A 92,204-nucleotide genomic window follows, 5' to 3' on the forward strand; every position below is an offset into this window, starting at 1 on the left:
TCGAAGCTCAAGATCTCCGCGAACGCGCACCTGATCACGCAGTACCACCGCACCCTCGACAAGGTGACCGAGCGGTTCCTCGGCAAGCGCCAGATCGGCACGACCGGGCGCGGCATCGGCCCGTCCTACGCCGACAAGATCAACCGCGTCGGCATCCGCATGCAAGACCTCTTCGACGAGAACATCCTGCGGCAGAAGGTCGAGGGCGCCCTCGACCAGAAGAACCACCTGCTCGTGAAGGTCTACAACCGTCGGGCGATCGCCGTCGACGAGATCGTCGAGGAGCTGCTCGGCTACGTCGAGCGGCTGCGCCCCATGGTGACCGACACGGCGCTCCTGCTGCACGAGGCGATCGAGCGTGGCGAGACGGTGCTCTTCGAGGGCGGCCAGGCGACGATGCTCGACGTCGACCACGGCACCTACCCCTTCGTCACCTCGTCGAACGCGACGAGCGGCGGGGCCGTGACCGGTTCGGGCATCGCGCCGAACAAGATCGACCGGGTCATCGCGGTCGTCAAGGCCTACACGACCCGCGTCGGTGCCGGCCCGTTCCCGACCGAGCTCTTCGACGAGTGGGGCGACTTCCTCACCCAGCAGGGTCACGAGTTCGGCACCACCACGGGTCGCAAGCGCCGTACCGGCTGGTACGACGCCCCGATCGCCCGCTACGCGGCTCGCATCAACGGCGTCACCGACTTCGTGCTGACGAAGCTCGACGTCCTCACCGGCATCGAGAAGATCCCGGTGTGCGTGGCATACGACGTCGACGGGGTTCGCTTCGACGAGATCCCGGTCTCGCAGAGCGACTTCCACCACGCGACGCCGATCTACGAGGAGTTCCCCGGCTGGACCGAGGACATCTCGGGCGCCCGCTCGTTCGACGACCTGCCCGCGAACGCGCAGGCGTACGTGCGTGCGCTCGAGGCGATGAGCGGCGCGCGCATCTCGGCGATCGGCGTCGGCCCCGGCCGCGACGAGATCGTCGTGCTGCACGACCTCCTCGACTGACGCGGGGCGCCTCGCGGCGCCTCGCCGACTCGCAGGCCTCTTCCGACTCGACGGCCGCCGCCGATAGGGTCGAAGTCACGTGCGCGCCCTTCTGCGCACGTGAGACGACCGGGGGGTCGTCGGGGTAAGGGGAGTTGCATGTCGATCGTTCGTCGTATCTTCGCCGGAGTCGTCGCCGCCGTGCTCGCAGTCGGGATCGTCGCGCCGGTCGCGGGGCCCGCGGTCGCCGCGCCCGACGATGCCGAGTTCATCCTGACGAAGACGGTGGACCCGAACAACTCGCCCTACGCGCCCGGCGACCAGTTCAGCTACACGATCGAGCTGACCTGCAACAGCAACCTCGTCGACACGTGCGTGAACGCCGAGCTGACCGACACCCTGCCGGCGCCGCTCGTCTTCGACCCGACGGTGAACCCGCCGGTCGTCGTGATCGGCGGCGGCACCAGCTCGGTCGCCGTCGACGGCACGAACCTCACCGTCGACTTCACGAGCACGGGTTCAGCGGGTACAGGCCAGCCGGCCGGGTCGAAGGCCACCGTCACCGTGTTCGTCACGGTTCCGCAGGACATCAGCGCCGACGTCAACGATCAGGACATCGTCAACACGGTCAACGCCACCGGCGACAACGCGCTGCCGAAGGATGCCTCGTCGACGATCACGATCGAGGTGCCCGAGATCCTCGACTCGACCGTGTCGAAGTCGGTCGACGACCACCAGGACGACACGGCACCAGGCGTTCCCGCGCTGCCGGGCCAGCCCGTCGACTACACGATCGGCGGCGGCAACGCCTCGAACCGCTCGGTCGACGAGATCGTGGTGCAGGACCCGGCCGACGGCGTCGCGAGCCCCTTCGACGGCTACTTCGACTACACGGGCATCACCTCGATCACGCCGCCCGCCGGCGCCGACCAGGTGCAGATCGAGTGGCTCGACGAGAACGGCGTCTGGCATGTCGCCTACGGGCCCGGGCCGATTCCCGGCGACCCCTCGACGATCCCCGACGGCGTGCCGTTCGAGGACGTGAAGGGCATGAAGTTCACCTTCTCGTCGTCGACGGGAGCGCAGTTGCCGCCGTCGGGCGACCAGCCCGCCGAGATCGGCATCGGCGCGGTGACGAACGACACCGTGAACACGATCGCGCCCGAGCAGTCGGTCGAGGTGCCGAACACCGCGTCGTCGAACGTCGTCGTGAACGACACCCCGAGCACGCCGAAGACGGCTCCCGGCGACGTCGTGATCTCGAACACCGGCCCCTTCGTCGACGTGACGAAGACCTTCGCCAAGCCGAACCTGCTCGCCGGCGAGCAGACGACCGCGACCATCACCGCCGCGAACGGCTTCCGGCCGGTGACCGAGATGGTGATCCAGGAACCGACGCCCGGTGCACCGAACCTCGCTGATCAGGGCCTCGAGTTCGCCGGATTCACCGACGGGGTCGTGTGGCCCCCGAACGCCACCGGTGCGAGTGTCACCTACACCTACGCCGACGGCACCACCGAGACGATCTCGACCACGACGCCGAACACGCTGCCCGACCCGACCCAGCAGGACTCGAGCGAGGTCGTCGGGTTCATCGTGACCTTCACCGGGCCGATCATCTCGAACGCCCGCGCCGAGGTGCCCTTCACGGTCACCGCGCTGCCGGTCGACGACGCCGACGTGACCAGCACGAACGAGACGACCTCGACCGTCACCGACCAGACCGGCAAGTCGGGCGACGACGAGGACTCCGCCGACATCACCCGCCAGCCCGGCCGGGTCTCCACCGTGGTCTCGAAGAACATCGCTCGCGACGAGGTGTGGGCCGTGCCGGGCACGACGACCGACGTGAGCTTCGACGCGAAGGTGAACGACGAGGGCGCGAACGCCTCGACCATCGGCGCCGACGAGCTCATCGTGAGCGACCCGGCCGACCCGCGGCCGGGCGACCCGGTCGAACCCTTCTGGAACACCTTCGACCTCAGCCAGATCGTCGTCGGCGTGCCAGCCAACGCCGACCTGCAGATCGAGTACTGGGACGGCCAGACGTGGCAGACCCTGCCCGGCGGCCAGCTCGACGGCGAGGGCACCCTCGTGCTCGCCGTCGACTCCGGAACGGCGCCGGTCACCCGGGAGATGATCGAAGGCATCCGCTTCGTGTACACGCCGAAGGCGGGGGAGCAGCTGCCTCCCGGATTCCATGTGGTGCCCACGATCACGGTCGAGACGCGCGACGAGTTCCGCGACGGCTCCGGCTCGGTGGCCGACGCCGCCGCGGCCGAGGATCCGCTCAACGTCGCGAACACGGCGAGCTCGACGGTCGTGAACCCCGACGACCAGAGCCCCGAGGACAACACGGCGACCGATGGCGACGACATCGACCTGCGCCCGATCGACGGCGGCGGCGACGGGCCCGACCTCTTCGAGAAGAACTGGATCGTCGACCCGGCCGACCCGCTGTTCGCGTTCAGCGAGGACCAGCGCACCGTACGACTCTCGTGGTCGACCGAAGGGCTGCCGTTCGACACGGTCGCGCTCAGCGACGACCCGACGGCCGGCGCCGACTTCGACGACGCCGCCATCGCGCAGTCGGCGTTCGACGCCTGGGACCTCGTCGCGATCGCGCCGATCGACGCGAGCCTCGACCCGTCGATGCAATACGACCGGGTCTCGAAGGTCGAGCTCTTCGAGTTCGACGAGGCAGCCGGCACCGGCCAATGGGTGGATGTCACCGCTGAGGCGTGCGCCGATGCCGCCGCCTGCGACGGGGCGTTCCCCGGCTACACGCTCTCGGCGGACGAGCGCGAGACCACCCGTGCGGTGCGGCTCACCTACGCCGAGGGGTCGAACCGCGGCGACGGCACCGGGCCCGCGGCCGGCACCGGCGTCGCGGCCTCCTACGACCACTCGCGCAATCTCGACCTCGTCTTCGAGCTGCGCGACTTCAAGCGGAGCGACGGCGGGGCGGTCACCGGCACGCTGCACGACGAGACGTTCAACTCCGGCCAGGCCGGCGTCGTGAACAACACCGCCGAGATCTTCGGCGACGGCCCGGAGCCGGTCGACCAGACCGACAGCGACCTCATCACGATCATCGACACGACGGTCAACACCTCCGTGACGAAGACCTTCGACCAGGACTCGCTGCCGATCCCGCCGGTGGGTACCCCCGCGGGCAGCTACCCGCTCGTGAACGCGACGATCACCGCGAAGAACGAGACGGAGGCCTCGGTCCAGACGCTCCGGATCACCGACCCGGCGCCGGGCTCGGCGACCGACGCCTACGAGTACCTGAACCTGGTCGCCATCGACTCGATCTCGGTGCCCGCCGACGCGACGGAGTCGACGGTGACGCTGACCCGTGAGGGCGGCGCGATCGACCCGCCGATCTCCATCGACGCGGCGCTCGCGCTCACCCCCGCCGACCTCGCCGACGTGATCGGCGTCTCGGTGCTGCACACCGATCCCGACGACGTCGCGATCCGCACCACCGAGACGAGCTCGGTCGTGCTCACCTACCAGCTGCGGGCGACCGAACGTACCTCGGGCGCCGCCGTGACGACCACCGACTTCGCCACGAACGTCGCCGGTTCCGAGGTGACCCGCCCCGGCGATGATCCCGAGCTCGACCACGCCGGCGCCACGGCGAGCGACGTCGTCACGTTCGTCGACGCCACGTACGACGTCGAGGCGCAGAAGAGCATCGAGAGCCCCGCCGGCTCCGCGAACTCCGACTCGCGCGTCGAGGACGAGAGCCCCGACGGCTACACGATCACCCTGCAGGGCCAGCCGACGGGCAACGTGCGCACGACCGTGCTCACGATGACCGACGCCTCGGCGACGTTCTGGAACGCCTTCGAGTTCGCCGGGTTCCCGCTCGAGACGCTGCCGCCGAACCTGCACCAGCTGCGGGTCTCGGCACTCACCGGCGTCGAGTTCGTCGAAGACGCCGGCACGGGCGAACTCTCCTACACCTGCAACGGCTCGGCGACCCTCGACGGCTGCTGGACGACCGGTGACTGGCAGCAGGCCACCGGCACCGACGTGCAGCCCGAGCTGCCCGCGGGCGTCTCCGCGGCCGATGTGCGCGGCCTCCGGTTCGAGGTGCGGGTCGACGACGCGGCATCCAACTGGGAGAACCCGATCAACCCGGTCGTGATCGTGAAGTTCACGGCGAACCAGCTCGAGAACCTGCACTACGGCCCGAACGGGGAGGTCGACACGGTGCCCGTGCCCTCGACGCGGCCCGGGCAGCCGCTCGCCCCGGGTGAGACGGTCGCCGGCACGACCACCGACACCGTCGACGTGCACGGCGACGGCTCGTGGGAGGGCCAGGGCGGCACGCCGTGGGAGGGTGACGACGACGCCACCGACACGACGCAGCTGCTGCACCTGCAGAACGGCATCAAGGTCGTGAAGACCCCCGGCAACGGTCAGGGCGGCGCCGCGTCACAGCAGTTCCCGCCCTCGGCGGGCATCCCGTACAAGATGACGATCACGAACACCGGACAGTGGCCGATGACCGGCCTCGAGCTCACCGACCAGGTCGCGACCGATGCGAACGGCTCGCTGCTCATCGCCCGGCCGAACGTCGACCCGACGTTCTCGTTCGCCCTGACGGCGGCCGACGGCACCGTGCTCGACGCGAGCGGATTCTCGGGCGAACTCGACGAGCAGACGGGCGTCGTCACCATCACGGTTCCCGACGGCTTCGTCTTCAACCCGGGTGATGTGCTCGTCATCTCGGCCGCACTGCAGTTCAGGCCGGGCCTCGCACCGGGTACCCCGGTCGGCAACACGATCAGCGCGACGAGCGACCGCACCTTCGACACCTGCGAGTCGACCTCCTTCGGCACGGTGACGAACCCGACCACGACCGTCGTCGACGACTGCGCCTCGAACACGACCGTGAACCCGACCGCGGCCGCCCCCGTCGCGATCGTCAAGGCGGTCAAGGGTGCCGGCGCCGGGGTCCCGGGTGCGCAGCCCGGTGACGCGAACTACGACGACCTCGGCGTGCTGAACCACACCGGCACGGCCGACGGCTGCGCCGAGGCCAACGGCCCGGTGGCCGGCTTCTACCGCAACAACTGCGTGCCGATCACGCGCCCGGGCGGACTCGAGACCTGGCTCGTCGGGTTCGAGAACCTCGGCAACATCCCGATCGAGTCGATCGCCGGGATCGACGTGCTGCCGGCCGTCGGCGACACCGGCGTGACCGTCGGTACGTCCCGCGGCTCGGAGTGGTCGCCGATCTTCGTCGGCAACGTGGTCTTCCCCGGCGACCCCGGGGGTGCGGTCATGACCACGTCCTACATGACGACGGTGCCCGACCGCGCCTGCAACGCGAAGGACATCGAGTGGAGCGCGAAGACCACGCCGATGCCGACCACCGACCCGTGCTTCGCCGACGTGAGCACGCGCGCCTGGATCGAGTTCGACGCCGGCACGGCGCTCGCCGAGATCGCTCAGGCGAAGGCGATCAAGGTCGTCGTGACCTGGCCGGGCGAGGCATCGTTCGCCCCCGGCCAGAGCGGTGCGCTCACCTTCCAGACCCGGACGCCGCTCTCGAACCCGGCCGCGGTCGACGGCGGCTTGCCGATCGCCTGGAACGCGGTCGCCGGCGGTTCCCGCGCCGACTACAACGGCGCCGAGGTCTATCAGGGCCCGGTCGAACCGGTGCGCTCGGGCGTGGCGGTGCCGACCGGCGAGATCGCGCTGCAGAAGGAGGTCGACGTCCCGGCCGACTGGCCCGACACCTTCCCGCTGCCCGACTCGTACGACTTCGACGTGCAGTGCACCTCCGGCGGCGAGTCGGTGAACCTCGTGGACGGCAGCGGCCAGCCCGCCCCGCCGGCGACCGTGCCGGCCGACGGCACCGTCGTCGACTACGGCACCGGGACGGACCTGCCGATCTACTCCGACTGCACCGTGCAGGAGGTGCCGTCGCAGGGCTCGACGGTCACGTACGACCCCGCTGACGCGGGAGACCCGACGAAGTCGGGCTCGATCCGGGCGAAGCGCGACCTCTCGGGGCTCGAGAACGTGCACCACGGCGCCCCCGCCGACGGCGAACTCGCGCAGGTCACCGCCACGAACACCTACGAGCTCGGCGGCTTCTACCTCCTGAAGGAGGTCACCGGCGGTGGAGCGGTGGACCAGGACGGCGAGCCGATCGAATTCGACCCCGTGTTCGAGTTCACGGCGAGCTGCATCTTCCTCGGCGAGGAGGTGATCCGAGACGCCGATCGGACGTTCACGCTCAAGGACGGCGACCTGAAGACCTTCAACAGGCTGCCGGTCGGCGCCGAGTGCACGGTCGTCGAGACCGACGCGGGCGGCGCCACCGACACGACGATGATCGTCGACGAGACCCCCGGCGAGCCTCAGCCTGTCGAGGGCGACACCGCCGAGTTCGAGATCAAGCCCGATGTCGACAACGAGCACGTGACGACCGTCGCCGCGGTCAACAACTACACCGTGGGCTCGATCTCGGTCACGAAGGACGTGACCGGCTCGGGCGCCGCGGGCGCTGCCGACACGTTCGAGGTGCAGCTCGTCTGCACCTGGGCGGAGGCGACCACCAACCCGGTCTACGACGCCACGCACACCATTGCCGACGGCGAGACCTGGGCGGTCGACAACCTGCCCACCGGCGCCGAGTGCACCGTGAGCGAGCCCGACGACGGCGGCGCGACCCAGGCGATCATCTCGCCGGACCAGCCAGTGACGATCGGCGTCGCCGGCGAGGAGGGCGACCCGATCGAGGTCACCGTCACGAACGACTACCGCCTCGGCGGCTTCGACATCGCGAAGACGGTGTCGGGCGCCGGTGCCGGCTTCAGCGAGGGCGTCGATTTCGAGTTCACCTACGTGTGCAGCTACGCCGACGAGATCGTCGGGCAGGGCACGCTCACGATCACGGGCGACGGCACCGCCGGCCCGCTCACGAGCGCGACGGTCACCGGGCTGCCGGTCGGCACCCAGTGCATCGTCACCGAGACCGACGGCGGCGGCGTCGACGCACTGCCCGACCCGGTCACCGTGACGATCCCAGACGAGGCCGACGGCATCGCCCAGGTGGTGACGGCCGAGGTCGACAACCACTTCTCAGCGGGGACCGTCTCGGTCACGAAGGAGCTCGCGGGCGAGGCATCCGAGGACCCCGACTTCGTCGACGCGAGCTACACGGTGCACGTCACCTGCTCGCTCACCGACGGTGGGGCCCCGCTCTTCGACGGCGACGTCGTGGTGACCGGCGGCCAGACGGTCACGGTCACCGACCCGGCGACGGGCGACCCGCTGCTGCTGCCGCTCGGCACGCACTGCTGGGGCGACGAGACCGACGACGCGGGGGCGACCTCGTCGAGCGTCGACTTCGACTCGTTCGACAACGCGGTCGTCGTGGAAGCAAGCGACGGCGACGAGCCGCAGCAGTTGGCGATCACGGCGACGAACACCTTCGACCTCGCCGACCTCGTGATCGAGAAGGTGCTCGACGGCGACGCCGCGTCGTACGCCGAGGACAAGACCTTCGAGATCCTCGTCACCTGCACGCTCGACCGCGGCCCGGGGAACGACCCCGTCGTGAGCTACGACCAGGAACCCGTCGAACTGCAGGGCGGCGAGCAGGCGACGCTCACCGACATTCCGATCGGGTCCGACTGCTACGCGGAGGAGCCCGACGGGCAGGGCGCTTGGGAGATTCGGATCAGCGCGACGGCCGACGACCCGGTGACGGTCGACGGCGGTGAGACGCCCATCACGATCACCGTGACGAACGTCTACCCCGACGCGGGGTTCTCGGTCACGAAGGACGTCGACGACGGCGGCGCTGTGAACCAGGACGGCGAGCCGATCGAGACGCTCGTGCCCTACCGGTTCGCAGCGAGCTGCGTCTTCGAGGGCGAGACCGTGCTCGACGAGGAGTTCCAGCTCCGAGACGGCGAGGTGAAGACGTTCACGGGCCTGCCGGCCGGCGCGGTCTGCACGGTCGAGGAGACCGAGACCCGCGGGTCGGCGTCGACCTCGATCGTCGTCACGCAGAACGGCGTCGACGACGACCTCGGCGAGGCGACGAGCGCGGAGTTCACGCTGGAGCCCGACGTCGACGATCAGCAGGTCACCGTCGTCGCCGTCACGAACCACTACACCGTCGGTTCGGTCGAGATCGTGAAGTCGGTCACCGGAACCGGCGCAGATGCATGGGGCGGCACCTTCGGCGACTTCGACGTGCGGCTGCTCTGCGTTCTGCCCGGGACCACTCAGTTCGTCGTCTACGACGACACCCACACCCTCACGAAGGACGCCCCCGGCGATGTGTGGCTCGTGCCGAACCTCCCGACGAACGCCACCTGCATGGTGACCGAGGTCGACGACGGAGGGGCGACGGAATCGACGGTGACACCGCGATTCCTGGTCGTCGGCGATGACGAGACGGACGAACCCGTCGAGGTCGACATCGTGAACGACTTCCGCACCGGTGCGCTCAACGTGCTGAAGCGCGTCGCCGGCCCCGGCGCTCCTGCGTTCTCGGAGGGCGAGTTCACCTTCCAGGTCGTCTGCACCTACGAGGGCGAGACGGTCGTCGACCAGGAACTCGTCATCGAGAGCGACGGCGGCGAGGGGCCGTTCACGAGCGAGACCATCACCGGCATCCCGGTCGACGCCGAGTGCGTCGTCACCGAGACCGACCAGGGCAACGCCGACGAGCCGGCCGCGCCCGTGACGGTCACGATCCCCGACCAGGCCGAGGAGGGCGTCGAGACCGTCGTGACGGCGGGCTTCGTGAACGAGTTCTCGCTCGGCACGGTCGAGCTCACGAAGGAGGTCGACGGCGATGCCGCCGACGCCGAGTGGGTCGTCGACGAGGTGTTCACGGTGCAGGTCACCTGCCAGCTCGAGGTCGACGGCGCGATCGTGACGCTCTACGACGCACCGGTCGAGATCACGGGCGGGGAGACGGTCGAGATCGTCGATGCGGAGGGCAACCCGGTGCAGCTGCCGCTCGGCACCCACTGCTTCGGCGTCGAGACCGACGACGGCGGCGCGACCGCCTCGAGCGTCGACTTCGGCTCGTACGACGACGCCGCGATCGTCGTCGAGTCGGACACCGCCCAGCGGCTCACGCTGACCGCGACCAACACCTTCGACTCGGGCTCGCTCGAGCTCGAGAAGACGGTGTCGGGTGCGGTCGACCAGGCCGACGGGAAGACCTTCGAGATCGAGCTCACGTGCGTCTTCGACCGCGGCGGGAACGAGCAGTTCATCGCGCTCGACGAGACCGTCGCGATCACCGCGGGCGAGACGAAGGCCTTCGACGACCTGCCGGTCGGCGCGGAGTGCTGGGCCGAGGAGACCGAGGCCGGAGGTGCCGTCGCGGTGACGGTGAGCGCCACCGAGGCGAACCCGGCCGTGGTCGGGGCCGACGAGGCCGTCACGATCACCGTCGACAACCGCTTCGACCCGCCGATCGCCTCGACGGGCGTCGACGGCGAGCGCGTGGCGCTGTGGATCGGCGGCGCGCTGCTGCTGGTGGGCGCCGGTGCGGCCGTGCTCCTGATCGCCCGTCGCCGACGTCGCAGCGCATGATCGAACCCGCGCGCTGACGCGGGCGCGACGAGGGGGATGCCGTGAGGCATCCCCCTCGTCGCGTGTCGGCGCCGTCGCCACGCAGCACGGAGCGAGCGTCCTGCGGGCCCGCCTCCGTCGAGTGCCGAACGTCCCGTGAAAGGATCGGTGGATGACGCAGAACGATGCCACCGCAACGATCATCGCCCAGCAACGCGCACTGCTCGACGCCCTGCCGTTCGGGGACACGCGCGACCTCGAGGCGGTCGAACGCGGCTTCATCGGCACCCTCGCCGAGCCGGCGATCCGCAACGAGGCGGGCGAGGTCGTGTGGGACGCGAGCACCTACGACTTCCTGACGGGGGACGCGCCCGACACCGTGAACCCGAGCCTCTGGCGCCAGTCGAAGCTCGTCGCCAAGCACGGCCTGTTCGAGGTCGTGCCGGGCCTCTACCAGGTGCGCGGCCTGGATCTCTCGGTCATGTCGCTCGTCGAGGGCGACACGGGTGTCGTCGTCATCGACCCGCTCATCTCGAAGGAGACGGCGGCGGCCGCGGTCGCCCTCTACCGCGAGCACCGCGGCGACCGGCCGATCACGGCCGTGATCTACACGCACTCGCACATCGACCACTTCGGCGGCGTGCAGGGCATCGTCGACCAGGCCCAGGTCGACGCCGGCGAGGTGCAGATCATCGCACCCGAGGGGCTCGTCGACCACGCCGTCGCCGAGAACGTCTACGCGGGCACCGCGATGGGCCGTCGGGCGGGCTACATGTACGGCGCGGCACTCCCGCGCGGTCCGAGGGGCGCCGTCGGCGCGGGCCTCGGCCAGACCACCTCGGTCGGCGAGGCGACGCTCATCGCGCCGACGCTCGAGATCACCACGACCGGCGAGGCGCACACCGTCGACGGCCTCGAGATCGTCTTCCAGATGGCTCCGGGCACCGAGGCGCCGAGCGAGATGCACTTCTACTTCCCGAAGTACCGGGCGCTGTGCATGGCCGAGAACGCCACCCACACGCTGCACAACCTCCTGACCCTGCGCGGCGCCGTGGTGCGGGATCCCCACGTCTGGTCGCAGTACCTGACCGAGGCGATCGAGCGCTTCGGCGGCGAGGTCGAGGTCGTGTTCACCTCGCACCACTGGCCGACCTGGGGCAACACCGAGATCCACGACTTCCTCGGGCTGCAGCGCGACCTCTACGGGTACCTGCACGACCAGACGCTGCGGATGCTCAACCAGGGCATGCAGGGTGCCGAGATCGCCGAGGCGATCCAGCTGCCGCCCGCCCTCGAGAACGCGTGGCACGCCCGCGGCTACTACGGCTCGGTCAGCCACAACGTGAAGGCCATCTACCAGCGCTACATGGGCTGGTTCGACGGCAACCCCGCGCGGCTCTGGCCCCACCCGCCGGCCGCGCAGGCGACGCGTTACGTCGAGGCCATCGGCGGCATCGACCGCGTGCTCGAGCTCGCGCAGCAGGCGTACGACAGCGGCGACTTCCGCTGGGCGGCGACGTTGCTCGACCACGCCGTGTTCGCCGAGCCCGGCAACGCAGCGGCGAAGACGCTGTACGCCGACACGCTCGAGCAACTCGGATACGGTTCGGAGAACGGCACCTGGCGAAACTTCTTCCTGTCGGGCGCGACCGAACTGCGCGAGGGCAACTTCGGCACCCCGACGGTGACGAATGCGCCGGCCATCCGGGCGCAGCTCTCGCCCGAGCAGCTCTTCGACGCGGTCGCGATCACGGTCGACGGGCCGCGCGCGTGGGACCTCTCGCTCGCGTTCGAGATCACGCTCACGGACCTCGATCGAAGCTTCCGCCTCACGCTCCGCAACGGTGTGCTCGTCTACGTCGAGAAGGCCCCGAGCGGCACCGCGCCGCTGCACCTCTCACTGACCAAGCCCCGGCTGATCGCGCTCGCGGCCGGCGACCTCGACTCCGACGGGCTCGACGTCGAGGGCGACCTCGGCGTGCTGAAGCAGTTGCTCGCAGTGCTCAGCCCCGGGGACTCCGCCTTCGAGATCGTGGTGCCGTGACCTTCGAGTCCCGGGCCCGCGCATGACGAAGGGGGCGGATGCCGAAGCATCCGCCCCCTTCGTGTGTACTACTTCTCGGTGCCGATCGCGCCGTCGATGTTGCCGCGAACCCCGTCGATCTTGTCGTGGTGCTCTTCGCCGACGACCTTCTTCGCCGCGTCGCTGACGCCGTCGAGGATCTTGTCGCTGATGTCCTCGGCCTGCTCGCTGTTGAGCGCCTCGTCGATCTTGTCCTTGTTCTCCTCGATGAAGTCCTGTGCCTTCTTCGTGATGTCGTCCAGAGCGCCCATCGCCCCCCGCCTTCCGTGTCTGATCGGTCTTGCTCCCGCCATCGTAGGGGGCTGATGTCCCCCGGGGAAGGGGGCAGATCGCGCCTGCCCCGTTCCGCCACCTCGTCGTCGTTCCCGCGTCACTCGCGCATGGCAGACTCGGACGGGTGACCGCCACGCGACCCGCCGATGCCGAACTCGTCGGCCGTTTCATCCGTCTGACGCCGTTCGAAGAGGCCGACATTCCGGCGCTCCACGCGGCCATCGGAGTGCCCGAGGTGTTCGCGGGCGGCTATGGCGGGGGCCCCGCCGGATTCCCGCCCGATCTCGCGGCCTTCGAGGTCTTCGCGCGCGGCTACTACACGGGCGGGCCTGCGGCGATGCCGTGGACGGTGCGTCTCGTCGGCGGTGCCGACGACGGTCGAGTCGTGGGCGCGACGAAGCTCGCCGATTTCGACCTCGCGAACGAGTCGGCGCACATCGGGTGGACGGGCTACGCCCCGTCGGTGTGGGGCACCGCGGTGAACCCCGAGGCGAAGCTGCTGCTGCTCGACCTCGCGTTCTCGCACGGTTTCGGCAGGGTCAAGCTGCAGGCCGACTCGCTCAACTCGCGTTCGCGCGCCGCGATCGAGAAGCTCGGGGCGACGTTCGAAGGGGTGCTGCGGCGCGACAAGCGCCGGGCCGACGGCAGCTGGCGCGACAGTGCCGTCTACTCGGTGATCGTCGACGAGTGGCCCGCCGTGCGGGCGGGCCTCGAGGCTCGGCTCTCCGCCTTCGACGGACGGCCGGTCGAGCCCGAGGGCCTCACCCCGCGTCGCACCGCCTGATCAGGCGCCCCGCACGGTGAACGGGGCGCGGAGCAGGTCCTCGTCGCGCGACGACGAGCCGACGAGCAGCTCGAACGATCCGGCCTCGACGAGGCGCGTGCCCCGCGCGTCGACGATCGAGCACTCGGCGACCGGCAGTTCGAGATCGACCGTCACCGATTCCCCGGGCGCGACCTCGACCTGGCGGAAGGCCTTGAGCTCCTTGTCGGCCCAGCTCACCGAGGTGACGGTGTCGCTGACGTAGAGCTGCACCGTCTCGACGGCCGGTCGCTCGCCCGTGTTGCGGAGCACCACGCTCGCACGCACCGTCTCATCGGGGCCGAGCTCGTCGGCCTCCAGTCGCAGCCCCTCGTACTCGACGCTCGTGTACGAGCGCCCCTCGCCGAAGGCCCAGGCGGGTGCCTGGGTGAGGTCGGCGTACCGATCGCCGTGCTGCCCGCGGATCTGGTTGTAGTACGTGGGCTGCTGGCCGACGTGCCGTGCGAAGGAGATCGGCAGTCGCCCGCTCGGTTCGATGAGGCCGAGCGCGAGCTCGGCGATCGCCCGCCCGCCCTCCATGCCGGGCGACGCCGCCCAGACGACGGCAGAGGCGCGGTGTGCCGAGGGGGGCAGCACGAGCGGCTTCGAGGCGAGCAGCACGACGACGAACGGGGTCCCGGTCTCGGCGAGCGCGTCGAGCAGCGCGACCTGCCCGCCGATGAGCTCGAGCGTCGCGGTCGAGCGCCCCTCGCCGACGAGCTCGATCACGTCGCCGACGACGACGACGGCCGCGTCGGCCGCGCGCGCCTGCGCCACCGCCTCGGCGATCATCGCCTCGTCGGGCGACGACGGCACCACGATCTGCGGGCGGGGCTGCCCGTCGGGGAAGGTCGCGCCCGCCGGGTCCTGCTCGAGGGTGAGCACGTCGGCACCGCGGGCGTGGGTGATCGTCCAGTCCGCCGGTGCGAACCGCCGGAACCCGTCGAGCACCGTCGTGATCATGTCGCGCGGCTGGCCGTCGAGCCAGCCGGCCTGCCCCGAGCCGCCCGCCCAGTCGCCGAGCTGCGTCTGCGCGTCGTCGGCGAGCGGCCCGACGACGGCGACGGTGCGCGGTGCGGAGCCGCCGCCGAGCGCCCGCCCCGTGGCATCCGCCTCGAAGCCGCCGCCGAGCGGAAGCAGTCCGTCGTTCTCGAGCAGCACGAGCGAGCGCCGGGTGAGCTCGAGGTTGAGCGCGCGGTGGCCGGGCGTCGCGATCTCGCTCGCGATGCGCTCGCGATCGGGGTGGCGCGGGTCCTCGAAGAGGCCGAGCTCGAACTTGAGGGTCAGGATGCGGGCGACCGCTGCGTCGAGCTCGGACTCGGCGAGCAGGCCCTGCTCGATCGCGTCGAGCGCGCCGTGGTAGAACCCGGGCGTCGTCATGATCATGTCGTTGCCGGCTCTGACGGTGGCGGCCGAGGCGTGCGCGTAGTCGGGCTGGATCTGCTGCTCCCACACCATGCGGCCCACATTGTCCCAGTCGGTGATGAGGGTGCCCGTGTACCCCCACTCGCCGCGCAGCACGTCGGTGAGCAGCCACTCGTTCAGGGTGATCGGCACGCCGTCGGTCGTCTGGTAGCCGAGCATGAAGGTGCGGCAGCCCTCGCGGGCCACCCGCTCGAACGGCGGCAGGAACCACGAGCGCAGCTTGCGGCGCGACAGGTCGGCCTCGCTCGCGTCGCGGCCGCCCTGCGTCTCGGAGTAGCCGGCGAAGTGCTTGGCCGTCGCGAGGATCGCGCGGCGGTCGTCGAGCCCGTCGCCCTGGTAGCCGCGCACCATCGCCGAGGCGAGCTCGCCGATGAGGTGCGGGTCCTCGCCGAAGGTCTCGTCGACCCGGCCCCAGCGCAGGTCGCGGCTGATGCAGAGCACGGGGGAGAAGGTCCAGTGGATGCCGGTGGCGGCGACCTCGACGGCCGTCGCCCTGGCGGCGCGCTCGACCAGCTCGGGGTTCCAGCTGCCGGCCATGCCGAGCTGCGTCGGGAAGATCGTGGCGCCCTCCCAGAACGAGTGCCCGTGGATGCAGTCCTCGCCGACGAGGAGCGGGATGCCCAGGCGAGTCTGCGCGACGAGCTCGTGCGCACGTTCGAGCCGCTCGGGCGAGGTGTGCAGGATCGAGCCGACGTGCTTGCCGAGTACGAGGTCGTCGAGGTCGTCGCGGGCGTCGAGCTGCAGCATCTGCCCGACCTTCTCCTCGACGGTCATGCGGGCGACGAGGTCGGCGACCCGTTCGGCGATGGGCAGGGCGGGGTCGCGGAAGGCCGGGGCGGGGTCCTCGAGCGGCAGGGCGGTCACAGTGGTGCTCCTCGGTCGTGCGTCGATGTCGGTCATGAGGTGGTCGCCTTCGTGGCATCCGTCGTCGTGGCGGCCGGTGCGCGCACCGCGGTCACCGCGCTCGTGGCGCTCAGCCCCTGCTTGCGCAGCGCGCGGGCGCGCTCGCCCGCCGATCGCAGACGGGGGTTGACGTACTCGTCGATGCCGAAGTTGACGAGTGCGAGGGCCGTGCCGAGCAGGGCGATGCAGAGGCCGGCGGGCACGTACCACCACCAGTAGTCGGGGAAGGCGCCGTTCTGCTGCGCCCAGAACAGGATCGTGCCCCAGTTCAGGTTCGTGATCGGGATGACGCCGATGAACGCGAGCGTCGTGAGGCCGAGCACCGCGGCGGTCACCGTGCCGACGAAGCTCGAGGCGATGATCGCCATGAGGTTCGGCAGCATCTCGACCGCGATCACGCGCCAGAGCGGCTCGCCGTTGGCGCGGGCGGCCTGCACGAAGTCGCGGCTGCGCAGCGACATCGTCTGCGCGCGGAGCACGCGCCCGCCCCACGCCCAGCCGGTGATCGCGAGCACCGCCGAGATGAGCAGCAGGCTCGGGTTCTCGTACTGCGAGGCGATGATGATCATGAGCGGCAGGCCCGGGATCACGAGGAACACGTTCGTCAGCATCGAGAGCGACTCGCTGCGCCAGCCGCCGAGCATGCCCGAGGTCACGCCGACGATGATCGCGATGAGTGTCGCGATGACCCCGGCCAGGAACCCGACGACGAGCACGCCGCGCGTGCCGTAGATGATCTGGCTCAGAACGTCCTCGCCCATGTGCGTCGTGCCGAGCCAGTGCGCGGGCGAGGGCGGCTGCTTGAGGGCCGAGTAGTCCTTCTCGAGCGGGCCGTACGGGGCGATCAGGTCGCCGAAGACGGCGAGCACGGTGAAGAAGCCGAGGATCGCGAGGCCGGTGAGCGACTTGCCGTTGCGGAACATGGAGAACGACGCGCCCATGCGCTTCCACATGTTGGGGCCGGGCCGCGAGCCCTCGGGGGCGGACTCGCGCAGGGCGGTCGTCGTCGGGATCGTCATGTCAGGCCTCCAGCTGGCGGGCGCGCGGGTCGAGGATCGCGTAGGCGATGTCGGCGAGGATGTTCGCCGCGAGCACCGCGAGCGTGATCACCAGGAACAGGCCCTGCATGAGCGGGTAGTCCTTGGCGTTCGTGGCGTCGAGCAGCAGCTTGCCCACGCCGGGGTACGAGAACACGAGCTCCATCACGAGGGTGCCGCCGACGATGAAGCCCAGCGAGAGGGCGAAGCTCGAGAGCTGCGGCAGCATCGCGTTGCGGGCGGCGTAGCCGGTGACGACCTCGCGCTCGGGCAGGCCCTTCGCCTGGGCGACCGTGATGTAGTCCTCGTCGAGCACCGTGATCATCATGTTGCGCATGCCGAGGATCCAGCCGCCGAGCGAGGCCACCACGATCGTGAGCGCGGGCAGGGTGCCGTGGTAGATGACGCTGCCGATGAACTCCGCGTTGAAGCCGGGGGTCACGCCCTTGTCGTAGGCGTGCGAGGCGGGGAACCAGCCGAGCGTCGTCGAGAAGATCGCGATCGCGATGAGGCCCATCCAGAAGTACGGCACCGTCGAGAAGAACGTGGCGATCGGGAGGGCCGCGTCGGCCCGGCTGCCTCGCCGCCAGCCGATGAATGCGCCGGCCGCGGTGCCGAGCAGGAAGGAGATGATCGTGGCGATGCCGACGAGGCCGATGGTCCACGGCAGCGCCGTCGCGATCACGTCGGTGACAGGTGAGAGCCCGTGCGAGAAGGATCGGCCGAGGTCGCCCGAGAGCAGCAGCCGCCAGTAGTCGAGGTACTGCTGCCAGAGCGGGGTCTCGTGGTCGAGGCCGAACAGCGTGCGGAGCGCGTCGGCCGCCTCGGGGCTGATCTTGCCCTGGTTCTTCGCGAGGAAGGCCGACACCGGGTCGCCCTTCATCATTCGCGGCAGGAAGAAGTTGATCGTGATCGCCGCCCACAGGGTGACGAGGTAGAACACGACGCGTCGGGCGATGAACCTCACGAGCGGGCTCCTTCTTCGGCGGCGCCGGGGGCGGCCGCGAAATGGCGGTCGGGGTCGGGGGATGCGTCGCGCAGGGCGCGGGTGTACTCCTCCGTCGGGCGCAGGATGACATCGTCGGCTGGGCCGTGCTCCACCACCCGGCCGTGGTGGAGCACCATGATCTCGTCGCTGAAGTGACGGGCGGTCGCGAGGTCGTGCGTGATGTAGAGCACGCCGAGCTGCGACTCGCGCTGCAGCTCCGCGAGCAGGTTCAGCACGCCGAGGCGGATCGACACGTCGAGCATCGACACCGGCTCGTCGGCGACGAGGAGGCTCGGCCGCGAGGCGAGGGCGCGCGCGATCGCGACGCGCTGGCGCTGGCCGCCCGACAGCTCGTGGGGGCGGCGGTCGATGACGCGGGCGTCGAGCCGAACGCGGTCGAGGAGGCGGTGCACCTCGGCGTCGACCTGGTCGCGCGGCACCACCTTGTCGAGCCGGAGCGGCCGCTCGAGGTGATGACGGATGGTGTGGTACGGGTTCAGCGACGCGAACGGGTCCTGGAAGACCATGCGCACCTGCGCCCGGTACCGGCGCAGTGCGCTGCCCGAGCGCGGGATGGGCCGCTCGTCGAGCAGCACCTGCCCCTCGCTCTGCCGCTCGAGCTGGGTGATGATCTTCGCGATGGTCGACTTGCCGCTGCCCGACTGCCCGACGAGAGCGAGGGTCTGGCCGCTGCGCAACGTGAAATCGACGTCGTCGAGGGCGAGCATCTGGCCGGCCCCGCGCACCCGGTAGCGCTTGGTGACGTTGCGGAATTCGAGGACGGTCATGCCGAGAGCTCCTGGGCGACGGTGGAGGTGGTGAGCGGCGCGTTCGACGCGGCGCGCACAAAGTCGCCGCGGTCGCCGGTCAGGCTCGGGAAGGAACTCAGCAGCGTGCGCGTGTACTCGTGCTGCGGGTTGCGGTAGAGGTTCTCGGCCGTGTCGAGCTCGACGATGCGGCCCTCGCGCATGACCGCGATGCGGTCGGAGATCTCGAGGAGCAGCGGCAGGTCGTGCGTGATGAAGACGACCGAGAATCCGAACTCGTGTCGCAGCTCCGAGATCTTGCGCAGGATGTCCCGCTGCACGAGCACGTCGAGCGCGGTCGTCGGCTCGTCCATGATCATGAGCTGCGGACGGAGGGCGAGCGCCATCGCGATCATCACGCGCTGGCGCATGCCGCCCGAGAGCTCGTGGGCGAACGACTTCAGGCGCTCGCGGCCGACGCCCACGATCTCGAGCAGCTCGCCGCATTCGCGGGTGCGCTCGGCGCGGCTCATGCCTGGGCGGTGGGTCGTGAACACGTCGGCGAGCTGCCGGCCGATCGGCAGCACCGGGTTGAGTGCGTTCATCGCGCCCTGGAAGACCATCGACGCCTTGTTCCAGCGGAAGCGCCGCATCTCGTCGACGGTCAGCGCGCCGATCGAGACGTTCTCGCCGGAGGCGTCGTGGAAGACGACCTCGCCGCCCGTGATGACGGCGGGCGGCTTGAGCAGCCGCTGCACGCCGTAGGCGAGGGTGGTCTTGCCGCAGCCCGACTCGCCGGCGAGGCCGAGGATCTCGCCCCGCCGGAGCTCGAGGCTGACTTCGCGCACCGCCTCGACGGGCGGATCGCTCTCGTACGTGACGCTGAAGTCGGTGATGCTGAGGAGGGCGTCGTCGCTCATGTGTCGTGTCTCTCACGTGGTGCGGGAGCCGGGCCCTCGCCGGCCCGGCTCCCGCTGGGGGTGGATCAATCGGCCGGCTGCAGCTTGGTCAGGATGTAGACCGAGGTCGGCTGCGTCGGGTCGGCGGGGACGTAGGGGTCGTCCTCGCCGGGCCAGCCCACGTAGTTGCGGGTGTTGTACTGGCCGATGAAGGGGCGCGTGCCCACTGGGATCGTCGGAACCTGCTCGACGAAGATCTTCTGCACGGTCTCGAGGGCGGCGGCGCGGGTGGCGTCGTCGGTCGCGGTCGCGTACTCGGTGAGTGCGGCCGTGGCCTCGGGGCTGTCGAAGCGACCGAAGTTGAAGTCGGCGGCCTCGCCGATCGGCTTCAGGAAGCGGCCGTCCATCTGGTCGCTGTAGAGGTCGTACGGTGTGGCGCCCGAGTCCGTCCAGTGCAGGATCGCCTGGAAGTCGCCCTCGCTCTTGGCCGCCCACCAGGTGTCGGCGTCGGGGGTGTCGACGGCGGCCTCGACGCCGAGCGCCTTCACGGAGTCGGAGATGAGGCTGATGCCGGTCACGTAGTCGTTCCAGCCCTGCGGCACGGTGAGCGTGAAGGTCACAGGCTCGCCGTCGGGATCGACGAGCGCCTCGCCGTCCCACGTGTAGCCGGCGTCGGAGAGCACCTTCTTGGCTGCGTCGACGTCGACCGAGTATTCCTCGCCCGTGAACTCGTCGGCGATGTAGGCGTCACCGGCGGGGGTGGGGAGGCCCGTGACGCTCGTGAGCTCGGGCACGCCGCCTTCGCGGGCGATCTCCTGGTGCATCTGGCGGTCGACCACGAGGTTGACGGCCTTGCGGAAGGCGACGTCGTCGAACGGCTTCGTGGTGGTGTTCACGAACATCGAGTCGGTGCCGAGGCCCGCGGCCGCCCAGTAGACGTTGTGCTCCGGGTCCTTGTCGAGGTAGGCCGACTGCACGTTCGGGATGAACGCCTGCGCCCAGTCCGCGTCGCCGTTCGCGAGCGCGGTCGTGAGGGCCGTGTTGTCGGCGTACGAGACGTAGTACAGCGTCGGCACGGCGAGCTCGCCGCCCCAGTAGTCGTCGCGCGCGGTGAGCTCGACGGCCTGGCTGTCGAACTTGCTGAGCACGTAGGGGCCGGTGCCGACCGGCTCCTCGTTGACGAAGGTGGTGGGGTCCTCGACGTCCGCCCAGACGTGCTCGGGGAGGATCAGCGTGTGCAGCACCTTGTCCTGCTTGACGAACATCGGCGTCGCGAAGGTGATCGTCGCGACGTTGCCGTCGACCGCGACGTCGGAGATGCCGAGCGCCTTGGTGTCGAGCGCCGGGTTGCCCTTGATCAGCTCGAAGGTGAAGGCGATGTCGTCGGCGGTGAAGTCCTCGCCGTCGTTCCACTTCACGCCGTCGCGCGCGGTCAGCTGCACCGAGGTGTAGTCGTCGGACCATGCGATCTCTGCGGCGAGCCACGGCACGACGTCGGCGCTCGGGTCGACGAGGTTCACGATGCCGAGCGGCTCGAAGATCGCGTTCGCGTAGCCGAGTCGCATCGCCGACGAGTCGTTGATCCAGGGGTTGTTGCCCTCGGTCGTGATCGGTCCGTCGGGCTTGGCGATGGTCAGGGCGGCACCCGCCTCGGGGCCGCCTTCGTTCGAGTTTCCGCTCGTGCATCCGGTGAGCACGAGCGCGGCCGCGATACTCGCGGCCACCAATGCGGGCTTCAGCCTCACTGCTGTCTCCTCAGGGTTCGGTCCGGCTCGGCCGGATCGGGATGTGATCGTCTGCTCGGCGCGGACCGGCGTTCTGAGGCGCTCGGGGGACATCGCTGTCGCAGTTCGTGGTGCTCGCGGTTTACCTTACTGACAAGTCAGCAAATTGCAAAGCCGGATGACCGCCCGGTCGAGCCGCGCGCGTTCGCACCGATCGCACGCCTAGACTTACCGGTCGGAAGGCGAACGAGAGGGGGACCGTGACCACCAGTGCGAAACGCCCGCGATCGCGCCCCGAGACGCTCGCCAAGCGGCGCGAGATCCTGCGCGCGGCGACCGAGGTCTTCGGCAGCAAGGGCTTCACCAACGGCACGCTCGTCGACATCGCCGAACAGGTCGGCATGACCCACGCGGGCATCCTGCATCACTTCGGGTCGAAGGACCAGTTGCTGATGGAGGTGCTGACCTACCGCGATCAGAGCGACGTCGAGGATCTCGAGGAGCAGCACATCCCGGGCGGGATCGAGCTGTTCCGCCACCTCGTCCGCACCGCGTTCGCGAACGCCCAGCGGGCCGGGATCGTCCAGGCGTTCGTCGTGCTCTCGGGCGAGTCGGTGACCGACGCGCACCCGGCCCAGCAGTACTTCGCCGACCGCTACAGCACCCTGCGCGGTGAGGTGATCGAGGCGTTCGGCGTCGTCTGCGCCGAGCGAGGCGTCACCGAGCCCGACACCGTGGCGCACGCGGCCAATGCCATCATCGCCGTCATGGACGGGCTTCAGGTGCAGTGGCTGCACGCGCCCGAGGATGTCGCCCTCGCCGAGGCCACCGAGTTCGCGATCGAGGCGATCGTCGCGGCCGTGCTCGACCCGCGTCCGCCGATCGTCGCCCTGCACGACTGACGACCCCGGTGCGCCCGGCGACGAACGGCGCGGATCGAGACGGCGACGGCCGGCCGTCGTCACGAGCGGACGCCGGGGTGTGGTCGCACACTCACCGCGCGAGGTCGAGCGCGCCGTCGACGAGGGCCGCGGTCCCGCCCGCGTAGGCGATGACGATGACGGCGATACGGGCGGCCCGGTGCGAGACGTGCCGGTGCGCGAGCTCGCCGATGAGGAGCCCGACGAGCAGGGCGCCGATGACGAGCGGCCACGCGCCGGGCTCGAGCGCGGGCACCGCCCAGCCGGTCGCGGCGAGCTTGCCGGCGAGGGCGGTGAAGCCGATCGCGACGAAGTACGCCTGCGCGGTCGCGGCGAACGCGGCCTGCGGCCACCTCGTCGCGACGGCGTAGACGCTGAGGGCGGGCCCGCCGACGCCGGCCGAGGCGTTCATGAACCCCGAGGCGGTGCCCGCGATGATCGCGGGAGTCGGACCGCTCGCGGTGTGCTCGGTGCGGGTGACGAGCAGCGTCACGGTGAGGGCGACGACGACGAGCGCGCCGACGCCGAGCTGCAGCACCGGGCCGGGCACGAGGGTCGCGACGAGTGCCCCCGCAGCGGTGCCGACGAAGGCGGGGAGCACGAGCCACGAGAAGCGGCGCCATTCGATGGCGCGCCACACCCTCGGGAGGATGAGCAGTGACGACAGCACCGCGCAGAGGTTGACGACGATGACCCCGTCGAACGGCCCGAGCAGGATGACGAGGGCGGGGGAGGCGATGAGCGCGAAGCCCATGCCGGTGATGCGTTGCGCCGCCGCCCCGACGAGCACGGAGAGGGCGATGGCGAGGAGCACCGGGAAAGCCTAATCGAGGCCGCGCCGCCAACTTGCGCGGCGAGCCCGCTCAGCGGGGCTCGGGCACGTGCAGCCGGCTGAGGTAGGCGTCGGTCCCGGGCGGGGCGCCGCGGCGGTCGAGGCGGGAGACGACGACCGTGACGAGCACGGCGAGCGGCACCGTCCACGCGGCGGGCTGCTCGAGGAAGGGGCGCAGCGCGGGCACCGCCGCAGCGAGCGCCCCGCCCCCGAGGATCGCCGCGCCCGAGAGCACCGCGCCCGTGAGCATGCCCGAGATCGCGCCGCGCGCGGTGAGCCCGCGCCACCAGATGCCGAGCACGAGCATCGGGCACAGGGTCGACGCGGTGAACGCGAACACGAGTCCGACGCTGCCGGCGAGGCCCGTCGACTCGGTCGCGAGGGCGACCGCGAGCGGCACGGCCGTCGAGACGACCGCCGCGATGCGGAACCCGCGCACGCTCCCGCCGAGGAGGTCCTGGCTGATGACGCCCGCGAGCGAGACGACGAGACCCGAGGAAGTCGACAGGAACGCGGCGAACGCCCCCGCGATGACGAGCGCCGTCAGCAGCTCGCCCCAGATGCCCGGCACGAGCCGGTCGGGCAGCAGCAGGATGAGCGCATCGGCCGAGCCCGGCGCAGCGAGGTCGGGCGCGAACGCCCGCCCGAGCAGTCCGAACACCGTCGGGAACAGGTAGAACACGCTGAGCAGCACGAGCACGATGACCGTCGTGCGGCGGGCGGCCGCTCCGTCGGGGTTCGTGTAGAACCGCACCAGCACGTGCGGCAGCCCGAGCGTGCCGAAGAGCAGCGCCACCATGAGCGACACGGTGCGGTACACCTCGAGATCGCCGGGGCCCGCGGCGGCCGGGAAGGCCTCGACGGGCGGCAGCTCGGCCGTGGCATCCCCGCCGGAGACGACGATGAGGAGGGCGAACACCGGCACCGCGAGCGCCGTCAGCTTCAACCAGAACTGGAACGCCTGCACGAAGGTGATCGCCCGCATGCCGCCCGCGGCGACCACGACCGCCACGAGCACGGCGACCGCGAGCGAACCCGCCCACGACGGCAGCCCCGTCGTGATGCGCACGGTCAGCGCCGCGCCCTGCAGCTGCGGCACGATGTAGAACCAGCCGACCACGATCACGAGGAGGCTCGTCACCCGCCGCGCCCACCGCGACTCGAGGCGCGCCTCGGTGAAGTCGGGGATCGTGTACGCGCCGCTCCGCCGCAGGGGAGCGGCGACGAACAGCAGCAGCATGAGGTAGCCGGCCGTGTACCCGATCGGGAACCACAGCGCCGATGCACCCGTCAAGAGGATCAGCCCCGCGATACCGAGGAACGACGCAGCCGACAGGTACTCGCCGCCGATCGCCGAGGCGTTCCACCACGGGCGCACCGTGCGGCTCGCGACGTAGAAGTCGCTCGTCGTGCGCGAGACGCGCAGACCGTAGAAGCCGATCAGCGCCGAGACGAGTGCGACGGCGACGATCGCGGTGTAGCCGATGGCGGGATTCACGAGTCGGGATCCTCGGCGAGCGCGCGATACCGGGCCTCGTTGCAGGTCGCGGCGCGCACGTAGACCGCGCCGACGGTGATCGCGAGCGGGTAGAGGCCGAAGCCGAGCAGGAGCCACGACACGGGCACCCCCGCGACGAAGGTCCGGTCGAGTTCGGGGAGGAGTGCGATCCCGACGACGAACAGCACCGTCGCGACCACGAACCCGGCCGCCACCGTGAGCGCGAGCCGCAGCTGCGAACGGATCAGCGAACGCACGTAGAGCCCCTGCACATCGCTCGGTTCGCGCTCGCCGGGTCGCGTGCCGGGCCGGCTGCCCGGCCGGGTGCCCGGCGGCCGGGATGCCGCGCCCGCACCGGGACCCGCACCCGGTCTGGGCGCGGTGACCCTGACGCGCGCGGGGCGCTCGCGCTCGCCGTCGGGCACGCCCTCGCTCACGGCCGCGCCCGCAGCCTGGCCTGTTCGAGCCGGTCGCGGAGCCCCGGCAGCAGTCGCCGGCTCACCGGGAGCTCGGCCTGCCCGACGGCGACGCTCGGATGCTCGCCGCCGAGCCGCACCCGCTCGACGTGGGCGAGCGACACGAGGTACGAGCGGTGCACCCTGACGAAGCCCGCATCGGCCCACTGCCGCTCGAGGTCGGCCATCGGCACCCGCACGAGATAGCTCGCCTCCTCGGTGTGGAGGCGTGCGTAGTCGCCCTGCGCCTGCACGTAGCGGACGTCGTCGCGGCGGATCATGCGGGTCGTGCCGCCGAGCGTCACCGCGATCATCTCGGGCGGTGCGGATGCCTCGGCGGCGCCCCGACCCGCGGCGCTCGCGTTCGCCGCGGCGATGGCCTCGACGACCCGCCCGACCGAGCGGTGCAGTCGCTCGGTGCGCACGGGTTTCAGCAGGTAGTCGACCGCGGCGAGGTCGAAGGCCTCGAGGGCGCCCTCCTCGTCGGCGGTGACGAACACGAGCACGGGCCGGTGCTCGAAGCGGGCGAGCGCCCGGGCGAGGTCGAAGCCCGTGAGGCCGGGCATGTGGATGTCGAGGAAGGCGGCGTCGACCGGCTCGCGGGTGAGGAGGCGGATCGCCTCCGATCCGGAGGAGGCCTGATGGATCACGCCGATGCGCGGATCCTGTCGGAGCAGGTACGCGAGCTCGTCGATCGCGGGCTGCTCGTCGTCGGCGATGAGCACGGAGATCATGGCGTGATCCTCCCATCACGGCGGGGGCCGGCCTTCGGCACCCGCATGCGCACGAGCGTGCCCGCGCCGAGGTTCGTCTCGACGACGAGCCCGTGCTCGTCGCCGTAGACCTGACGCAGTCGCGCGTCGACGTTGCGGAGGCCGACGTGCTCGCCGCCCGCCGTGCCGCCCGCGAGCACCCGGGCGAGGGTCTCGGGGTCGATGCCGACGCCGTCGTCCTCGACCGTGATCTCGGCGAACGCGCCCTCGTCGGCGGCCTCGATCGTGATGCGTCCGCCGCCCTCCTTCGACTCGAGGCCGTGCCGTACCGCGTTCTCGACGAGCGGCTGGATCGAGAGGAACGGCACGACCGTCGAGAGCACCTCGGGGGCGATCTGCAGGGTCACCCGCAGCCGCTCGCCGAACCGGGCGCGCTCGAGCTTCAGGTACCCGTCGATCGATCGCAGTTCTTCGGCGACGGTCGTGAAGTCGCCGTGACGGCGGAACGAGTACCGGGTGAAGTCGGCGAACTCGAGCACGAGGTCACGGGCCTTCTGCGGGTCGGTGTTGATGAAGGAGGCGATCGCGTTGAGGGAGTTGTAGATGAAGTGCGGGCTGATCTGGGCGCGGAGCGCACGCACCTCCGCTTCGGCGAGGGCTGCGCGCGAGGCATCCAGCTCGCCCAGATCGACCTGCGCGGCCACCCACTCGGCGACCTCGCCCGTCGCCCGCACGAGCCCGGCCCGAACGGGCGAGGCGAAGGCGACGATCACGCCGACGGTGCCCGCCCCGCCGATGACGGGCGCGGCGACCGCGTCGGTCTCCCACGCGCCGACCGGCACCCGGCGCTGCACCTGCGCGCGGCCGCCGGCGAGCACCTCGGCGACGAGCCGGTCGGCGAGCGGGCGCACCGCCTCGTCGCCGTCGAGCCAGCGCGTGCCCGTGCGGTCGGCGATCGCGAGACTGTCGCAGCCGAGCAGCGCGCGCAGGTGCTTTCCCGCGCGTTGCGCGTCGGGGCCGTCGAGGCCTCCGCGCAGGTGCTTCGCCGCCCGCGAGGCGAGGTGCAGCGTCTGGTAGGTGGCCTGCTCGGCGTCGGTGCCGAGCTCCTTCGAGGCGAGCACGATGCGGCGCAGGAACAGCACGAGTCCGACGGCGAGCGCGCCTCCGGCGACGCCGAGGGCGGCGGCGAGCAGCATCGACTCGGGCATGCACGTCAGCGTAACCGTCGCTCGTCGTCGGCGCCCAGCCGTTCGTCGCACCGTCGCCGCCGTTCGTCGACGACGAGCGGCGCAGCGCCCACGCGGGCGGCGACGCGCGCCAGAGTCGGCATACGAACCACCCCGATTCCCCGATGAAGGAGACGCCATGGGCAACGACGCCCTGAGCGCGGAGCAGGAGACGGCCCCGCCCGTCGACTACCGCGCGGTGCAACAATCCCCCGAGTTCCAGCAGTTGCGATCGAAGCACCGGAGGTTCGTCTTCCCGGTGCTCGGCGCGTGCCTCGTCTGGTACCTCGCCTACGTGCTGCTCGCGAGCTATGCGCACGACTTCATGTCGACGCCCGTGTGGGGCAACGTGAACATCGCGATGCTGCTCGGCCTCGCGCAGGTCGTCACGACCTTCGCGGTCACCACCTGGTACGTCAGCTACGCGAACCGCCGGCTCGACCCGCTCGCCGAGGAGATCCGCGACGAGATCGAGCAGCAGCAGTTCGCACCCGAGGAGGCGGCACGATGAGCTTCACCAGCATTGCCCGCGCGGCGGATGCCGCGCCCGCCGCCCCCGGCGAGCCCTGGCTCAACATCGCGATCTTCGGCGCCTTCGTCGCGATCACGATGATCATCGTGTTCCGCGCGAGCCGCAACAACAAGACGGCCGCCGACTACTACGCCGCGGGCCGCTCGTTCACGGGCGGGCAGAACGGCTCGGCGATCGCGGGCGACTACCTCTCGGCGGCGTCGTTCCTCGGCATCGTCGGGGCGATCGCGATCACGGGGTACGACGGGTTCCTCTACTCGATCGGGTTCCTCGTGGCGTGGCTCGTCGCGCTGCTCCTCGTCGCCGAGCTCCTGCGCAACACGGGCAAGTTCACCATGGCCGACGTCCTGAGCTTCCGCCTCAAGCAGAAGCCGGTGCGCATCGCCGCCGCGACGACGACGCTCGTCGTCTGCTTCTTCTACCTGCTCGCCCAGATGGCCGGCGCCGGCGGGCTCGTCTCGCTGCTGCTCGGCATCGGCGACCAGGTCGGCCAGGCGGTCGTGATCACCGTCGTCGGCGCACTCATGATCCTCTACGTGCTCATCGGCGGCATGAAGGGCACCACCTGGGTGCAGATCATCAAGGCGATCCTGCTCATCGCGGGCGCCGGCGTGATGACGGTGTGGGTGCTCGCGCTCAACGGATTCAACTTCTCGACCCTGCTCGAGAACGCGGTCGCGACCGCCGGCAACCCCGAGATCCTGAACCCCGGCCTGAAGTACGGCGTCTCCGACATCGCGAAGGTCGACTTCCTCTCGCTGGGCCTCGCCCTCGTGCTCGGCACGGCGGCCCTGCCGCACGTGCTCATGCGCTTCTACACGGTGCCCACCGCGAAGGAGGCCCGCAAGTCGGTCGTCTGGGCGATCTGGCTCATCGGCATCTTCTACGTGTTCACGCTCGTGCTCGGCTACGGCGCCGCCGCCCTCGTGGGCGCCGACGTCATCGCCGCCGCTCCCGGCGGCCCGAACTCGGCGGCCCCGCTCCTCGCGTTCGAGCTCGGCGGGCCGCTGCTGCTCGGCCTGATCTCGGCGATCGCGTTCGCGACGATCCTCGCGGTGGTCGCGGGCCTCACGATCACGGCGGCGGCGTCGTTCGCGCACGACATCTACGCGTCGGTCGTGAAGAAGGGCAAGCCCGAGCCGGGCGCCGAGGTCAAGGTCGCACGCCGCACCGTGGTCATCATCGGCATCGTGGCGATCATCGGCGGCATCGGGGCGAACGGGCAGAACGTCGCGTTCCTCGTGGCCCTGGCCTTCGCGGTCGCCGCCTCGGCGAACCTGCCGACGATCGTGTACTCGCTCTTCTGGAAGCGCTTCACCACCCAGGGCGCGCTCTGGAGCATGTACGGCGGCCTCGCCTCGGCGATCCTCCTCATCGTGTTCTCGCCGGTCGTCTCGGGCTCCGAGACGTCGATGCTGAAGACCGAGGCGATCGACTTCGCGTTCTTCCCGCTGTCGAACCCGGGCATCGTGTCCATCCCGCTGGCGTTCTTCCTCGGCTGGCTCGGCACCGTGCTCGACAAGCACACGGAGGACCCGCTCAAGCAGTCGGAGATGGAGGTGCGTTCGCTCACGGGCGTCGGCGCCGAGAAGGCGACGCAGCACTGAGCGAGCGCTGAGAGTTCCGGTCGGCGGGGTGGCCCCGCCGGCCGGGCGTCACTCGACACAGTGGCAATGCCTGTCCCAACCGTGTCGAAACCGATCGGGCGGATGTCCCGGGGTCAGCCCCGTGGCATCCGCCCGCTTCGGTCTACGTGCGCGTGCTGCGGCGGCGCATGCGCGCGACGGCCCAGCCGATGAGGCCGAGCCCCACGGCCGCGACGAGGGCGCCGATGATGATCCACATCGTCGCCCCGGTCATGGCTGAGCCGGGCAGCAGCCCGATCCCCTGAAGCAGCCAGACGCCGCCGATGACGGTCAGCAGCGCGCCGACGATGATGATGAGCCAGTTCATTGGATCAGCCTTCCTCCGGGGCGCCTGAACGCAGGACGCCCGTGCTCGTTCACGAACGCGCGCCGCGGCGACGGCGCGCGACGCCCCAGCTCAGCAGGGCGACGCCGACGACCGCGGTGATCGGGCCGAGGATCGCCCAGAGCGTCACACCGCTCATGGCGGAGCCCGGGAGGAGGCCGAGCCCCTGGAACGTCCAGACGATGCCCGCGAGCGTCAACAGGATGCCGCCGATGATGAGTACCCAGTTCATGCGATCCGCCCCTCGTCGGCGCCAGCCTATGCCCGGGCCGGGTCGCCGTCGAGGGCCGGTATCGCCGAGCCGCCGGGCGCGGTCACATGTTGATCATGTGCCCCGCGAGCCCGTGGAACGCCTCCTGCAGCGCCTCCGACAGGGTCGGGTGGGTGTGCACGTTGCGGGCCAGCTCGAGCGCCCCGAGGTCCCACTTCTGGGCGAGGGTGAGCTCGGGCAGCAGCTCGGAGACGTCGGGGCCGATGAGGTGGCCGCCGAGGAGCTCGAGGTGCTTCGCGTCGGCGACGAGCTTCACGAAGCCGACCGGCTCGCCGAGCCCGTTCGCCTTGCCGTTCGCGGTGAACGGGAACTTCGCGACGACCACGTCGTAGCCCTCGTCGCGGGCCTGCTGCTCGGTGAGCCCGAAGCTCGCGACCTGCGGCGAGCAGAACGTCGCGCGCGGCATCATCCGGTAGTCGCCGAGCTCCATGGTCTCGGCGTCGCCGATCGTCTCCGCCGCGACGACGCCCTGCGCCTCGGCGACGTGGGCGAGCATGAGCTTCGCGGTGACGTCGCCGATGGCGTAGATGTGCGGCACGTTCGTGCGCATGCGCTCGTCGATGGCGATCGCGCCGCGCTCGGTGAGCTGCACGCCTGCCGTCTCGAGCCCGATGCCGTCGACGTTCGGTGCGAAGCCGACCGAGATGAGGGCCTTGTCGGCGACGATCGAGCCGGGCTGCCCGTCGGCGCCGGTGTAGGTCACGGTCACCGACGAGCCGTCGTCGACGACCGTCTCGACCTTCGTCGAGGTGAGGATGGGGACGCCGAGGTTGCGGTACTGCCGCGTGATCTCCTTCGAGACCTCCGCGTCCTCGTTCGGCAGCGCCCGGTCGAGGAACTCGATCACGGTGACCTCGACGCCGTAGTTGCGCAGCACGTACGCGAACTCCATGCCGATGGCGCCCGCGCCGACGATCGCGATCGAGCGGGGGAGTTCGCGGGTGAGGATCTGCGTCTCGTAGGTCACGACGTTCTGCGAGAGCTGCACACCGGGCAGCAGGCGCACCTGCGAGCCGGTCGCGATGATCGCGTTGCGGAACGAGACCTGCACGGCCGTGCCGTCGGCCTTCGTCACGTCGATCGTGTTCGGCCCCGTGAACGTGCCCCGTCCGTCGAACTCGGTGATGCCGTTCTTCTTCATCAGGAAGTGCACGCCCTTGACGTGCTTCTCCGAGACCTGACGGCTGCGGTCGAACGCGACGCCGAAGTCGAAGTGCACGTCGCCCGAGATGCCGAAGGTGGCCGCCTGGTCGTGGAAGATGTGCGCGAGCTCGGCGTTGCGCAGCAGCGCCTTCGAGGGGATGCAGCCGACGTTGAGGCACACCCCGCCCCAGTACCGCTCCTCGATGACCGCGACCTTCAGGCCGAGTTGTGCGGCGCGGATCGCGGCGACGTACCCGCCGGGGCCCGCGCCGAGGACGACGACGTCGAATTCGCTCATGGGCGTCAGCCTATGCCCGAGTCCCGTCGGCTCTCGAGCGGCCGGATGCCACGGGGCTGCCGTTCTTCGGCGGATTCCGGACAGGGAGTTCCGACGGCGTTCCGGCGGGCGCGCCGCCGCCGTAGCCTCGTGGGGTGACGCGTACCGCCTCGATCGAAGCCCCCGCCGGAGCATCCCTCTCGACCTCGCCCAAGCGACTGTCGACGTGGCTGCAGTTCCTCGCGATGGGGCTCGTGTGGGGCGCGAGCTTCCTGTTCATGAAGGTCGCGCTCGACGGGGTCTCGTTCGGGCAGATCGCCTGGTCGCGCACCCTGCTCGGCGCGCTCGCGCTGGGCGCGATCGTGCTCGTGACGCGGCCTCGCGTGACGGCGCCCGACGGCACGCCGGGGCCGGTGCTGCCGCGCGAGCCCGCGGTGTGGGGGCACTTCCTCGTGGTGTCGCTCACGACCTGCGTCGTGCCGTACCTGTGCTTCGCGTGGGCCGAGCAGTACGTGTCGTCGAGCCTCGCCTCGATCTACAACGCGACGACGCCGATCATGACGGCGCTCATGGCGACGCTCGTGTTCCGCGTCGAGAAGCTCGGGCTCAGCCGGTGGGCGGGGGTCGGGGTCGGAATCCTCGGGGTGCTCGTCGTGATCGGGCCGTGGCAGATCACCGCGCTCACGGGCAGTGTGGCCGGGCAGCTCGCCTGCCTCGTGGCGACGGCCTGCTACGGCTTCACCTTCGGGTACCAGCGGCGGTTCCTGAGCGGGCGGCCGATCGCGCCGGCGACGTTCGCGTTCCTGTCGATCGGGGTGTCGGCGGTCGTGATGCTCGCCCTGACGCCGGTCGTCGCGATCGGCCCGGTGTCGCTCGACTGGCCGATCGCACTGTCGCTCCTCGCGCTCGGTGTGCTCGGCACGGGGCTCGCTTACATCTGGAACATCAACGTGCTGCGCGCCTGGGGCCCGACCGGCACCTCGACGGTCACCTACGTCACGCCCGTCGTAGGCGTCGCGCTCGGGGTGCTGCTGCTCGGCGAGCGCTTCTCGTGGCACGAGCCGCTCGGCGCCGCGCTCGTGCTCGTCGGGATCCTGCTGACGCAGGGGCGTCTGCGGTTCGGTCGCCGCCGGTCGGTCGAGTAGCGCGGAGCGCGTATCGAGACCACCGGGGAGTCGTGGTCTCGATACGGCGCTGCGCGTCTACTCGACCGGCGGCCTTCTCGACACTCGACCGACGGGGGGTTGACAAGCGACGCCGAGGGTGGTTGGTTAGTTGGTGAAGTAACTAACCAGCAAACCAAGCATGGCGAGGCGGCATGGACGATTCGCGTCCGATCTTCATCCAGATCGCAGAACAGCTCGAGAACGACATCATCGACGGCTCAGTGCCCGAGGGCTCGCAGATCCCGTCGATCAACGAGTTCGCGACGTTCCTCAGGGTGAACCCGGCCACCGCGTTGAAGGGGGTGAGTCGTCTTGTCGACGACGGATTCGTGGAGAAACGACGGGGGATCGGCATGTTCGTGACCGTCGGAGCCCGGGATCGCCTCATCGCGCGACGGCGGGCCGAGTTCAGCACCCAGTACCTCGCACCACTCCTCGTCGAGGCCGAGAAGCTCGGCATCGACATCGACGACCTGGCGGGCATGCTCGCCGCACTCCGATCCGAGAGGACCGCATCATGAGCACCACCGTGGCCCGCGTGTCCGGGCTCACCAAGCGCTACGGCTCGTTCACCGCCATCGACGCCATCGACTTCACGCTCGAGAAGGACCGCATCTACGGCCTCCTCGGCCGCAACGGCGCCGGCAAGACGACGATCATGCAGCTGCTCACCGGGCAGATCTTCGCCGACGACGGCACCCTCGAGGTGTTCGGCCGCACGCCCGCCGAGCACGCCGACGTGCTGCGCCGGCTCTGCTTCATCGCCGAGTCGCAGCGCTACCCCGAAGACTTCACGCCGGCGCACGTCTTCACGGCCGCCCCGTGGTTCTTCGAGAACTGGGACGCCGAGTTCGCCGAGCGCCTCATCGCCGACTTCCGGCTGCCGGTCAAGCGCCGCATCAAGAAGCTCTCGCGCGGGCAGTTGAGCGCCGTCGGCGTCATCGTCGGCCTCGCGAGCCGGGCCCCGCTCACCTTCTTCGACGAGCCCTACCTCGGGCTCGACGCGGTGGCACGCCACATCTTCTACGACCGGCTCCTCGAGGACTACGCCGAGCACCCCCGCACGATCGTGCTCTCGACCCACCTGATCGACGAGGTCGCGAACCTGCTCGAGCACATCATCCTCATCGACCAGGGCCGCATCCTCCTCGACCGCGACGCCGAGGAGGTGCGCGGCCAGGCGACGACGATCGCCGGCGCCCGCTCGGTCGTCGAGCAGTTCGTCGCCGACCGGCCCGTCATCGGCCGCGACGCGCTCGGCGGTCTCGCCTCGGTCACGATCGACGGCCGGCTCGACCAGGCCGAACGCGTGCGGGCCGCCGAACTCGGCCTCGAGCTCGCGCCCGTCTCGCTCCAGCAGCTCATCGTCCACCTCACCGGCACCGACCTCTCGAACGAGGGCGAGCCCGTGGCATCCCAGAAGGAGGCCGCAGCATGACGACCGCAACCGCCACCACCGGCACGGCGATCACCGAACGCAGCGCCCGGTCGCGCCCGGGCGACATCTGGCGCATCATCCGCCTCCAGGCGGTGAACCCCTCGATGCTCTTCGGCATCCCGTGGATGATCCTCGGCGGCGCACTCGTCGTCACCATCCTGATCGCGCTCATCCTCCGCGGCGCCGGCATCTCCGACGCGGAGGACGGCTTCCGCTACAGCTGGGCGGTGCTCTCGCCGCAGTGGTACCTCATCGCCGTCGGCGTGCAGGCCGTCGCGTTCACCTTCTCGTTCGCGCTCGGCTTCGGTGCGACCCGGCGCGACTACTGGATCGGCACGAGCGCGATGTTCCTTTTCGTCTCGTTCGAGATGGCCGTCGCGATCGCGACCCTCGTGCAGGTCGAGAAGGCGACGAACGGCTGGTGGATCGGCGCCGGCATGTTCGACACGCTCTGGTACGGCCAGCAGGGCTGGTGGTTCGACTTCTACTCGACCTTCGCGCTGCAGCTGCTCGTGCTCTTCATCGGGGCGAGCATCACGACGATCTACATGCGCTGGCGGATGCGCGGCATGATCACGCTGCTCGCCGTGGGCATCGCTGCCCTGCTCGCCCTCGTCGCCGGGCTGACCTTCTCCGATTCGTGGGGCGCCGTGTTCGAGTGGGTCGCGTCGATCGGGCTCGTGGGCGTGTTCACGATCCTGCTCGTGAAGGCCGTGTTCTGGGCCGTGCTCGGCTACTTCGTCATCCGCAGGGCCACGCCCCGTTGATGCCGAGGGTGCAAGCGGGTCATTCGGGGATGCGGCTCTGTCGTGATCAGGCGGGCGACACCTCGCTGATGATCCAGGGTCATTCGGGGGGATGACCCCGTCGGGCGGGAGATACCTCTCCCGCCCGACGTGCTGTGCGGGCTCGCCCGGCAGGCTCGAGGGTATGAGTTCCTTCGTGCTCGAGGCATCCGGCCTCGTCAAGACCTTCGGCCAGACGCGCGCCCTCGGCGGCGTCGATCTGCGCGTTCGCACCGGCGAGTCCGTCGCCATCATGGGAGCCTCGGGCTCGGGCAAGACGACGCTGCTGCACTGCCTCGCCGGCATCGTCGCGCCCGATGCGGGCACCGTGTCGTTCCTGTCGGGCGCGGGGCGCGTCGAGGTGACCGCGCTCGGCGAGCGGGAACGCTCGCGGCTGCGTCGCGAGGCGTTCGGGTTCGTGTTCCAGCAGGGGCTCCTGGTCCCCGAGCTCACCGCGGTCGAGAACGTCGCGCTCGCGCTCATGCTGAACGGGATGCCACGCGCCCGCGCCGAGGAGTACGGCCGCGGCTGGCTCGCCGCCCTGGGGCTCGCCGGCATGGAGGACCGCCGCATCGGACAGCTCTCGGGCGGGCAGGCGCAACGCGTCGCCATCGCCCGGGCGCAGGTGACCGGCGCACCCGTGGTGTTCGCCGACGAGCCGACCGGCGCGCTCGACTCCGCGACGAGCGCCGAGGTGATGCGCGCGCTGCTCGACTCGACGACCGGGCAGGGGCGCACGCTCGTCGTCGTCACGCACGACGCCGATGTCGCCGGGCGCTGCTCCCGCATCGTCGACATGCGCGACGGCCGCATCGTGGGGGAGCGGGTGCCCGCATGATCGCGCGCGTCGCGTGGCTGCTCGCCCGGCCGGGTGCCGGCGGGCTCGCGCCCCTCCTGCTCCCCGTCACCGCGTTCGCGATCGTGACCGCGCTGCTGCTCACCGTGCTCGGCGGCGCCCAGTCGTTCTGGTCGTGGACCGACGACTACGCCGTCACCTATCAGGCGCTCGCCGTGATCGCCCTCGTGCTGCTCGTCGTGCCGCTCGCCTCGCTCGGCGGCTCAGCAGCCCGGCTCTCCGCGCGTCGCCGCGACGACCGGCTCGCGACGCTGCGCCTGTTGGGCGCGACGCCCGCCACCGTGTCGGCGCTCGCCGTGCTCGAGTCGGTGGTGCTCGCCGTGGCGGGCGCGCTCGCCGGGGTCGCGCTGTACTTCGTGCTGGTGCCGCTCATCGCGCTAATTCCCTTCCGCGGCGAGGCGCTCGGCATCGACGGCGTACTGCTCGGACTGCCCGCGCTCGCCGGCGTCGTCGCGGGGGTCGCGGTGCTCGCCGCCGCGAGCGCCGTGCTCGGTCTGCGGCAGGTGGTGATCTCGCCGCTCGGCGTGCGCACCCGGCAGGACGCCCCGAAGCTGCACTGGCTGCGCCTCGTCATCGGCGTCGCGGTCATCGCGCTCTCGTTCCTCATGATGAGCGCACTCCAGGTGGCCGGGTCGATGATCGCGATCTTCGCCATGCTCGCCGCCGCATTCGGCGGCACCCTCGCCGTGCTCAACCTCATCGGGCCGTGGGTCATCCGCCTCGTGGCGCAGTCGCAGGCACGACGAGCGAAGACCCCGGCGCGGCTCCTCGCCGCACGTACCGTGCTCGAGTCGCCGAAGGCGGCGTGGCGGCAGGTGTCGGGCGTCGCGATGACGAGCTTCATGGCCGTGTTCGCCGGCACCGGCATCGCCCTGCTCGACTCGTTCGGCGAGGCGGCCGACACCGAGTCGCTCGAGCTGTTCGCCGACATCCGCACCGGCATCCTCATCACCGTCGTCGGCTCGTTCCTCATGGTCGCCTGCTCGGTCGGCGTGAACCAGGCCGCGGGCATCCTCGACCGCGGCGAGCTGCACCGGTCGCTCGGCATGCTGGGCATGCCGATCACGACGATGGATGCCTCGCGCCGACGCTCGGTGATGTCGCCCCTGCGCATCACTACCATCGGTTCCGCGGTGGCGGCCGCCGTCGTGATGCTGCCGCTCACGGGCGCCGCGATCATCGTCGCGCCGCTCTCGCTCCTCGTGATCGCGGGGGTGCTCGCCGTGGGCATCGGCGTGGTCTGGCTGGGGCTCGCCGCGACGAGGCCCATGCTCGAGCGGGCCGCGTCCGTGACATCCTGACCGCTGCTGCTTCTGCAGGAGAATTGACGCGAGATGCGCTGCCAGCTGACCATGGCGACTGATTTCCTGCAGAAGCAGCGGGCCGGGCACCCGGGTACGCTCGGAGCATGACTGAAGGGCCCATCGACGAACGCGACGCAGCGATGAGCGAGCTGCTCGGCATCCGCTCGAGCATCGACAACATCGACGCCGCGCTCATCCACCTCCTCGCCGAGCGGTTCAAGTTCACCCAGCAGGTGGGCCGGCTGAAGGCGAAGCACGGGCTGCCGCCGGCGGATCCCGGTCGCGAGCAGCGCCAGATCGCCCGCCTGCGGGCGCTCGCGATCGACGCGCACCTCGACCCCGCGTTCGCCGAGAAGTGGTTCAACTTCGTCGTCGCCGAGGTGATCCAGCACCACGAGGAGCTCGCGAACGGCGGCGGCACCGCCGGCGAGCTGTGAGCGCCCGCCGGGGCTGGTACCCGCTCGAACTCCCGTCGCTCGCGGGCAGGCGGTACCTCGTGACCGGCGCGAACGCGGGCCTCGGCTTCTTCACCGCGGCCCGCCTCGCCGGGGCCGGCGCCCATGTCGTGCTCGCCGGGCGCAGCCCCGAGCGGCTCGAGGCGGCGCTCGCCGCGATCCGCGGGGCCCGCCCCGAGGCATCCATCGAACCGATCGTGATCGACCAGGCCTCGCTCGCCTCGGTGCGGGCCGGCGCGAAACGGCTGCTGCACCGCGACCGCTTCGACGGCATCGTCGCGAACGCCGGAATGGTGCACACCCCCGGCGCCCGCGCGACCTCGCCCGACGGCAACGAGCTCGTGCTCGCGACGAACGTGCTCGGCCACTTCGCCCTCTTCGCCGAACTGCTCCCGCACCTCACCGACGGGGCGCGCATCGTCTCGCTCGGTTCGCTGTCGAGCCGGCTGTCGACGTTCCGCGTCGACGACCTGCAGCTCGAACGCGGCTACGACTTCTGGCGGGCGTACGCGCAGTCGAAGATCGCGTCGCAGGTGATCGCCTTCGAGCTCGACCGCCGACTGCGGGCCGCAGGCCTCGGCGTCGCGAGCCTCGTCGCGCACCCCGGCTACTCGATCAGCGGACGCACCCCGAGGGTGCCGGGCGTCAACGAACCAGGCCCGGGCGATCGCTTCGCCGATGCGCTGCAGGCGGCGTGGGCGCAGGGCAAGCACCGCGGCGCCGAGATCACGTTGCACGCCCTCACCGCACCCGAGGCGACGGGCGGGCAGTTCTGGGGTCCGCGGTTCTCGACGAAGGGCGACCCGACCCTGCAGACCCCGACCCGCACCTCGACCGACCCCGCCATCGCGGCCCGGGTGTGGGCGTTCGCCGAGCAGGCGACCGGCACGACGTTCTCCGTCGGATCGTGAGCGGCGGCGCCGGGGCGGAGCGGCCGTCGTCGGAGGAGCCTGCGCAGCGCAGAGGCTTCTTCGCGCGGCCCCGGGTCCGGCTCGTCATCGCGCGCGTCGTCGTCGGCCTCGGCGTGCTGCTCGCCCTCATCGGCGTCGTCTCGGCGCGCTACGGCTGGTTGTTCGCGGGCATCATCCTGATCGGGTTGGGCGCCGGCTACGGCCCGTGGCGGCTGCGGCGCTGAGCCGCCGTGAGCACGGCGTGCACGTGCGGCCACTCGCCGTCGAGGTCGGCGACGACGAGGTCGGCGCGCAGCCCGGGCGCGATCGCGCCCCGGTCGTCGAGCCCGATCGCCGCGGCGGGCCCCGAGGTCACGAGCCCGATCGCGGCCGGCAGCGTGCAGGCGCCGCCGCGCGCGAGTCGCACGGCGGCGGCGAGCTGCGAACCGGGCAGGTAGTCGGAGGCGAGCGCGTCGACGAGCCCCAGCGCGACGAGTTCGGCCGCTGAGACGTTGCCCGCGTGCGAGCCGCCGCGCAGCGCGTTCGGCGCGCCCGCGACGACGTCGAGCCCGCGCTCGCGCGCGCGGAGTGCGGCCTCGACGGTCGTCGGGAACTCGGCGACGGCGCCGCCGCGGTCGGCGAGCTCGTCGATGTCGCGTTCGGTCGCCGGGTCGTGCCCGAAGAGCCGGATGTCACCGCCTGCGGCGAGCTCGCCGAGCCGGGCGAGGGCCGCGTCGCGCACCCCGAGCCGTTCGTCGCGCGAGCGCCGCAGCGCCTCGACGTGGGCCGCGGCATCCGTTTCGGTCATGCCTTCGCCGGTGACGAGCCAGCGCCGCATCGTCGCCGGGTCGGCGTACTGGCCCTGCCCGGGCGTGTGATCCTCGTGCGAGACGACGGGGACGCGACCGGCCGCCCGTTCGCGGGCGATGCGCTCCTGGAGCGCGGCGAGCCCGTCGGGGCACCGCACGTCGACCCGGTGCAGCACGCCGGTCGCACCGGGCGCCGCATCGCGGGCCGCACCGGCCGCCTCATCGGGCGCCGCATCGAGCGCCGCGACGACCTCCGTCGCGGCGGGCGATCCGATCGGCAGCCCGACGGGGCTCATCGCCTGGAACGCGACGCCGTGGAGCGCCGTCGTCACCCCCGACGCCCGCAGCCGAGACCCGGCCGTCGCGAGTGCGAAGCCGATGGGCATCGCGGCGCCCGGCCGCGGGTGCAGTTCGCGGGCGAGCACGTCGCTGTGCACGTCGACGAGCCCGGGCACGCAGCTCGCCCCGCGACCGTCGAGGTCGCACCCCGAGCCGCGGGGGTGCGGGCCGACTTCCTCGATGACGCCGTTCCGCACGACGATGCGGGCATCGTCGAGGACGCGGTGAGGCAGCACCGCGCGCACGTGGCCGAGCACGTAGTCCTCGGGCGTCGAGGCGGCGGGCCATCCCGCCGACGGCACCGCCCGAACCGCGCCCGCGCTCACCCCGCCTCCGCCGCGCCGAGCTCGAACACGACGCGGATCGCGTCGGCGCGGATCCACCGCTGCGTGAAGCAGAGGAGCCGCCCGGTCGCGGCGTCGCGGTTGACGCTCTCGACGAGCCACACCGGGTCGCCCGTGGTGCAGTCGAGCTCGGTCGCCACCTCGTCGGAGGCGATCTCGATGCTCGCCCGGGAGGAGGCCCGCTCGGGCGAGGCGTTCGCCATCTGCCGCAGGATCTCGGTGAGCGATCCCTCGTGGCGGATCGCGGTCGGCAGGTCGGGCAGCACCGCGAGCGGCACCCACTCGTCGCCCCACGACGCGGGCAGCCCGTCCGTGAACGATCGTCGGCGCAGCCGGAACCCCGCGGCGCCCTCGGCGGCGCCGAGCCGTTCGGCGACCGCGGCGGGCATCGCCATCGCGTCGCACGATCGCACCACGGTGTGCGGCACCGAACCGGCCGCCCGCACGGTGCTGCTCCAGGACGGGGTGCGGTTCGACGAGATCACGTAGTCGATGCGCTTCGCGGCGTACGTGCCGCCGCCGCGCACCCGTCGCACGAGCAGCCGTCGCGCGAGCTCCTGCATGGCGGCCCGCGCAGCGGCCCGGCCGACGCCGAACCGCGCGGCGATCTCGTGCTCCCCGGCGATCTTCGTCCCGGGCGGAACGGCGGCGACCTCGGCGGCGAGCGTCTCCGCGATCTCGCGATACCTCGTCTCGGCCACCGCAGGAGTGTCGCGCGCACGGGTGAACGGCGGGTGAAGCGGCCGTCGGCAGGCACCTCTCCGGACAACTCCGCCGAGCGGTCGTATGCGGTTCACCTGCCCGTAACCGCGACGCCCCACGGCGTTGAGCACCGCTTCGTACCGTGACGCTTCGGAACACACAGCCTGCGCCCGCCCCGGGCGCAGCCTTCACGAAAGGTTTCCGATGCGACTCACCACCAAGAGCTGGACCGCCCTCGCAGCAGCGGCCCTTCTCACCGCCGGACTCGCGGCGTGCTCGTCGGCCAGCGCGACCGAGGGTTCGGGCGACGCCGCGGCGTCGGGCGAGGCGAAGTTCGCGGTCGACGAGAACACCCTCGTCTTCGGCGTCGTGCCCGACTCGGTCGACACCGAGACGAACTACCAGCCGCTCATGGACTACATCGCCGCCGAGACCGGCAAGACGGTCGAGTACCACGAGTCGACCGACTACGCCGCCCTCATCGAGGCCGCCGTCGCCGGCAAGATCGACGTCGCGAGCTTCTCGGGCTTCACCTACGTCACCGCCACGAACAACGGCGCGGCGATCACCCCGATCTCGTCGATCGTCACCGAAGAGGGCCAGGAGCCCGGCTACTACTCGCAGGCGATCGTTCCGAAGGGCTCGGACATCACCGACCTCGCCGGCTTCAGGGGCAAGAAGGTCTGCTTCGTCGACCCGTCGTCGACCTCGGGCTACCTGTTCCCGAGCTACAACCTCCTGAACGAGGACATCGACCCGAAGACCGACGTCACCCCCGTCTTCGCGGGCAAGCACGACGTCTCGGTCACGAAGACCGGTGAGGGCGTCGAGTGCGAGGCCGGCTTCGCCGAGGACAGCGAGGTCGCGAAGAGCGACAAGGTCGAGATCGTCGCCGAGACCATGGTGCCGGGTGCCCCGATCGTCGTCTCCGACACCCTCCCCGAGGAGCTCAAGGCGCAGCTCACCGAGATCCTCGGCGAGGTCACGATCGACCAGATGATCGAGTCGGGCATCGAGTCGGCCGACAGCGACGGCTTCCGCAGCGTGTTCTACGCGACGGTGCCGGTCGACGACGAGTACTACGACACCATCCGCGACATCTGCGCGAAGACCGAAGCGGAGCAGTGCCAGGGCTGATCGCCCGGCACTGAACGCGAACGGACCCGGAACGGACACGAGGCCCACAGATGGAAACGAGCGCCAGCATGAACGAGACCCCCGCAGCAGCCGACGTCGTCATCGACGTCGACGGGCTCACCAAGGAGTACGGGACGACGGTCGCACTGCGGGATGCCGCACTGCGCGTCGACCGCGGGGAGATCGTCGTGCTGCTCGGCCTCTCGGGCTCGGGCAAGTCGACCCTGCTGCGGCACCTCGACGGCCTCGAGACCCCGACGTCCGGATCCGTGCGCGTGCTCGGCCAGGAGGTGCCGCGCCTCACGGGGCGGCGCCTCCGGGCCCTGCGCAGCCGCATCGGCTTCGTGTTCCAGCAGTTCGAGCTCGTGCCCTCGCTCACGGTGCTCGAGAACGTGCTCACCGGTGCGCTCGCCGAGCTCCGCGGCCCGCGCCTCGGGCTCTGGAGCTACCCGAAGCGCCTCAAGCTCGCCGCCCTCGGCCACCTCGACCGGGTCGGCCTCCTCGACCGCGCCTACCAGCGCGCCGACACCCTCTCGGGCGGCCAGCAGCAGCGCGTCGCCATCGCCCGAGCCCTCATGCAGGACCCCGAGATCCTCCTCGCCGACGAACCCGTCGCCTCCCTCGACCCCGAGTCGAGCGAGCAGGTCATGGCGCTCATCCGCGAGATCGCGATGGACGCCGGCCTCACCGTCGTCTGCAGCCTCCACCAGGTCGACCTCGCCCTCTCGTGGGGCGACCGCATCGTCGGGCTCCGCCACGGCGAGGTCGTGCTCGACACCCCCGCCGAGGGGCTGTCGAAGGCCGAGGTCATGGAGATCTACGGCCGCGTCGCCACGGCCACGGCCGAACTCGAAGCCATCGAACGCGAACTCGTCGACGAGATCACGGCGTCGGATGCCACGGCGCCGGCCCCGCACGCCGAGACGTCGCCGCTCGCCGTCGCCGGCGAGAGCCGGACTCGCTGATGTCGACGCTCGCCGCACCGCCACGGCGCCCCGCCGTGGCATCCGACCCGCGCTCGATCGCCGAGCGCGCGCCGAAGCGCCGCGTCTCGCCCGAGCGGATCGCCGCGTCGCTCACCCTCGTCGCGATCGTCGTCGCCGCGATCGTCGCGCTCGCCGACTCGGGCATCTCCATCCCGAGCATGATCGACAGCTGGGGCAACGCCGAGCGCTTCTTCGCCCGCGTCGGCCCCATCACCTTCCCCGAACCGGCGCAGCTGCTCTACCTGACCGGGCTCACCGTCGGGCTCGTGCTCTGCGGAACCCTGCTCGCCGCCGCGATCTCGGTGCCCGTCGCCTACCTCGCCGCGTCGAACACGACGCCGGGGCGGGGCTGGCAGGCGTTCGGCCGATTCGTCACGGTGCTGACCCGGGCAATCCCCGACGTCGTGCTCGCCATGGTGTTCGTGCTCATGTTCTCGCTCGGCTCGCTGCCCGGCATCCTCGCCATCGGCATCCACTCGATCGGCATGATCTCGAAGCTCTTCGCCGACGCGATCGAGCAGATCGACGAGGGGCCGAGGCTCGCGATCCGCGCCGCAGGCGGCTCGAAGTGGCAGGAGTTCACGAGCGGGATCCTTCCGCAGGTGCTGCCCTCGTGGGTCGCAACCGTGCTGCACCGCAACGACATCAACCTGCGCGGCTCGGTCGTGCTCGGCTACGTCGGCGTCGTCGGCCTCGGCATGGAGATGTCGTTCGCCTTCAAGTCGCTGAACTACTCGCTCGGGCTCGGCATCGCGATCGTCATGTTCGCCCTCTGCATCGCCATGGAGATCGTCTCGAGCGTCGTGCGCGGCGCGATGCTCGGGGTCGCGCCGACCGGGCGCAGCCTCGGCGCGCGGCTCGCGCGGCGGGCCTCCGCCCGACGAGCGGCGAGCACCTCTGCCGGTCGAGCAGGGAGCGCACGCGACCGTCTCGAGACCTCGCAACCCGGTCTCGAGACGCCTCCCGCGGGGGCTCCTCGACCAGCGGTCGGCGGCGACCTCGACGCCGCGCTCCGCCGCCCGTGGGACGCGGTGCGCGTCCGCAACACCGTGTGGGGCTGGGTCGCGTTCGCCGTGGTCGTCGGCAGCGTGCTGATCTGCAACATCCAGTGGGGCGACCTCGTGACCTTCTGGGCGAAGGTGCCCGCGATCGCGGTGCAGTTCTGGCCGCCGAACTTCGGCAACTACGACGCCGAGACGATGTTCGGCGCCATGGGGCAGACGATCGGGATCGCGCTCGCCGCGACCCTGCTCGCGATCGTCGTCTCGGTGCTCGTCGGTTCGCTCGCGGCGCGCAACGTCGCCCCGAACGGCACCGTGCGCACCTCGATGCGACTGCTGCTCGTCGTGATCCGCGGCATCCCCGAGGTGATCCTCGCGATCGTGCTCATCGTCATCACGGGCCTCGGCTCGCAGGCCGGCACCCTGGCGCTCGCGTTCGGCGGCATCGGCCTCGCGGGCAAGCTCATCGCCGACTCCTTCGAAGAGGTCGCGCCCGGCCCCGAGCGGGCGCTGCGCGCCACCGGTGCGAGCCGCACCCAGGTGTACGCCTCGGCGACGCTGCCGCAGGGCATGCGCGCCCTCATCGGCCACAGCTTCTACCTGCTCGACACGAACATCCGGGCGGCGACGATCCTCGGCATCGTGGGCGGCGGCGGCATCGGCTACTACCTGCTCAACGCCGGCCAGGGCTCGAACTACCAGGTCGTGACCGCGATCGTGCTCATGATCCTCGTGACGGTGCTCGTCGTCGAGGGCCTCGCGATGTGGATGCGGCGGGTGTTCCGATGAGCGCGCGCACCGGATTCGACGTCGCCGTCGTCGGCTCGGGGCTCGTCGGCCTCGGGGCCGCCCTCGCGGCGCACCGCCGGGGGCAGCGCGTCGTCGTGATCGAGCGGGGCAGCGAGCCGAGTGGGGCGTCGATCCGCAACTTCGGCCACCTCTGCTTCACGCCGCAGCACGGTGTCGCCCGCGAGCATGCACTCGTCTCGCGCGAGATCTGGCTCGGACTCGCCCGCGACGCCGGGGTCTGGCTGCGCGAGTCGGGCACGCTCGTCGCCGCCCGCGCCGACGACGAGGCGGCGGTGCTCGCCGAGCTGGCGGCGCTGCGCGGTGCCGACGAGGTCGTCCTCCTCGACGCGCGCGAGGCCGAGGCGCGCATCCCGCTCGCCCCCGGTACGGCGGCGGGCGGGGCGTTCCTGCCGCGCGACCTGCAGGCGAACCCGCGCCAGGCGCTCGCCGCGATCGCCGCCCATCTCGAACGCGAGGGGGTCGAGTTCCGCCGCCGCACCGCCGTCGGCCGGGTCGGGACCGGTCGCGTCGAGACGAGCCGCGGCCCGATCGACGCCGGCACGGTCGTCGTCGCGGTGAACCACGACGTCGACCTGCTCTTCCCAGAGATCGCCGAGGCGCGCGGCATCGTGCGCTGCGGGCTCGACATGCTGCGCGTCGACGTCGAGCTGCGAGCACCGCTCGACGCCCCGGTGCTCACCGGCTGGTCGCTCGTGCGCTACGGCGCCTTCGCGGCGACCGGCGCGGCCCGGCGCCTCCGCGAGCGCCTGCACGCCGAGCGCCCCGATCTCGCGGCGCTCGACCTCAACCAGATGTACACGCAGCTGCCCGACGGCTCGCTCATCGTCGGTGACACCCATTACCGGGGCGAGACGGTCGCGCCGTTCCAGAGCGAGACCGCCTTCGAGGCGCTGCTCGAGGTGACCCGCTCGTTCTTCGGCATCCCCGCCCCCCGCGTCATCGAGCGCTGGCAGGGCGTCTACGCGAGCGCCCCCGCGGAGTTCCTCGACGAGGAGCCCCTGCCGGGCGTGCATCTCGCCGCCGCGACGACCGGAATCGGCATGACGTGCGGCCTCGGCCTCGCCGAGCACGTCGTGGGCCGCGCACTCGCCTCACCGAAGACCACCACCGAGAAGGGCCGATCATGACCATCGACACCACCGCGACCGAACGTGCCGAGGCGCGCACCGCCGACGACACCGAACTCTCCGCCGACGAACTCGCCGAGCTCGACGAGTTCGCGGAGCTCGCCGACCCCGATGACGTCGAGGAGGAGGGCGAGATCGAGCTGATCGTGCTCGACATGGCTGGCACGACCGTGGCCGACGACGGGGTCGTCGAGCGTGCCTTCGCGCTCGCCGCCGAGCGCAGCGGGATCGCCTCGGGCGACGACTTCGCCGAGGCCCTCGACTACGTGCGCGAGACGATGGGGCAGTCGAAGATCTCGGTCTTCCGGGTGCTCGCGAACGGCGACGAGGAGGCCGCGCAGCACGCGAACGCCGAGTTCGAGGGCGCCTACGCCGAACTCGTCGCCGCCGAGGGCGTCGCCGAGATCCCGGGCGCCGCACGCGTCATCGAGCGCCTGCGCGAGGCCGGGGCATCCGTCGTGCTCACGACCGGTTTCGCCCCCGTGACCCGCGACGCCATTCTCGACGCCCTCGACTGGCACGGCCTCGCCGACCTCGCGCTCTCGCCCGCCGACGCCGGCCGCGGACGCCCGTACCCCGACCTGCCGCTCACCGCGCTGCTCCGCACCGAGACGAACGCGGTCGAGGCGATGGTCGTCGTCGGCGACACCGTGAGCGACATCGAGTCGGGCGTCGCCGCGGGCGCCGGGCTCGTCGTCGGCGTGCTGACCGGCGCGCACGACCGCGACGCGCTCGAGGCGGCCGGCGCCGACGCCGTCCTCGAGAGCATCGCCGATCTGCCCGGCCTGCTCGGCCTGCACGGCGAGTGAAGGGAGCTGCGATGCACACCGTGGTGCGAGTCGCCGGCCCCGACCTGATTCTCAGGCCCGCCCCCGTGGCGATGGTCTGGTACGAACCCGGGCGTGCGCACGAGGCGCTCGCGGCACCCGGCGTGCATCTCTCGGCGGGCGAGGCGCTCGTCGAGGTCGAGCTCGCGACCGTGTGCGGTTCCGACGTGCACACCGTGCAGGGCCACCGCTCCGCGCCCGCCCCCCTCGTGCTCGGCCACGAGCAGGTCGGCCGGGTCGTCGCGGTCGGCGAGGGGGCGGTGCGCGCCGACGGCAGCCCGCTCGAGCTCGGCGACCGCGTCGTCTGGACGGTCGCCGTCAGCTGCGGCGAGTGCGACCGATGCCGCCGAGGCCTCGCGCAGAAGTGCCGCACGCTCGCGAAGTACGGCCACGAGCGGGTGCACCGCGGGTGGGAGCTCTCGGGCGGGTTCGCGACCCACGTGCAGCTGCGCGCCGGCACCGGCATCGTGCGGGTCAGCGAGCAGCTGCCCGCGCTCGTCGCCGCGCCCGCGTCGTGCGCGACGGCGACGGCGGTCGCCGCGCTCGAAGCGGCGGCCGTCCACGTCCAGCTCGCGGGGGTGCCCCTGCTCGTCACGGGCGGCGGCATGATCGGGCTCAGCGTCGCCGCGATCGCGCGCGAGGCGGGCGCCGAGGTCGTCGTCTCCGATCCGGATGCCTCGCGGCGGGTGCTCGCCCGACGGTTCGGCGCGCACGCGGTGGACCCGGCCGCGGCCGCCGGCGACGCCGAGCACCTCGACTCGGTGCTCGCCGGGTTCGCCGCGCGCGGCCTGCCCGAACTGCTCATCGCGATCGAGGCCTCGGGGGCCGCGCCCGCCGTGCGCACCGCGATCTCCGCGGTCGGCGTCGGCGGGGTCGCGGTGCTCGTCGGCAGCGTGTCGCCGGGCGGCGAGATCACCCTCGATCCCGAGAGCGTCGTGCGACGACTCGTCACGATCACGGGCGTGCACAACTACTCGACCGCGCAGCTGGCGCGCGCGGTGGCCTTCCTCGAACGGTCGTGGCGTTCGCTGCCGCTCGACGAGCTCGTCGGCACCACGCACGCGCTCGACGAACTCGACGGTGCGCTCGCCGAGGCCGCGACGGGGGAGTACGTGCGGGTCGGGGTCGCGCCGGGGCGGAGGCCCCACCAGCAGCACTGAGCGCCGGGATTTCCGCGGCGGGGGCGATCGCGGGAACATGGGGGGGATGACCGCCTGTGCTTCCGTGATCGCACCCGCCCGGCGAGGTGCACGATGACGGATGCCACCGGCCCCGAGCCGCTCGCCGCGATCGAACGCCTGCGCGAGACGCTCGACGCGGCGGCCGCACGCCTCGCGGCCGCGGGCGCCCGTTCCGAGGTGCTCGCCGAACTCGTGCATCCGAAGCCGGTGCTCGGCATCGCCCGCGCTCCGCGGATGGCCGATCACGGCCGGGTGTGGCGGCTCGGCGTGCTGCTGCTCGCCGCAGACGGCTCGCTGCACTCGACGGGGCACGTCGTGCGAGCCGAGCGCCCCGCCCGCCGCAGCGTGCTCGCCGACAGCGTCGCCGAGCACCGCGCCTGGCAGGCGGCAGCCGTGAAGGGCGGCATCGCCCCGGGTGAGACCGTGAACTTCGCCGCGCCGCCGGTCGACCTCGCGGAGTTGGCCCGCGCCGCGGCATCCGGCCCGCTCGTACTGCGCGACGGCGCCGTGCTCGTGCGCTGGAACCCGCGCCAGCCCGACGCCCTCGCCGAGCTCGACCGCTACCTCGCCGACCGGGTGGGCCTCCTCGTCGACCCGCCGGGCGGGGCCTGAACCGCGCTGTCACAGCCTCGATCGCGATCGAGTTGGCACTCGTGGTCGCTTCGCGACGCTGACAACGACCGCTTGTGTCAACTCGAGCGGCTCAGCGAGCGGGTTCTGCTAGCGTCGACCCCCGTGAGTAGTCCATTCGCCATGATGCTGATCGAGCGGCCCCGCACCGCCTGAGGCGGAGCGACCCCGATCAACCGTCTCGCTCCGCCTCGGCCACGACCATGGCCGCGGTGCGATCTCGCGTACCCGGCCGACCATCTTCGGCAGCGGAGCAGACTCTTGCGCACACGCGAACACCCATCCACCCGTCCCTCCTCGACGACCTCCCACGGCGGACGCGAGGAACTCGGACAGAACTTCCTCGTCGATCGGCGCACGATCGAACGGTTCGTCGGCCTCGTCGCGACGACCAGCGGTCCGATCGTCGAGCTGGGCGCCGGCGGCGGCGCCCTCACCGAGCCGCTCGCCCGACTCGGTCGACCGCTCACAGCGCTCGAGCTCGATCACGGTCGAGCGGCGTCGCTGCGGCGCCGCATCGGTGATCGCGTCACCGTCGAGCAGGCCGATGCGCTTCGCTGGCGGTATCCGACCGCACCGCATGTCGTGGTCGGCAACGTCCCGTTCCACCTCACGACGGCGATCCTGCGCTCGCTCCTCGACCGCCCCGGCTGGACCGACGCCGTGCTGCTCACGCAATGGGAGGTCGCGCGGCGGCGCTGCGGGGTCGGCGGCTCGAGCCTGTTGACCGCGCAGGCGGCGCCCTGGTTCGAGTTCCGGCTCGACGGGCGCGTGCCGGCGCGGTCGTTCCGTCCGGTGCCGGCGGTCGACGGCGGCCTGTTCGGCGTGCAGCGCCGAGCGACCCCGATCGTCGCGACGGCCGAGCGGCGCGGCTACTGCGGGTTCGTGGCGGCGGTGTTCCGCGGGCGTGGGCGCGGGATGGCGCAGATCCTCACTCGAACTCCTCGGCCGATGAGCAGCGCGCACGCGCGTTCATGGCTCGCCGAGCGCGGTCTCGCACGCGATGCGCTCCCGGGGCGGCTCTCCGCGGAGGACTGGGCGTCGCTCTGGCGGGAGGTGCGTCGGCGCTGAGGCGCGCGGCGGCCCGGTTCAGAACTTGATGGGCCGCTCGTCGTCGTCGTCATCGTCGACCGGCGGGCGGAGGCGGAACGCCTGGCGCATCTTCTCGCCGGGAGGGGCCTTGATCGCGCGGATCGCGACCCCGATGAAGATGATGACGACGAACAGGACGAGTGCGCCGCCGAAGAGGAGGCCGTAGAAGGCGAGATCGGTCATGAGGTGGTGTCTCCGGGAGCTCGGTCGTGGGTGGTGGTCGGGCGGTCGCCCGACTCGGCTTCGTCGCCGCGTTCGGTGCGGCCGCCCTGCTCGTGCTCCTGGATCGACTCGATGATCGAGTCCTGAAGCCCGCGCTGGCCGGTGTGCAGTTCTTGGTAGGCCTCGCCGGCGCCGGCGAGCGGGCCGAAGGCCGCCCGCATCCGGCCACCGCGCGGGGCGCGCACGGCCCGCACGGTCATGCCGACCACGAGCGCCGCGACGAACGCGAGGAGCCCCCAGGCGATGAGGGCGCCGAGCGGGCCGGAGTCGGCGGGCATGGCGGACTCAGAACCCGAACGGCGTGACGGGTGCGAGCGAGCCGTCGCGCAGCCCCTCGAGCACGCGCAGCTCGTGCGGCACGACCGGCTCGGGCAGCGCGTCGAGTGGGAACCACTCGAGCGCGGCGGCCTTCTGCGCCTCGACGAGCCGGGGCTCGCCCGCCCAGTCGCGAACCGAGAAGAACACGTCGAAACGCTGCTCGATCGGGCGGCCCGTGCCATCGGTGCGGTGCATGAGCGTCAGCAGTTCGAGCGCGCCCGGCTCGACGTCGACGCCGAGCTCCTCGGCCGCTTCGCGCGCAGCGCCCGCGAGCAGCGACTCGCCCGCCTCGACGTGCCCGGCCGCGCCGAACGCCCAGTGCTCGTCGTAGTAGCCCGTGCCGCGGCGCAGCTGCAGCAGCACCCCGTCGCCGCGGCGCAGCAGCACGTACGCCGCGGGCACGACCGTGAACCGGCCGTGCGTCGAGGCGTACGCGTCGCTGTACTGCTCGGGTTCGGTCATCGGGGCCTCGATACGCTTCTAGGTCTCGATACGCTTCGCTACTCGACCGGCTCGACCGCCGAGGTCAGTACCCGACGACCGGCCCGAAGGCGTCGGCGAGCGGCGCACGGTTGACGGTGCGGAGCTCGTCGATCGAGACGGTGAACGCGTCCTGCACCTCGAGGGTGCCCGACGTGGCATCCGTCACGCCGATGCGGCGGACCGGGTAGCCGCGGCCCTCGCAGAGACCGCGGAACTTCACGTCGTCCTCGCGGGGGACCGTGACGATGACGCGACCCGTCGACTCGCTGAACAGGGCGGTCGCGAGGTCGATCCCGGCGTCGGCGAGCACCTCGCCGAGGAACACGCGGGCGCCGACGCCGAACCGGCCGACCGCCTCGGCGAGGGCGATCGCGAGACCGCCGTCCGAGAGGTCGTGCGCCGAGTCGATGAGGCCCTCGATCGCCGCCGCGTTGAGCAGCTCGGCGAGGGTCTTCTCGGCGGCGAGGTCGACCGCCGGCGGGCGACCGCCGAGGTGACCGTGCACGACGCCGGCCCAGGCCGAGCCGTCGAGCTCGAGGGCGGTGTCGCCGAGGAGGTAGATGTTGTGGCCCTCGTCCTGCCAGCCGCTGGGGATGCGGCGGGCGACGTCGTCGATCACGCCGAGCACGGCGATCACGGGGGTCGGGTGGATGGGCACGTCACCGGTCTGGTTGTAGAACGAGACGTTGCCGCCCGTGACGGGGATGCCGAGCTCGAGGCATCCGTCGCTGAGGCCCTCGACCGTCTCGGAGAACTGCCACATGACCTCGGGGTTCTCGGGGGAGCCGAAGTTCAGGCAGTCGCTGACGCCCATGGGCTTCGCACCGGTCACGGCGACGTTGCGGTACGCCTCGGCGAGCGCGAGCTTCGCGCCCTGCTTCGGGTCGAGCTGCGAGTAGCGGCCGTTCGCGTCGGTCGCGACCGAGACGCCGAGGCCCGACTCCTCGTCGACGCGCACCATTCCGGCGTCGTCGGGGTAGCTGAGGGCGGTGTTGCCGAGCACGTACTTGTCGTACTGGTTCGTCACCCACGCGGCATCCGCCTGGTTCGCCGAGCCGACGAGCTTCAGGAACTGCTCGCGGATCTCCTCGGGCGTCGCGGGGCGGTCGAGCTTCGCGGCCGTGTCGGCCTGCAGCGCGTCGATCCAGGTCGGGTAGGCGACGGGGCGCTCGTAGACGGGGCCGTCGACGGCGACGGTGCGCGGGTCGACGTTCACGATCTCCTGGCCGTGCCACATGATCGAGAGGCGGCCGGTGTCGGTGACCTCGCCGAGCACGCTCGTCTCGACGTCCCACTTCTCGACGACCTTCAGGAAGCCCTCGAGCTTCTCGGGCTTCACGATCGCCATCATGCGCTCCTGGCTCTCCGACATGAGGATCTCCTCAGGGGTGAGCGTGGGGTCGCGGAGGAGCACGTCGTCGAGGACGATCGCCATGCCGCCGTCGCCGTTGGAGGCGAGCTCGGAGGTGGCGCACGAGATGCCGGCCGCGCCGAGGTCTTGAATACCCTCGACGAGGTCGTTCTGGAACAGCTCGAGGCAGCACTCGATGAGCACCTTCTCGGCGAAGGGGTCGCCGACCTGCACCGCGGGGCGCTTGGTCGGGCCGCCCTCGGCGAAGGTGTCGGACGCGAGGATCGACGCGCCGCCGATGCCGTCGCCGCCCGTACGGGCGCCGAAGAGCACGACCTTGTTGCCCGCACCCTTGGCGTTCGCGAGGTGCAGGTCTTCGTGGCGGAGCACGCCGACCGCGAGGGCGTTGACGAGCGGGTTCGCCTGGTAGACGCCGTCGAACCAGGTCTCGCCGCCGATGTTCGGGAGGCCGAGGCAGTTGCCGTAGAACGAGATGCCGCTCACCACGCCGTGGACGACGCGCGCGGTGTCGGGGTGGTTGATGTCGCCGAAGCGCAGGGCGTCCATGACGGCGACCGGGCGGGCGCCCATCGAGATGATGTCGCGCACGATGCCGCCGACGCCGGTCGCGGCGCCCTGGAACGGCTCGATGTACGAGGGGTGGTTGTGCGACTCGATCTTGAAGGTGACGGCCCAGCCCTCACCGATGTCGAGCACGCCGGCGTTCTCGCCCATGCCGACCATGAGGTGCTTCTTCATGTCGGGCGTGACCTTCTTGCCGAACTGCTTCAGGTAGATCTTCGACGACTTGTAGGAGCAGTGCTCGCTCCACATGACCGAGTACATCGCGAGCTCGGCGCTCGTGGGGCGGCGGCCCAGGATGTTGCGGATGCGCTCGTACTCGTCGGGCTTCAGGCCCAGGGCGGCGTACGGCTGCTCCTTCTCGGGAGTCGCGGTCGCGACCTCGACGGTGTCGAGCACCGCAGTCGTCGGGGCGGCGATGTTTGCGGGGGTGTTGATGGTCACGAGTGGCGAGCTCCAGAAGACGGCGGCGAGGCGGATGCCGCGGGGCGAATGCCTGACCCCAGCAGTCTACCGGCCGCGCTCACCTGAGCAGGCCGCGGGTCGGTGCGGTCCTCCGTCGGTCGAGTAGCGAAGCGTATCGAGACCCGCCCACCGCGAGTAGAGTCCCACGCGACACCGATCCCGTTCGTCTGGCCGAGGGGAGCCGAGATGGATGCCGCTTGGAAGCCGGTTCGGAAGGTCCTCTCGACCTACCGCACCGAGCACGCGATTCACGGCACCGTGCTCGTCAGCGCGGTCATCGCGGTCGGCTGGAACGACGACACCGACCTCGACGTGCTGCTCTTCGTGCTCGGCTCGGTCGGCGTCTTCTGGCTCGCACACGTCTACTCGGGCATCCTCGCGCGCGAGGGCGATCGCGTATCGCGATTCCGGGCCGTCCTCTTCGCAGCGCGGCGCTCGATGCGGCACACGACGGGCCTGATCGCCTCGATGGTGCTGCCCGTCTTCTTCCTGCTGCTGGCCGTCGTGGGGGTGCTCGACGAGTACGTGGCCTACTACGCGGCGCTCTGGGTCGGGGTCGCCGTGCTCGCCGTGGTCGGCTACGCCGCCTCGGCGCGCCGCGGCAGCCCCTGGCACCTGCGCCTGCTCAGCTCGCTCGTCACGGCGAGCCTCGGGCTGCTCATCATCTGGCTGAGCTCGCTCGTGCGGTGATCGCGTCCGCGGGCCGCATAGATCGCGTCCGTCCACCACATGCCGGCAGGCGGCCCTCGGCTAGAATGGCTGACGGTCGTCGCATTCTCGGCGACCCTGGGCGCGCACATCAGCGCGCAGTCGACCCGCCGCCGGCACTCGCGAAGCCTCGCACGCCGCCGCTCCGCGGGGACGCCATCCGCTGCTGGATCCTCCTATGACTTCGTCGATTCCCACGGTGCACCCTGCGCCGCCGTTCCCGTGGCTCGGGCTCATCACGCTCGCCACGGCCGTCTTCCTGTCCGTCACGATCGAGATGCTCCCGACGGGCCTCCTGCCCGACATGAGCCGCGAGCTCGGCGTGGGCGAACCGCTCATCGGTCTCCTCGTCACCGTGTTCGCCGCGACCGTCGTCGTGCTGACGGTGCCGCTCGCGGCGCTCACCCGCAAGGTCGGCCGTCGCCGCCTCATCGTCATCACGCTCGTCGTGCTGGCGATCAGCTGCGTGCTCACCGCCGCGGCGCAGAACTACCCGATGGTGGTCGCGACGCGCATCCTCGGCGGGGCCGCGCACGGCGTGTTCTGGTCGGTCGTCGGCGCGTACGCCGGGCACCTCGTGCCGAAGGAGCAGCTCGCGCGCGCCGTCTCGATCTCGGTCGCCGGTGGTTCGGCGGCGTTCGTGCTGGGCGTGCCGCTCGGCACGGCGCTCGGCCAGGCGCTCGGCTGGCGCTTCGCGTTCGCCGCGGTCGGCGTGCTCACGCTCGTGGGTGCGGTGCTCGTGTGGCGGTTCCTGCCCGCGGTTCGTCACCACGCGGGCGAAGCGGATGCCGCGCCCGTGCGCGTGCGCAAGGACCCGACCTTCGTGCCCGTCATCGTGGTGTGCCTCATCACGGCGACCGCGATGATCGGCATGTACAGCTTCTACACCTATGTCGCGCCGTACCTGACCGACGTCATGGGCCTGCCCGCCGGGGCGATCAGCCCGATGCTGCTCGCCTACGGCATCGCCGGCGCGGTGGGCCTCGTGCTCGCGGGCGCGGTGCTCGGGCGTCGACCGACGGTCGGCCTCGTCGTCGCGATGGTCGGCACGGCGCTCGGTGCGGCCGGGCTCGCGCTGTTCCCGCAGGTGCCCGTGGTCGGCATCGCGAGCTTCATGCTGTTCGGCACGGCCTTCGGCGCGCTGCCGACCATGCTCAACACGCGCCTGCTGCACTCGGCGTCGGCGAAGATCCGGGACGCAGCGGCGTCGTTCTACACGACCGCGTTCAACACGGGCATCGGCGGCGGGGCGCTGCTCGGTGCCGCGCTCTACGGCGTGATCGGCCTCCCGGCGCTGCCGTGGGTGCTCGTCGCGCTGTTCGCGTGCGCGACGATCGCGCTCGTGTGGACGGCGCTCGTCAACCGCGTGCGGCGCTGACGGGGTCCCATTCCGGTGGTTGAGGAGCGCCGACGCGCAGCGGCGACGCGTCTCGAAACCACGTCGGTCGGGTCACGGAGTTTCGAGACGCGTCCGACTTCGTCGGGCGCTCCTCAACCAGCGAGTGTTCGTCGGGCGCTCCTCAACCAGCGAGTGTCCGTCGGGCGCTCCTCAACCGCGCGAGAACGCGGCCGCGCGGGCGATCTGCTCGGGCGTGATCGACGCGCCCGTGTAGCGCTCGAACTGCCGCGCCGCCTGCAGCGCGTGCACCTCGGCGCCCGAGATCACGGTCTTGCCCGCGGCGCGCGCGGCGACGACGAGCGGCGTCTCGGCCGGGAAGGCGACGACGTCGAACACCACGGATGCCGCCGCGATGTGCTCGTCCGAGAAGGCGAGCGCCGTGGCATCCGCCCCCTGCATGCCGAGTGGGGTGACGTTCACGATGATGTCGGCCGAACCCGGCGCGGGGTCGTCGGCGATCCACGCATAGCCGTACTGCTCGGCGAGCGCTGGGCCGAGCGACGCATTACGTGCGAGCACGGTGACGTCGTCGAAGCCGGCGTCGCGGAACGCCGCGACGACCGCCTTCGCCATGCCGCCCGATCCGCGCACGAGCACCCGGAGCGAGGGGTCGAGCTCGTTGTCGGCGATGAGCTGCGCGATCGCCTCGAAGTCGGTGTTCGAGCCCGTGAGGACGCCGCCGTCGTTCACGATCGTGTTGACCGACTCGATCGCCGCGGCCGACGGCTCGACGACGTCGATGAGCGGGATGACCGCCTCCTTGAACGGCATCGACACGGAGCATCCGCGGATCGACAGCGCCCGGATGCCGCGCACCGCGCCTTCGATGTCGTCGGTCGTGAACGCCTTGTAGATGAAGTTCAGCCCGAGCTCGTCGTACAGGAAGTTGTGGAACCGGGTGCCGAGGTTCGACGGGCGGCCGGCGAGCGAGATGCAGAGCTGCATGTCCTTGTTGAGGATGGGCATGCGTCTATTCTGCGCCCGCGCTCGGTGGTTGAGGAGCGCCGTCGCGGAGCGGCGACGCGTCTCGAAACCTTGTCGTCCGGGGTCACCGGGTTTCGAGACGCGTCCGACTGCGTCGGGCGCTCCTCAACCCGCGGAGGAGATCAGCCGATCTTGGGCGGGCCGATCATGAGCAGCACTGCGAAGAGCGCGGCGATGCCGACGACGGCGAGCACCGTGAGCAGGAGGGGACGGGCGAGGAACCAGCGCAGCAGACGGTTCACCCAGTTGCCGTCGGCGGGGTGGTCGGTGGCCTCGAAGCGCCAACCGCCCTCGAGGTGGCCCTTGCGGACGAGCCACAGGTCGAACGGCACCGTCGCGTAGGGCACGATCGCGGTCAGCACGGCGAAGGCGATGCGGCCGATGTTCCAGCGCTGGTTCACGCCGACGAGCACCGACTGGAACGCGTACGCGAGGAACACGAAACCGTGGATCGACCCGCCGACGAGCACCGCCCACTCGATGCCGGCCGCGTACTTCAGGATCATCGCGGTGATGAGGATCGTCCACGTGACGACCTCGGCGAATGCGAGCAGGCGGTAGAGGCGCTTCGGCGTGAGGCCCGGGCGGGCGTCGGTCGCGGACGCGGCGGAGGTGGTCGGTGCGGGGGAGGTGGTCATGCGGTCGTGTCTCCAGACATCGGGATGCTTCCATGTTCGCAAAGACGGATGCCACGTGGCATCCGTCGAAGGTTGGAAACCGGCTCAGCCGGTGCCCGGCCGCCCGGGCTACTCTTGCACGGTGAACCCGCAAGACACCCGTGCCCTCGTCGAGTCCAGACTCGCCGTCATCCCCGACTTCCCCGAGCCCGGGGTGCTCTTCCGCGACCTCACGCCGGTGTTCGCCGACGGCGAGGCCTTCCACGCGCTCGCCGAGTCGCTGACGGCGCCGTTCGCGGGCCGCTTCGACGTGCTCGCGGGGGTCGAGGCGCGGGGCTTCCTGCTCGCCGCCGCGGCCTCGGTCGCGGCCGGCGTCGGCGTGCTCCCCATCCGCAAGGCGGGCAAGCTGCCGCGCGCCGTGCTGACCGAGGAGTACGCGCTCGAGTACGGCACCGCCGCGCTCGAGGTGCACGAGGGCGAACTGCCGCCCGGCACCCGCGTGCTCGTCGTCGACGACGTGCTCGCGACCGGCGGCACCGTGGGCGCCGCGGCGCGTCTCGTCGAACGCGCCGGCTGGCAGGTGGCCGGCGTCTCGGTCGCGATCGAACTCGAGGGCCTCGGCGGCCGTGCCGCCCTGCCCGAGTCGCTCGAGACGTACAGCCTGCTGCAGTACTGAGGTCGTCCGTCGCTGGTTGGGGAGCGCCCGACGGAGTCGGACGCGTCTCGAAACCCGGTGACCCAGTCTCGAGTTCGGCCCGCCTGGTTTCGAGACGCGTCGCCGCTTCGCGTCGGCGCTCCTCAACCAGCGTGGTGATCGCTGGTTGAGGAGCGAGCGACGAAGGAGCACGCGTCTCGAAACCTCAACCGGCGGTGGCCTCGCGCGCCCGCAAGTCCTTCCGCAGGATCTTGCCCGACGCCGACTTCGGCACCTGCTCGATGAACTCGACGACCCGCACCTTCTCGTGCGGAGCCACGTGCGAAGCGACGTGCGCCATCACGCCGTCGCCATCGAGCGACGCGCCCTGCTGCAGCACGACGAACGCCTTCGGCACCTCCTGCCCATCGGCGTCGTTCACGCCGATGACCGCGGCGTCGGCGATCGACGGGTGTTCGAGCAGCACCGCCTCGAGCACGGCCGGTGCGACCTGGTAGCCCTTGTACTTGATGAGCTCCTTCAGGCGGTCGACGATGCGGAACACGCCGTCGGCCGTCACCGTCGCGACGTCGCCCGTGTGCAGCCAGCCGTCGGCGTCGAGCATCTCGGCCGTCGCATCGGGCCGGTTCAGGTACCCGGCCATGACCTGCGGCCCGCGGATGAGGAGTTCGCCCGGAGCGCTCGCCTCGTCGCCGCTCGTCGGCGCCGTGACATCCTGCCCCGACTCGTCGAGCAGCCGGGCCTCGGTGTTCGCGAGCAGCATGCCGATCGTCGACCGGTCGAGATCGGGGCGGTCGATGGGGATCACGTGCGTCACCGGGCTCGTCTCGGTCATGCCGTAGCCCTGGCAGACGATGCAGTCGAGCCGCTGCGCGACGAGTTCGGCGAGGGCGCCGTCGAGCGGGGCCGCCCCCGAGAACACGACCTTCACGCTCGAGAGGTCGAACTCGGCGACCATCGGATGCTTCGCGAGCGCCACCGCGATCGGCGGGGCGATGAACACCCAGCTCGCCCGGTGCTCGCTCACGACGCGGAGGAACTCGGCGAGGTCGAACTTCGGCATCGTGACGAGTGCGGCGCGCTGACGGAGCGCGAAGTTCAGCAGCACGGTCATGCCGTAGATGTGGAAGAACGGCAGCACGGCGAGCACCCGGTCGCCGTCGGTGAGCGAGATCGTCTCGCGGCACTGCGCGACGTTCGCGACGAGGTTGCGGTGGGTGAGCATGACGCCCTTCGGCCGCCCCGTCGTGCCTGAGGAGTACGGCAGCACGGCGAGGTGCGTCGCCGGGTCGAAGCTCACCTCGGGTGCGAGGCGCCCTTCGCCGAGCAGTTCGGCGAGCGACGGATGCCCCGGGGCGCCGTCGAGCACGATGATCTGCTCGCTCGGAATGCCGAGCTGCGTGGCCGCAGCGGCCGCGCCCGGCAGCAGCGGGCTGACCGTGACGAGCCACTGCGCCCCGGCGTCGGTGAGCTGGTTCGCGATCTCCTCGGGGGTGTAGAGCGAGTTGATCGTCGTGGCCGTCGCACCCGCGCGGAGGATGCCGTGGAACACCGTCGCGAACGCCGGAACGTTCGGGCACAGCAGGCCGATGACGTCGCCGACCCCGAGGCCGCGCGCCGCGAGCGCGCCGGCGAAGAGGTCGATGTTGGCGAGCAGCTGCCGGTAGGTGGTCGTCTGCCCGCTCGAGCCGTCGATGATCGCGGTCTCGTCGAGTCTCGCCTCGTCGAGGTCGCCGAAGAGGTACTCGTACACGGGGACATCCGGGATGACGACGTCGGGGCGGGTGCTCGAAACCATGCGATCTCCTTCGATCAACGGGTGGCACCCATCATGCCCGGCCGCAGCGCCCGGCGACAGTGGCGATCACTCGAACTCGAGCAGCGCCGGATCGATCTCGATGCCGGTGATGGTGTTGATCGCGAGCACGATGAGGACGGCGTTGAAGAAGAAGCTGAGGCTCGTGTGCCAGACCACGCTCCAGCGCATGCGGGTCGTCGTCACGAGCACGTCGGAGACCGAGAAGTTCGTCGCGTTCGTGAAGGCGAAGTAGACGAAGTCGACGAGGCGTGGCTCGGGCGTGCGGGGGAACTCGAGCGGCGGGCGGCCCTGCGCCGAGTGGTAGCGGCCGTAGTAGATGCGCGACCAGCCCCAGTGGAACAACCCCCACGACACGAGCATCGCCCACACGCCGAAGAGCTCGACGAAGGGCCCCCAGTCGGGGTCGTTGCGGAGGAGGATGAGCTGCGTCGCGGCGAGCAGCCCGACCGTGCTCGAGGTGAACATCAGGATGCTCGCGGTGGCGCGCATCGCGGGGTGCACGAGGAGCCGGCGGGTGCGTTCGTTGCCCGCGAGGCGGGGCCGGTGCACCGCGAGGTTCAGCAGGAGCATCGTCGCGCCGAGGTAGAGCGTGCCGATGAGGCACCAGGCGACGAGCGCGTCGAGCTGCACGTCGTCGAGGAGGAACCAGACGCCGAGCGCCACGAGCACGAGCTGGACGGCGAGACCCAGCGACTCGGCGACGAGCGCGCCCGCGTCGCCCGAACGGCGGCTCGCGGGTGTCGTCCTCGACGTCGTCGCTCTCGTCTTCGTCGGTCCGGTCGGTCTCGTCGGAGCGCCCATGGCTCCATCCTGCACCGCGGGCCGGGTTTCGCGCGGCATCCTCTTGCGTGGGCTTGATTTGAATCATTCAAAACAACTGGCTACGGTGGGGGCATGGCCACCACGATCGAGCACGACCCCGCTGCGCGTCTCCGCGCCGCGGGGCTCAAGGTGACCGCACCGCGACTCGCCGTGCTCGACGCGCTCAGCGCGCACGGGCACCACGACGCCGAGACGGTGTTCGCCCGCGTGCGCACCGAACTGCCGACGACCTCCCTGCAGGCCGTGTACGGCGTGCTCGCCGCGCTGACCGGCGCAGGTCTCCTGCGCCGCATCGAACCGGCAGGGTCACCCGCGCTCTACGAGAGCCGCACAGGCGACAACCACCACCACCTCGTCTGCACGAAGTGCCACACCGTCGCCGACGTCGACTGCGTCGTCGGGCAGCCGCCCTGTCTCGAGCCGAGCGACGCGAACGGCTTCGCGATCCACACCGCCGAGGTCACGTTCTGGGGCCTCTGCGCCGACTGCCGATCATCGGAGCCTGCGGCCTAGCCCGCGGCATCCGACCCCTCCGCTTCCGCCGGTCCGACCGGCGGAAGGCGAGCGCCCCCTCGTGCGGGCGCTCGTCGCCGCGCCCTGACGCGGCATCGTCACCCGCCCGCCACCGAACAGAAGGACGAACGAATGACGAACACCACCACCACCCAGACCGGCACCCCGGTCGCGAGCGACGCGCACTCGCTCACCGTCGGCGCCGACGGCGCCACCGTGCTGCACGACCGCTACCTGGTCGAGAAGCTCGCGCAGTTCAACCGCGAGCGCATCCCCGAGCGCATCGTGCACGCGAAGGGCGGCGGCGCGTTCGGTCGCTTCCAGGTCACCGCGGATGTCTCGCGCTACACCCGTGCCGCGCTGTTCCAGCCGGGCGCCGAGGTCGAGACGCTGCTGCGGTTCTCCTCCGTCGCCGGCGAGCAGGGCTCGCCCGACACCTGGCGCGATGTGCGCGGATTCTCGCTGAAGTTCTACACGCCCGAGGGCAACTACGACCTCGTCGGCAACAACACCCCGGTGTTCTTCATCCGCGACGGCATCAAGTTCCCCGACTTCATCCACTCGCAGAAGCGCCTGCCGGGCTCGGGCCTCCGCGACGCTGACATGCAGTGGGACTTCTGGACCCTCTCGCCCGAGTCGGCGCACCAGGTGACGTACCTCATGGGCGACCGCGGTCTGCCGACGTCGTGGCGCGAGATGCAGGGCTACGGCTCGCACACTTACCAGTGGATCAACGCCGAGGGCGAGCGCTTCTGGGTCAAGTACCACTTCCGTTCGCGCCAGGGCGACCTGCACCTCGACGCCGCCGAGGCCGAGGCGATCGCCGGCGCCGACGCCGACTACTACCGCCGCGACCTCCACGAGGCGATCGAGCGCGGCGACTTCCCGCAGTGGGACGTGTTCGTGCAGGTCATGCCCTACGAGGAGGCGAAGACCTACCGCTTCAACCCCTTCGACCTCACGAAGGTGTGGCCGCACGCCGACTACCCGCTCATCGAGGTGGGTGTGCTCACGCTCGACCGCAACCCGCAGAACTTCTTCGCGGAGATCGAGCAGGCGGCGTTCTCGCCGGCGAACACCGTGCCCGGCATCGGCATCAGCCCCGACAAGATGCTCATGGCGCGCGTGTTCAGCTACCCCGACGCGCAGCGCTACCGGGTCGGCACGAACTACAACCAGCTGCCGGTGAACGCACCGCACGCCGCCCCCGTCGCGAACTACTCGCAGGACGGCGCGCAGCGCCACCACTACAACGCGCCGAACGTGCCGGTGTACGCGCCGAACTCGTTCGGCGGCCCGACCGCTTCGGCCGAGGTCGCGGGCGAGGGCTCGTGGGAGGGCGACGGCGAGCTCGTGCGCACGGCGTACACGCTGCGCGCCGACGACAGCGACTTCGGCCAGGCGGGCACCCTCTACCGCGAGGTGTACTCGGCCGAGGCGAAGCAGCGCCTGCAGGCGACCCTGCTCGGGCAGGCGCAGGCGATCACGGTCGACGAGATCCGCGAGCGCTTCTTCCAGTACTGGACGAACGTCGACGCCGAGCTCGGCGCTGTGCTGCGGGCCGCGTACGCGACGGCCGCTGACGACGGCGCGGCCGCGTAGCCCGGCTCACCGCGAGCATGGCGGCGGATGCCTCGGGGTCGGCCCCGGGGCATCCGCCTCGCTCGTTCGTGGCGGAGACCATATGCTGCTCGCGTGCCCGACCGCCGTCAACCGTTCCCGACTCGTGGAGGCGTCGGCGATCTGATCACCGGTGCGGCTCTTGTCGCCGGCAGCATTGCGGCGTCGGTCATCCTCGATCCGCGCCCCTCGCTCTTCGTGGTGTTCACATTCGGGGCGATCAGCGCCCTGGTCGGGGTCGGCAAGCTCGTTCAGGCGCGAAACGATCGGCGACGTGTCTCCGCCGATTCCGACGACGACGGAGCGGCCTGACGGCCGCGTAGTCGTCCCGCGCCCATGAGATGACACGAATGGTCGCTCTCCCGCGCGGAGAGCGACCATTCGTGGCAACTCGACGGCTCACATGCGAGGCGCACAGCTGGCCCGAGTCGAGGTGACAGAACTGGTCGCTTCCAGTGCTGGAATTGCGACCAGTTCTGTCATGTCGAGTGGGGCGGGGCTGGGCAGGGCGGGGCTGGGCTGGGCGGGGCGGTTCTCAGGCGAGGCGGGCCAGCGACTCGGCGACGAGGTCAGCAGCCGCATCGTGCGCCCGCTCGCGGTCGGCCGGCACGAGCCCGATGCGGGTGCGGCGGTCGAGCACGTCGTCGACGTCGAGGGCGCCCTCGGCGCGCACCGCGAACTCGATCTCGGCGCGCGTCACGTCGATGCCTTCGGCGATCTGCGCGGCCGGGTCGGTGCAGCTGGCGAGATCGAGAACACTGGATGCCTCTGCGCCGAAGCGGGCCGTGAGCGAGGCGGGCGGCTCGTGGCCGACGGGCTTGGCGCCCGTGCCGGCCGCGCCCGCCCCGGCGCCGGCGAAGGCCACTGACGACGCCGCCGCGCCCACGAGCGGCAGGCTCGCCGTGCGACACCCGGGATCGTCGAGGCCGGCATGCAGGCAGGCGAGGTCGACCGCGTCGCGGGCCATCGCCCGGTAGGTGGTGAGCTTGCCGCCGAGCACGTTGACGAGCCCCGACTCCGCGACGGCGACGTGGTGCCGCCGCGAGATGTCGGCGGTCGAGCCGTCGCCGCCCGTGTCGATGAGGGGGCGGAGCCCCGCGAAGGCGCCGAGCACGTCGCCCCGGCCGAGCGGGCGGTCGAGCGCGGTCGAGAGCGTCTGCAGCAGGAAGTCGATCTCGTCGTCGCCGGGTTGCGGCACGTCGGGCACGGGCCCAGGGGCATCCTCATCGGTGAGGCCGACGACCACCCGGCCGAGCTGCTGCGGCAGGGCGAAGACGAAGCGGCTGATCGAGCCGGGGTGCGGCACCGTGAGCGCCGCAGTCGGGTTGCCGAGCGCGGCCGCGTCGAGCACGAGGTGCGTGCCGCGGCTCGGGCGCATGCGGATCCCGGGGTCGAGTTCGCCCGCCCACACGCCCGCCGCGTTCACGACGACTCGTGCGTGCACGCGCAGGGTGCCGCCGCCGAGCGCATCGGTCAGGGTCGCCCCCGAGCCGTCGGCGTCGGAGACGCGCACCCGGGTGAGCACCGTCGCGCCGTACGCCGCGGCGGTGCGGGCGAGGGCGACGACGAGCCGGGCGTCGTCGACGAGCTGGCCGTCGTGGGCGAGCACGCCGCCGCGCAGGCCCTCGCGGCGCAGGGCGGGGGCGAGGCGCAGCGCCTCGTCGCGGCCGATGCGGCGCGGGTGGGCGAGCACCTGGGCCGGGGTGCGCGCGAGCATGCGGAGCCCGTCGCCGAGGCCCATGCCGAGCCCGCCGAAGACGCGCTGCTTCGCCGACACCCCCGGTACGAAGGGCAGCAGCTGGGGGAGGCTCCGCACGAGGTGCGGGGCGATGCGGGTCATCAGCAGGTGGCGCTCGTCGGCGCTCTCGCGGGCCACCGCGACGTCGCCGGTCGCGAGATAGCGGAGCCCGCCGTGCACGAGCTTCGAGCTCCACCGGCTCGTGCCGAAGGCGAGGTCGTGCGCCTCGGCCAGCACGACCGAGAGGCCTCGGCTCGCGGCATCCAGCGCGACGCCCGCGCCGGTGACGCCGCCGCCGATGACGAGGACGTCGACCGGCTCGGTGCGGGCCGCGAGCGCGTCGAGCTCGTGTGACCTCCGCGTCGCGTTCAGCGCAGAGGGATGCCCCGGGGCCGCCGCGGCGGTCAGGGGCGGAGATGTCCGTCGAGTGCGTGCCAAAGTTCGCTGCTCCAATGCGGCTCGTCGATGAGGGCGGAGACGGTGTCGTACGAGAGGATCGCCGACTGGGCGATGAGCAGGAGCATCACCGCGAGATCGTTCGGGTTGCCGGCGCGCACGCTGCCGCCGTGCTGGGCGTTCGCGATCGCCGACGCGAGCCACTGCAGGATGACCCGCTGGCTCGAGCCGATGCGCTGCAGGGTGTAGCGCGTGAAGACCTCGGGCTCGCGCTCGAGGAGGCGACCGTAGAGCGGGTCGGTGCGGAACAGCTCGGAGAAGCGGAGCACGTCGCGCACGATCTCGTCGCGGGAGTGCGCCGGCTCGGGGAACTGGGCGATGAGGTACACGGTCGCACGGTGCAGGGCGGCGCGCACGATCTCGTCGGCGCTCGCCCAGCGGCGGTACACGGTCGGGCGGCTGACGCCGGCGTTGCGCGCGACCTCGGCGACGGTGACGCCTTCGACGCCGCGTGCGGCGATGAGTTCGACGGCGGCGTCGAGCATGCGCGTTTCGGCCTCGCTCCAGGCGGGGCGGTCGAGCTCGAGTGCTTGACGATCTTCCATGATGTGTCACACTGTAACGCATGGTCGACGAAGACGGCACCGCCCCCGCCCTTGATGCCCCCATGCGCTGGAACGGCTGGGGTGATCCCGCGAAGGCGAAAGAGCTGCCGCTCGCCGTGCGCACCCTGCTGCCGATGATGCTCGGGCGCGTGCCCAAGGCCGCCCCGCCCGCCGCGCTCGACGAGGTCGTGCTCGGCCCCTCGCGACTCGGCGACGCCGATCTCGCCGCGCTCGCCGCGATCGTCAGCGACACGCACCTCGCCGTCGACGCCGAGACTCGCCTGCGGCACGCCGGCGGCAAGTCGACGCCCGACCTGCTGCGTCGTCGTGCCCGCGAGCAGGACGCGCCCGACGCCGTCGTCTCGCCCGCCGACCACGACCAGGTGCTCGCCGTGCTGCGGCTCGCGAGCGAGGGCGGGATCGCCGTCGTCCCCTTCGGCGGCGGCACCAGCGTCGTCGGCGGCCTCGACCCCGAGCGCGGGGCGCACCACGCGGTGATCGCCCTCGACCTCCGCCGCCTCACCGGGCTCGTCTCGCTCGACGAGGTGAGCGGCGAGGCCGTGCTCGGGGCCGGCACCACTGGTCCCGAGGCCGAGCAGCTGCTCGGCGCCCGCGGCTTCGAGCTCGGGCACTTCCCGCAGAGCTTCCGCTACGCGACCCTCGGCGGATTCGCCGCCGCCCGCTCCTCGGGGCAGAACTCGGCGGGCAACGGCCGCTTCGACGCCATGGTCACGGGCCTCCGGGTCGCCACGCCGACCGGCGACCTCGAGCTCGGCGGTGCGCCGGGCTCGGCCGCCGGCCCCGACCTGCTGCGCGTGTTCCTCGGCTCGGAGGGCGCCTTCGGCGTCATCACCGCGGTGCGCCTGCGCGTGCACCCCAAGCCCGCCGCGCAGCTCGCCGAGGCGTGGAGCTTCCCCGACTTCGCCACGGGCGCCGAGGCGCTGCGCCGCGTCGCCCAGCTCGGCACCGGCCCGACCGTGATCCGCCTCTCCGACGAGGCCGAGACCGGCGTCTCGCTCGCCCAGGTCGGCCGTATCGGCAAGGCCCTCGCGAAGGGCGCGAGCGCCATCACCGTCTTCGAGGGCGAGCCAGAGATCGCCGCCGAGCGTCACGCCCGCACCGCCGCAGTGCTCCGCGCAGCGGGCGGCACCTCGAACGGGCCCGCCGCCGCGGAGGAGTGGGTGCACGGCCGCTTCAACGCGCCGTACCTGCGCGACGCGCTCCTCGACCACGGCGTCTTCTGCGAGACCCTCGAGACGGCGACCACCTGGTCGAACCTCGAGCGGCTGAAGCGCGAGGTCACCGACGCGATCAGCGACGGCTTCGCCGCCCAGGGCGCGAAGTCGCTCGTGCTCTGCCACGTCTCGCACATCTACCCGACCGGTGCGGCGCTCTACTTCACGATCATCGCTGGCCTGAAGGGCGAGCAGCTCGCCGGCTGGGAGCCGGTGAAGGCGGGCGTCAACGACGCGATCATGGCGAACGGCGGCACCATCAGCCACCACCACGGCGTCGGCCGCGACCACGCCCCGTGGCTCGAGCGCGAGATCGGCCCGGCCGGCATCCGCCTGCTGCGCGCGATCAAGGCCGAGTTCGACCCCGCGGGCATCATGAACCCGGGTGCGCTCGTCGCGGCCGCCGAAGCCGGGAGCCGCTGACATGACCGGGCACATCGTCGTGCTCGTGAACCCCAGCTCGGGCCGCGGCCGCGGCGCCGAGGCGGCCGAACGCGCCGTCGCGCGCCTCCGCGAACTCGAGGCGCACGGGGCGCACGCCGCCGAGCTGCGCGTGCTCTCGGGCGCCTCGGTCGACGACACCCGTCGGCTCGCGATCGAGGCGGTCGCGTCGAAGCCGCGGGCGCTCGTGATCGTCGGCGGCGACGGCACACTCTCCTCGGTGCTCGACGCCGTCGTCGGCTCGGGCATCCCGCTCGCGCTCGTGCCCGCGGGCACCGGCAACGACCTCGCCCGCGCCCTCGGCCTGCCGTTCGAGGGGCACGAGGCCGCCGCGACGGCCGCCGAGCTGGCGGTGGTCGGCGTGCCCCGCGCGATCGACGTCGGCGAGGTCGAGTCGGCGACGGGCGCCCGCCACTTCCTCACGGTCGCCGCGCTCGGCTTCGACGCGCACGTCAGCGAGCGCACGAACCGGCTGCGCTGGCCGCGCGGCCGTGCCCGCTACTACCTCGCCCTGCTCATCGAGCTCGCCCGGCTCCGCCCGATGCGCTTCGAGTTCGCGGTCGACGGCGGCCCGCTGCGCGCCGCCCCCGGCACGCTCATCGCGGTCGGCAGCACGCGCAGTTACGGTGGCGGCATGCCCGTGTGCCCCGCCGCGCTCCCCGACGACGGCCTGCTGGACGTCACGCACGTCGGCCCGCTCGGCCGGGTGAAGCTCGCCCGCCTCTTCCCGCTGCTGCTGCGCGGCGCCCACGTCGAGCGCCCCGAGGTCACGACGGCGCAGGCGACCCGCGTCGATGTGGATGCCCCGGGGCTCGTCGTCTACGCCGACGGCGAGCGCGTCGGTGCGGGGCGGGCGACGATCCGGGTGGTGCCCGGCGCGCTGACCGTGCTCGTGCCGACGGCGTCCGGCGCCGCCGCGAGCAGCACCGACGCTTCCGCCGAGGCCCGCCGCGAGGCATCCGCATGACCGCCGCATTCGACCACGACGTCGTCATCGTCGGCTCGGGCTTCGGCGGCTCGGTCGCCGCGCTCCGCCTCGCGACGAAGGGCTACGGCGTCCACGTCTACGAGGCGGGGCGCCGCTTCGCCGACGAGGACTTCGCGAAGACGAGCTGGAACCTGCGCCGCTACCTCTGGGCGCCCGCGCTCGGATGCTACGGGGTGCAGCGCATCCACAAGCTGCCGCACGTGATGATCCTCGCGGGGGCCGGCGTCGGCGGCGGCTCGCTGAACTACGCGAACACGCTCTACGAGCCCGGCCCGTCGTTCTTCGCCGACCCGCAGTGGGGCGGGCTCGCCGACTGGCAGGCCGAGCTCGCACCGCACTACGCGACGGCGAAGCGCATGCTCGGCGTCGTCGAGCAGTACCCCCACGACGGTCCGGTCGAGCGGATCATGGCCGACGCGGCGAACGATCTCGGGGTCGGCGCGAGCTTCCGTCGGGCGCCCGTCGGCGTCTATTTCGGCACGCCGGGCGAGACCGTCGCCGACCCGTTCTTCGGCGGCGAGGGCCCGGCACGTACGGGCTGCACGCTGTGCGGCAACTGCATGGTCGGCTGCCGGGTGGGTGCGAAGAACACGCTGGCGAAGAACTACCTGCCGCTCGCCGAACGCCTCGGCGCGACGATCGAGCCGCTGCGCACGGTGACCGAGGTGCGCGCCCTCGCCGGCGGCGGCTTCGCGGTGACGAGCGTGCGCACGGGTGCGAAGCTCCGGCGCGACCGGCGCACCGTGACCGCCGAGCAGGTCGTGTTCGCGGCCGGCACCTGGGGAACTCAGCAACTGCTGCACCGCATGAAGGACTCGGGTGCGCTGCCGGGCCTCTCCGACGCGCTGGGCCGCCTCACCCGCACGAACTCCGAGGCGCTCGACGGTGCGGTCGCCGTGTCGGTGCCCGAAGAGCTCGGCCTCGCGCGCGGCGTCGCGATCACGACCTCGTTCCACGTCGACGAGCGCACGCACGTCGAGAACGTGCGCTACGGGCCGGGATCGAACCTCATGGGCGCCCTCGCGACCGGCCTCGTGCCGGGTGACCGTGCCCTCATCGTGCGGCTCGGCGCGCTGATCGGCGGCGCCCTGCGGCATCCGATCACGACGCTTCGGCTGAGTTCGCTGCGCCGCTGGAGCGAGCGCGGCATCATCGCCCTCGTCATGCAGACCGCCGACAACTCGCTCACCCTCTCGCTCAAGCACCGCTTCGGGCGCCGCGTGCTCACGAGCGCGCAGGGCGAGGGCGAGCCGAACCCGACGCACCTGCCCGGAGCGCACCTCGCCGCACAGGCGATCGCCGCCCGCATGCAGGCCGCCGGGGGAGTGCCGGCCGAGGCGCGCGGTTCGTGGCCCGAGGTCTTCGGCATCCCGCTGACGGCGCACTTCCTCGGCGGCGTCGTCGTATCGGGATCGCCCGAGCAGGGAGTGATCGACCCGTACCACCGCGTCTGGGGCCACCCGGGGCTGCACGTCGTCGACGGGTCGGCGATGCCCGCGAACCCCGGCGTCAACCCCTCGCTCACCATCACGGCGATGGCCGAGCGGGCACTCTCGTACTGGCCGCGCCGCAGCGCGGCCGACGCCCGGCCGGCCCAGGAGGAGCTGCACGTCTGACGCGCTTCTGCAGGAGAATTGCGCTCGCACGCTCTGAGGGAGCGTCTCGGAGCAAATCTCCTGCAGTACGCAGGTGGGCGTTCAGCCGAGCGTGACCGTCGTCGGCACCGGGTTCTGGAACAGGTCGAGCACCGGGCAGTGGGCGTCGACGGCGGCCTGCAGCTCGGCGTAGCGCTCGTCCGACTCGGGTCCGCGCAGACGCACCTGCAGCCGCACCGCCGAGAAGCCGGCACGGCCCGACTCGTCGATGCCGAAGAGCTTCCGCACGTCGAGGTCGCCCTCGGCGTCGATCTCGACGTCGTCGAGCACGATGCCGAGCGCCTGCGCGTACAGGCGGTACACGACGACCTGGCACGAGATCAGCGCGCCGAGCGCGAACTCGACCGGGCTCGCCGCGAGGTCGTCGCCCGCGAGCGCAGCCGGTTCGTCGACGAGGAACCGGTGCTTGCCCGCCGTGATCTCGGTCGCGACCGAGCCCGTGCCGCGGCCCGAGACGCGGTAGGAGAGCTGCGCCGAGCTCGGGGCGGCGGCGATGCGCTCGGCCCAGGCGGTACCGGCCGCGGTCAGGCGTTCGGCGCGATCGGCGGCGATCGCGGTGTCGTCGGAAACGGCGGCGGGGGAGTCGTCGATGAGGGTCATGTCGGGAGCGTAGGTGCGGCGAGCCCGCCGTCGCGAACCGCGCCCGTCACTCCCCGAAATGCAGCGTCATCGGGCGCAACGATGGCCGCCCGTGGCATCCCGACCCCCCTGTCGGCGCCGACGCGACCCGAGTAGCATCGCGCGCATGGCCGAGCTGCCCGACTTCTCAGACCTGCGCGCCCTCTTCGTGAACTGCACACTCAAGCGAAGCCCCGAGGTGAGCCACACGCAGGGCCTCATCGATGCGAGCGTCGAGCTCATGCGCGAGCACGGCGTCGTCGTCGACCAGCTGCGCTTCGTCGACGAGGATGCCGCGACCGGCGTCTACCCCGACATGCGCGAGCACGGATGGCCCGTGGACGCGTGGCCCGACGAGATCTGGCCGCGCGTCGAGGCCGCCGACATCCTCGTCGTGGGCGGGCCGATCTGGCTCGGCGACAACTCCTCGATCACGAAGAAGTTCATCGAGCGGCTCTACGCGATGAGCGCGCTCGTGAACGACCGCGGGCAGTACGTCTACTACGGCAAGGTCGGCGGGGCGATCATCACGGGCAACGAGGACGGCATCAAGCATTGCGCTCAGAACATCCTCTACAGCCTGCAGCACATCGGGTACTCGATCCCGCCGGGCGCCGACGCCGGGTGGATCGGCGAGGCCGGCCCCGGCCCGAGCTACCTCGACCCCGGCTCGGGCGGCCCCGAGAACGACTTCACCAACCGCAACACGACGTTCATGACGTACAACCTGCTGCATCTCGCGCGGCTGCTGAAACACGCGGGCGGGTTCCCGGTCGGCGGCAACGTGCGGGCCGAGTGGGACGGCGGCGAGCACTACGGATTCGAGGCGAACCCCGAGTACCGCTGAGGGGCTGCGAGTGCAGCCGGGGCCGTGCGAGGCGGGATGCCTCGGCGCTCAGTGCCGCGCGTCGCGCTCGGCGAGGAATGCGGCGTTGCCCCGGAGCGCGGCCTCGTAGCGCAGCAGCTCCTCGGTGCGCACCCGATCGGCGACGAGCTCGAGCATGAGCGCGAACGCGGCGTCGTGCCGGCCCGCCTCGTGCAGGCTCGTCGCGTGCCACACCTTCAGCGAGTCGGAGTCGGGGAACTCGGCGCGGGCGCGCTCCAGCACCGCGAGCGACTCGTCGAGCCTGCCGAGGTTGCGCAGGGTGCTGCCGTACTGCAGCAGGCAGCGCCGCAGCGCGTCGCCGTCGAGGCCAGCGGCCATCGCCCGCTCGTAGTAGCCGGCGGCCGTCTCCTCTTGGCCGGCGGTGTCGTACGCCCCGCCGACTTCGTAGAGCACCTCGGGTTCGTCGGGGTGCTCGGCGAGCACGGCGAGGAACGCGTCGATCGTCGGCTGCATGTCCGAGCGGTCGCGTGCGGCGAAGATCGTGGCGAGACGGGCGCGGAGCGCCGGCGGAGTCGGTTGGGGCATCCGACCATCATGCCGCGAGCGCGGTGCCTAGCGTACCGGTGCGTTGCGAGCCGGTCGAGGGCCGTGGAGGACTGCGAGAGAAGTCGGGACGAACACGTGCAATATCGTTCAACAATCCGGACACTCGTCTCTTGAACCGCATCGCGCCGCGTCCGTAGGCTGCCCGTACGTCTCGGGGGAAGCGCGTCCCTACGCCTCTCCCGGATTCGTGTCGCATACGCGCCATGCCCATCTCGACGAGGAGAAGAACATGACCAACGGCTCGAAGTCCCACTACCGACGTCACCGCACGATCGGGGTCGCTGCGGCGGCCGCCCTCGCCCTCGCAGCACCGCTCGCCGCGGGCGCACCCGCCGTCGCCGACGCGAACTTCCCGTCGCCGAACGGCAACACCAACACCTCGAGCATGCTCGACTACGACGACCTCGTGGCCGAGCTCGGGAAGCTCGAGAAGACCTCGCGCTTCGGGCTCGACGCCTTCACGCTCGCCGAGGCGGGGATGGCGGTGAACACCACCGAGTCGGGCCGTGACCTCTACGTCGCAACCGTCGGCTCGGGCCCCGAGAACGTCTGGCTGCAGGGCCGCATCCACGGCAACGAGCCCTACGGCACCGACTCGCTGCTCGCCGTGCTCAAGGAGCTCGGCACGAACGGCTCGCCCGACTGGCAGCTGCTGCGCGACAGCTACACCTTCCACGTCATCCCGATGTACAACCCCGACGGCTCCGAGCTGAACATCCGGCACACGATCCTGCAGGACGGCAGCGACAAGCGCATCGACCTCAACCGCGACTGGGGCGTCGGCAAGTTCGAGGCCGCCGAGTCCGAGGGCTACTACGAGTACTGGACGACGGTCGACCCGGCGTTCGCCGTCGACGTGCACCACCAGGGGCTCAAGACCGAACGCGGCGACGGTGACGAGGTCACGCTGTCGCTCGGCGTCTCGCTCGCGCCGGGCGGTCCGACGCTGCCCGGCATCCAGGGCGGCGCGTACGACGTGCTCACCCGCCAGATGCAGGTGCACGTCTTCGACGAGCTCTCGAAGTACGGCTCCATCAACATCGACCGCTACGACGTCGGACGCGGGATCGAGATCGACATCAAGGGCGGCGTGGTCTCGGCGATGATGCTCGGGCTGAACCACGACGGCCTCAACCCCGAGGGGCACAGCAACCCCGCGATCTTCTTCGAGACGAGCGGGAACACGAGCGACGGAAGCCTCGGCCAGAAGGCCCGCGGCAAGTCGATCAAGCAGAACGTGCTCGCCCTGCAGGAACTGCTCATCGGCATGGCGACCGGTGAGGTGCAGCAGGAGGACCCGGCCCGCTGGGACGAGATCCCCCACGCGCCCGTGACCGCGTACCAGACCGACTCGGGTGTGATCCCGGCGTCGTTCTGAGGCGCGTCCGAACTCCGGCGCACGAAAACGGCGGCCGGTCCCGAATCCGGGGCCGGCCGCCGTCGACTGGTGCGGGGGGGGGCTACGCCTCGATGAGCGCGCCGCGCACGACGCTCGTGAAGAAGCCGAGTCCGTCGACGCCGGAGCGCATCGCGGCAGCCGTGTCGGGGCCGAAGCCCGGCTCGACGGCGTGCTCGGGGTGCGGCATGAGGCCGACGACGTTGCCGCGGGCGTTCGAGATGCCGGCGATGTCGCGGAGCGACCCGTTCGGGTTCACGTCGACGTAGCGGAACACCACGCGACCCTCGCCCTCGAGTCGGTCGAGCGTCTCGTCGGAGGCGATGAACCCGCCCTCGCCGTTCTTCAGCGGGATGGTGATCTGCTGACCGGCTTCGAAGTCGCTCGTCCAGGAGGTCGACGTGTTCGACACGGTGAGCACCTGGTCGCGGCAGATGAACGAGCCGTGGTCGTTGCGGATGAGGCCGCCCTCGAGCAGGCCCGCCTCGGTCAGCATCTGGAAGCCGTTGCAGATGCCGAGCACCGGCATGCCGGCGTTCGCGGCCGCGACGACCTCGGTCATGATCGGCGAGAGCGAGGCGATCGCGCCGCAGCGCAGGTAGTCGCCGTAGCTGAACCCGCCGGGGAGGATGAGCGCGTCGACGCCCTCGAGGTCGTGCGAGCCGTGCCAGAGGGCGACAGGCTCGCCGCCCGCGAGCCGCACCGCGCGCTGCGCGTCGCGGTCGTCGAGCGAGCCGGGGAAGGTGATGACGCCGATGCGCATGCGATCGCTCCCGGCGCTCAGTGGGTCTCGCCGGCGGGCGCGTCGAAGCCGTCGGTCGACGCCTTGGCGGCGTCGGCGGCCTCTTCGGCGAGCTCGGCGTTCGTGACCTCGTAGTGGATGCCCACGACGTCTTCGATCACCTGGTTGGAGAGGATCTCCTCGGCGATCTGCTGCACGTTCGCGCGGAGCGCGTCGTCGACGGGCCCGTCGACGGTGAGTTCGAAGCGCTTGCCGATGCGCACGCCGCTGAACGCGGTGTGGCCGGTGCGGCTGAGGGCGCCGGCGACGGCCTTCCCCTGGGGGTCGAGCAGTTCGGCCTTGGGCATCACGTCGACGACGATGGTGGGCACCGCGGTTCTCCGTCCGGTGTCGAGGGTGTGGATGCTTCGATTCTAGCCTGCGGTCGACCGCCTCCCGGTTGCGGGCTGTCCGCACCCCCGGGGGCGGGGAAGGCCTCGATGCGGCCGAGGCCGGGGGCGACGAGGATCCGCACATGAAACCCGTCGCGCAGGTACTCGCAGCCCTCGAGGCGCTGACGCTCATCACGGTCGGCGTGCTCGAATCGTTCTTCTACCGCAGCCCCGAGCTGTACCCGATCTTCCTCATCGATCCCGACTCGTACGACGCCGTCGCACTGTGGACGCGCAACGTCGGCGTCTACAACATGCTGATGGGGCTCGCCATCGTCGTGGCGCTCGTCCTCGTGCACCGCTCGCAGGCGGTCGCGGGCCGGGCGATCATCCTGACGATCTCCGCGATGCACCTCGTGCTCGGCGTCTCGCTCGTGATCACCGCCCCCGAGCTGTGGCTCTCGGCGGTGTTCGAGTTCGGACTCGCGCTCGCCGTGATCCTCGCGATCGTGCTCGGCGACCGCCGCGGACGGGCGGCCGCCGAGGCCAGGGCCGCGTCGACCGCCGCGGTGTGAACCGCGTGAGCGCGGCGGTCAGCGCCGCGTGAGCGCCTTGATCGCGAGTCCCAGGGCGAGCAGTGCGATCGCGCCCACCGCGATGACGACGCCGGGGCGATCGCGGTACTGCGCCTTCACGTAGGCGACGCCCTCGTCGAGCGACTCGCGGGCGCCCGACGCCGCGGCATTCGCCTGGGCGGCGACGTTCTCCACCGCGTCGCTCGCGGCGTCCCGGACGTCGCGGATCACGTCGCCGACGGCGTCGGCGACGTCCTCGACCCGCTCGCCGGCTTCGTCGCCGAATTCCTCGGCCGCGTCGCTCGCCCGATCCGCGGCGCGCTCGGCCGCCTGGCGGGCCTTGAGGACGGCGTCGTCGATGTTCCGTTCGGTGCCGGTCATGACGTCTCCCTTCGAGAGATGATGCGCCATGCTACGCGCGCCGCCTCCGAGCGAGCCGATTCGGGCGAGGGGGTTGCCCGGCCGGTCTGCGCTTGCTAGGGCGGGCGGATGCCGCGAGCAGATGCCCTACGCCAGCCCCGCCCGCTCGGTGAGCACCTCGCGCAGCACCACGCGCGTGGCATCCAGGCCGCGGTGCACCTCTTCGAAGCTCGTCGACAGCGGCGACAGGCCGATGCGGAGCCCGCCGGGGTCGCGGTAGTCGGGGATGACGTCGCGCTGCCAGAGGCGTGCGGTGACCTCGCGCATGGCGTCGTGGTGCAGGGTGACGTGGCCGCCGCGCTCCTCGGCGTCGGCGGGGGAGGCGAGGGTCACGCCGAGCGGCGCGAGCCACTCCTCGGCGAGTGCGATCGCGAAGGAGGTCAGCGCGACCGACTTGGCTCGCAGCTGCGGCATCCCGGCCTCTTCGATCATCGCGAGGGTCTCCTCCATCGCGAGCATCCCGACGATGGGCGCCGTGCCGCTGATGAAGCGGCGGATGTCGGGAACGGGCTCGTACGACGGCCCCATCGTGAACATGTCCTTCGTGCCCCACCAGCCCTGGATCGGCTGCTCGAGCGCGGTCTGCAGGTCGTCGCGCACGTAGGCGAACGCGGGCGAGCCGGGCCCGCCGTTGAGGTACTTGTACGTGCAGCCGACGGCGAGGTCGAATCCCCAGGCGTCGGCCTTCACGGGCACCGAGCCGGCCGAGTGGCAGAGGTCCCAGAGGATCAGCGCGCCGGCGTCGTGCGCGATGCGGGTGAGCTCGGGGGCGTCGGCGAGGTACGCCGAACGGTACGCGACGTGCGAGACGACGACGAGCGCGGTCTCGGGGCCGACCGCCTCGGCGAGCTGCTCGGGGGTGACGCCCGAGGAGGTGTCGACATCGATCCACCGCAGCCGCATGCCCCGCTCGCGGGCGATGCCGTCGACGATGTAGCGGTCGGTCGGGAAGTTGTCGGTGTCGATCACGATCTCGCGGCGGGCGGGGTCGCGGGCGAGCTGCGCGTCGACGGCGGCACGGGCGAGCTTGTAGAGCAGCACCGTCGTCGAGTCGCCGATGATGGTCTGCCCGGCCTTCGCCTCGATGACGGCACGGCCGATGCGGTCGCCGATCTCGGTGGGCAGCTGCAGCCACGCTTCGTCCCAGCCGCGGATGAGGCGGCCGCCCCAGTCCTCGCGGAGGAACCGCTCGACGCGCTCGACGGCCGACACGGGCGGACGGCCGAGCGAGTTGCCGTCGAAGTAGACGAGGTCGGTCTCGGCGCCGACGAAGCGCTTGCGGTAGTGGGCGAGCCCGTCGGCGCGGTCCATGCGGCGGGCGAAGGCGAGGTTCGGGTCGAGGGTCACATCAGCTCCAGGTCGTCGGCGGGCACGACGCGTGCGTGCGCGAGCCAGTCGGGCAGGGAATCGTCGGTGGTCGGCGGTGCGCCCGGCACGAAGCTCGCGACACCGTCGAGGGCCCAGTCGTCGCGCGCGGCGTGCGGCCACGGGTCGGTCAGGGCCGCGATGAGCTCGGATGCCTCGAGCCCGGCCTCGACCAGCGCGGCGAGTTCGGCGGCGTGCACGCCGAGCCCGGCGCCCGGCTCGCGCTCGCCGTTGCCGAGGTCGGTGCCGTAGAGCACTCGGCCCCCGGCAGCGCGGAAGCGGCGCAGGTTGTCGACGGCGCATTCGAACTCTGCGCCGCCGGCGCCGTAGCCGTTGATCCAGAGCGTCGAGATCCAGACCTGCCCCGCCGTGACGGCGCGCACGATGAGCGCGTCGTCGACCCGCTCGGTGAACGGGGTGTGCGCGAGTGCGTCGACGCCTGCGTCGATCGCGAGCGCGGTCATGCCGGCGCCCTCGACGTGCGCGACGACCGGAACGCCCGCGGCGTGCGCCTCGGCGACGAGTCCGTCGAGCGCGTCGCGCTCGAGCACCGGCCCGTGATCGGCGTGCAGGGTGGTCTTGATGAGGGATGCCCCGAACGCGAGCTGCTCCTGCACCGCCGCGGCGACGGGGCCGGGCAGTGCACGGTGCGTGTCGGCGGCATGCCCGGCCGCCGGGGCGGATTCGCGCTCGATCTCGCGCACGCTGCCGGGCGCCGCCCACGGGCGCCCGCTCGGGTAGCCGCCCCGGGCGGTGACGAACGCGCCGGCGTGCGCGATGCGGGGGAGGCCCTCGCGCCCGGCGGCCTGTGCGACGAGCTCGGGCGGTGCGCCGAGGTCGACGACGCCGGCGAGATCACCGCCCGCGAGCGACTCGGCGCCCACGAGCATCAGGTGCACGTGGTGGTCGATGAGGGGCGGCAGCACGACGCCGACCTCGCCCGCGTGCTCGCCGTTCAGCGATCGCCGTGCTCGGCGCGCGAGCGGGCCGAGGTCGAGGTCGTGCGGGTCGGTGCTCATCTCAGCCGGGGATCTCGGTGCGCACCGCGTAGAGCTCGGGGAAGAAGGTGAGTTCAAGTGCACGCTTGAGGAACGGCGACCCGCTCGACCCGCCCGTGCCCGGCTTCGAGCCGATGATGCGCTCGACCGTCTTCAGGTGGCGGAACCGCCACAGCTGGAAGTTGTCCTCGAGGTCGACGAGCTCCTCGCACGTCTCGTACGCCGACCAGTGCTCGGCGGTGTTGCCGTAGATCTCGGCGAACACAGGCACGAGCTCGGGCGTGAACGTCCACGCGAGGGTGACGTCGCGTTCGAGCACCGAGGCGGGGATGTCGTAGCCGGCACGCGCGAGCAGCCGCAGGAACTCGTCGTAGATGCTCGGCGACTCGAGCGCGTGCCGCAGCAGGGCCGTGGCCGCGGCATCCGACTCGAAGATCTGCAGCATCTTCGCGTTCTTGTTGCCGAGCACGAACTCGACCGCGCGGTACTGGAACGACTGGAACCCGCTCGCATTGCCGAGCACTCCGCGGAACTGCGCGTACTCGGCGGGCGTCAGGGTCGCGAGCACCGACCACTGCTCGGTGAGGGTCTTCTGGATGTGCTTCACCCGGGCGACGCACTTGAGCGCCTGGCCGAGCTCGTCGGCGCGCAGCAGATCGCGGGCCGTCTCGAGCTCGTGCAGCACGAGCTTCAGCCAGAGCTCGGTCGTCTGGTGCTGGATGATGAACAGCAGCTCGTCGTGGTGCTCGGGCCGCGAGATCGGGCGCTGCGCGCTGAGCAGCGTCGGCAGGTCGAGATAGCCGCCGTAGCTCATCCGATCGCTGAAATCGGTGACGACGGATGCCTCGATGGTGCGGGTGTTGGCTTCGACGCCCTCGTGCTGACTCACCCGGCAAGCCTAACCGCGGCCCGGCGGCCGGGTACATCGCAGCGCGAAGCTGAGTAATCGTTGCTCATCAGTGGGGCGGGCGGCGTCGATAGCGTCGTCGGCATGAACAGATCGATTGCCGTCTCCGCTCGACGTCGGCCCAAGACGTCGACGTACATCGTGCTCGGCCTCCTCGCCGTGGTCGTCGTGCTCGCGGCGGTGAGCGTCGCCGTGACCGGCGACCTCAGCGCCGTCCTCCAAGGAGTCGAGAACGCCTTCGACAGCCGCCAGGGCCGGAACTTCTGAGGACCGGACCGATGATCGAAGTCAAGGGTGCGAACGGCGAACGGCTGCTCTTCGACGGCGCGAGCGTCGCGAAGTTCCGGCACGACGGTCTGCAGGAGGTGGCGCGGAACCCCGTTTCGACGTATCGCAGCATCGACGTCAGGCTCCGGCCCGGCAAGCGCGGCCGTCCCGATACGTACGAGGTGCTGCTCGCGATGGCCTCGTTCATGTCGCTCACCGTCGGGGTCGACCAGAAGCCGCAGCTCGACGAGTTCGTCGCGGCGATCGGCGGCCGCAGCCGCCCGGCGGTCGTCGACGACTAGACGACGACCCCGCTCGCGCGGGCCCGGTTCACCGCTTCGAGCCGCGACGTCGCCCCGAGCCGCGCGAAGATGTCGCGCACGTGCTGCTTCACCGTCGACATGCCGATGACGAGCTCGCGGCGGATCTCGTCGTTCGAGTACCCGCGCGCGACGAGCGCGAGCACCTCCTGCTGACGCGGGGTGAGGCAGGGGAGGTGTCGGGCGCCGCGCCCCGCGCCGAGCGACTGCACGGCGTGCGCGAGCTCGGCCGGCGAGGCCTCGGGGTCGAGCAGGCGGATGCCGCGATCGTGCCCCGTCGCGGCGGGGGCGGCGCCGCGGTGCAGGGCGAGCACGGCGGGGCCGCCGCTCGTCGCCCGCAGCTCCTGCAGGAAGCGGCCGCCGTGCTCGGTCGCCAGTTCGAGGTCGACGACGACGAGGTGCACGCGGTCTGCGTCGGCGGCGATGATCGCCTCGGTGTACCCGGCGGCTTCGCCGACGGCGCCGAGTCCCTGCGCGTGCAGCAGGTTCGCGAGCGCGATGCGCATCATGCGGCGCGGCGACACGACGAGGGCCCTGAGATCACTGCGGTCGTCGTGCATGGGGGCCTCCTCGCGGCGGTCGGCGTGCGCGACCGCTCAGAAGAGATATGTCCGGATGCCCCGCAATGGTTGCCGATTCGCAGGAATCCTCTCCGTGGGGTCGCTACTCGACCACCGGGGTGACGGCGTCGCCCACGCGCAGCGTGCCGGGCTCGACCACCTCGGCGTACACCGCGAGCGACATCTCCCGCGCCTTCGTGAGCGGCTTCAGCAGGCGCCCCTCTGCGCTCGTGCCGTCCTGTGCGACGTCGACCGTGCGGCACCGTTCGATGCGTTCGACGACCCGGAGCCGGGCGTCGCCGACGGTGATCTCGCGGCCGAGCCACGTCTCTTCGACGAAGGGCTCGTCGGTCTCGACGACGAGGTTCGCGCGCAGCCGACGCGGGTCGGCGTCGATGCCGAACTCCTCGGCGCACCACGCGAGCGAGGCGGTGCCGATGATCGAGATCTGCCCGCCGTCCTGCATCGAGACGTCGCCCTCGGGAATGACGCGGACGTTCGCGCCCATCAGCTCGCTGAGGTCGGCATCGAGCTCGGGTTCGCCGACGAGCCACATGGATGCCTCGCGCTGCACCCGCAACGAGCCATCCGCCCCGGTCGACGCCGCATACGCGAACACCGCGTCGCGCCGGCGGAACCGCCGCGTGTTCTTGCCCGAGGCGAACTTGCCGTCGTCGTCGGCGACGGCGAACTTGCGGTCGCCGACGAGCCCGCGCGCATCGAGCCGCACCTCGGTGAGGAACTCACCGCCCATCGCCTTCACGGGGTACCGGCGGATCGAACGCAGCGTGCTCATCGGGGCAGCCTACCCGGGTGCGCGGGTCGCTACTGCGCCGCGCGCACCTCGACGAGGTTCGCCCACGGGTCGTCGAACGCGAGGGTGCGGCCGTCGTCGCGGGTGCCGACCTTGAAGTGGGCCATGCGCTCGCCGAGTTCGCCGAGGTCGTCGGCGGTCGGCACGAGGATCTCGACCTTGCCGAGCCCGAGTGCGAGCCCGCGCTTGCCTGCGCCACGACTGTTCCACGTGTTCATCGCCATGTGGTGGTGGTAGCCGCCCGCGGAGACGAACAGCGCCTGGTCGCCCATCTCGGCCGTCGTCTCGAAGCCGAGCCGGTCGACGTAGAACTCTCGGGCGCTCGCGACGTCGCCGACCGAGAGGTGCACGTGCCCGACGACCGCGTCGCCGAGCCCGGTGCCGCTCGCGACGGCGGCCGTCCCGGTCTCGCCGAGGTGCTCGTGCAGGTAGCCGTTGGGGTCGAGGTAGATGGTCGCCATCTCGACGGTGCCGTGGGTCCAGCTCCAGGTGGAGCGGTCGCGGTCGAAGTAGAGCTCGACGCCGTTGCCCTCGGGGTCGGTGAAGTAGAAGGCCTCGCTCACGAGATGGTCGGCGCTGCCGGTGAAGGTGCCGGGGTAGCGGGTGGCGACCGAGGCGATCGCGGTGGCGAGCGCCTGTCGCGTGTCGAGGAGGATCGCGGTGTGGAAGAGCCCCGCGTCGCGCGGCGACGCGTGCTTGAGCTCGGGGGCGTGCTGCAGGATCACGATCGGGGTGGTGCCGCGCCCGAGCACGGCGACCGGGCCGTCGTGGCTCAGGAGCTCGAGCGTCACGCCGTCTCGGTAGTAACGGATCATGCCGTCGAGGTCGGCGACGCGCAGCGTCACCGCACCCATTCCGGTGTCGGCCGCGAGGAGTCCGGCGCCCTCGGGTGCGCCATTAGTTGTAAGCACAACTAATACTAACGGATGCCACGGCGAAACCATTCCCCGCGGGCCGAAGTCGTGGCATCCGGCTCGTATCATTTCTTGAACCACCGGAGGGAACCCATGTCTGCCGAGCCCCAGCCGACCGGCCCGAGCCGCGCGATCGAGCGGGTGCCGCCGTGGACGATGGCGGTCGCCTCGATGCTGCTCATCCAGGCCGCGGCCGCCCTGTCGGTGCCGCTCGTCGAGCAGTTCGGTGCGGCGGGCACCGCCTGGCTGCGTCTCGCGTTCGGCGCGGTGTTCTTCGTGCTCATCGCGCGGCCGCCGCTCCGCCGTATCCGCCGCGTCGACGTGCTCCCGCTGCTCGGGCTCGGGCTCGCGACGGGCATGATGATGGTCGCGTTCCTCTCGGCCATCGACCGCATCCCGCTCGGCACCGCCGTCGCGATCGAGTTCCTCGGGCCGCTCACCGTCGCCGCGATCCGCAGTCACAACCGGCGCATGCTCGTCTGGCCGGTGCTCGCGCTCGCCGGGGTCATCCTGCTCACCGAGCCGTGGCACGGTGCGATCGACCTCGTCGGCGTCGGCTTCGCTGCGCTCGCGGGGCTCGGCTGGGCGGTGTACATCCTCCTCACGCAGCGGGTCGGCGACCGTTTCTCCGGCATCAGCGGACTCTCGATCACCATCCCCATCGCCGCGATCGCGACGACGTTCATCGGCGTGCCGCAGGTGGTCGGGCACCTCGACTGGCGGCTCCTGCTCGTCGCCGCAGGGCTCGCGCTCCTCGCCCCCGTCATCCCCTTCGGGCTCGAGATGCTCGCGCTGCGGCGCATGACGCACACCGCGTTCGGAACGCTCATGGCGCTCGAACCCGCCTTCGGGGTGCTCCTCGGGCTCCTGGTGCTGCAGCAGGTGCCGTCGGTGTGGCAGGCCGCCGGCGTGGTGCTCGTCGTGCTCGCGGGGGCCGGGGCGCAGCGCGGCGGGCTTCGCCGCCGAGGTGCCGGTGACGATCCCGATCTTGCGCCGCTCGAGGAGCGGGTCTGAACCGGGCCCTCGGCTCGTTCGCACTCCCGAGCTGTGGAGAACCGCCGCGCCGACGCGGACGATTCGTCTAGCTTGGTCGCCATGTCCCTTCTTCGTACGCGCGTCGCCGCGCTCGCCGCAGCCGGTGCGGTGGTCGTCGCGCTGAGCGCCTGCACGAGCGGGCCCGAGCCCGATCCGTCGACCGAGCCGAGGCCGAGCGAGAGTGCCGCGCCGATCTTCGCGTCGGATGACGAGGCGCTCGCGGCGGCGGTGGAGGCGTATGAGAAGTACCTTGCCGTCGTCGACCAACTCACAGGAGCCGGTGGCGAGAACGCCCAGAGGATCCGTGAGGTAGCGGCTGAGGACTATGCCGCTGAGCTGGAGGCCTCTCTTGAGAGACTCCGCGCGAGTGGCACAAGGACCTCGGGTGCATCGACTGCTGACCATTTCAAGCTCGTTCAGTACCGCGACGAGGCGGGAGTGGGCGCAGAAGTCTCGATCTACGTATGTCTCGACGCGTCCGGAGTTCGAGTGATGGACGCGAGTGGGGCGGATGTCACCCCTGCCGACCGCGTTGATCGCCGACCACTGCAGGTCAAACTCATCTCTGCCACCGACAATCCCGCTACCTTGCTTCCGACAGGTTCTGAGACGTGGCCCGGCGACGACTTCTGTTAGTCATCGCAAGCGTTCTCGGGGGCGTCGCCATCGTTGGACTCGGCGTTGCATCCGCTTCCGCGAACGAAATCGACTACATCACTGGTCAGCACAGTGATGACGGCACGACGAAGCTCGACGCGGGGACAAAGCCGACTCCAGATGAACACTCTTCGGATTCGATCGACGAGGGCAGCGGCGAGTCTGATGTGGAGTTGCCGCCGCCCGGGCCGCTTGAGCTGTGGTCGAGCGGGGATTGGGCGCGGCTGTGCGACGCGAACTTCCAGGGGGCGTGTGCCCGGTTGCCGGTGACGCCGGCACCGGTGGTGCCCGGGGCGCCGGCCGTGGTGTCGTTGCGGGATCTCGCGTCGTTCCGTCCGGCGGTGCCGGCCGGGGTGATGGAGCCGTCGGGGTGGGCGATCGTGGGACTGCCGGCGAACTTCGTGGCCGAGGTGCCGGTGCAGGTGGTGTCGGGCACGTTGCTGGGGCAGCCGGCGGAGGTGCGGTTCACCCCGGTCGGGTTCCGGTGGGCGCACAGCGACGGTGCCGTCGTGGCGAACGGTGGGCCCGGCGCGAGTTGGGCGGCCCTCGGGGTGCGTGAGTTCAGCGAGACGGCCACGAGTCATGTGTATGTCGACCGGGGCGAGTACACGGTGACGCTCGAGGTGGCGTTGGCGGCGGAGTATCGCTTCGCGGGGTCGGGCTGGGTGCCGGTCGCGGGCACCCTGTCGGTGTCGGGAGTGCCGCAGCGCGTGCTGGTGGGCGAGGTCGACACGGTCCTCACGAAGGGCGACTGCATCCAGTACCCCGACGGCCCCGGCTGCTGACCCGGCTCTCGGTGGTTGAGGAGCGAGCGACGAAGGAGCCCGCGTCTCGAAACCGGGTGACCCGATCTCAGGACTCCGGGCACGTGGTTTCGAGACGCGTCGCCGCTGCGCGTCGGCGCTCCTCAACCAGCGGAGTTGCGGCCGAGATGACAGGAGTGGTCGCTCTGCACTCGGCAGAGCGACCAGACGTGTCACTTCGATTCGTAGCGGGCCCGAGACGCGTCGGGCTCCTCAATCGGCGGGGCTTCAACCAGCCGAGGGCTGGCTGAAGCGCAGCATGTTGCCGGCAGGATCGCGGAACGCGCAGTCGCGGACCCCGTAGAACTGGTCCATCGGCTCCTGCAGCACGTCGGCACCGGCGGCGCGGATCGCCTCGAACGTCGCATCGACGTCGGAGGTCGTGAAGTTCACCCCGCGCAGCAGCCCCTTCGCGAGCAGTTGCGCCGCGGCATCCTTGTCGGCTTGCGTTGCGTTCGGGTCCGCGATCGGCGGTTCGAGCACGATGTTGACGTCGGGCTGCGACGGCGAGCCGATCGTGACCCAGCGCATCCCCTCGTAGGCGATGTCGTTGCGCACCTCGAGGCCGAGCACATCGCGGTAGAAGGGGATCGCGGTCTCGTGGTCGTCGACGGCGATGAAGCACTGGGAGAGTGAGATGTCCATGACCCCGACGCTACCGAGGCGAGACCTGGCCCGCTTCTCCATTTCTGACGGGTCGCGTCTGCACCTTCACGATGCACGCCGGGATCGGTGCCGCCGCCTCGTGCGACCGCGCACGGTAGGCGCTCGGGCTCTCGCCGACGAGCTCGGTGAACCGGGTGCTGAACGACCCGAGCGAGGTACAGCCGACGGCGAAGCACACCTCGGTCACGCTGAGATCGCCGCGTCGCAGCAACGCCTTCGCCCGCTCGATGCGACGCGTCATCAGGTAGCTGTACGGCGTCTCGCCGTACGCCTCACGGAAGCTGCGCGAGAAGTGCCCTGATGACATCAGCGCGACGCGTGCCAGGGCCTCGACGTCGAGCGGCTGCTCGTAGTCGCGATCCATCGTGTCGCGGGCGCGCCGCAACCGAACCAGGTCGTCGAGGTTCACGTCACCACTCTTGCACAGCCGTGCGCGTGGCGGGATGGTCTCGAGACGCGTCGCCGCTTCGCGGCGGCGCTCCTCGACCACCGGAGGGAGACGCGTCGGCGCTCCTCGAGCACCGGAGGCGAGACTCAGACGGTGGGGTTCTCGAGCCGCTCGAGGAGTTCGCGGTAGCGCGCCGCCGTCTGCTCGACGATCTCGTGGGGGAGTGTCGGCGGCACCTCCGACGCCTCCTGATCCCAGTTCGCGCTCAACCAGTCGCGGACGATCTGCTTGTCGAAGCTCGCCATGCGCAGCTCGGGCGTCGCGGCCGTGGCGTACGCCGTGGCATCCCAATAGCGACTCGAATCGCTCGTGAGCACCTCGTCGGCGAGCGTCACGATGCCGGTCGCGCGGTCGGCGCCGAACTCGAACTTCGTGTCGGCGAGGATCAGCCCGCGCGCCTCCGCGATCGCGGACGCGCGGGTGAAGATGTCGAGCGAGAGGGCGCGCAGTTGCTCGGCGACGACCTCGCCGACGAGTTCGACGGTGCGCTCGTAGCTGACGTTCTCGTCGTGCTCGCCGAGCGGCGCCTTCCACGCGGGCGTGTAGATCGGCTCGGGCAGGCGGTCGCCGTTCGAGAGGCCCTCGGGCAGCGGGATGCCGCCGATCGCCCCCGTCTCGATGTACTCCTTGTAGCCGCCGCCGGTGAGGTAGCCGCGCACGACGCACTCCACCGGGAACATGTCGAGCGTGCGGCACAGCGTCGCCCGGTCGGCGACCTCGGCCGGCACGAGCGGGAGCTCGAGCGCCTCGAGGCGGTCGTCGAGCGGGTGCGCGAGGTGGTTCGGCACCTCGGGAAGCTGGTCGAACCACCAGTGCGTGAGCGAGGTGAGCAGCGCCCCCTTGCCGGGGATCGCGGGCTCGAGCAGGTGGTCGTAGGCGCTGACGCGGTCGCTCGCGACGACGAGCACGACGGGGGAGGTGGCGAGCGGGTCGCCCGTCCAGCTGTCGTCGTCGGTCATGAGCTTCGTCGGCACGTACAGGTCGCGCACCTTGCCCGAGTAGACGTGGGTCCAGCCAGCCAGTTCGCCGGTGTCGGTCATGATCGCTCCTCGCGCTCGGTCGTTCGGCTTGCCGTCACTCGGCGACGCGCGCTGCGATGTCGGTGCGGTACTGCCCGCCGTCGAGGCGGATGCGTCCGAGGGCGTCGTACGCACGGCGTCGCGCCTCGGCGAAGCCGTCGCCGACGGCGACGACGTTGAGCACGCGCCCGCCGGTCGAGAGCAGCGGCGCATCGTCGCCCGCGACGGCGTCGTCGGGCAGGGCGCCGACGGCGGTCGCGGCGTGGGCCAGGTGCACACCCGGCACGGATGCCGCGGCGTCGAGCCCCTCGATCGCGCGCCCCGTCTCGGGGGATTCGGGGTAGCCCTCGCTCGCGAGCACGACCGTGACGGCCGCCGAAGGGCTGAACACGGGACGCTCGAGCTCGCCGAGCCCGCCCGTCGACGCCGCGAGCAGCAGAGCCGACAGCGGGGTCTCGAGCCGGGGCAGCACGACCTGGGTCTCGGGGTCGCCGAAGCGGGCGTTGAACTCGATCACGCGGATGCCGCGCGAGGTGAGGATCAGCCCGGCGTAGAGCAGGCCGATGAACGGGGTCTGCTCGGCGGCGAGCTGCCGCACGGTGGGCAGGGCGATCGTCTCGATCACTTCGTCGACGAACGCCTGCTCGCTGCCGAAGCGGCCGCCGCGGCCGTCGACCGCGTCGCCGAGCCACGGCAGCGGCGAGTACGCGCCCATGCCGCCCGTGTTCGGGCCGGCGTCGCCGTCGCGGAGGCGCTTGAAGTCCTGTGCGGGCGAGAGCGGCAGCACGTGCTCGCCGTCGGAGAGGAGGAACAGCGACACCTCCTGCCCGTCGAGGAACTCCTCGACGAGCACGGGGCCCTGCTGCAGGTAGTGGGCGGCGTGCGCGAGCGCGGCGTCGCGGTCTTCGGTGACGAGCACGCCCTTGCCCGCGGCGAGGCCGTCGGCCTTGACGACGTACGGGGCGCCGAACTCGTCGAGCGTCGCGGCGACCTCGTCGAGCTCGGCGATGAGCTTCGCGCGCCCGGTGGGCACGCCCGCCTCCTCCATGATGCGCTTGGCGAAGGTCTTCGAGCCCTCGAGCGCGGCGGCCCGCTTGCCCGGCCCGAACACCGGGATTCCGGCGTCGCGGACCGCGTCGGCGACCCCCGCGACGAGCGGTGCCTCGGGGCCGACGACGACGAGGTCGATGCCGTTGTCGCGGGCGTAGTCGGTGACGAGGCGCGGGTCGCTCGCGTCGAGCGCCACGGTCGTCACGCTGCCGCGTGCCGATGAGGTGGGGGATGCCGCGATGCCCGCGTTGCCCGGGGCGGCGACGATCTCGTGCCCCGCCTCCTCTTCGAGGAGCGCGAGGATGATGGCGTGCTCGCGCGCGCCCGAGCCGAGGACGAGGATTCTCACCGCCTCAGGCTACCCGATCGCGACTTGCGAGAATGGGGGCATGGCACGCGTGAGGATCGGCGACGACATCGGACAGGCGGCACTCGTCACGGTGAAGGCGGTGGCGGCCGACGGCCGCGACCCCGCGGCATCCCTCGACCGTTCGACGGTGGCCCTCGCGGTGCGCTATTCGCTGCAGCTGCTCGCCGAGCGCGCCCCCGGCGGCACCCTCGAGGTGCGCGTGCCGCCGTTCGCGGCGGTGCAGTGCGTCGAAGGGCCCAAGCACACGCGCGGTACGCCGCCGAATGTCATCGAGACGGATGCCTCGACGTGGCTCGCGCTGGCGACCGGCCGCCTCTCGTGGTCGGAGGCGCGAGCCAGCGGCAAGGCGCACGCCTCGGGGCAGCGCGCCGACCTCGACGGGCTCGTGCCGGTCGCCTGAGTCGCCCGGGTCGATCGTCCGCGTCGGGGGTGGCCCGTAGCATCCGAGGATGGAACCCTTCACCATCGCCGTCCGACCCGACGTGCTCGACGACCTGAGAGCACGGCTCGAGCGCTCGCGATTCAGCGCGCCGAGCGCGCCCGCGTGGCAGGCCGGCCCCGACGCGGTCTTCCTCCGAACCCTCGTCGACCACTGGGCCCACGGCTTCGACTGGCCCGCGGCCGAGCGACGGCTGAACGCCTACCCGCAGTTCATCGACCGGGGGCAGCACTTCGTGCACCTGCGCCGCGATGCGAGCCGCCCGCCCGTGCTGCTCGCGCACGGCTGGCCGAGCAGCTTCCTCGAGATGCTGCCGCTCGCCGAGCTGCTCGACGTCGACGTCGTCATCCCGTCGCTGCCGGGGTTCCTCTGGTCCGAGCTCCCCGAGGGGCCGCTGACGCGAGCGGCGATGGCCGAGCGGTACCACTCGCTCATGACCGAGACGCTCGGCTACGAGCGGTACTTCGTGTTCGGCGGCGACATCGGCGGGGTCGTCGGCAGCTGGCTCGGGGCGATGCATCCCGCCGAGGTCGCGGGCGTGCACATGATCCACGGGCCGTTCCCCGCCGACTTCGACGCCTCGCCGATCACGCCCGAGGAGCAGGCCTTCCTCGACGCCGACGAGGAGCGCGACGAGACCGACTCGGGCTACAGCGACATCATGGGCACCCGGCCCGACACGATCGCCGCCGCCCTGATCGACTCGCCGGTCGGGCTCGCGGCATGGATCGTCGACAAGCTGCGCGCCTGGAGCGACTGCGGCGGCGACCTCGAGTCGCGGTTCGACCTCGACGCGCTGTGCGAACTGCTCACCCTGTACTGGGTGACGGAGTCGATCGGCACCTCGTTCCGCCAGTACTTCGACTACCCCGAGAACCCGCCGCGCCCCACGATCACCGTGCCGGTCGCCGTCACGCTGAGCAGCGAGCCGCCGTTCGAGTTCTTCCCGCGGTCGATCGCCGAGCGGGCCGCGAGCGACCTCCGGCAGTACTCGGCGCCGGGGCGCGGCGGCCACTTCCTCGCTTTCGAGGAGCCGGCGCTCGTCGCCGAGGAGCTCGTCGCGTTCATGCGGTCGGTGGGGTAGCGCGGTGTGCACGGCATCCCGCTGACGTCGGTCGAGTAGCGCGGAGTGCGTATCGAGGCCACTCGGGTGGTCTCGACACGCTTCGCTCCTCGACCGATCGAGATGGGGGCCGGGCAGTCCGGAACCCGCTGCTCCGAGCCCGCGCTCCGGTCAGCGCACCGGCAGCACGAGGGGCACGCCCGTGCTCGGGTGCGCGATCACCTCGACGGACTGGCCGTAGACCGCCTCGATGCGTTCGGCCGTGAGCACCTCTGCGGGGGCGCCGCTCGTCTCGACCCGCCCACGGTGCAGCAGCGTGATGTCGTCGGCGTAGGCCGCCGCGAGGTTGAGGTCGTGCAGCACGACCACGACGGTGTCGCCCGCGGCGGCGCGGTCGCGTGCGAGACGCAGCACGTCCTCCTGGTGCCGCAGGTCGAGGGCCGCGGTCGGTTCGTCGAGCAGCATGATCGGCGCCTGCTGGGCGAGCACGCGCGCGAGCGCGACGCGGGCTCGCTCGCCCCCCGAGAGCGACGGCACGGTGCGCATGCCGAGGTGCGTGACATCCGTCGCCGCCATCGAGCGTTCGACCACCGCGTCGTCGTCCTCGGCGGCGGGCGTGCGCGCCCACGGGTGCCGGCCCATCTCGACGACCTCGCGCACCGGGAACGGGAACGTCACCTGGTGCTCCTGCGTGAGCACCCCGCGGGCGCGGGCGAGCTCGCGCACCGGCCAGTCGGCGAGTTCGCGACCCGCGAGCACGACCGACCCCCCGCTCGGGCGGCGATCGCCCGCGAGCACGGCGAGCAGCGTCGACTTGCCCGCGCCGTTCGGCCCGATGAGGGCGTGCACACGGCCCGGGCTCGCGCCGAAGTCGACGCCGTCGAGCAGGGTCGCGCCGTCGATGCGCACCGACAGTGCGCGGGCCTCGAGGGCGGGCATGGTCGCGGGGCCAGCCGTGGTCGTGGTCGTGGTCGTCGCGGTGCCGCTCATCCCCAGCCTCCCGAGCGCTTGCGCGTGCGTCGCAGCAGCCAGAAGAAGAACGGCCCGCCGACGAGCGAGGTGAGCATGCCGATCGGCAGGTCGGCCATCGGCACCGCCGTGCGCGCGAAGAGGTCGGCGAGCACGAGCAGCAGCGCGCCGCCGAGCGCTCCCGCGACGATGAGCGGGCGATGTGCGGGGCCGATGACCATGCGCATGAGGTGCGGCACGATGAGCCCGACGAAGGCGATGATGCCGGCGAAGGCGACGGCCGCGCACGTGAGCACCGCGACGACGACGATCGACACGATCCGCACCCGCTCCACGTGCACGCCCAGGTGGCGGGCGCCGCGCTCGCCGAGGCTGAACAGGTCGAGCTTGCCACCGAGCACGAGCGAGATCGCGACGCCCGCCACGATGAGCGGCAGCATGACGACGACCTCGTTCCAGCGGGCGCCGTTCAGCGAACCGAGCTGCCAGAACACGATCTCCTCGCGCGACTGCGTGTCGCCGAGGAAGGTGAAGAGCGCGAGCACACCCGCCGCGAAGGCGTTGATCGCGATGCCCGTGAGCACGAGCGTGACGACCTCGGTGCGCCCGCCGGCGCGGCTCGCGAAGTAGACGATGAGGGTCGTCGCGAGCCCCGCGGCGAATGCGGCGCCCGCGGTCGCCCACTCGCCGAACGCCGTCCAGCCGAGCACGATCGACGCGGCGGCGCCGAGCGCGGCGCCCGAGGAGACGCCGACGACGCCCGGCTCGGCCAGCGGGTTCGCGAACACGGCCTGCATGACGGTGCCCGCGACGGCGAGGGCTGCGCCGATCAGGATCGCCATCGCGACGCGGGGGAAGCGGATGGTCCAGAGCGCCGAGTCGGCGTTCGGCACGACCTCGGGGGAGTCGCTGACACCCAGCGCGCGGAGGATCGAGGCCCACACCTCGCCCGGCGGGATCTGCAACTGCCCGCTGCCCGCCGACCAGAGGGTCGCGGCCAGCAGGGCGATCGCGAGCACGGCGATGAGGATGCCGCGGCGAAGGGGCGTGCGCGGCGCGGGTGCAGTGGTGGTGGTGGTGGTGGTGCGGGGTCCGGGACGGGCATGCCCGTCGGTACCGCGTGCGACGGCGGTCTCGGTCATCGGGGGCTACTCCGTGGCATCCGCGGGGCCCGACTGCGCGGGCGCGTAGACGGCGCGGGCGAGCGCCTCGACGACGGCCGGCGTGCGAGGGCCGAATCCGAGGATCTCGGTGTCGGCCATGTCGACGAAGCGGCGGTGCTCGCCCGCGGGGGTCGAGGCGAGTGCGGGCAGTCGTTCGAGCAGCCCGTCGACGCCGCCGGCCGATTCGAGCCCGCCCGACATCACGAGCACGAGGTCGGGGCGAGCCTCGACGAGGGCTTCGGCGGTGATGGGCCGCATGCCCACCCAGCCGATCTCCTCGGCGACGTCGAAGCCGCCGATCGCGTCGATGAGCGAGTCGGCGCCCGACTCCTCGCCGAACAGGTAGTAGACGTTCGCGTCGCCGCGCACGTAGAGGAAGAGCGTGCGGGGCCGCTCGGCCGGGTCGGCGGGGATGGCGGCGGCGATCTCGGCGTTCACCCGTTCGAGCTCGTCGCCCACGAGGGTCGCGAGGGCTTCGCCGCGGGCGGGCACGCCGAGCGCGGCGGCGACCTCGGTGATGATCTCGTCGACGTTGTCGACGCTGCGTTCGCGGGTCGTCGTCACGACCGGGATGCCCGCGTCGCGGAGCTGGTCGAGCACGGCGCGGGGGCCGAGGGTCGTGTCGGTGATGACGAGGTCGGGGTCGAGCGCGAGGATCGCCTCGGCGCTGATCGAGTGGCCGTCGTGGGTCACGACGGGGAGGTCGGCCGCCTCGGCGAAGCCGGTGGAGCCGTCGCGGCCGACGAGGAGTTCACCCAGGCCGAGGCCGTGCACGGTCGCGGCGAGGGTGCCGGCGATGTCGAGCGCGAGCACGCGGTCGGCGCTTTCGATGGTGACCTCGGCGCCGCTCGCGTCGGTGAGCGTCACCGGCAGCTCGGGCTGCTCGTCGACGTCGACCACGGGCAGGGTCGCGTCGGCGAGGCACGCGGTCGAGGGGCCTTCGAACTCGCGGGGGTGCGCGGTGAGCTCGAGCTCGCCGAACGGGAGTTCGGTGCCGACGCACTCGGGTTCGGTCGTGCCTGCAGCGCCGCCGGCCGACGCCGGAGCGGCGCAGCCGCTCAGCAGCAGGCCGCTCGCAGCGAGCAGTGCCGTCGCCGCGAGGCGCGCGCGCAGCGCCCGCCGGGTGCTCGGCGGGCGCTTCGGAGTCACGACGGAGGCGGGATTCGGAGGGACCATCGACTTGAGGTTAGCCTTACCTATGTTCTGGCTTGACATCGGGAGAATGCGGCATCTAGCTTCTTAGCTAAGCCTAAGCTAACTTCGCAGCCCGTTTCGCGCGAGGGATGCCACGGGCCGCCCCCATCCCTCGATCGACGCGCCGACGGTGCGAGCGGTCACCCCTGCCCAGAAGGACCGCGTCGTGAAGACACCGTCGACCACGCCCACCCCTCCGAGACGACGCTGGCTCGCAGGCCTCGTCGCGCTCGCCCTCGCGCTCGGCGGCTCGCTCACCGCAGCCGCACCCGCGCTCGCCGACAGCGGCCCCTCGGTCACCGTCACTGAGGCGCCGCGCGAGGGCGGCACCGTGACCGTCACCGGCACGGGCTTCACGGCCGACCGCACCGGCGTGTACCTCGGCATCGGGCCGGCCTCGGCCACTGGGTTCTACTCGGCCGGCATCGCCGAGAGCGGCACGGTGTGGGTCGCGACCGGCCTCGAGTCGACTGCGACGCGCGCGCCCATGGCCGCCGACGGCTCGTTCGAGCTGCAGCTCACCGTGCCCGCGGTCGGCGACGCCGAGCTCGCGGTGTTCACCTCGCGCGCCCACGGTGGCGGCATGATGGGCGACCTCAGCCAGGACACCGCCACGAAGCTGGCGTACGCCCCCGCACCGGTCGATCCCGTCGACCCGGTGGATCCCGTCGACCCGGTGGACCCCGTGGATCCCGTCGACCCGGTTGACCCCGTCGACCCGGTGAAGCCCGCGCTGACCATGTCGAAGTCGGTCGATCTTGCGGCCGAGGGTGAGACGGTGACGGTGTCGGGCAAGAACTACAACCCGGCGCAGGCGATGTATCTGACGTTGTGCTCGGATGTCCCGTTGGAGCAGGTC

87 protein-coding genes and 2 pseudogenes (1 of these 89 running past the window's edge) are annotated in these 92,204 nt (G+C 71.5%); 44 read left to right on the plus strand and 45 right to left on the minus strand.

Annotated elements, in window-relative coordinates; genetic code table 11:
* The 3 genes from ACFVTX_RS11610 to ACFVTX_RS11620 form a co-directional block, all read left to right on the plus strand.
* Positions 1-1,008, plus strand: the 3' portion of a protein-coding gene (locus tag ACFVTX_RS11610; protein ID WP_386900178.1) for an adenylosuccinate synthase. It extends 279 nt beyond the left edge of the window; only the last 1,008 of its 1,287 coding nucleotides appear in the window; its start codon lies beyond the left edge, outside the window; the stop codon is at positions 1,006-1,008.
* A 138-nt stretch (positions 1,009-1,146) separates the two neighbouring features.
* Positions 1,147-10,578, plus strand: coding sequence for a DUF5979 domain-containing protein (locus tag ACFVTX_RS11615; RefSeq protein ID WP_386900180.1), 9,432 nt, complete (start codon positions 1,147-1,149; stop codon positions 10,576-10,578).
* Positions 10,579-10,729: 151 nt separating this feature from the next.
* Positions 10,730-12,601, plus strand: coding sequence for an alkyl/aryl-sulfatase (locus ACFVTX_RS11620; RefSeq protein ID WP_386900182.1), 1,872 nt, complete (start codon positions 10,730-10,732; stop codon positions 12,599-12,601).
* 68 nt (positions 12,602-12,669) lie between these two features.
* Here ACFVTX_RS11620 and ACFVTX_RS11625 read toward each other — a convergent pair whose 3' ends face one another.
* Positions 12,670-12,891 (minus strand): hypothetical protein, encoded by a 222-nt coding sequence (locus ACFVTX_RS11625; RefSeq protein ID WP_386900183.1) that lies wholly within the window; start codon positions 12,889-12,891, stop codon positions 12,670-12,672.
* A 146-nt stretch (positions 12,892-13,037) separates the two neighbouring features.
* Here ACFVTX_RS11625 and ACFVTX_RS11630 point away from each other — a divergent pair, with 146 nt between their 5' ends.
* Entirely contained in the window at positions 13,038-13,697 is a 660-nt protein-coding gene (locus ACFVTX_RS11630) for a GNAT family N-acetyltransferase (protein WP_386900185.1), read from the plus strand.
* Here the strand turns inward: ACFVTX_RS11630 and ACFVTX_RS11635 are convergent, their stop codons facing one another.
* From ACFVTX_RS11635 to ACFVTX_RS11660, 6 genes are all read right to left on the minus strand, one after another.
* Entirely contained in the window at positions 13,698-16,040 is a 2,343-nt protein-coding gene (locus tag ACFVTX_RS11635) for a glycoside hydrolase family 3 N-terminal domain-containing protein (RefSeq protein ID WP_386900187.1), read from the minus strand.
* A complete protein-coding gene (locus ACFVTX_RS11640; protein ID WP_386900413.1) occupies positions 16,037-16,996 on the minus strand; it encodes an ABC transporter permease in 960 nt (319 codons plus the stop codon). Before ACFVTX_RS11640 ends, ACFVTX_RS11635 begins: the two co-directional genes overlap by 4 nt.
* Before the next feature lie 67 nt (positions 16,997-17,063).
* The gene (locus ACFVTX_RS11645; RefSeq protein WP_386900189.1) at positions 17,064-18,047 is read right to left on the minus strand and encodes an ABC transporter permease; all 984 of its coding nucleotides are present in this window, start codon (positions 18,045-18,047) and stop codon (positions 17,064-17,066) included.
* Positions 18,044-18,856, minus strand: a complete 813-nt coding sequence (locus ACFVTX_RS11650) for an ABC transporter ATP-binding protein (protein WP_386900191.1) — start codon at positions 18,854-18,856, stop codon at positions 18,044-18,046. The genes ACFVTX_RS11645 and ACFVTX_RS11650 overlap by 4 nt, the downstream gene beginning before the upstream one ends.
* Positions 18,853-19,734, minus strand: coding sequence for an ABC transporter ATP-binding protein (locus tag ACFVTX_RS11655; protein WP_386900193.1), 882 nt, complete (start codon positions 19,732-19,734; stop codon positions 18,853-18,855). The genes ACFVTX_RS11650 and ACFVTX_RS11655 overlap by 4 nt, the downstream gene beginning before the upstream one ends.
* A 65-nt stretch (positions 19,735-19,799) precedes the next feature.
* Positions 19,800-21,458, minus strand: a complete 1,659-nt coding sequence (locus ACFVTX_RS11660; RefSeq protein ID WP_386900195.1) for an ABC transporter substrate-binding protein — start codon at positions 21,456-21,458, stop codon at positions 19,800-19,802.
* A 239-nt stretch (positions 21,459-21,697) separates the two neighbouring features.
* On the opposite strand from ACFVTX_RS11660, the gene ACFVTX_RS11665 reads away from it, so the two are divergent.
* Entirely contained in the window at positions 21,698-22,339 is a 642-nt protein-coding gene (locus ACFVTX_RS11665) for a TetR/AcrR family transcriptional regulator (RefSeq protein WP_386900197.1), read from the plus strand.
* 91 nt (positions 22,340-22,430) lie between these two features.
* On the opposite strand, the gene ACFVTX_RS11670 is transcribed toward ACFVTX_RS11665, so the two are convergent.
* From ACFVTX_RS11670 to ACFVTX_RS11690, 5 genes are read right to left on the minus strand one after another with little or no spacing between them, the layout of a single operon-like run.
* Positions 22,431-23,171 carry a TSUP family transporter gene (locus ACFVTX_RS11670; protein ID WP_386900199.1) on the minus strand — a complete coding sequence of 247 codons (741 nt, stop codon included), beginning with the start codon at positions 23,169-23,171 and terminating at the stop codon, positions 22,431-22,433.
* Between the two features lie 49 nt (positions 23,172-23,220).
* The gene (locus ACFVTX_RS11675) at positions 23,221-24,687 is read right to left on the minus strand and encodes a cation acetate symporter (protein WP_386900200.1); all 1,467 of its coding nucleotides are present in this window, start codon (positions 24,685-24,687) and stop codon (positions 23,221-23,223) included.
* The gene (locus ACFVTX_RS11680; protein WP_386900201.1) at positions 24,684-25,124 is read right to left on the minus strand and encodes a heavy metal transporter; all 441 of its coding nucleotides are present in this window, start codon (positions 25,122-25,124) and stop codon (positions 24,684-24,686) included. Before ACFVTX_RS11680 ends, ACFVTX_RS11675 begins: the two co-directional genes overlap by 4 nt.
* A complete protein-coding gene (locus ACFVTX_RS11685; protein ID WP_386900203.1) occupies positions 25,121-25,876 on the minus strand; it encodes a LytR/AlgR family response regulator transcription factor in 756 nt (251 codons plus the stop codon). Before ACFVTX_RS11685 ends, ACFVTX_RS11680 begins: the two co-directional genes overlap by 4 nt.
* On the minus strand, positions 25,873-27,063 hold the full coding sequence (locus tag ACFVTX_RS11690; protein ID WP_386900205.1) for a sensor histidine kinase: 1,191 nt from the start codon (positions 27,061-27,063) through the stop codon (positions 25,873-25,875). Before ACFVTX_RS11690 ends, ACFVTX_RS11685 begins: the two co-directional genes overlap by 4 nt.
* Before the next feature lie 157 nt (positions 27,064-27,220).
* Between ACFVTX_RS11690 and ACFVTX_RS11695 the strand changes: the two genes are divergently transcribed.
* Together ACFVTX_RS11695 and ACFVTX_RS11700 are read left to right on the plus strand one after the other, a co-directional pair.
* Positions 27,221-27,592, plus strand: coding sequence for a DUF485 domain-containing protein (locus ACFVTX_RS11695; protein WP_386900207.1), 372 nt, complete (start codon positions 27,221-27,223; stop codon positions 27,590-27,592).
* Positions 27,589-29,220, plus strand: a complete 1,632-nt coding sequence (locus ACFVTX_RS11700) for a cation acetate symporter (protein ID WP_386900209.1) — start codon at positions 27,589-27,591, stop codon at positions 29,218-29,220. The genes ACFVTX_RS11695 and ACFVTX_RS11700 overlap by 4 nt, the downstream gene beginning before the upstream one ends.
* A gap of 142 nt (positions 29,221-29,362) precedes the next feature.
* Here ACFVTX_RS11700 and ACFVTX_RS11705 read toward each other — a convergent pair whose 3' ends face one another.
* From ACFVTX_RS11705 to lpdA, 3 genes are all read right to left on the minus strand, one after another.
* Positions 29,363-29,566, minus strand: coding sequence for a hypothetical protein (locus ACFVTX_RS11705; protein WP_386900211.1), 204 nt, complete (start codon positions 29,564-29,566; stop codon positions 29,363-29,365).
* A gap of 49 nt (positions 29,567-29,615) precedes the next feature.
* Positions 29,616-29,816: an MYXO-CTERM sorting domain-containing protein gene (locus ACFVTX_RS11710; protein WP_386900213.1), complete on the minus strand. Its 201-nt coding sequence runs from the start codon at positions 29,814-29,816 to the stop codon at positions 29,616-29,618.
* An 82-nt stretch (positions 29,817-29,898) separates the two neighbouring features.
* Positions 29,899-31,296: a dihydrolipoyl dehydrogenase gene (gene lpdA / locus ACFVTX_RS11715; protein WP_386900215.1), complete on the minus strand. Its 1,398-nt coding sequence runs from the start codon at positions 31,294-31,296 to the stop codon at positions 29,899-29,901.
* Positions 31,297-31,430: 134 nt separating this feature from the next.
* Here lpdA and ACFVTX_RS11720 point away from each other — a divergent pair, with 134 nt between their 5' ends.
* The 9 genes from ACFVTX_RS11720 (at position 31,431) to ACFVTX_RS11760 (ending at position 38,414) form a co-directional block, all read left to right on the plus strand.
* Entirely contained in the window at positions 31,431-32,420 is a 990-nt protein-coding gene (locus tag ACFVTX_RS11720) for a DMT family transporter (protein ID WP_386900216.1), read from the plus strand.
* Between the two features lie 173 nt (positions 32,421-32,593).
* The gene (locus ACFVTX_RS11725; protein WP_386900218.1) at positions 32,594-32,962 is read left to right on the plus strand and encodes a GntR family transcriptional regulator; all 369 of its coding nucleotides are present in this window, start codon (positions 32,594-32,596) and stop codon (positions 32,960-32,962) included.
* Positions 32,959-33,879 carry an ABC transporter ATP-binding protein gene (locus ACFVTX_RS11730; protein ID WP_386900220.1) on the plus strand — a complete coding sequence of 307 codons (921 nt, stop codon included), beginning with the start codon at positions 32,959-32,961 and terminating at the stop codon, positions 33,877-33,879. The genes ACFVTX_RS11725 and ACFVTX_RS11730 overlap by 4 nt, the downstream gene beginning before the upstream one ends.
* Entirely contained in the window at positions 33,876-34,646 is a 771-nt protein-coding gene (locus ACFVTX_RS11735) for a hypothetical protein (protein ID WP_386900222.1), read from the plus strand. The genes ACFVTX_RS11730 and ACFVTX_RS11735 overlap by 4 nt, the downstream gene beginning before the upstream one ends.
* 163 nt (positions 34,647-34,809) lie before the next feature.
* The gene (locus tag ACFVTX_RS11740) at positions 34,810-35,502 is read left to right on the plus strand and encodes an ABC transporter ATP-binding protein (RefSeq protein WP_386900223.1); all 693 of its coding nucleotides are present in this window, start codon (positions 34,810-34,812) and stop codon (positions 35,500-35,502) included.
* Positions 35,499-36,821, plus strand: coding sequence for an FtsX-like permease family protein (locus ACFVTX_RS11745; RefSeq protein ID WP_386900225.1), 1,323 nt, complete (start codon positions 35,499-35,501; stop codon positions 36,819-36,821). The genes ACFVTX_RS11740 and ACFVTX_RS11745 overlap by 4 nt, the downstream gene beginning before the upstream one ends.
* A 107-nt stretch (positions 36,822-36,928) precedes the next feature.
* Positions 36,929-37,261, plus strand: coding sequence for a chorismate mutase (locus ACFVTX_RS11750; protein ID WP_386900227.1), 333 nt, complete (start codon positions 36,929-36,931; stop codon positions 37,259-37,261).
* A complete protein-coding gene (locus tag ACFVTX_RS11755) occupies positions 37,258-38,190 on the plus strand; it encodes an SDR family NAD(P)-dependent oxidoreductase (protein ID WP_386900228.1) in 933 nt (310 codons plus the stop codon). The genes ACFVTX_RS11750 and ACFVTX_RS11755 overlap by 4 nt, the downstream gene beginning before the upstream one ends.
* Entirely contained in the window at positions 38,187-38,414 is a 228-nt protein-coding gene (locus ACFVTX_RS11760) for a hypothetical protein (RefSeq protein ID WP_386900230.1), read from the plus strand. Before ACFVTX_RS11755 ends, ACFVTX_RS11760 begins: the two co-directional genes overlap by 4 nt.
* Here ACFVTX_RS11760 and ACFVTX_RS11765 read toward each other — a convergent pair.
* Positions 38,387-39,643: an alpha-D-ribose 1-methylphosphonate 5-triphosphate diphosphatase gene (locus ACFVTX_RS11765; RefSeq protein ID WP_386900232.1), complete on the minus strand. Its 1,257-nt coding sequence runs from the start codon at positions 39,641-39,643 to the stop codon at positions 38,387-38,389. The two genes, ACFVTX_RS11760 and ACFVTX_RS11765, sit on opposite strands and share 28 nt — an antisense overlap.
* The gene (locus ACFVTX_RS11770) at positions 39,640-40,362 is read right to left on the minus strand and encodes a GntR family transcriptional regulator (RefSeq protein ID WP_386900234.1); all 723 of its coding nucleotides are present in this window, start codon (positions 40,360-40,362) and stop codon (positions 39,640-39,642) included. Before ACFVTX_RS11770 ends, ACFVTX_RS11765 begins: the two co-directional genes overlap by 4 nt.
* 205 nt (positions 40,363-40,567) lie before the next feature.
* Here ACFVTX_RS11770 and ACFVTX_RS11775 point away from each other — a divergent pair, with 205 nt between their 5' ends.
* From ACFVTX_RS11775 to erm, 8 genes are all read left to right on the plus strand, one after another.
* The gene (locus ACFVTX_RS11775) at positions 40,568-41,500 is read left to right on the plus strand and encodes a phosphate/phosphite/phosphonate ABC transporter substrate-binding protein (protein ID WP_386900236.1); all 933 of its coding nucleotides are present in this window, start codon (positions 40,568-40,570) and stop codon (positions 41,498-41,500) included.
* 68 nt (positions 41,501-41,568) lie between these two features.
* A complete protein-coding gene (phnC, locus tag ACFVTX_RS11780; protein ID WP_386900238.1) occupies positions 41,569-42,465 on the plus strand; it encodes a phosphonate ABC transporter ATP-binding protein in 897 nt (298 codons plus the stop codon).
* Positions 42,465-44,276, plus strand: coding sequence for a phosphonate ABC transporter, permease protein PhnE (phnE, locus tag ACFVTX_RS11785; protein WP_386900240.1), 1,812 nt, complete (start codon positions 42,465-42,467; stop codon positions 44,274-44,276). The genes phnC and phnE overlap by 1 nt, the downstream gene beginning before the upstream one ends.
* The gene (locus ACFVTX_RS11790; RefSeq protein ID WP_386900242.1) at positions 44,273-45,424 is read left to right on the plus strand and encodes a TIGR03364 family FAD-dependent oxidoreductase; all 1,152 of its coding nucleotides are present in this window, start codon (positions 44,273-44,275) and stop codon (positions 45,422-45,424) included. Before phnE ends, ACFVTX_RS11790 begins: the two co-directional genes overlap by 4 nt.
* Complete coding sequence (locus ACFVTX_RS11795) at positions 45,421-46,233, plus strand: phosphonatase-like hydrolase (protein ID WP_386900244.1); 813 nt, start codon at positions 45,421-45,423, stop codon at positions 46,231-46,233. Before ACFVTX_RS11790 ends, ACFVTX_RS11795 begins: the two co-directional genes overlap by 4 nt.
* Before the next feature lie 11 nt (positions 46,234-46,244).
* Positions 46,245-47,411, plus strand: coding sequence for an alcohol dehydrogenase catalytic domain-containing protein (locus ACFVTX_RS11800; protein WP_386900246.1), 1,167 nt, complete (start codon positions 46,245-46,247; stop codon positions 47,409-47,411).
* 93 nt (positions 47,412-47,504) lie between these two features.
* Entirely contained in the window at positions 47,505-48,044 is a 540-nt protein-coding gene (locus ACFVTX_RS11805; protein WP_386900248.1) for a hypothetical protein, read from the plus strand.
* A gap of 279 nt (positions 48,045-48,323) precedes the next feature.
* The gene (gene erm / locus ACFVTX_RS11810) at positions 48,324-49,133 is read left to right on the plus strand and encodes a 23S ribosomal RNA methyltransferase Erm (RefSeq protein WP_386900250.1); all 810 of its coding nucleotides are present in this window, start codon (positions 48,324-48,326) and stop codon (positions 49,131-49,133) included.
* An 18-nt stretch (positions 49,134-49,151) separates the two neighbouring features.
* Here erm and ACFVTX_RS11815 read toward each other — a convergent pair whose 3' ends face one another.
* The 4 genes from ACFVTX_RS11815 to purL form a co-directional block, all read right to left on the minus strand.
* Positions 49,152-49,337: a hypothetical protein gene (locus ACFVTX_RS11815; protein ID WP_386900251.1), complete on the minus strand. Its 186-nt coding sequence runs from the start codon at positions 49,335-49,337 to the stop codon at positions 49,152-49,154.
* Positions 49,334-49,654 (minus strand): hypothetical protein, encoded by a 321-nt coding sequence (locus ACFVTX_RS11820; RefSeq protein ID WP_386900252.1) that lies wholly within the window; start codon positions 49,652-49,654, stop codon positions 49,334-49,336. The genes ACFVTX_RS11815 and ACFVTX_RS11820 overlap by 4 nt, the downstream gene beginning before the upstream one ends.
* A gap of 7 nt (positions 49,655-49,661) precedes the next feature.
* Positions 49,662-50,156: an NUDIX domain-containing protein gene (locus ACFVTX_RS11825; RefSeq protein ID WP_386900254.1), complete on the minus strand. Its 495-nt coding sequence runs from the start codon at positions 50,154-50,156 to the stop codon at positions 49,662-49,664.
* A 64-nt stretch (positions 50,157-50,220) separates the two neighbouring features.
* A complete protein-coding gene (purL, locus tag ACFVTX_RS11830; RefSeq protein WP_386900256.1) occupies positions 50,221-52,554 on the minus strand; it encodes a phosphoribosylformylglycinamidine synthase subunit PurL in 2,334 nt (777 codons plus the stop codon).
* 207 nt (positions 52,555-52,761) lie between these two features.
* Here purL and ACFVTX_RS11835 point away from each other — a divergent pair, with 207 nt between their 5' ends.
* On the plus strand, positions 52,762-53,265 hold the full coding sequence (locus ACFVTX_RS11835; protein ID WP_386900258.1) for a hypothetical protein: 504 nt from the start codon (positions 52,762-52,764) through the stop codon (positions 53,263-53,265).
* 196 nt (positions 53,266-53,461) lie between these two features.
* Positions 53,462-54,661 (plus strand): MFS transporter, encoded by a 1,200-nt coding sequence (locus ACFVTX_RS11840; RefSeq protein ID WP_386900260.1) that lies wholly within the window; start codon positions 53,462-53,464, stop codon positions 54,659-54,661.
* A 171-nt stretch (positions 54,662-54,832) separates the two neighbouring features.
* On the opposite strand, the gene ACFVTX_RS11845 is transcribed toward ACFVTX_RS11840, so the two are convergent.
* Positions 54,833-55,648 (minus strand): shikimate 5-dehydrogenase, encoded by an 816-nt coding sequence (locus tag ACFVTX_RS11845; RefSeq protein ID WP_386900262.1) that lies wholly within the window; start codon positions 55,646-55,648, stop codon positions 54,833-54,835.
* A gap of 140 nt (positions 55,649-55,788) precedes the next feature.
* The gene (locus ACFVTX_RS11850; protein WP_386900264.1) at positions 55,789-56,304 is read right to left on the minus strand and encodes a DUF3817 domain-containing protein; all 516 of its coding nucleotides are present in this window, start codon (positions 56,302-56,304) and stop codon (positions 55,789-55,791) included.
* A gap of 121 nt (positions 56,305-56,425) precedes the next feature.
* Between ACFVTX_RS11850 and ACFVTX_RS11855 the strand changes: the two genes are divergently transcribed.
* Positions 56,426-56,959 (plus strand): adenine phosphoribosyltransferase, encoded by a 534-nt coding sequence (locus ACFVTX_RS11855; RefSeq protein WP_386900266.1) that lies wholly within the window; start codon positions 56,426-56,428, stop codon positions 56,957-56,959.
* Between the two features lie 184 nt (positions 56,960-57,143).
* On the opposite strand, the gene ACFVTX_RS11860 is transcribed toward ACFVTX_RS11855, so the two are convergent.
* Together ACFVTX_RS11860 and ACFVTX_RS11865 are read right to left on the minus strand one after the other, a co-directional pair.
* On the minus strand, positions 57,144-58,736 hold the full coding sequence (locus ACFVTX_RS11860; protein WP_386900268.1) for an AMP-binding protein: 1,593 nt from the start codon (positions 58,734-58,736) through the stop codon (positions 57,144-57,146).
* A 66-nt stretch (positions 58,737-58,802) separates the two neighbouring features.
* Complete coding sequence (locus ACFVTX_RS11865; protein ID WP_386900270.1) at positions 58,803-59,558, minus strand: DUF1345 domain-containing protein; 756 nt, start codon at positions 59,556-59,558, stop codon at positions 58,803-58,805.
* A 93-nt stretch (positions 59,559-59,651) separates the two neighbouring features.
* On the opposite strand from ACFVTX_RS11865, the gene ACFVTX_RS11870 reads away from it, so the two are divergent.
* From ACFVTX_RS11870 to ACFVTX_RS11880, 3 genes are all read left to right on the plus strand, one after another.
* The gene (locus ACFVTX_RS11870) at positions 59,652-60,092 is read left to right on the plus strand and encodes a Fur family transcriptional regulator (protein WP_386900272.1); all 441 of its coding nucleotides are present in this window, start codon (positions 59,652-59,654) and stop codon (positions 60,090-60,092) included.
* A 132-nt stretch (positions 60,093-60,224) separates the two neighbouring features.
* Positions 60,225-61,694 carry a catalase gene (locus ACFVTX_RS11875; RefSeq protein WP_386900273.1) on the plus strand — a complete coding sequence of 490 codons (1,470 nt, stop codon included), beginning with the start codon at positions 60,225-60,227 and terminating at the stop codon, positions 61,692-61,694.
* 93 nt (positions 61,695-61,787) lie between these two features.
* Complete coding sequence (locus ACFVTX_RS11880; RefSeq protein ID WP_386900275.1) at positions 61,788-62,024, plus strand: hypothetical protein; 237 nt, start codon at positions 61,788-61,790, stop codon at positions 62,022-62,024.
* A 223-nt stretch (positions 62,025-62,247) separates the two neighbouring features.
* Here ACFVTX_RS11880 and ACFVTX_RS11885 read toward each other — a convergent pair whose 3' ends face one another.
* Positions 62,248-63,888, minus strand: coding sequence for a glycerol-3-phosphate dehydrogenase/oxidase (locus tag ACFVTX_RS11885; RefSeq protein ID WP_386900276.1), 1,641 nt, complete (start codon positions 63,886-63,888; stop codon positions 62,248-62,250).
* Positions 63,855-64,451: a TetR/AcrR family transcriptional regulator gene (locus tag ACFVTX_RS11890; RefSeq protein WP_386900278.1), complete on the minus strand. Its 597-nt coding sequence runs from the start codon at positions 64,449-64,451 to the stop codon at positions 63,855-63,857. The genes ACFVTX_RS11885 and ACFVTX_RS11890 overlap by 34 nt, the downstream gene beginning before the upstream one ends.
* A 20-nt stretch (positions 64,452-64,471) precedes the next feature.
* Between ACFVTX_RS11890 and ACFVTX_RS11895 the strand changes: the two genes are divergently transcribed.
* Genes ACFVTX_RS11895 through ACFVTX_RS11905 form a run of 3 tightly spaced genes read left to right on the plus strand, consistent with a single transcriptional unit; the run spans position 64,472 to position 68,731 of the window.
* Complete coding sequence (locus ACFVTX_RS11895; protein ID WP_386900279.1) at positions 64,472-66,109, plus strand: FAD-binding oxidoreductase; 1,638 nt, start codon at positions 64,472-64,474, stop codon at positions 66,107-66,109.
* Between the two features lies 1 nt (position 66,110).
* Positions 66,111-67,094 (plus strand): YegS/Rv2252/BmrU family lipid kinase, encoded by a 984-nt coding sequence (locus ACFVTX_RS11900; RefSeq protein WP_386900281.1) that lies wholly within the window; start codon positions 66,111-66,113, stop codon positions 67,092-67,094.
* Entirely contained in the window at positions 67,091-68,731 is a 1,641-nt protein-coding gene (locus ACFVTX_RS11905) for a GMC oxidoreductase (protein WP_386900283.1), read from the plus strand. Before ACFVTX_RS11900 ends, ACFVTX_RS11905 begins: the two co-directional genes overlap by 4 nt.
* A gap of 81 nt (positions 68,732-68,812) precedes the next feature.
* Here ACFVTX_RS11905 and ACFVTX_RS11910 read toward each other — a convergent pair whose 3' ends face one another.
* Positions 68,813-69,370: an OsmC family protein gene (locus tag ACFVTX_RS11910; RefSeq protein WP_386900285.1), complete on the minus strand. Its 558-nt coding sequence runs from the start codon at positions 69,368-69,370 to the stop codon at positions 68,813-68,815.
* Between the two features lie 145 nt (positions 69,371-69,515).
* On the opposite strand from ACFVTX_RS11910, the gene ACFVTX_RS11915 reads away from it, so the two are divergent.
* Positions 69,516-70,235 carry a flavodoxin family protein gene (locus tag ACFVTX_RS11915; protein ID WP_386900287.1) on the plus strand — a complete coding sequence of 240 codons (720 nt, stop codon included), beginning with the start codon at positions 69,516-69,518 and terminating at the stop codon, positions 70,233-70,235.
* A gap of 48 nt (positions 70,236-70,283) precedes the next feature.
* Here the strand turns inward: ACFVTX_RS11915 and ACFVTX_RS11920 are convergent, their stop codons facing one another.
* Positions 70,284-70,799, minus strand: coding sequence for a tetratricopeptide repeat protein (locus tag ACFVTX_RS11920; protein WP_386900289.1), 516 nt, complete (start codon positions 70,797-70,799; stop codon positions 70,284-70,286).
* 250 nt (positions 70,800-71,049) lie between these two features.
* On the opposite strand from ACFVTX_RS11920, the gene ACFVTX_RS11925 reads away from it, so the two are divergent.
* On the plus strand, positions 71,050-72,198 hold the full coding sequence (locus ACFVTX_RS11925; protein ID WP_386900290.1) for a M14 family zinc carboxypeptidase: 1,149 nt from the start codon (positions 71,050-71,052) through the stop codon (positions 72,196-72,198).
* A gap of 82 nt (positions 72,199-72,280) precedes the next feature.
* Here the strand turns inward: ACFVTX_RS11925 and purQ are convergent, their stop codons facing one another.
* Positions 72,281-72,979, minus strand: coding sequence for a phosphoribosylformylglycinamidine synthase subunit PurQ (gene purQ, locus ACFVTX_RS11930; protein WP_386900292.1), 699 nt, complete (start codon positions 72,977-72,979; stop codon positions 72,281-72,283).
* A 116-nt stretch (positions 72,980-73,095) separates the two neighbouring features.
* A pseudogene (gene purS / locus ACFVTX_RS11935) lies at positions 73,096-73,329 on the minus strand (phosphoribosylformylglycinamidine synthase subunit PurS); the annotation flags it as partial.
* Between the two features lie 143 nt (positions 73,330-73,472).
* Here purS and ACFVTX_RS11940 point away from each other — a divergent pair.
* Positions 73,473-73,904: a DUF1304 family protein gene (locus ACFVTX_RS11940; protein ID WP_386900294.1), complete on the plus strand. Its 432-nt coding sequence runs from the start codon at positions 73,473-73,475 to the stop codon at positions 73,902-73,904.
* Between the two features lie 18 nt (positions 73,905-73,922).
* On the opposite strand, the gene ACFVTX_RS11945 is transcribed toward ACFVTX_RS11940, so the two are convergent.
* From ACFVTX_RS11945 to kynA, 4 genes are all read right to left on the minus strand, one after another.
* Positions 73,923-74,285 (minus strand): hypothetical protein, encoded by a 363-nt coding sequence (locus tag ACFVTX_RS11945; protein WP_386900296.1) that lies wholly within the window; start codon positions 74,283-74,285, stop codon positions 73,923-73,925.
* A 126-nt stretch (positions 74,286-74,411) separates the two neighbouring features.
* Positions 74,412-75,635, minus strand: a complete 1,224-nt coding sequence (locus ACFVTX_RS11950) for a kynureninase (RefSeq protein WP_386900415.1) — start codon at positions 75,633-75,635, stop codon at positions 74,412-74,414.
* A 32-nt stretch (positions 75,636-75,667) separates the two neighbouring features.
* A complete protein-coding gene (locus ACFVTX_RS11955; RefSeq protein WP_386900298.1) occupies positions 75,668-76,708 on the minus strand; it encodes a hypothetical protein in 1,041 nt (346 codons plus the stop codon).
* A gap of 1 nt (position 76,709) precedes the next feature.
* Positions 76,710-77,576, minus strand: coding sequence for a tryptophan 2,3-dioxygenase (gene kynA / locus ACFVTX_RS11960; protein WP_386900299.1), 867 nt, complete (start codon positions 77,574-77,576; stop codon positions 76,710-76,712).
* A gap of 102 nt (positions 77,577-77,678) precedes the next feature.
* Between kynA and ACFVTX_RS11965 the strand changes: the two genes are divergently transcribed.
* The gene (locus tag ACFVTX_RS11965; RefSeq protein ID WP_386900301.1) at positions 77,679-77,861 is read left to right on the plus strand and encodes a hypothetical protein; all 183 of its coding nucleotides are present in this window, start codon (positions 77,679-77,681) and stop codon (positions 77,859-77,861) included.
* Between the two features lie 11 nt (positions 77,862-77,872).
* Positions 77,873-78,163 carry a hypothetical protein gene (locus tag ACFVTX_RS11970; RefSeq protein WP_386900302.1) on the plus strand — a complete coding sequence of 97 codons (291 nt, stop codon included), beginning with the start codon at positions 77,873-77,875 and terminating at the stop codon, positions 78,161-78,163.
* Here ACFVTX_RS11970 and ACFVTX_RS11975 read toward each other — a convergent pair.
* The 3 genes from ACFVTX_RS11975 to ACFVTX_RS11985 form a co-directional block, all read right to left on the minus strand.
* On the minus strand, positions 78,160-78,741 hold the full coding sequence (locus ACFVTX_RS11975; RefSeq protein ID WP_386900304.1) for a response regulator transcription factor: 582 nt from the start codon (positions 78,739-78,741) through the stop codon (positions 78,160-78,162). The genes ACFVTX_RS11970 and ACFVTX_RS11975 overlap by 4 nt on opposite strands.
* A 103-nt stretch (positions 78,742-78,844) precedes the next feature.
* Positions 78,845-79,537 (minus strand): MOSC domain-containing protein, encoded by a 693-nt coding sequence (locus ACFVTX_RS11980; protein WP_386900305.1) that lies wholly within the window; start codon positions 79,535-79,537, stop codon positions 78,845-78,847.
* Between the two features lie 29 nt (positions 79,538-79,566).
* The gene (locus ACFVTX_RS11985) at positions 79,567-80,409 is read right to left on the minus strand and encodes a VOC family protein (RefSeq protein ID WP_386900416.1); all 843 of its coding nucleotides are present in this window, start codon (positions 80,407-80,409) and stop codon (positions 79,567-79,569) included.
* A 153-nt stretch (positions 80,410-80,562) separates the two neighbouring features.
* On the opposite strand from ACFVTX_RS11985, the gene ACFVTX_RS11990 reads away from it, so the two are divergent.
* The 3 genes from ACFVTX_RS11990 to ACFVTX_RS12000 all read left to right on the plus strand — a co-directional run bounded on the left by ACFVTX_RS11990 (position 80,563) and on the right by ACFVTX_RS12000 (position 82,946).
* Complete coding sequence (locus ACFVTX_RS11990) at positions 80,563-81,483, plus strand: DMT family transporter (protein WP_386900307.1); 921 nt, start codon at positions 80,563-80,565, stop codon at positions 81,481-81,483.
* Between the two features lie 81 nt (positions 81,484-81,564).
* Positions 81,565-82,140, plus strand: a complete 576-nt coding sequence (locus ACFVTX_RS11995; RefSeq protein ID WP_386900309.1) for a hypothetical protein — start codon at positions 81,565-81,567, stop codon at positions 82,138-82,140.
* The gene (locus ACFVTX_RS12000; RefSeq protein ID WP_386900311.1) at positions 82,116-82,946 is read left to right on the plus strand and encodes a hypothetical protein; all 831 of its coding nucleotides are present in this window, start codon (positions 82,116-82,118) and stop codon (positions 82,944-82,946) included. Before ACFVTX_RS11995 ends, ACFVTX_RS12000 begins: the two co-directional genes overlap by 25 nt.
* A gap of 246 nt (positions 82,947-83,192) precedes the next feature.
* Here ACFVTX_RS12000 and ACFVTX_RS12005 read toward each other — a convergent pair whose 3' ends face one another.
* The 4 genes from ACFVTX_RS12005 to purD form a co-directional block, all read right to left on the minus strand.
* Positions 83,193-83,609: a VOC family protein gene (locus tag ACFVTX_RS12005; RefSeq protein ID WP_386900313.1), complete on the minus strand. Its 417-nt coding sequence runs from the start codon at positions 83,607-83,609 to the stop codon at positions 83,193-83,195.
* A gap of 10 nt (positions 83,610-83,619) precedes the next feature.
* Entirely contained in the window at positions 83,620-83,994 is a 375-nt protein-coding gene (locus ACFVTX_RS12010) for a helix-turn-helix transcriptional regulator (protein ID WP_386900418.1), read from the minus strand.
* Positions 83,995-84,164: 170 nt separating this feature from the next.
* Positions 84,165-85,118 carry a phosphoribosylaminoimidazolesuccinocarboxamide synthase gene (locus tag ACFVTX_RS12015; protein WP_386900315.1) on the minus strand — a complete coding sequence of 318 codons (954 nt, stop codon included), beginning with the start codon at positions 85,116-85,118 and terminating at the stop codon, positions 84,165-84,167.
* 34 nt (positions 85,119-85,152) lie between these two features.
* Positions 85,153-86,496, minus strand: coding sequence for a phosphoribosylamine--glycine ligase (gene purD, locus ACFVTX_RS12020; protein ID WP_386900317.1), 1,344 nt, complete (start codon positions 86,494-86,496; stop codon positions 85,153-85,155).
* Between the two features lie 40 nt (positions 86,497-86,536).
* On the opposite strand from purD, the gene ACFVTX_RS12025 reads away from it, so the two are divergent.
* Both ACFVTX_RS12025 and ACFVTX_RS12030 read left to right on the plus strand, forming a co-directional pair.
* Complete coding sequence (locus tag ACFVTX_RS12025) at positions 86,537-86,917, plus strand: sterol carrier family protein (RefSeq protein WP_386900319.1); 381 nt, start codon at positions 86,537-86,539, stop codon at positions 86,915-86,917.
* A 49-nt stretch (positions 86,918-86,966) separates the two neighbouring features.
* The gene (locus ACFVTX_RS12030) at positions 86,967-88,040 is read left to right on the plus strand and encodes an epoxide hydrolase family protein (RefSeq protein ID WP_386900321.1); all 1,074 of its coding nucleotides are present in this window, start codon (positions 86,967-86,969) and stop codon (positions 88,038-88,040) included.
* Positions 88,041-88,190: 150 nt separating this feature from the next.
* On the opposite strand, the gene ACFVTX_RS12035 is transcribed toward ACFVTX_RS12030, so the two are convergent.
* From ACFVTX_RS12035 to ACFVTX_RS12045, 3 genes are read right to left on the minus strand one after another with little or no spacing between them, the layout of a single operon-like run.
* Positions 88,191-89,009, minus strand: a complete 819-nt coding sequence (locus ACFVTX_RS12035) for a heme ABC transporter ATP-binding protein (protein ID WP_386900322.1) — start codon at positions 89,007-89,009, stop codon at positions 88,191-88,193.
* Positions 89,006-90,130 carry a FecCD family ABC transporter permease gene (locus ACFVTX_RS12040; protein WP_386900323.1) on the minus strand — a complete coding sequence of 375 codons (1,125 nt, stop codon included), beginning with the start codon at positions 90,128-90,130 and terminating at the stop codon, positions 89,006-89,008. The genes ACFVTX_RS12035 and ACFVTX_RS12040 overlap by 4 nt, the downstream gene beginning before the upstream one ends.
* 6 nt (positions 90,131-90,136) lie before the next feature.
* Entirely contained in the window at positions 90,137-91,327 is a 1,191-nt protein-coding gene (locus tag ACFVTX_RS12045; RefSeq protein WP_386900325.1) for a hemin ABC transporter substrate-binding protein, read from the minus strand.
* A 184-nt stretch (positions 91,328-91,511) separates the two neighbouring features.
* On the opposite strand from ACFVTX_RS12045, the pseudogene ACFVTX_RS12050 reads away from it, so the two are divergent.
* Positions 91,512-92,204 (plus strand): annotated as a pseudogene (locus tag ACFVTX_RS12050) (hypothetical protein); the annotation flags it as partial.

Origin of the sequence: Agromyces sp. NPDC058136 (assembly GCF_042884375.1) — a bacterium.
Classification (GTDB): Bacteria; Actinomycetota; Actinomycetes; order Actinomycetales; family Microbacteriaceae; genus Agromyces.

Excerpts from the sequence above, each read along its gene's own strand:
- ACFVTX_RS11745 (WP_386900225.1), top strand. The coding sequence starts at position 35,499 with ATGATCGCGCGCGTCGCGTGGCTGCTCGCCCGGCCGGGTGCCGGCGGG.
- ACFVTX_RS11775 (WP_386900236.1), top strand. The coding sequence starts at position 40,568 with ATGCGACTCACCACCAAGAGCTGGACCGCCCTCGCAGCAGCGGCCCTT.
- ACFVTX_RS11820 (WP_386900252.1), bottom strand. The coding sequence starts at position 49,654 with ATGCCCGCCGACTCCGGCCCGCTCGGCGCCCTCATCGCCTGGGGGCTC.
- ACFVTX_RS11700 (WP_386900209.1), top strand. The coding sequence starts at position 27,589 with ATGAGCTTCACCAGCATTGCCCGCGCGGCGGATGCCGCGCCCGCCGCC.
- ACFVTX_RS11970 (WP_386900302.1), top strand. The coding sequence starts at position 77,873 with ATGATCGAAGTCAAGGGTGCGAACGGCGAACGGCTGCTCTTCGACGGC.
- ACFVTX_RS11940 (WP_386900294.1), top strand. The coding sequence starts at position 73,473 with ATGAAACCCGTCGCGCAGGTACTCGCAGCCCTCGAGGCGCTGACGCTC.
- ACFVTX_RS11655 (WP_386900193.1), bottom strand. The coding sequence starts at position 19,734 with ATGAGCGACGACGCCCTCCTCAGCATCACCGACTTCAGCGTCACGTAC.
- ACFVTX_RS11965 (WP_386900301.1), top strand. The coding sequence starts at position 77,679 with ATGAACAGATCGATTGCCGTCTCCGCTCGACGTCGGCCCAAGACGTCG.
- ACFVTX_RS11835 (WP_386900258.1), top strand. The coding sequence starts at position 52,762 with ATGGATGCCGCTTGGAAGCCGGTTCGGAAGGTCCTCTCGACCTACCGC.
- ACFVTX_RS11920 (WP_386900289.1), bottom strand. The coding sequence starts at position 70,799 with ATGCCCCAACCGACTCCGCCGGCGCTCCGCGCCCGTCTCGCCACGATC.
- ACFVTX_RS11695 (WP_386900207.1), top strand. The coding sequence starts at position 27,221 with ATGGGCAACGACGCCCTGAGCGCGGAGCAGGAGACGGCCCCGCCCGTC.
- ACFVTX_RS11800 (WP_386900246.1), top strand. The coding sequence starts at position 46,245 with ATGCACACCGTGGTGCGAGTCGCCGGCCCCGACCTGATTCTCAGGCCC.
- ACFVTX_RS12025 (WP_386900319.1), top strand. The coding sequence starts at position 86,537 with ATGGCACGCGTGAGGATCGGCGACGACATCGGACAGGCGGCACTCGTC.
- ACFVTX_RS11850 (WP_386900264.1), bottom strand. The coding sequence starts at position 56,304 with ATGACCACCTCCCCCGCACCGACCACCTCCGCCGCGTCCGCGACCGAC.
- ACFVTX_RS11845 (WP_386900262.1), bottom strand. The coding sequence starts at position 55,648 with ATGCCCATCCTCAACAAGGACATGCAGCTCTGCATCTCGCTCGCCGGC.
- ACFVTX_RS11750 (WP_386900227.1), top strand. The coding sequence starts at position 36,929 with ATGACTGAAGGGCCCATCGACGAACGCGACGCAGCGATGAGCGAGCTG.
- ACFVTX_RS12040 (WP_386900323.1), bottom strand. The coding sequence starts at position 90,130 with ATGACCGAGACCGCCGTCGCACGCGGTACCGACGGGCATGCCCGTCCC.
- ACFVTX_RS11995 (WP_386900309.1), top strand. The coding sequence starts at position 81,565 with ATGTCCCTTCTTCGTACGCGCGTCGCCGCGCTCGCCGCAGCCGGTGCG.
- ACFVTX_RS11690 (WP_386900205.1), bottom strand. The coding sequence starts at position 27,063 with ATGCCCGAGTCGATGCTGCTCGCCGCCGCCCTCGGCGTCGCCGGAGGC.
- ACFVTX_RS11910 (WP_386900285.1), bottom strand. The coding sequence starts at position 69,370 with ATGACCCTCATCGACGACTCCCCCGCCGCCGTTTCCGACGACACCGCG.
- ACFVTX_RS11710 (WP_386900213.1), bottom strand. The coding sequence starts at position 29,816 with ATGAACTGGGTACTCATCATCGGCGGCATCCTGTTGACGCTCGCGGGC.
- ACFVTX_RS11685 (WP_386900203.1), bottom strand. The coding sequence starts at position 25,876 with ATGATCTCCGTGCTCATCGCCGACGACGAGCAGCCCGCGATCGACGAG.
- ACFVTX_RS11895 (WP_386900279.1), top strand. The coding sequence starts at position 64,472 with ATGGTCGACGAAGACGGCACCGCCCCCGCCCTTGATGCCCCCATGCGC.
- ACFVTX_RS11790 (WP_386900242.1), top strand. The coding sequence starts at position 44,273 with ATGAGCGCGCGCACCGGATTCGACGTCGCCGTCGTCGGCTCGGGGCTC.
- ACFVTX_RS11925 (WP_386900290.1), top strand. The coding sequence starts at position 71,050 with ATGACCAACGGCTCGAAGTCCCACTACCGACGTCACCGCACGATCGGG.
- ACFVTX_RS11980 (WP_386900305.1), bottom strand. The coding sequence starts at position 79,537 with ATGAGCACGCTGCGTTCGATCCGCCGGTACCCCGTGAAGGCGATGGGC.
- ACFVTX_RS11650 (WP_386900191.1), bottom strand. The coding sequence starts at position 18,856 with ATGACCGTCCTCGAATTCCGCAACGTCACCAAGCGCTACCGGGTGCGC.
- ACFVTX_RS11945 (WP_386900296.1), bottom strand. The coding sequence starts at position 74,285 with ATGACCGGCACCGAACGGAACATCGACGACGCCGTCCTCAAGGCCCGC.
- ACFVTX_RS11795 (WP_386900244.1), top strand. The coding sequence starts at position 45,421 with ATGACCATCGACACCACCGCGACCGAACGTGCCGAGGCGCGCACCGCC.
- ACFVTX_RS11825 (WP_386900254.1), bottom strand. The coding sequence starts at position 50,156 with ATGACCGAACCCGAGCAGTACAGCGACGCGTACGCCTCGACGCACGGC.
- ACFVTX_RS11990 (WP_386900307.1), top strand. The coding sequence starts at position 80,563 with ATGTCTGCCGAGCCCCAGCCGACCGGCCCGAGCCGCGCGATCGAGCGG.
- ACFVTX_RS11740 (WP_386900223.1), top strand. The coding sequence starts at position 34,810 with ATGAGTTCCTTCGTGCTCGAGGCATCCGGCCTCGTCAAGACCTTCGGC.
- ACFVTX_RS11735 (WP_386900222.1), top strand. The coding sequence starts at position 33,876 with ATGACGACCGCAACCGCCACCACCGGCACGGCGATCACCGAACGCAGC.
- ACFVTX_RS11875 (WP_386900273.1), top strand. The coding sequence starts at position 60,225 with ATGACGAACACCACCACCACCCAGACCGGCACCCCGGTCGCGAGCGAC.
- ACFVTX_RS12035 (WP_386900322.1), bottom strand. The coding sequence starts at position 89,009 with ATGAGCGGCACCGCGACGACCACGACCACGACCACGGCTGGCCCCGCG.
- ACFVTX_RS11640 (WP_386900413.1), bottom strand. The coding sequence starts at position 16,996 with ATGTGGAAGCGCATGGGCGCGTCGTTCTCCATGTTCCGCAACGGCAAG.
- ACFVTX_RS11890 (WP_386900278.1), bottom strand. The coding sequence starts at position 64,451 with ATGGAAGATCGTCAAGCACTCGAGCTCGACCGCCCCGCCTGGAGCGAG.
- ACFVTX_RS12030 (WP_386900321.1), top strand. The coding sequence starts at position 86,967 with ATGGAACCCTTCACCATCGCCGTCCGACCCGACGTGCTCGACGACCTG.
- phnE (WP_386900240.1), top strand. The coding sequence starts at position 42,465 with ATGTCGACGCTCGCCGCACCGCCACGGCGCCCCGCCGTGGCATCCGAC.
- ACFVTX_RS11950 (WP_386900415.1), bottom strand. The coding sequence starts at position 75,635 with ATGGACCGCGCCGACGGGCTCGCCCACTACCGCAAGCGCTTCGTCGGC.
- ACFVTX_RS11900 (WP_386900281.1), top strand. The coding sequence starts at position 66,111 with ATGACCGGGCACATCGTCGTGCTCGTGAACCCCAGCTCGGGCCGCGGC.
- purQ (WP_386900292.1), bottom strand. The coding sequence starts at position 72,979 with ATGCGCATCGGCGTCATCACCTTCCCCGGCTCGCTCGACGACCGCGAC.
- ACFVTX_RS11955 (WP_386900298.1), bottom strand. The coding sequence starts at position 76,708 with ATGAGCACCGACCCGCACGACCTCGACCTCGGCCCGCTCGCGCGCCGA.
- ACFVTX_RS11865 (WP_386900270.1), bottom strand. The coding sequence starts at position 59,558 with ATGGGCGCTCCGACGAGACCGACCGGACCGACGAAGACGAGAGCGACG.
- ACFVTX_RS11870 (WP_386900272.1), top strand. The coding sequence starts at position 59,652 with ATGGCCACCACGATCGAGCACGACCCCGCTGCGCGTCTCCGCGCCGCG.
- ACFVTX_RS12045 (WP_386900325.1), bottom strand. The coding sequence starts at position 91,327 with ATGGTCCCTCCGAATCCCGCCTCCGTCGTGACTCCGAAGCGCCCGCCG.
- ACFVTX_RS12010 (WP_386900418.1), bottom strand. The coding sequence starts at position 83,994 with ATGGATCGCGACTACGAGCAGCCGCTCGACGTCGAGGCCCTGGCACGC.
- ACFVTX_RS11635 (WP_386900187.1), bottom strand. The coding sequence starts at position 16,040 with ATGACCGACATCGACGCACGACCGAGGAGCACCACTGTGACCGCCCTG.
- ACFVTX_RS11730 (WP_386900220.1), top strand. The coding sequence starts at position 32,959 with ATGAGCACCACCGTGGCCCGCGTGTCCGGGCTCACCAAGCGCTACGGC.
- ACFVTX_RS11915 (WP_386900287.1), top strand. The coding sequence starts at position 69,516 with ATGGCCGAGCTGCCCGACTTCTCAGACCTGCGCGCCCTCTTCGTGAAC.
- ACFVTX_RS11615 (WP_386900180.1), top strand. The coding sequence starts at position 1,147 with ATGTCGATCGTTCGTCGTATCTTCGCCGGAGTCGTCGCCGCCGTGCTC.
- ACFVTX_RS11840 (WP_386900260.1), top strand. The coding sequence starts at position 53,462 with ATGACTTCGTCGATTCCCACGGTGCACCCTGCGCCGCCGTTCCCGTGG.
- ACFVTX_RS11815 (WP_386900251.1), bottom strand. The coding sequence starts at position 49,337 with ATGACCGATCTCGCCTTCTACGGCCTCCTCTTCGGCGGCGCACTCGTC.
- ACFVTX_RS11805 (WP_386900248.1), top strand. The coding sequence starts at position 47,505 with ATGACGGATGCCACCGGCCCCGAGCCGCTCGCCGCGATCGAACGCCTG.
- ACFVTX_RS11905 (WP_386900283.1), top strand. The coding sequence starts at position 67,091 with ATGACCGCCGCATTCGACCACGACGTCGTCATCGTCGGCTCGGGCTTC.
- phnC (WP_386900238.1), top strand. The coding sequence starts at position 41,569 with ATGAACGAGACCCCCGCAGCAGCCGACGTCGTCATCGACGTCGACGGG.
- ACFVTX_RS11620 (WP_386900182.1), top strand. The coding sequence starts at position 10,730 with ATGACGCAGAACGATGCCACCGCAACGATCATCGCCCAGCAACGCGCA.
- ACFVTX_RS11725 (WP_386900218.1), top strand. The coding sequence starts at position 32,594 with ATGGACGATTCGCGTCCGATCTTCATCCAGATCGCAGAACAGCTCGAG.
- ACFVTX_RS11705 (WP_386900211.1), bottom strand. The coding sequence starts at position 29,566 with ATGAACTGGCTCATCATCATCGTCGGCGCGCTGCTGACCGTCATCGGC.
- ACFVTX_RS12005 (WP_386900313.1), bottom strand. The coding sequence starts at position 83,609 with ATGGACATCTCACTCTCCCAGTGCTTCATCGCCGTCGACGACCACGAG.
- lpdA (WP_386900215.1), bottom strand. The coding sequence starts at position 31,296 with ATGAGCGAATTCGACGTCGTCGTCCTCGGCGCGGGCCCCGGCGGGTAC.
- ACFVTX_RS11985 (WP_386900416.1), bottom strand. The coding sequence starts at position 80,409 with ATGGGTGCGGTGACGCTGCGCGTCGCCGACCTCGACGGCATGATCCGT.
- ACFVTX_RS12015 (WP_386900315.1), bottom strand. The coding sequence starts at position 85,118 with ATGACCGACACCGGCGAACTGGCTGGCTGGACCCACGTCTACTCGGGC.
- ACFVTX_RS11860 (WP_386900268.1), bottom strand. The coding sequence starts at position 58,736 with ATGGTTTCGAGCACCCGCCCCGACGTCGTCATCCCGGATGTCCCCGTG.
- ACFVTX_RS11625 (WP_386900183.1), bottom strand. The coding sequence starts at position 12,891 with ATGGGCGCTCTGGACGACATCACGAAGAAGGCACAGGACTTCATCGAG.
- ACFVTX_RS11975 (WP_386900304.1), bottom strand. The coding sequence starts at position 78,741 with ATGCACGACGACCGCAGTGATCTCAGGGCCCTCGTCGTGTCGCCGCGC.